Here is a 100,462-nt window from a genome sequence, read left to right as displayed (position 1 = left end):
GGGGGGGTGGCGGGCCGGTGCGCGGTGGTGCTGCCCCGGTGGTTCAGCTCCAGGGCTGGGCGACCAGCCAGCTGGTGTCGGCGGCCCAGCTGGTGCCGCTGTCCCAGCTGTTGGTGCCGCCGTTGCTCGCTGTGTAGGCCGTGTAGTTGTAGTGCCGGATGTACTTCGTCGGGAAGTTGACGGACTGGAAGGAGGTGCCGACCCCGCTGTTGCCCGTGGTGGGGCAGAAGGTGGCGTCCTGGGCGAAGGCGCCGGCGCCGTTGTCGGTGTCCAGGTAGAGCTCGTAGTTGTAGTGGCGCAGGAACTGCCCGGACTTGTCGGCGGACTCGAAGGAGAGGCAGGAGCTGTTGGCCAGGCCGGCGCGGACGATCCAGGTGGCGTCGGCCTTGTCGGTGGCCGAGCTGGAGGAGTTCGTGGTGGAGATGACGACCTTGTTGTCGGCGTCGTCGTGGCGCAGGTAGTGCGAGGTGCAGCAGGGCGCGGTGGTGGCCCGCAGGGAGATCCGGGAGCCGGGGGTCAGCGTGCCGGTGCCGGTCGAGCCGCTGTCGTAGCCGGCGGCGGTGATGTTGGCCTGGACGGCGTTCTCGGTGGCGTCCGACGGGTAGCCCTGGGTCATGACCCCTTCGTAGAAGGTTCCTTGGGCCCACTTGCTGTTGTCACCGCCGATGCCCAGGATGATCGCGCCTTCCTTGTGCATCGGGTTGTAGCCGGTGGCGTTGGGGCGTGCGCCGTTGTAGAAGGTGGCGAGACCGCCCGACCGGGCGTCGCCGCCGCGCAGGGCCCACTGGTTCGGGCCGCCCTTGAGCATGGCGGTCAGGAACCGGCTGTTGACGCTGGGGTCATTGGCGTTGAATCCGCGGTTGACCCCGGAGAACAGGCCGTTCTCCAGGTCGGCCATGACCCAGGGACCGTTGCCGCTGCCCGAGCCCCAGGCCTTGTTGTTGCCGAAGTACAGGGCTTCCATGTGGCCGTTGCCGGTGTCCAGGCTGTTGGTCTCGGCGTTGCCGTAGTCGAAGCAGCAGCCGTCGTTGAAGTGCGTGCCGTCGAAGATGGCGTACATGCCCTCGGGCTGGTCGCCGGTGGCGATGCCGTTGGTGTTGTTGTTGCGGTAGCCGGTCCCGGGGGCGACGTAGACGCCGTACGCCTTGTGGCCGGCGACGGTGACCGGCGCCTCGAAGGCGTTGGCGAGGTTGTCCGGCCCGCCGGCCGCCCCGCCGGCGGGCGCCTGGGTGAGGTGGTTGCCCTTCCCTGACTGGTCGTAGAGGACGGTGATGACGCAGCTGGTGCCGGCGCAGAAGGAGTCCTGCGCGGCGGCGTCGGCGTATCCGCCGGCGCTCAGCAGGCCGATGTCCCTGGTCGCGTTGTCCGAGGCGCGCCTGACCTGGTACAGCGGGCCGTTGTACGCCCCGTACAGGGCCCGGGTGGTGCTGTGCGCCGCCACGCACGGCGTGCCACCGGCGCGGTAGAGGTCGCACGGGCCCTGGGTGGCCGCCTGCGAGGTCCCGGCCGCGGCGGTGAGCAGGCCGGCGGAGAGCGCGGCGGTCGCACCGACCGCGAGGAGGGCGCGCCTGAACCTGCGGATCGACGATCCGATCATGAAGTACTCCGTTCACAGGGTGGGGTGTGAGGTGAGCGGTCCGGTGCGGCTCCGTCCGTCGTCGCCACCGGAAGGAATTGTTAGCGTTAACAATTCTGTCGAAGAGAGGATCACAGGAACGGAGCAGGGACTCCCTGGCCGCACCGGAACCGGCCATCACTATGTCCACTTGCAGATGCACCGTCAAGACATCGCGCAGGAAGGCGGCGGGGCCCCGCACGCCCGTGCGGTGGCGTGCGGGGCTCCGCGTACTGGGGCCGGCCGGTCAGGCCGGGTACGGCAGCTCGGCCTCGGTGGTGCCGGCCGGCTGGGTGTGCAGGGCGCCGTCCGGGCCGCCGATCCGCAGCTGCCAGGGGTGCGGGCTGTCGGTGGTCACCCGGATCCGGTCGCCGGTGCGGCGCAGGTGGAAGCGGGCGGCCTCGCCGGGGCCGTCGGAGCGCGGGATCACCACGGTGCGCTCGGCGCCGTCGGTGAGGGCGTGCACCCGCAGTTCGACGCCCTCGGCCCAGGCGGAGACCGGCCGCTGGTCGTCGGCGCCGAACGGGATGACGGAGTCGGGGCGGGCGAGCAGCGGCAGGGTGTGGAAGCCGTGCTGTTCGCGCACCCACCGCGGGCCGGTGACCCGGTCGCCGGTGAGGACGTTGGTCCAGGTCCCCTCCGGGACGTAGTACTCGACCGTGCCGTCCTCGGTGAAGACCGGGGCGACGAGCAGGTCGTCGCCGAGCAGGTACTGCCGGTCGAGCACGGCGGCGGCCGGGTCGTCCGGGAACTCCAGCACCATCGCGCGCATCACCGGCACGCCGGTGGCGTGCGCCTGCTGGGCCGCGCGCTGGAGGTAGGGCGCCAGGCGGTGCTTGAGCAGGGTGAACTCGCGGGTGACCTCCACCGCCTCCTCGCCGAAGTCCCACGGCACCCGGTACGACTTGCTGCCGTGCAGCCGGCTGTGCGAGGAGAGCAGGCCGAACTGGGTCCACCGCTTGAAGACCGCGGGGGTCGGGGTGCCCTCGAAGCCGCCGATGTCGTGGCTCCAGAACCCGAAGCCGGACAGGCCGAGGGAGAGTCCTCCGCGCAGCGACTCCGCCATGGCGTTGAAGTGGGACTCGCAGTCGCCGCCCCAGTGCACCGGGTACTGCTGGCCGCCGACGGTGGCGGAGCGGGCGAACAGCATCGCCTCCCCCTCGCCGCGCACCTCACGCAGCAGCTCGAACACCGCCTCGTTGTACAGCTGCGTGTAGTAGTTGTGCATCCGCTCCGGGTCGGAGCCGTCGTGCCAGACCACGTCGGTGGGGATGCGCTCGCCGAAGTCGGTCTTGAAGCAGTCCACGCCGACGTCCAGCAGGTCGCGCAGCTTGTCGAGGTACCAGGCGGTGGCGGCCGGGTTGGTGAAGTCCACCAGGGCCATGCCCGGCTGCCACAGGTCCCACTGCCAGACGCTGCCGTCCGCGCGCCGCACCAGGTGGCCCTCGCGCATGCCCTCGGCGAAGAGCTCCGACTTCTGCGCGATGTACGGGTTGATCCACAGGCAGATGCGCAGCCCCTGCTGCTTGAGCCGGGCGAGCATGCCGGCCGGGTCCGGGAAGGTCTCCGCGTCCCAGCGGAAGTCGCTCCACTGGTACCCGCGCATCCAGAAGCAGTCGAAGTGGAAGATGCTGAGCGGGATGCCGCGTTGGGCCATGCCGCCGACGAAGCGGTTGACGGTGGCCTCGTCGTAGTCGGTGGTGAACGACGTCGTCAGCCACAGGCCCAGCGACCACGCCGGCGGCAACGCCGGACGACCCGTCAACGCCGTGTAGCGCTCCAGGACCTGCTTGGGAGTGGGACCGTAGACGATGAAGTACTCCAGCGACTGGTCCTCGACGCTGAACTGCACCTTCCCGACCGACTCGGAGCCGACCTCGTAGCTGACCTTGCCGGGGTGGTTGACGAAGACGCCGTAGCCCCGGTTGGTCAGGTGGAACGGGATGTTCTTGTACGCCTGTTCGCTGCTGGTGCCGCCGTCGGCCTGCCAGATGTCCACCACCTGGCCGTTGCGCACGAACGGGGTGAACCGCTCCCCCAGGCCGTAGACCAGCTCGCCGACTCCCAGTGAGAGCTGTCCGAGCATGTGGTGGCGGCCCTCGGCGTCGGTGACGAATCCGGTGCCGCGCTCCCCCACCGTGGTGAGCACCCGGTCGCCCGCGGCGAACTCCAGGTGCCACGGCCGGGTGGTGTCCACCCGCAGGGTCAGCTCGCCGGCGGACAGCTCCACCACGTCGCCGTCGCGGTGCACCTTCCCGCCGCCCTGCTCGGCGCCGGGCAGCGCGAACTCGGGCCCGGGCCGCACCGAGCCCGCGTGGTGGGTGGCGCGCACGCCGATCACGCCCTCGGCCGGGGACCAGCACTCGACGGTCAGCAGTGGGCTGTTGAGTGTGTCACCACGACCGCGCACGTGCTTCACGGGCGCGTAGAGGGTCATCCGGTCCTCGCCGGTGCGGACATCGGCGACCTCGGTGGCGTAACGCGCGGTGACGCCCGGGCGCATCAGCCAGTAGCCGTCGGTGAACTTCATCGGGCAGGTTCCTCCGTCCGCGCGCGGTGCGCGGTGATCAGGCCCCGGTACCAGTGGTAGCTGTCCTTGGGCGTTCGGGTCAGGGTTTCGTAGTCGACGCGGACGAGGCCGAAGCGCTGCTCGTAGCCCCGGGCCCACTCGAAGTTGTCCAGCAGGGACCACACGTAGTAGCCGCGCACGTCGACCCCGGCCGCGATCGCGTCCGCGACGGCGGCGAGGTGGCCGGCCAGGTAGTCGATCCGTTCGGCGTCGTGCACCCGGCCGTCGGGGGTGAGGCTGTCGGCCTCGGCGGAGCCGTTCTCGGTGATCCAGACCGGCGGCAGCTCCGGGTAGCGGGCGTCCAGACCGACGAGCAGCTCGGTGAAGGCGGACGGAACCACGGGCCAGCCCATGGTGGTGAGCCGGGTGCCGTACGGGTTCGGCTCGGCGACGCCGATGTCCGTGGCGGTGCGCAGTTCGAGGTCGTCCTCACGGTGCGGGGCGGCCTCGACGGTGACCGGGCGGTAGAAGTTGATGCCGACGAAGTCCAGCGGCGCGCCGATCGTCTCCAGGTCCCCCGGGCGGCGCCAGGGACCGTCGGCCAGGCCCGCCCAGGTCTCGCCCTCGTGCGCGGGGTAGCGCCCGGCGAACAGCGGCTCGGTCCAGACCTCGTTGTGCAGGACTTCGGCCCGGCGCAGGGCGGCGAGGTCCTCGGGCCGGTCGGAGGCGGCGTGCAGGCGGTCGAGGTTGAGCGTGATGCCGACCTCGCGGGCGCCGGCGTCGCGCAGCTCCCGGACCGCCAGGCCGTGGCCGACCAGCAGGTGGTGGGCGGCGGCCAGCGCTCCTCGGCCCTCGCGGGCGCCGGGCGCGTGGCGGCCCTCGGAGTAGCCGACGAAGGCGGTGCAGAACGGCTCGTTCAGGGTGATCCAGCGCTCGACCCGGTCCCCGTACCGTTCGGCGGCGACGGCCGCGTACTCGGCGAAGGCCTCGGCGGTCTCCCGTACCCGCCAGCCGCCCCGGTCCTCCAGGGCCTGCGGCAGGTCCCAGTGGTACAGGGTGGCGGCGGGCGCGATCCCGGTGGCCAGCAGTTCGTCGAGCAGCCGGTCGTAGAAGTCGAGGCCCTTGTGGTTGACCGGGCCGGTGCCCTGCGGCAGCAGGCGCGACCAGGAGATCGAGAAGCGGTAGCCGTCGACGCCGAGCCCGCGGAGCAGGGCGACGTCCTCCGGGTAGCGGTGGTAGTGGTCGCAGGCGGTGTCGCCGGTGGCGCCGCCGAGGGTGCGGCCCGGGGTGTGGCTGTAGGTGTCCCAGATCGACGGGCCCCGGCCGTCCTCGTCGTGGGCGCCCTCGATCTGGTAGGCCGCGGTGGCCGCGCCGAAGCGGAACCCGGGCGGCAGCTCCGGGAAGGCCTGGGAGCTCACGGGTGTCCCGGCGCCGGAGGGCACGGCGCTCACAGCTGCGGTGCCAGCCCGCGCTCGCGCAGCCAGGCCAGCTGGACGGGCGGGTTGGAGCCGCAGCCGCCGGCGTGGTCGGCGAACGGCCACACCGTCATGGTGCGGTCCTCGCCCGCGTAGTGGTTGAAGGCGGCGTAGACCGTCCGGGGTGGGCAGACCGGGTCCATCAGGCCGACGCTGAACAGGGCCGGAGCGGTGGCCCGCTGGGCGAAGTGGACGCCGTCGAAGTAGGCGAGGGTGGCGAAGGCCGGCTGCACGCGCTCCCGACTGTGCCAGCGCAGGTAGCTGACGAGCTCCTGGTACGGACCGTCGAGGGAGGTCTGCGCACCCTCGCGGTAGTGGCACAGGAACGGGACGTCCGGCATCACGGCGGCCACCCGGTCCCCGCTGAGCCCGGCGACGGCGAGGGCCAGTCCCCCGCCCTGGCTGCCGCCGGCCACGACGATCCGGCCGGCGTCCAGGCCGGGCAGCTGCGCGACGGCGTCGACGGCGCGCACGCAGTCGGTCATCAGCCGCCGGTAGTAGTGGTTCTCGGGGGAGTCGATGCCCTTGGTCATGAAGCCCCCGACCCACTGGGTGCCGTCGCCCATGCCCCGGTCCGGGGTGTCGTGGCCCTGGCCCCGGCTGTCGACGACGAGCTGGGCATAGCCGGCGGCGGACCAGAACAGGTGCTCGGTGGGCACTCCGCGGCCGCCGCTGTAGCCCAGGTAGGTGACGACGACGGGCAACGGGCCTTCCGCGCCGCGCGGGCGCAGCAGCCAGGCGGCCACCGGCTCGCCGTTCCAGCCGGGGAACCGTACGTCGTCGACCTCCACGGTGCGCAGTCCGTACCGCTCGGTGACGCGTTCGGCCTTGACCGCGCCGCCGTGGGAGCGGGCTTCGGCGAGGGTCCGTTCCCAGAATGCGTCGAAGTCCTGCGGGGCGGTCGACTCGGGCCGGTGGCCGGCGACTTCGTCGGCACCGAAGTCGGTGACGGGCATGGGGGATTCCTCCGGGTGCTGCGAGTTCGAGGTCAGGTGGTGGGGTGTGAGCAGTGACATGCGGGCCGCCTCCGGGCGGCTGGTGACTGCGGGTCGGCGCCCAGGTGGCGGGCGGGATCGCCCGGGCGGTGAGCCGGGCTGGAACGGGTGGCGGCCCGTCTTCCCTCAGGACGGGCCGCCGGCCTGTGGGGCGGGAGGCCTCAGCCGGCCGCACCGAACCGGAAGGCGGAGAGCCGGTAGTCGCCGTGCAGGGTCAGGCTCAGGTCGTGCACGCCGTCGAGCGGGGCGGCGAGGTCGGCGGTGACCGTCGTCCAGGCGTAGACGTCACCGGTCACGGGCACCTCGACCTCGGCCACCACCCGCCCGTCGGCCCGGACGTCGAGCCGGGCCGGTCCCGTCTTCCCGCCCTCGCGGGCGGTCTCGACCTCGACCCGGACGGCGCCGGAGAGGTCGACCTCGCGGAACAGCAGCGTCGCGGGCTGCCCGGGGTCGGTGGGGGTGACGGCGTCACCGTCGGCGCGGGTGGCGTCGACGATGGTGATGTCGGTGTGGTCGTCGAAGTCGACGGCCCGGACGGTCCGTCCGACGACGGCACGGGGGGCCGGCGCCGCCCCCGTCACGGTGAGCGGCACGACGAGGACCTCGTCCTCGGCCGACCTCGCCACGACGACCTCGTGGCCGCCGGGGTCGACGGCGAAGGCGCCCGTGGCGACGTCCCAGTGGGCGAACCGCTCGGCCGGCAGCCGGAACGTCAGCTCGCGGCTCTCCCCCGGCTCCAGGCGGACCTTGCGGAAGTCGGCCAGGCGCAGCCGGGGCGCCTCGTAGCGGGCGTCCAGGGCGCGGACGTAGACCTGGACGACGTCGCTGCCGGCGCGCCGGCCGCGGTTCTCCACGGTGACGGTGAGGTCGACCGCGCCGTCCGGGCCGATCGACGGTTGCGACAGCCGCGGGTCCCGGTAGGCGACGTCGGTGTAGGACAGCCCGTGGCCGAAGGGGTAGAGGGTGGCGCCCCGGTGGTACTGGTAGGTCCACCCGGCCTTGATGATGTCGTAGTCGAGCGGGGCGGGCAGCGGGTCGTCGCCGCGGTACCAGGTCTGCGGCAGGCGGCCGGCGGGCTCGGCCTCGCCGAGCAGGACGGCGGCCAGCGCGTGGCCTGTTTCCTGCCCGCCGTGGGAGGTCCACACCACGGCGGGCAGGTGTTCTGCGGCCCAGTCGACGGCGAACGGGTAGCTGCTCATCAGCACCAGTGCCGTCTCCGGGCGGGCTTCGGCGACGGCGCGCAGCAGCGCCTCCTGGCCCTCGGGCAGGTCGATGTCGGCGCGGTCCTCGGTCTCGCGGCCGTTGATCAACGGATGGTTCCCGAGGACGACGACGGCGGTGTCCGCCGTCGCGGCGGCTTCGCGCGCCTCGGCGATGCCGTCGCGCACCAGCTCGCGCTGCCAGCGCTCGGCCTCGTCGGCGGTCTCGGCGGTGACGGTCACCCGGCCGTCGGTCGGGTCCACGGCGGCGTACCGTCCGGTGAACACGTTGCGGAGCAGGACGGTGTCCGCGCCGGCCGGTTCGAGCCGGAAGGTCTCCTTGACGAACCAGGCCTTGATGACGTCCTGGTCGGCGGCCAGGCCGTCGTCGTCCTGGAGGGTCAGGTAGTGGCCGGTGTCGGCGGCGCGCAGCGTGGAGGCGCCGGCGCCCCAGTCGGTCACGTCGAAGGAGGTCTTGCCGAGCAGGTCACCGGTGGTGCGCGAGCGCAGGGCGATCCGGTCGCAGCCCTCCACTCGGACGATCTCGCCGCCGTGCGGGGCGAGGGCCGCGCCGAGGCCGGTGGCGACGCCGACCTGGTACGGCATGGTGCCGCTGTACCAGTCCTCGAAGAGGGTGTCGGCGAGCGGGCCGATGACGGCGATCCGCGGCGTGCGGGCGGGGTCGAGCGGCAGCAGGCCCTCGTTCTTGAGCAGGACCGTCGACTCGGCCACGGCGTGCCGGGCCAGCACACGGTGCTCGGCGCAGTCGATCACCTCCGGGCCGATGGCGGCGTACGGGTCCAGCTCGGGGTCGAACTCGCCGAGGCGGAAGCGCAGTTCCAGCTGCCGCCGGATGGCGCGGTCCACGTCGACCTGGTCGATCAGGCCGCGGTCCAGCGCCTCGCGCAGTCGGCCGATCACCGTGGCGCTGTCCTCGCCGTGGTCGGTGAAGCTGTCGATGCCGGCCTTGAGCGCCGCGGCGTGGGACTCGGCGTGGTCGTCGTAGTAGTGCTCCGGGTCGACCAGGTTGGAGGGGGCCTCGGCGTCGCTGACCACGAACAGCTCGCGGCCCGTCGGCTGGGCCCAGCGGCGCAGCTCCGCCTCGATCAGCGGACTGACGTGGCAGGGGCGGCCGTTGACGAGGTTGTAGGCGGCCATCGCGCCGGTCGCGACGCCGGCGGCGACGACGGGGCGGAAGGCGGCGAGGTCGTACTCCTGGAGGACGCGCGGGCGCAGTCCGGAGGAGGTGGTGCAGCGGTCGTCCTCGTTGTTGTAGGCGAGGAAGTGCTTGAGCACCGGCGCGGTGCGCAGGTAGTCCGGGTGGTCGCCGGACAGGCCGCGGCAGAACGCCTCGCCGACCCGCGCGGTGTGCAGCGGGTCCTCGGAGTAGCCCTCCTCGTTGCGCCCCCAGCGCGGATCGCGCAGCAGGTTGAGCACGGGGGCCCAGGCCTGCAGGGAGTTGGCCCCGCGCTCGGGGCTGCCGACCGCCGGCGGGCGGTGGTAGTGGAAGGCCCTCAGCTCGGTCGAGACCGCCTCGGCCACGCCGCGCACCAGGTCCTCGTCCCAGCTGGCGCCGAGGCCGACGGCCTGCGGGAAGACCGTCGCCACGCCGAGCCAGGAGACGCCGTGCAGGCCCTCGCTGCCGGTGCGGAACGGGCCGACACCGAGGCGCGGCACGGCCGGCGCGTACTGGTGCAGCATCGCGAGCCGCTCGTCGGGCGTCAGCCGGTCGAGCAGGTCGTCGACACGCTCCCGCAGGGCGAGCGTGGGATTGCGGAAGCCGGGCAGGCCGGCAGCGGACACGGGCACGGAACTCACGTGGAACACCCTTCGGGCGGGCTCGGCTCGGCGACCGGATGATCGAAGCGTTTCGACGCTGGCACGCCCCGACTGGCCTGTCAACTCCCCATGACACAAACGATTTTGCATTTGTTCAGCCTCTTGCTCAACCGGAAACGCGTCGTTAGTCTCGCCGAAACATTCAAGCGCTTCGACGCCTTGACGCCTCGACGCCTCGACGCTTCGATGCCTCGACGCTTGGACCGCGCTTCGACGGAGAGGGGCTACGCCACCATGAGATCCGGGTTGAACCGAAGGAGCTTCCTGACCACCGCCGCGACGGTCGCGGGAGCCGCCGCGATGGCACCCCTGCTGTCCGCCTGCGGAGGCGGCTCGGGCAAGAAGGCCGCGGCGAACACCAAGGAAGGCCTCAAGGCCGCCCTCCCGACCTACGTACCCAGCACCAACGCGGTCAAGCCGGACATAGCCTCCGTACAGGGCACAGGCGACGCCGCGACCGACCCGGCCTACCTCTCCTACCCGGCCTCCCCGCCCACCAGCGTCTCCGGCGTTCCGGGAAAGGGCGGCAGCTATACGGCGGTCACCCCGCTGTGGGGCACGGCCCCACCGACCGGCAACTCCTTCTACGAGGCGATGAACAAGGCGCTCGGGGTCGAGCTGTCCGTCAAACCGACGGACGGCATCAACTACAGCACCATCATCCCGACGATGACCGCCGCCAAGAAGCTGCCGGACTGGATCAACCTGCCGGCCTGGTTGAACGCCAACTTCAACACCGGTGGGCTGGTCGGCACCCAGCTCGCGGACCTGACCCCCTACCTGTCCGGCGACAACATCAAGAAGTACCCCAACCTGGCCGCCCTGCCCACCGGTGCCTGGCAGCACGGTGTCTGGGGCGACAAGCTCTACGGGATCCCCTGCTTCTCCACCAGCTTCGGCATCCCCGGCGCCACCTTCTACCGCCGGGACATCCTCGAGGCCCGCGGCATCACCGCCGACCAGGTCAAGTCCGCCGACGACCTGATGAACATCGGCAAGGAGCTGACCGACGGCAAGCGGGGCGTGTGGGCCTTCGACGACGTGTGGACCTACCTCCAGTTCGCCTGGGGCGTTCCGATGAACTGGAAGGTCGACAACGGCAAGCTGGTCCACCCGTTCGAGACCCAGGAGTTCCTGGAGGCCCTCGACTGGCACAACCGCCTGGCCGCCTCGGGCTACATGCACCCGGACGCGCTCGCCGGTGACGTCTCCAACGGGTCCACCCGCTTCTACAGCGGCAAGACGCTCATCGGAGGCGGCGGACTGGGCGCCTGGAACCTGGCCGACCACCAGTCCGGCACCGCCGCGGACCCGAACTACCGGCGCGGCGCGTTCAACGCCATCACGGCCGACGGCAAGGGCACGCCGGTGATCTACATGGGCGCCGCCGCCAGCATGATCAGCTACCTCAACGCCAGTCTGAAGCCGGAGCAGATCCAGGAACTGCTCTCCGTCGCGAACTACCTCGCCGCCCCCTACGGCACGGCCGAGTACACCATGGTCAACTTCGGCGTCGAGGGCGTCCACCACACCCGGGTGAACGGCATGCCGACCTTCACGGAGGAGGGGAAGAAGGACGTCCAGGTGACGAGCTACCAGTTCCTGGCCGCCGCCCCCTCCGTGACCAGCAACCCGGGCGGCGAGCAGACCACCAGGGACTACGCGGGCTGGTCGGCCGCCAACGTCAAGTACCTCACCAAGCCGCCCTTCTGGGGCATGAACCTCAGCATGCCGCAGGCCATCGCCTCGGCAGCGGCCGCACAGAACGTCAACGACACCATCAAGGACTGCTACCACGGCAAGAAGAAGGTCTCCGACGTGCAGGACGCCATCTCCAGCTGGCGATCCGGCCCCGGTGAGCGGCTCAAGCAGTGGATGACCGACAACGTCCTCAACAAGTACGGCACCGGCCAGTGAGCACCGCGGCCCCGAAGCGCCCAGCCGGCCCCGCACGGCTCAACTGGCGGACCAGGCTGCGGCGCGACAAGTCCCTCCTGCTGATGACGGTCCCCGCGGTCGTCCTGCTCCTGGTGTTCAACTACGTGCCGCTGTTCGGCATCGTCACCGCCTTCCAGGAGTACGACCCGCTGGTCGGGGTCTGGCACAGCGAATGGGTCGGCTTCGACCAGTTCCAGCAGCTGCTGGGCGACCCGGCGTTCTGGGCCTCGCTGCAGAACACCCTCTACCTCAGCTTCGTCCAGCTGATCCTCTTCTTCCCGATCCCCATCGCCCTGGCCCTGCTGCTCAACTCGGTGATCAGCGAGCGGATCCGCAACTTCTTCCAGTCCGTGGTCTACCTGCCGCACTTCTTCTCGTGGGTGCTGGCGATCACGATCTTCCAGCAGATGCTCGGCGGCGCCGGCATACTCAACCAGTTCCTGCGCCAGCACGACATCAGCACGTGGGACATCATGACCAACCCGGACACCTTCGCGCTGCTGGTCACCTCCCAGGCGGTCTGGAAGGAGGCGGGCTGGGGGATCATCGTCTTCCTCGCCGCGCTGAGCGCGATCAACAGCGAGCTGTACGAGGCCGCGGCCGCCGACGGCGCCGGGCGGATGCGACGGATGTGGCACATCACGCTTCCCGGCCTGCGCGGGGTGATCGTGCTGATGCTGGTCCTGCGGCTCGGCAACGCCCTGTCCGTCGGGTTCGAGCAGTTCCTGGTCCAGCGCGACGCCGTCGGCCACGAGGCCGCGGACGTCCTGGACACCTTCTCCTTCTACTACGGCATCGCCACCGGCGGCTACAGCTACGGCGCGGCGGCCGGGCTCTTCAAGAGCGTGGTCTCGCTGCTGCTCATCTGGGGCGCCAACAAGCTGGCACACGCCTTCGGCGAGGACGGGCTGTACCGCAAATGACGAACGCACTCACCATGGGTTCACGGGGCGAGAAGCGCCGCACCGCGACAACAGCCGCCCGCCGCCGGGCCCGCTCGGCCCGCCCGCCCTGGGACGAGCCGCCGACCGCCGTCGGCCAGGCCGCCAAGGGCCTCACGCTCGGCGGGACGCTCGCCGTCATCCTGGTCCCGCTCTACATCATCGTCCTGACCAGCTTCTCCACCCCCGGCGCCATCAACCGGGCCGGCGGCCTGGTGATCTGGCCGGACGGCCTGACCACCGAGACGTACCGCCAGATGCTCAGCGACTCGACGATCGTCACCGCGCTGGGGGTGAGCCTCGGCATCACCGTGGTCGGCACCGCGCTGTCCATGGCCGTCTCCGTCCTGTGCGCCTACGGCCTCTCCCGGCCGCGCTCCCTCGGGCACCGCTTCGTCCTGCTGCTGCTGATCATCACGATGTTCATCGGCGGCGGCCTGATCCCGAGCTTCCTGGTCGTCACCGGACTCGGCGGCTACGGCCAGTGGTGGGCGCTGATCCTGCCGAGCGCGGTCTCCGTCTTCAACATCCTGGTGCTGCGCGCCTTCTACCAGGAGACGTCCTCCGAACTGATCGACGCGGCCCGGATGGACGGCGCCGGGGACTGGCGCATCCTGTGGTCGGTCGTCCTGCCCACCTCGCGCGCCGTCACCGCCGTCACCGCGCTGTTCTACGCGGTCGGGTACTGGAACTCCTTCTTCAACGTCATGCTCTACATGCCGACGGACAGTCAGAAGTGGCCCCTGCAGTACGTTCTGCTCACCTACGTCAACCGGGCCAACGGCCTACCCGGCTCCGTCAACTCGGGCTTCGGCAGCACCCACGCCCAGACCGCACCGCTCTCCCTGCAGATGGCGGTCGTGGTCCTCACCCTGGTACCACTGGTGATCGTGTACCCGTTCGTGCAGAAGCACCTGCGAACCGGTGTCCTCACCGGCGCGATCAAGGGCTGAGCCGTCCGCTCCGGTCCGGCGCGCCCCACCGGACCGGGACCGGGCCGGGAACACGCCCTCAACGGAACCGAAATGAAGGAAACAGAACGATGGTGAAACTCGCCGATGTGGCCAGGCACGCCGGCGTCTCGTCCAGCACGGTCAGCTACGCCCTCAGCGGCAAGCGGCCGATCTCCGACGAGACCAGGCTCCGCATCGAGCGGGCCATCACCGACCTCGGCTACCACCCCAACGCGGGCGCCCGGGCCCTGGCGGGCAAGCGCTCGCACATCATCGCCCTGGTCGTACCGCTCCACCCCGAAGTGCACGTGCCCACCATGATGGAGATCGCCATCGCCGTCACCGTGGCGGCCCGCGAACACGGCTACGACGTCCTGCTGCTCACCAACGACGAGGGCCCCGAGGGCGTGCGCAGGGTCGCCGCCACCGGACTCGCCGACGGCGTCATCCTGATGGACGTCCGCCTCGACGACGACCGGATCCCGGTCCTGCGCGCCCAGGACATCCCCGCCGCCCTCATCGGCCTGCCCGACGACCCCGCCGGACTCTCCTGCGTCGACCACGACTTCGCCACCGCGGGCGCCCTGTGCGCCGACCACCTGGCCGACCTCGGCCACCGCGACATCGCCTTCATCGGCTACAGCAGCGGCGTCTACCAACGGCACGCCGGCTACGCCGAGCGCACCCTGAACGGCTTCCGCACCCGCGCCGAGCAGCGGGCACTGCGCTTCCTCCACCGACCGTGCGAGGGCACCTACGAGAGCACGGCCGGCACCCTGGCCCGCATCCTCGCGGACCGCCCGGACACCACCGGGTTCGTGGTGCAGAACGAGGCCGCGATCGGCCCCCTGCTCAGCCTCCTGCGCGCCAGCGGACGGACCGTCCCCGAGGACACCTCCGTCATCGCCATCTGCCCCGACACGATGGCCGAGCAGCACTCCCCCCGGCTCACCTCCGTGAGCGGCCCGAGGAAGGACCTCGGACAGGTCGCCGTCGACCAGGTCATGGCGAGGATCGCCGCGACCGCCGCCGGCGACGAGCCCGAGGCCCGACTCCTCCTGATGCCACCGGAACTCGTCGTCCGCGAAAGCACCGCACCGGCCCCGCACCGCAGTTGACCCCCTACCGAAGGACATCTCCGTCATGGACATCCGACGGCTCACCGACCGCCTCAGCGGCCTCGCCTACGGCGGGGACTACAACCCCGAGCAGTGGGACGCCGAGGTCTGGAAGCAGGACGACGAGCTGATGCGCCGGGCACGCGTCAACCTCGCCACCGTCGGCGTCTTCTCCTGGGCCCTGATGGAGCCCGAGGAGGGCCGCTACGACTTCGACTGGCTCGACGCCCACCTCGACCGCCTCCACGCGGCCGGCGTCGCCGTCGACCTCGCCACCCCCACCGCTTCTCCGCCGCCCTGGTTCACCCTGGCCCACCCGGACGCCCTGACCGTCCGCTCCGACGGCACCCGGCTCACCCACGGCAGCCGGGACACCTACTGCCTCACCGCCCCCGCCTACCGACAGGCCGCCCGCCGCATCGCCGCCGCCCTCGCCGAACGCTACGGCGACCACCCCGCGCTCGCCCTGTGGCACGTCCACAACGAGTACGTCACCCCCTGCCACTGCGACCACACCGCCACCGCCTTCCGCGTCTGGCTGCGCGCCCGCCACGGCTCCCTGGACGCCCTCAACGAGGCCTGGGGGACGGCGTTCTGGAGCCAGCACTACACCTCGTGGGAGCAGGTCCTCCCGCCCCGCACCAGCCAGTGGCACCACAATCCCGGCCACGTCCTGGACTACAGCCGCTTCTGGTCCGACGAGACCCTCGCCGCCTACCGCGAGCAGCGCGACGCGATCCGCACCCACAGCGACCGTCCGGTGACGACCAACCTCATGGTGCCCGACTACCAGAACCTGGACCTGTGGGCCTTCGGCCGCGAGGTCGACCTGGTCTCGGTCAACCACTACCCCACCGCACCCGGGGTCGACGCCGCCGCCCACGCCGCCTTCGACGCCGACCGGGCCCGCTCCTTCGCCGGCGGCGCCCCCTGGCTGCTGATGGAATCGGGCACCAACACCGTCTACGCCGGCGGCCGCACCCTGGCCAAGGAGCCCGGGGACATCCTGCGCCACTCGCTCGCCCACATCGCCCGCGGCTCGGAGGGCGCGCTGTTCTTCCAGTGGCGCCAGTCCCGGGCCGGCGCCGAAACGTGGCACTCGTCGATGATCCCGCACGCCGGGCCGGACAGCCGCACCTTCCGCGAGGTCACGGCGACCGGCGAGGCCGTCGCCCGGCTCGGCGAGCTCGCCGGCTCCACCGTCCGGGCCGAGGTCGCCGTGCTGCACGACTCCGACGCCTGGTGGGCGATGAAGGTCGACGGGCTCCCCTCGTCCGAGCTCGACTACTTCCCCGCGCTGAAGCGCGCCCACCGGGCCCTGTGGGACGCCGGACTGACGGTCGACTTCGCCCACCCCGAGCACGACCTGAGCCGCTACCGGGTCGTCCTCGCCCCGGCCCTGTTCCTGCTCACCGACGCGGGCGCCGAGAACCTGCGCCGCTACGTCGCCGACGGCGGCACCCTGCTCGTCCAGCACTTCAGCGGCATCGTCGACGAGCGCATGCACGCCCGGCTCGGCGGCTACCCGGCCGCTCCGCTGCGCGAGGCGCTGGGCATCCGCGTCGAGGAGCACCGCCCGCTGCGGCGGGACGAGGAGGTCGCGCTCTCCGACGGCTCGACCGCCCGCTCCTGGAGCGAGTCCCTGCGCACCGAGGGCGCCGAGGCGCTCGCCGCCTACACCCACGGCATGCTCGCAGGCAGCCCGGCGCTCACCCGCCACGCCTTCGGCTCCGGCCACGGCTGGTACCTCTCCACCCGCCTCGACGACACCGGCTACACCGCCCTGGTCGGCCGGCTCCTGACGGAGGCCGGCGTCGCCCCGGAGCTGCCGGGCCTGCCGACCGGCGTCGAAGCCGTCACCCGCCACGCCGCGGACGGCCGCGGCTGGCACGTGCTGATCAACCACCGCACCGAGGCCGTACCCCTGCCGCAGCCCGGCCACGACCTTCTCGCGGACGCGACGCTCAGCGAACTGGCGCCCGGAAGCTGTGCGGTCCTGCGCAGGCAGTGAACGCTCCCCCGTCTCCCCCGCCCACCGAGGAAGGCCACCGATGAGCGACCCGCACAAGACGATCCGCTGGGGCCACGGCGCCCTGGAGCTGGAGATCGGCCTGGGCGAGCACGGCCCTCCGCGACTGACCCGCCTCTGCGCACCCGGTGAGAGGAGCGCGGCCCCCCGCCCCGGCGCACCGCTGCCGCTGGTGGAGGTGACGACTGCGGATCTCGGCCGCTACTGGTCGGGCCGGCATCTCGTCAACAGCGGCCTCGGCGGACGGTTGCGCCACCGCACGCACCGGGCGACCCGGGACGGCGACTGGCACGTACTCACCGTCGAACTCCACGACCCGGAGAGCGGCCTGACCGCCGAGGCGGTCTACCGCTCCCCGGACGGCGTACCGGTGCTGCGCAGCGAGGTGCTGCTGCGCAACGAGGGACCGCGGACGCTGCACCTGGAGTCGGTCGCCTCGCTCGTGGCCGGCTGCCTCACCGGGGGCGACCCGGTGGAGCTGGACGACGCCGACCTGCTGTGGGCGGAGAACGAGTGGTTCGCCGAATGCCGCTGGCACCGCCAGCCGCTGCGCGTGTCCTCGCCCGAGCGGAGCGGCCGCTTCCACACCACCTCCGGCCGCAGCACCCGCGTCGTCGCCGGACAGGGCGTGTGGTCCAGCTGCGGCCACCTGCCGATGGGCGGCCTGACGGACCGCGAGTCCGGCCGCACCTGGCTGTGGCAGATCGAGCACAACGGCGGCGGCTGGCGCTGGGAGTGCGGGGTGCGCGACGACACCGCCTACACGGCGCTGTACGGCCCGAACGACGCGGACCACGGCTGGCGCCACCCGCTGGAGCCCGGCGCCGAGTTCCGCACCGTACCGGTGGCCCTGGTGTACGTCGCGGACGGCGGCCCGGACGCCGCCTTCGCCGCCCTCACCCGCTACCGCCGCGCCACCCGCCGCCCGCACCCCGACCACCGGCGGCTGCCGGTGATCTTCAACGACTACATGAACTGCCTGATGGGCGACCCGACCACGGCCAAGCTGCTGCCGCTGGTCGACGCCGCCGCCGAGGCCGGCGCGGAGTACTTCGTCGTCGACGCCGGCTGGTACGACGACGGCGACAACTGGTGGAGCTCCGTCGGGGCCTGGGAGCCGTCGGCCTCCCGCTTCCCCGGGCCGAAGGGGATCCACGAGGTCCTGGACCGCATCCGGGAACGCGGCATGGTCCCCGGCCTGTGGCTGGAGCCGGAGGCGGTCGGGGCCTCCAGCGCCGTCGCGGCCTCCCTGCCGGAGGAGGCGTTCTTCCGCCGCGACGGCCGACGGGTCGAGGAGGGTGGCGGCCGGTACCACCTGGACCTGCGCCACCCGGCCGCCCGCGCCCACCTGGACGGCGTGGTGGACCGCCTGGTCGGCGAGTGGGGCGTCGGCTACCTCAAGCTCGACCACAACACCGACCCGGGCTCCGGCACCAGCGGCCACCCCGGCGAGGCCCCGGCGGCCGGCCTGCTCGGCCACAACCGGGCCCAACTCGACTGGCTCGACGGCGTCCTGGACCGCCACCCGGACCTGGTGATCGAGAACTGCGCCTCCGGCGGCATGCGGATGGACCACGCCCTGCTCTCCCGGCTCCAGCTGCAGTCCACCAGCGACCAGCAGGACCTGCTGCGCTACCCGCCCATCGCGGCCTCCGCCCCCACCGCCGTCACGCCCGAGCAGGGAGCGGTCTGGGCCTACCCGCTGCCCGAGGACTCCCCCGACGAAGTAGCCCTCACCATGGCCAACGCGGTCCTCGGCCGCATCCACCTCTCCGGCCGGATCGCCGAACTCTCGGCGGAAGCAAGGGACTTGGTCCACGAGGCGATAGCCGTCCACAAGTCGATCCGCGCCGACCTGCCGCAGGCGCTGCCCGCCTGGCCGCTCGGGCTCCCGGGCTGGGAGGACCCGTGGATCGCCCTGGCCCTGCACACCCCCGACACCACTTACCTCACCGTCTGGCGACGCTCTGGAGAGGAGGCCGTCAGGGACCTCGGCCTGCCCCACCTGGCCGGCGCCGAGGCCCGCGTCGAGGTGCTCTACCCGGCGTCCGGCCGGGCCCGCGCCACCTGGCACCCGGACACCGCCGACCTCACCGTGACCCTGCCGGCGGCCCCGTCCGCCGTCCTGCTGCGCCTCACCAGGTATCCGATCGACAGGAATTGACGATGCCTCAGGTCCTTGCGCGCGCCCCACCGCGCCGGCCTCGCCCCCCTACGGAACACGCTTCGCGTCCGGGCCCGACACCATGCAGCCGCACCGGGCCCCCTGCCGTCCAGAACGCGGGAGTTCGCTTCCCCCACTCGAACACCACGCACCCCCACCCCACTGGAGGGACGCAATGAAATGGCCAGTCCGCACATGTCATGATCGCGTCATAGCTGCCGCGGCGGCCCTGGCGCTCGCGGTCACCGGCGCGATCGCCGCCGTCGCACCGACCGCCGAGGCCGCACCGCCCGCCGTCACGGCGAGTCCCGTGTCGGTGTCGGTCGACGCCGCCCTGCAGCTCGCCACCGTCCCCGACGCCGGCGTCGGCGTGAACATCCCGGTCTACGACGCCGCCATGAACGCCGCCGCCACCCCCGGCCTGCTCAGCACGGCCGGCATCAACACCGTCCGCTACCCCGGCGGCAGCCACTCCGACGTCTACCACTGGCAGACCGGCACCGCCGACGACGGTGCGTACGTCGCCCCGAACACCGGCTTCGACGCCTTCATGGGCACCGTGCGCGCCGCCGGAGCGCAGCCGGTCATCACCGCCAACTACGGCTCCGGCACCCCCCAGGAGGCCGCCGCCTGGGTCCAGTACGCCAACGTCACCAAGGGCTACGGCATCAAGTACTGGGAGATCGGCAACGAGGTCTACGGCAACGGCGAGTACGGCGCCAGGTGGGAGTACGACACCCACAGCAGCAAGAGCGCCACGACCTACGCGAACAACGTGCTCCAGTACGTCTCGGCGATGAAGGCGGCCGACCCGAGCGTCAAGATCGGCGCCGTGCTGACCACCCCCGGCTACTGGCCGGACGGCATGGTCGGCCCGGGCGACACCATGGACTGGAACCACACCGTCCTGTCGATCGCCGGCTCGAAGATCGACTTCGCCATCGTGCACGCCTACCCCACCAGCACCAGCCCGGCCGACCTGCTCACCAAGCCGCAGGCCCAGAACGCCGCCATCACCGGCGCCGTGCGCTCGCTGATCAACCAGTACGCCGGGACGAACGCCCCCAACGTCGGCATCGCGGTCACCGAGGCGAACGCCCAGGCCTACCTCGACACCTCCCCCAACGGACTGTTCGCCCCGGACAACTACCTCACCTGGCTGGAGAACGGCGCGTTCAACGTGGACTGGTGGGACCTGCGCAACGGCACCGACTGCACGAAGGTGACCACCGTCGAGGGCGCCACCGACTACAACGACGGCGGCCTGGTCTCCAGCGGCTCCCCGTGCGAGCCGGCCGCCAACACGCCCTTCCCCGCCTACTACGGCATCCAGATGATCAGCAGGCTCGGCGCGCCCGGGGACACCCTGGTCAAGGCCGCCAGCTCGTCCTCGCTGCTCACCGCGCACGCCGTCCGCCGCACCAACGGGGACGTGGACGTCATGCTGATCAACAAGGACCCGAACAACGACGCCACGGTGAACCTCTCGTACACCGGGTTCGCCCCGTCCTCCGCCACCCCGACCGTCCACTCCTACCTCAAGAACGCCCACGGGATCGGCACGGCCCAGTCCGGCAGTCCGACCACCCAGACCGTGCCCGCCTACGGCATCACGGTCGTCCAGATGCACCCGACCAGCGCGCCCTGCCGGGTCGTCTACAACAAGAACGAGTGGCAGGGCGTCATGGTCGGCTCGGTCACCGTCGTCAACAACGGCCTCGGCCAGGTCAACGGCTGGTCCCTCGGCTTCGACTTCCCCGGTGACAACAGCATCACCAACAGCTGGAACGCCTCGGTGTCGCAGAGCGGCCGGAGCGTCAACGCCGGGAACGTGTCCTACAACGCCTCCGTCCCCCAGGGCGGCAGCGTCCAGTGGGGCTTCAAGGCCACCTGGTCCAGCAGTGACGCCAACCCCTCCGGCTTCCGGTTCAACGGCGCCTCCTGCGCGATCGGCTGAACCCGCTGAGCCGGTGGTGCCCCGGCCCCGACCTTCTCCAGGGCCCAGGGCCCGGGGCACCACCGCCCACCATCTCCTCACCAGACAGGAACCCCACGTGTCAGACCAGCCCCAGCCCGTCGGCACCCTCCCCAACCCGGTGATCCCCGGCTTCCACCCCGACCCCAGCATCTGCCGCGTGGGCGACGACTACTACCTCGCCTGCTCCAGCTTCGAGTACTTCCCCGGCATCCCCGTCTTCCACAGCCGCGACCTGTTCAACTGGACCCAGATCGGCAACGCCCTGGACCGGCCGAGCCAGCTGCGGCTGCCGCCCGAGTCCCCGTCCTCCGGTGGGATCTACGCCCCGACGCTGCGCCACCACGACGGCCGCTTCTGGCTGATCGTCACCAACGTCAGCGGCGACGGCAACCTGCTCTTCACCGCCACCGACCCGGCCGGCCCCTGGTCCGACCCGATCCGGCTGCCCGGCGTCCCCGGCATCGACCCGGACCTCGCCTGGGACGAGGACGGCACCTGCTGGTGCACCGTCGCCGGCGTCTCCCAGGTCCGCCTCGACCCGGCCACCGGCGAGACCATCGGCGAGCCGCGGCGGATCTGGTCCGGCGCGCCCGGCGCCATGGCCCCCGAGGCCCCGCACCTCTACCGGATCGGCGAGTACTGGTACCTGATGATCGCCGAGGGCGGCACCGAGCGCGGCCACGCCGTCTCCATCGCCCGCGGCACCTCGCCCTCCGGCCCGTTCGAGCCGTGCCCGGCCAACCCGGTGCTGACCCACCGCGGCATCAACAGCCCCATCCAGAACACCGGGCACGCCGACCTCGTCCAGGCCCCCGACGGCTCCTGGTGGATGGTGCTGCTCGCCGTCCGGCCGCGCGGCGGCACCCCCGCCTGGTACGTGCTCGGCCGGGAGACCTTCCTCGCCCCGGTCGAGTGGGTGGACGGCTGGCCCGTCGTCGGCGAGGTCACCACCGAACTGCCCACCCCCGCCTGGCCGCTGCACCCCGCCACCGCCGTGCCGGCCCGGGACGACTTCGACCAGGCCGAGCTGCACCCCCAGTGGATCTCGGTACGCCGGCGCCCCGAGCACCTGTGCACCACGAAGGAACGTTCCGGCTGGCTCACCCTCCACGCCGCCGGCGCCTCCCTCGACGAGAACGACGTGGTCTTCGTCGGCCGCCGCCAGCAGCACCTCGGCTGCCGGGCCCGCACCCTGATCGACCCCGCCGACGGCCGCGGCGGCCTCGCCGTCCGCATGGACGAGGACCACCACTACGAGATCGAGGCGGCCGACGGCGAGGTGAGGGTCTTCGCCCGGATCGGCTCGCTGCGCACCGAGGTCGCCGCCCGCCCGGTGCCCGCCGGAGCCGTGGTACTCGGTGTCGACGTCGTCCCGCGGCCGACGCGCGGCCCGCGCACCGGCCCCGACGACGTCGTCCTCGGCGTCGAGGAGCCCGACGGCACCTTCACCGTGCTCGCCGCGATCGACGGGCGCTACCTCTCCACCGAGGTGGCCGGCGGCTTCACCGGCCGGGTCATCGGCATGTACGCCGCCGCCGGCACCGTCCACTTCGACCGCTTCGACTACGAGCCGCTCCCCCTCCCCTGACCACCCGTCAGGGGATTCCCCACCCATCAGCACGAAAGGGACAATCGTGAACGCCGCACCGCAGACCGCACGCCCCCGCAACCGCCGCCTCCAGCGCACGGCCGGGCTCGTGGTGGCCCTGATCACCACCGGCGCCCTCTGCGCCGGCACCGCCGTCGCCGCCGCCCCCGCCGAGAAGGCGCCGTCGGCGGCCGAGGCCGCCGGGCTCAGGGTCCCCGGCAACCCGATGGCCGCCGTCGCACAGATGCAGCCCAGCTGGAACCTCGGCAACACCCTCGACGCCCTCCCCGACGAGACGTCCTGGGGCAACCCGCTCACCACCAAGGCGACCTTCGACGGCCTCAAGGCCCAGGGGTTCCGCAGCGTCCGCATCCCCGTCAGCTGGTACCCGCACCAGTCCGCCACCGCGCCGTACACCATCGACGCGAAGTACATGGCACGGGTCAAGCAGGTGGTCGACTACGCCCTCGCGGACGGCCTCTACGTCGAGATCAACGTCCACCACGACTCGTGGCAGTGGATCAAGTACATGTCCACCGACCACGACAACATCATGGCCCGGTTCAACTCCACCTGGCAGCAGATCGCCACCGCGTTCAAGGACGAGCCGCGCACCCTGCTCATGGAGAGCATCAACGAGCCGCAGTTCGACGCCGCGACCGACGCCCAGAAGACCCAGTATCTGCGCGAGCTCAACACCTCGTTCCACCACATCGTGCGCAACTCCGGTGGGAAGAACAAGGACCGGCTGCTGGTCCTGCCCTCGGAGGAGACCAACAACGCCCAGCACTGGCTGGACGACCTCTCCACGACGATGAGTTCGCTGAACGACCGCAACCTCGTGGCGACCATCCACTACTACAGCTGGTACCCGTTCAGCGTAAACATCGCCAACGGGACCACCTACGACACCACGTCCCAGAAGGACCTCTCCGAGGGCTTCGCCCGGGCGCACGACACCTTCGTCGCCAAGGGCATCCCCGTCTACGTCGGCGAGTACGGCCTTCTCACCTCGCCCTACTCCGGCGTGGTCGAGCGCGGCGAGATGCTCAAGTACTTCGAGCACGTCAACTACGAGGCCCGGCGCAACGGCTTCACCACCGCGCTCTGGGACGCCTACCACGACTTCCTGAACCGCTCCACCATGCAGTGGGAGGTCCCCGAGATGAAGGCCCTGATCCAGAGCTCCTGGCGGACCCGCTCGGGCACCGCCTCCACCGACAACCTCTTCCTGCCGAAGTCCGGCCCCATCGCCGCGCAGACCATCACCCTCAACCGCAACGGCCTCCGGTTCGCCGGCCTCTGGCAGGGCGACCGCCCGCTGATCCCCTACCTCGACTACACCCTCGACGGCGACAAGCTCACCCTCACCGCCGACGCCCTCACCCGGCTGGCCGGGGACCGCGCCGCCGGGATCAACGCCACCCTCGAAGTCCGCTACTCCGACGGCGTCCCGTGGAAGCTCTTCGTGCGCTCCTACGACAAGCCGACCATGGCCGACGCCACCGGGACACTCGACGGGCTCACCATCCCCACCCGGTTCAACGGCTCCCTGATGGCCAACGTCCAGTCCACCTACGCCGACGGCACCGCCGCCGGCCCGGCCTCCTGGACCACGTACCAGACGTTCGACAACTACCGGGCCGACTACGGCGCCGACACCACCACGGTCAAGGCCGACTTCCTCAAGTCCCTCAAGGACGGCGCCCCCGCGACGCTCACCTTCCGCTTCTGGACCGGCGACACCATCACCTACACCGTCACCAAGAACGGCAACACCGTCACCGGCACCGTCTCCTGACCGCTGTTCCGCCCCGCCCCGGCTGCCTCCCCCGGCAGCCGGGGCTCCCACACGTCCCGAGGTGCACCCGTGTTCCCGCTGCCCCCGCGCGTCCTGTTCGGCGCCGCCTACTACCACGAGTACCAGCCGTACCCGCGGCTCAAGGAAGACCTCGACCTGATGGCCGAGGCGAAGTTCACCGTCATCCGGGTCGGCGAGTCCGTCTGGTCCACCTGGGAGCCCGAGAACGGCCGCTTCGACCTGGACTGGCTCACCCCCGTCCTCGACGGCGCCCACGAGCGCGGCATCGCGGTCGTCCTGGGCACCCCCACCTACGCCGTGCCGCCGTGGCTCGCCCGGCAGTACCCCGAGATCGTCGGCGACCGGGAGACGGGCCGGCCCATGGGCTGGGGCGCCCGCCAGGAAGCCGACTTCACCCACCCCGCCTTCCGCCACCACGCCGAGCGCGTCACCCGCAAGATCCTGGCCCGCCACGCCACCCACCCGGCCGTCATCGGCTTCCAGGTCGACAACGAACCCGGCCTGCGCCTGCCGCACAACGAGGGCGTCTTCCAGCGCTTCGTCGACCACCTGCGCCACACCTACGGCGACGTGGAGGCCCTCAACCGGGAGTGGGGGCTGGTCTACTGGTCGCACCGCCTCTCCACCTGGGCCGACCTGTGGCGCCCCGACGGCAACCAGCAACCGCAGTACGACGTCGCCTGGCGCGCGTTCCAAGCCCGCCAGACCACCGAGTTCGTCGCCTGGCAGGCCGCCATCACCCGCGAGTACGCCCGCCCCGACCAGTTCGTCACCACCTGCCTCGCCTACAACCACCCCGCGATGGAGGACGACGAGGCCACCGACGCCTTGGACGTCACCGCGGGCAACCCGTACTACGACATGCAGGACGCCCTCACCCTGCCCGACCCCGCGCCCGACGACCACGAGCAGTGGTGGAAGACCACCGGCGTCTGGGCCCTCTACCAGAGCGCCGACCGGATCTTCTCCTCCCGCCAGGAGCCCTTCCTGGTCACCGAGACCAACGCCCAGGCCATCAGCGGCACTTCGGAGAACCGGCCCGCCTTCGACGGCCAGTGGCGGCAGGCCGCCTGGGCGCTCGTCTCGCGCGGTGCGCGGATGATCGAGTACTGGCACTGGCACACCCTGCACTTCGGCGCCGAGACGTACTGGGGCGGCATCCTGCCGCACAGCAGCAAGCCCGGCCGGGTGTACGCCGAACTCGCGCGGCTGGGCGCCGAGTTCGAGACGGCGGGCGCACTGGTCGCCGGGATCGAGCCGGACGCCGACCTCACCATGGTCTACTCGATGCCCAGCAAGTGGCTGATGCAGAAGTACCCACCGCTGGCGAAGCCCAACGGCGAACCGGACCCCACCTCCTACCACCGCCTCTTCGACCCGTTCTACCGCGGCGCCTTCGAAGCCGGCCGCCAGGTGCGCATCGTGCACGCCCGCCAGCTGCACGACGCCCGCGGCGAGCGCGCGGGCCTCGCACCCGACGAGGCCGCCCGACGCCACCCGGTGCTGGTCGTCCCCGGCCTCTACCTCGCCGAGGACTCCCTGCTCGACTGGCTCACGGCCTACGCCGAGGCCGGCGGCCACCTCGTCCTCGGCCCCCGCACCGGCTACGCCGACCACGAGGCCCGGGCCCGCCACGAGACCGCCCCGCCGCGCCTGACCGGCGCCGCGGGCGCCTGGTACGACGAGTTCAGCAACCTGCCCGCCGACCTGCCGGTGCGCTCCGCCCCCGGAAGCCCGCTGAACCTGCCGCCGGGCGCCACCGCGACCCGCTGGATCGAGGGCCTGACGGCCACCGACGCCACCGTGCTCGCCGGGTACGAGCACCCCCACTTCGGCCGCTGGCCCGCCGTCACCACCCGCGCCCACGGCGCGGGCCGGGTGACCTGCGTCGGCACCGTGCCCGGACGCGACCTCGCCCGGGAGCTGGCCGCCTGGCTGGCCCCCACCCCCGCCAGCGACTGGCGCGACCTGCCCGAGTCCGTCACCGCGACCACCGGAACGGCCGAGGACGGGCGCCGCGTCCACGTGGTCCACAACTGGAGCTGGCAGCCCGTCGAGGTGCCGGCACCCGTGGCGCTGACCGACGTCCTGAACGGCACCCCGGTGGCCGCCGGTGAGCCGCTCTCCCTCGGCGCCTGGGACGTACGGGTCCTCGTCGCGGACTGAACGCGAAGGCGGCGGTGGAACCCTGCCGGGGCCCACCGCCTTCCGCCTTCCGCTCTCCGCCCGGGCACCGCTCTGGTCCGGCGACACCCACGTGGTGGACGTCCGGGTGACGCGGCTGCGCGCCGAGATCGGCCGCGACCGCATCGAGACGGTCCGCGGGTTCGGCGACAAGCTACGCGCCTGAGCCGTGGAGGGCGGCCGTCCACCCGGTCGCGGCCAGGCGCTGCCCCAGGTCGGACAGCCGGTCGGGCTCGTCGTCGACGAGCCCGAGCAGGGCCGGCTCGCCGCCGGGGGAACCGGGGGAACCCGGGGAACCGACTGCGTCGGCGACCTCGGCGAGGACGCCCATGAGGACGGCCAGGGCCCGCTCCGGCGTGACGGCTCTTCCGCCCGCCACGCCGTCCGGTCGGTGTTCGCCGCGCTTGGTTACCAGCCCCTGGTGCCGGCCGAGGCAGTAGAACGACTTGTCGTGGTCGTATCCCGCACCGAAACGCCGGCCTGCGGGTTGTTGCAGGTCTGGGTGCAGGCGCCGGACGGCGCCTGGGCGAACGCGGTGGCGGACCCGGCGACCGTGCCTCCCAGGAGGGAGAGCAGGACGTCGTCACACGCGCTGGATCCCGCGGCCTGGTTCGGGCGGTGGCCCCACGGTCGAGGCTGATCAGCGGATCCGGGCCGCCGCGGCGTCGCGGAGGAGTCCGGCGAAGGTCAGGGCGGCGGGGGTGAGCGAGTGGTCGGCCATGCGGACCAGGAGGATGCGGCGGACGGGGCCCGGCGGCTGGAGCGGCAGGACGTTGACGCCGGGCCGGATGCCCTCCAGGGCCAGGGTGGGTGCGAGGGCGACGCCGATGCCGGCGGCGACCATGGCCTGGGCCTCCTGGTAGTCATGGGCCTCGTAGGCGATGTGGGGCTCGAACCCGACGGCGCGGCAGCCGCGGACGAGGGCTTCGGCCACCGGGTGGCGTTCGGCACGGGTGATCCAGGAGTCGTCCGCGAAGTCGGCGAGCGAGGCGGTGCGCCGGCCCGCGAGCGGATGGTGGTCGCTGACGAGAAGGGCCGGCGGGTCGTCGAGGAGCGGGGTGACGACGATGTCCTCCCGGTCGATCCGGCTCCAGTCGTAGTCCCACATCAGCGCCATCTCGATCTCGCGGTTCTCCAGCATGGTCCAGAGTCCGGCGATGCGGGCGCTGCGGACGGTCAGCCGCACGTCGGGGTGGGCGTCCCGGAAGGTGGTCACGGCCTGCGGGAGGAGTGAGGCCCCGACGGTGGGGAAGGTGCCGATGCGCAAGGTGCCCGCGCGCAGCCCCGCGTAGTCGGCGAGCTCGTTCTCCGCGGCCCGCAGTTCGCGTTCGATCCGCTGCCCCCGGTCGGCCAGCGCGCGTCCCGCGTCGGTGACGGTGACACCCCGGGCGTGGCGCTCCAGCAGCGGCTGTCCCGCCTCCGATTCCAGGCGGCTGATCTGCTGCGACACCGCTGACGGAGTGTAGTTGAGAGCGCGCGCGGTCGCCGTCACCGAGCCGCGCCGGGCGACCTCGGTGAACAGCAGAATGCGCCGGACGTCGAGCATGCCCCTGCCTCCAGCGTTCACTTCAACTTAATAGCCATGCAGATTTACGAGATTGTACTTCACGCTGCCGTAACCCACCGTAGAGGCACCCCCGCACGGCAGGACCGTCGGTGGACTTCCCCTTCCATCCCCATGTCCATGAGGAGCCGGCTGTGTTGCGTCTGCAGGGCGAGATGATCCGCGGAGGAACCAGCAAGTGCTGGATCTTCGACGAGCGCGACGTGGCCGCCACGGGCGTGGACCTCGACACCCTGCTGCTCGCCGCCTTCAACGCCGCCGACCCCCGCCAGATCGACGGCGTGGGCGGCGCCTCCTCCACCACCTCGAAGGCCGCCGTCGTACGGGCGTCGGACCGGGCCGACGTGGACGTCGAGTACGCCTTCGCACAGGTCGGCATCGGCGACGAGCGTGTGGAGTGGGGCAGCAACTGCGGAAACTGCGCCACCGCCGTGGCCCTGTACGCCGTCCACAACGATCTCGTGCCGATCACCTCGGACAGCACGACGGTCCGCATGCTCAACATCAACACCGGGGCCCGCCTCACCGGCACGATCCCCACGCCTGCGGGCGTGGTCCCGGAGGAGGGCACGGCCACGGTCCCGGGCACCTCGGCACCGGGCGTGCCGGTCCTGCTCGGGTTCCACGACCCGGCGGGCTCGTCGACCGGCCGCGCTCTGCCCACCGGCCGGGCGCTGGACGAGCTCACCGGCCCGGGCGGTCCCGTCGAGGCGTCCCTGGTGGACGCCGGCGCACCGGCCGCGCTGTTCGAGGCCAAGGCGTTCGGCCTCGACGGCACGGCATCGCTCACCGCGTTCGCCACCGTCGTGCCCGCGCTGACGCTGCTGCGCCGCCAGGCAGCGCTGGCCATGGGCCTGGCCCGTGAGCAGGATCCGGTCAGCCACGCGGTGCCGAAGGTGGGCATCGTCGCCCGGCCCGCCCCCTACCGCACCACGCAGGGAATCCTCGTCGACCAGGACGAGTACGACCTGGCCGTACGCATGGTCTCCATGCACGCCCCGCACCCGGCGATCGGCCTGACCTCCGCCGTGGCCCTGGCCACGGCCGCCTCCACCCCCGGCACACTCGCCCACCGCGTCGCCCGGCAGACCGCCGACGGCACGCTGCGTCTGGGCACCCCGGCCGGTGTGATCACCACCCGAGCCGTCCCCGCACCGGACAGCGCGTCCCCCACCGTACTGCTGCACCGCGCTGCCCGGCGTATCGCCCGAGCCGAACTCCTCGTTCCCGTCCTGGAAGGACGCCCCGCATGAGCCGCAATGACGCCGCCCCGGGTACCGTCACCGCCCCACCGGGCCGCATCCGGCGGATGCTGTCCCACCTCTACGTCCAATGCCTGGTCGCCGTCCTCCTCGGCGCCGCCGTGGGCGTGCTGTGGCCGTCCGTGGGCGCCGACCTCAAGCCGCTCGGAGACGGCTTCATCGCGCTGGTGAAGATGTTCATCGCGCCGATCATCTTCTGCACCGTCGTCCACGGCATCGCCTCCATGGGCAACGCCCGCGCGGTCGGTCGTGTCGGCCTGAAGGCGCTGGTCTACTTCGAGGTGCTGACCGGCGTGGCCATGGTGATCGGCCTGGTCGTCGTCAACGTCGTCAAGCCGGGCAGCGGTCTGCACGTCGACGTCTCGACCTTGTCCCCCAAGGGCCTGCCTCCGGCCGCGACCGCGGCTCACCAGGGCTTCGCCGACTTCGTCCTCGGCATCGTCCCGGCCACCCTGTTCAGCGCCCTCACCGGTCACGAGGTCCTGCCGGTGCTGCTGGTTTCCCTGCTGTTCGGTTTCGGCCTGCACGCCAGCGGGGAGGCCGGCCTGGGCATCGTCCAGGGCGTCGAGAAGCTCTCCACGGTCCTGTTCACGCTCATCCGCTGGGTCATGCGGCTCGCCCCCGTCGGCGCGTTCGGCTCGATGGCCTACACGATCGGCAACTTCGGCCTGGGCACGCTGCGGCAGCTGTCCCTGCTGGTCGGCTCGTTCTGGCTGGCCGCCCTCTTCTTCGTCCTGGTCGTCCTCGGGACCGTGATGCGCCTCAACGGGCTACGGCTGCTGCCGTTCCTGCGCTACACCAAGGAAGAACTGCTGATCGTCCTGGGCACGTCCTCCACCGAGCCCGTTCTGCCCCGCATGATGGCCAAGCTCCAGCACCTGGGCGCTTCGAAACCGGTCGTCGGCATCACGCTGCCCGCCGGGTACTCCTTCAACCTCGACGGCACCGCCATCTACCTGACCATGGGCTCGGTCTTCCTCGCCCAGGCCCTCGGCATCGACCTCAGCCTCCCCCAGCAGCTGGCCATGCTCGCCGTCATGCTGATCACCTCCAAGGGCGCCGCAGGCGTCACCGGCACCGGCTTCATCGCCCTGGCAGCCACCCTCAGCGCCCTTCCGCACGTTCCCGTCGCCGCTCTCTCGCTGATCTTCGGCATCGACCGCTTCATGTCCGAAGCCCGCGCCCTGACGAGCCTGATCGGCAACGGCGTCGCCACCCTCGCGATCGCCCGGTGGGAGGGTGAACTGGACGAGGACCGCGCCAAGGCCGTCCTGCGCGGAGAGATCCCCTACACCCCCGTCCCCGTGACGACCGAACCCGACACACAGCGGACACCCGAACCCGAGGGCCTTCCGGCCCCGGCACGCGACCTGCTCCCGACGGCGGGTTGACATCGCAGGGCGGGCCGACCCGGGGCAGCCGCCCGGGCCGGCCCGCCCTTCCGGCGCGGGCGGTCACGCCTTGCCCGCCAAGCCGGCAGCGTGCGGACCGCCGACTGGCGGGCCCGGATCTCGTGCGCCTTCCAGGACTTCGGCCGGTACCGCACCGTCCTGGGTGAGAGCGTCGACCTCGGCGAGCCGGACGCCCTCCAGGGTGCCGCACGGATCCGGAAAGCCCTGGCGACCACCGACACCACCGGTTTCGTCGACCGCCTGCCGCACCGCGAAGACACGATGCCGGGAAGGGAGTTCGGCGGAGCCGACCTGTCCGAGGGCCAGTGGCAGGAACTGGCGCTCGCCCGCGCCCGCATGCGCGACCTGCCCCTGCTGCTCGTACTGGACGAACCCGCCGCATCACCGGACACCCCCAGCCAACTCGCCGTCTTCGAGCACCACATGGAACGCGCCCGTACGACCGGCGAACGCGACGGCCCCATCACGGTCATCCTCTCGCACCGGAGAGCGCAGGGCCTGACGAGAAGCCTGCCGAGAAGACCGTCGCACTGCCGCCCCCCGCCGAGCGCCTGCTCGGTAGCGTCCAGAACGAGGAACCCCGGCCGCCGCGCGGCCGGGGTTCCTCAAGGCCTCAGGTCCCGGTTCTCCGGTGGAGCGGACGGGCGGGTCAGCGCTGCAGGGTGAGCACGCCCGGCCGGTACGGCAGTTGGATGTAGGAAGAGCCGTCCGAGTTGGGGTTCCTGCCCTGGTAGAGGAGCTGGAGGTTGCAGGGGTCGACGGTCATGGTCTGGTCGGGGTTGTTGCGGACCAGGTCGCCGTGGCTGATGTCGTTGGTCCAGGTGGCGCCGCTGTTGGCCTTGCCCGCGAAGGCGTTGCTCGCGGTGGCGGCCTGCGGGGTCCAGGAGCCGTTCAGGCTGGTGGCGGTGAACGAGCGGAAGTAGCGGTGCTCGTTCGCGTCCCGGGCCTCGACGATCATGAGGTACTGGTTCTGGCCCTGGACCTTGTAGACCTGGGGTGCCTCGAACAGGTTCTGCACCGTGTCGCTCATGACCGTGGTGTACGAGGAGCCGAAGCTGCTGGGGAAGTTCCCGATCGGCATGCTCGCCCGGTAGATGCTGCCGTTGTCACCGGCGAAGAACAGGTACATGTTCTGGTCGTCGGCGATCAGGGTCGGGTCGATCGGGCCGCCGGTGGGGAGGCTGCCGGTGAACAGCGCCTGCGGCGCGGACCAGCCGTTGGGGTTGGTGGGGTCGCTGGACGTGCGGTAGGTGAAGGGCCAGGCGGTCCCCCACCCCAGCGAGGCCAGCACCCAGGTGTTCTTGGGCGCGAAGTAGAACAGCTGGGGCGCCACCGCGGACGAGGACATGACGGTCTGGGGGGCCGAGGCCATGTCCGACCAGTTCGTGAAGGGAGCGAATCCCATCGACTTCCACGACGTTCCGTCGGAGTAGGTCGCGTAGACCAGGTGCTTGCCGTTGTAGACCACGTCGGTGAAGTCCTTCAGCGCGGCTCCCCCGTTCACCGGCTCCGCCAGCGGACCGGTCGAGGTCCACCGGTACGTCGACGGGAGAGCACACGTGCTGCCCGTCCCGGACAGGCCGGTCCACTTCTGGTTACTGGCGCCGCTGCAGTTCCACAGCTGCACCGCCGTCCCGTTGGCCGTCCCGCCGCCGCTGACGTCCAGGCACAGCCCGGACTCCACGCCGACGACCGTACCGTCGGTGTTCACCCGCCACTGCTGGTTCGCACCGCCGGTGCAGGACCAGATCTCCACCCGGGTACCGGCCGCGGTGGCGTGGCCCGGGACGTCCAGGCACTTGTTGCCGTACACGGTCAGCTGGTTGCTGTCCGTCAGCGTCCACTGCTGGTTGGTCCCGCCCGAGCAGTCCCAGATCTGCAGGAGCGCGCCGTCGGTCTGGCTGGCGTTCGGTACGTCGAGACACCGGCCGGAACCCGTCCCGCGCAAGGCACCGCTGGTGGCCGCCTGAGCCGGGTAGGCGACGAGCATCGCCGCCAACGCCACCACGGCCGCAACCATGGCGGTGAGCACCACAGACGGGGGCCTGCGGTCGGTAATTTGTCTGCGCATTGAGATCCTTTGTGAAGGGATGGAGCTGTCACACGGTTGTTTGTCAGGCCGCGTTTGGTAGTGGGCGTGTCACACCCCGGTGCCTCGCGATGGTTTCCGGTGGGGGAAGGGAGTCGGCGGAGGCATACCCCAAGCTCGGCTCAGCTGGAGTTCCAGTGCTGGTCGGCAGGGTAAGTGCCGACGAATGACCCACAGAGTTCAGCTCCCAGAAGTGTTAACGCTAACAATTGCGAGGTCGAGGTGGACCCCTCCTGGTGGGAGGCAGAGGAGTTTCCGGGTGTGAGCGGAGTCAATACGTGCCCACCCCGGCACGTCAAGATGGCTGCAACGACTTTCATGACCGAGGCGGCGCAGTCCTGCCCAACGCCTCCGGAGCGGTCGACCGGTCTCGCCCCGATGGTCGGCGGCCTGGCACGCAGTGGCGGCGCGAGCGCCGGCTTCCAGGCGTCGCACGCGGGTGCGCACGCGGCGCCGCTGCATGGACGTGGTTTTCGGCACGCGGCCCACCGGGGCGACATCACGGTCCGCTCATCGGGCCATGAGCCTGCCGAGGGGGTCGTCGACGCGCTTGTCCACTGGGAGCGCAAGATCGCGGTACGGCAGCGGGCAGGGACGGGGAAGCTCATGTCGATCCCTCGGTCAGGCTCCAGCACTCAAGCCCTTCGAATGCTTCGCATACGGCACTGGGTATGTCAACATCCCATTCACGATAGGGATTTGATTCATCGAGATGCTTGTCGAGCGGCAAGGTGTGCCGCTAGCCTCGCCATTGGTTGAAGCGCTTCGACACTTCCATGAAGAAGGGCCGCCACAGTGGGGCCGGCGCTCTCCACCGGACCGCCGCGGCAAGGTGCAGGTCAAGTGAGCAGCATGGCTCCAACCAATGCGCCACGGTCGGGACAACCCATGGGCAGCGCCACGTTCACGGTGGCCGACGTGGGCTGCAACTTGAGATCCGACGCTGATCCGGCCACGCGGAGCAGGTCGTCGGGCACGGTGTGGAAGGGCGTTCACCCGGCATCGGCAGCCGGGACGGTCGGCGGAATCCGGCAGGGACAGGAGGACCCCGGCGGAGCCGGGGTCCTCCTGGTGTCCGAGGGGTCAGGCGCGGGAGGTCATGCCTTGCCGGTCAGGCGCCAGATCTGGTTCTTCTTCCAGTTCAGGTTGCTCGCCGGGTCGCAGGTCCACTGGTGGACGAGGGCGCCGGGTGCGGTCGAGATCCCGCTCACGTCCACGCACTTGCCGCTGTGCACCGCGACCAGCTGGTAGTCCTTGCTGTTGCCGAGCGCGGTGACGGGGTTGAGGGTGAACATCTGGTTCGTGCCGCCGCTGCAGGTCCACTGGATGACGGCGGCATCGTCGGCCGTGGAAGCGCCCGAGACGTCCAGGCACTTACCGCTGTACTCGTTGACCACGGTGTAGGTGTTCGTCCGGCCGGCGACCGGCTTGAGGTCCAGCATCTGCTGGTAGCCGCCCTCGCAGGAGTACTGCTGGTACTGCGTGCCGTCGGCGGTGCTGAGGTTGGTGTCGTCCAGGCACTGACCGCTGTGCTGCACCTCCGCGACCGTGGAGACGGTGGTGTTGGACGGGGGCAGCAGGGTGACGGTGTAGCCGTCCGCGGCGTCCGTCCACGGAACGTTCACCGAAGCCGAGTTGCCGCTGACGGTCAGGGTCTGGTCGGAGACCGTCACCGGACCCGTCACGGCGCCGCCGCTGTTGTTCGGTATGCGCTGGACGATCGCGCGCACCCGGCCGTTCTCCGTCACCGAGGTGGTGTCGAGGCGGTTGAGGTTGACGGTGACGTTGCCGGTGTTGCCGTTGCTGCCCAGCAGGATCTTCGCGTTGCGCGCGGTGTTGTCCTTGGTCGCCAGCCCGTCGGTGTTCGTACCGGGTGTGAGGTTCACGAGGTTTCCGGTCTGGGAGCCGTAGTACCGGTAGAGGAACCACTCACCCTTCGGCAGGTACTGACCGGAGCTGTTCTTGGTGAGCAGGTTGGCCGCGTAGTCGTGCAGGTTGGGGCCCCCTCCCCAGTTGGAGCGCAGGCCGTCGGCACCGGCCCGCTCCAGGCGGCTGATGAACCAGCCGCCGCCACCGGGGTTCTGCTGCTCGATCCCGGCGTACTCGTTGATCTGGTACGGCCGGGTGTTGGTCAGGCCCGCGGCGGCGATGACCGCGTCGGCGTTGCCGACAGCCGGGACGGGGTCGTGCGGGATGGCGTGCCAGCTGTAGATGTCGGGGGCGACGTTGTTGGCCTTGACGTGGTTCAGATAGGTGGTCCACCAGGTGTTGGAGGAGCTCGGCGGGTTGGCCACGCTGGGGCCGACGATGAGCTGCCCGGGGAGGTTGGCCCGCACGGCGGCGTGGAACCGCGACCACATCTGCAGGTACTGGCTCTGGGACCGGCCCCAGAAGCCGCTGAGGTCCGGCTCGTTCCACAGGTCCCACTCCACCGTCATGTTGTTGGCCCTGACGTCGGAGATGAGCTGGTTGACGAAGCTGTCGAACTTGGTCCAGTCGCCGTTGTCACCGGGGAAGGGCTGGGTGGTGGTGCCGTCGGCGCCCCACAGGTCGTGCGGGAGGATGACGAAGGTGCCGCCGAGGGCGGCGGTGCGCTTGTACTGGGCCAGGGTGGAGGCCCAGCGGGTCTGGTAGTCGGCCAGGCTGGTGGCGTAGCCGCCGCCGTTGAGCTGGGCCCCGCCGGCGCGCTCGAGGTGCCACTTGATGTCGGTGTAGAAGTGGTCCGGCGGCAGTGACCCGTTGGGGGTCATCCCGTAGAGGGTGCCCGAGGCATGGTACGTGGGGGCGCCCTTGACCGCGGAGAAGTCGACGGCGACGGAGGTGTCGGCGGCGTGCGCTGTGGCGGCGGGCAGGATCCCGGCGGCAAGGGTGGTGAGCAGGGCGGTGAGGCTGACGGAAAGTCTGCGGCGGTGCGGGTGCATCACGGCTCTCCCGACTGGGGGGTGGGGTGGTTGGGGTGGTGCCGGCGGCCTACCGGTGCAGTGCGCTCCGGTGGTCGTCGTTCTGGGGGTGGATGCGCCTGATGTGGTCCTCGGCGAGCAGCAGGTAGCTGCTGGCGGTCCAGGTGTAGGCGCGGTCGCGGAGTCCCTCGCCGGTGAGGGCGTCGAAGTTCTCGGCGAAGCCGGAGTTCTCGCACAGCGCGCGGAAGCGGCTGCTGATCTCGTCGGCGAGGCGGTGGTGGCCGGCGCGGCGCAGGCCGTCCTCGATGAGGACGGTGGCGGGTGCCCAGATGGGTCCGCGCCAGTAGCCGTCGGCCTGGTAGTGGGGTGAGTCGGGCCGCTCGGTGGCCAGTCCGTGGGCGGTCAGGTGGGTCTCGATGTGTGCGGCCAGGCGGGTGCTGATGTCAGTGGGCAGGTGCTCGCCGAGCGCGATGGGCATCAGGTCGAGCAGGCTGAGGCTGGTCGCGCCTTCACCGGTACGGGGGGAGCGGGCCTGGAATCGATCGCCGGTCCACAGCTCCTGGATCACGGCGGCCTGGATGGTGTCCGCCGAGGCCGCCCAGGCGGCGGCTTCGTCGGCGCGGTCGAGCTCGGTGGCCAGATCGGCGAGTTCGCGCAGCTGCAGGATCAGGAAGGTGGAGAGATCGGCGGTGACCCGCACACGTCCGGGGTCGAAGGTGGTGGCGTTGTCCCAGCCGCTGTCGTTGCCGTGCTGGTAGTGCGGCAGCGTCTGGCCGGGGGCGCGCCTGGAGTCGAGCCAGAACCCGGTCCACCGCTCCAGGCGGTGGTAGGCCTCGGTGAGTTCGGTGCGGCTCAGCGGGCGCGGCAGGCGTCGTCGCAGGTGGCGCAGGGCCCAGCCGTGGATGGGGGGCTTGACGAAGTTGTAGAGGATTTCGGAGTGGGTCACGGAGTCGGGCAGTGCGCCGCTCTCGTCCTGGTGGTCGAACATGATCTGGAACTGGTCCCAGGCCAGTTCCGGGGCTCCGGGGGCCAGGGCCAGGGCGTTGAAGCAGTGGTCCCAGCTCCACACCTTGTCCATCCAGTGCTTGGACATCAGGACGGCAGGGCGCTCGACGAACCCGCTCGGTCCCACCGTCGCGGACCACACCACGTAGGCGGCCAGTTCAGCGGCCGGGGTGTCCGGGGTGCGCCAGGGGGTGACCGCGTCGGCGAAGCGGGCGAACGCCTGACCTGCCTGGCCCGCCGTCTGCTCGTGGGTGCCTGACGGGGCGTAGGGCGGCCGGGCGCTGTCGAGTTCCTCGACGGCCGTCTCCCACGGGCCGGTGCCGTCGCCGATCACCGTCAGCCCGCGGTCGGCCTCGCCGAGCGCCTCGACACCCTGGACGTCCGCTTCCTGCCCGGCGAGCACGGTGATGCGGTAGCGCCTGCCGGTCTCGTAGGAGGTGAACACGTAGGAGCCGTCGAGCGGGTCGTGGAGGAAGTACGTGCCGCCGAACGGCGTGAGCTGGTCGGCCGAGGCGCAGATCCGCAGGCCCAGGCCGGTACCGCGCAGTCGCAGGGTGTCGGCGGACTGGTAGGTCAGTTCGATCTGCCCGCTCTGCGCGGCCCAGGTCAGCCGACCCGGTGTCGCGTTCCAGCTCGTCTCGACCCGCTCGCCGCGCGGCCCCCCGACGGGGACCAGGCGCAGCACCGGGTGCATGCCGTTCTGGTGGGAGACCAGGTGGAGGTCCTCGGCGCGGACGTGCTCGGAGGTCACGGGTGAGATGTTGAACCAGGAGCCGTGGCGGCTGAAGGGAATGTCGCGGATGTTGAAGGCCGGGCCAGTGAGGGCGTCGGTCATCGCAGGGCGCTCGTTTCTGGTGCGGGGCGTGTTCTGCCGGCCTCGTGGCGGCCGCGGTGCGCGGGTGTGCCGAGAGGCGGAGGTTTTCAGCGGGCGGGGAGGTGGCGGCGGGTGTCAGTCCTTGACGGCTCCGGCGGTGACACCGGCGGCGACGTAGCGCTGGGCCAGGACGAGGATCAGGGCGGTGGGGATCGAGGCGACGACGGCGGTGGCCATGATGGCGTTCCACTGCTGGTTGTTGTTGCCGATGTAGTGGTAGATCCCCAGCGTGATCGGCTCGTGGGCGCCGCCGCCGTCCAGGGTGCTGGCGAACACGAAGTCGGACCAGGACCAGAGGAACGCGAACAGCGAGACGGTGACGATCGCGTTGCGGCTCATCGGCAGGACGATCGACCAGAAGGTCCGCAGATGGCCCGCGCCGTCGGTCCTGGCGGCCTGCAGTAGTTCGCCGGGAATGCCGTCCATGAACGCGGTGAAGATCAGCACGGCGAACGGGACGGCGATCGTGGAGTCGGCGATGATCAGGCCCGGCACCGACTGCAGCATCCCGAGCTTGAGGTAGATGGTGTAGAAGCCCATCGCCATGATGATGCCGGGGATCATCTGCGCGACCAGGAGCACGAAACTGAGCGCTCCGCCGCCTCGCGGGCGCAGCTTCGCCAGCGCGTAGCCGGCGGGTGCGGCGATGGCCGCGGTCAGCACGACAGTGCCCAGGGCGATGACCAGGCTGGTGCCCAGGTAAGGGAGTTGCTGGTCGATGACGGCGCGGTAGCCCTCCAGCGTTCCGTGCAACGGGAACCAGTCCGGTGGGGACTTGCGCATGTCCTGGTCGCGGGTGAAGGACACGTTCAGCATCCAGTAGACCGGGAACAGCATCAGCGCGGTGAGGAGGACGCCGATCGCGGTCTTCCACCAGGAGGTGTGTCGTGTGCTCATGACGCCTGCTGCTTTCGCTGGACGCGGATGTACACCATGCCGAAGACCAGGGCGATCAGGACCAGCAGGTTCCCGACGGCAGCGCCGTGTCCGAAGGCCGGCAGCGCGTTGCCGAAACCGAGCCGGTAGGACCAAGTGGCGAGCGTGGTGGAGGAATTGACCGGACCGCCCCTGGTCATGATCCAGATGATGTCGAAGACCTTGAGGGTGTAGACCAGGCCCAGCAGCAGGGTGATCGCCGATACCGGGCGCAGCAGCGGGAAGGTGACGTGGCGAAAGCGCTGCCACGCGTTCGCCCCGTCCAGGGCGGCGGCCTCGTAGAGCGAGGCCGGGATGCTCTGCAGACCGCTGTACAGGACCACCAGGTTGAACGGGATCCCGATCCAGATGTTCGCGATCACCACCGACGCCAGGGACCAGCTCGGGGAGGTGAGCCAGTTGACCGGGCCGATGCCGACCGCGCGCAGGACGGCGTTGACGACGCCGGAATCGCTGTTGAGCATCCACGACCAGGTGGAGGCGGACACGATCAGCGGCAGCAACCAGGGCACCAGGAACAGGGCGCGAAGCGTGGCCGCGAGGCGGAAGTGCTGGGTGAAGAAGACCGCGAGGGCCAGGCCGATCCCGTACTGCAGGAGCAGGCTGGCGGCGGTGAACACCACGGTGTGCGTCAGCGCGGGCATGAACGTGGGGTCGTCCAGGACCGCGCGGTAGTTCGCCGGTCCGGTGAAGGTGGCGTTGCCGTCCACGAACGAGCGCACCGTGTAGTTGCGCAGGCTCAGGTCGATGTTGCGGTAGAGGGGATAGGCGTAGAACACGCCGAGGTAGATCACCACTGGTGTGAGGAATCCCCAGGCGGCCCACTGCTGGGAGCGGGGGCGGGACCTGGTGGGTTCGGCACCGGCGCGTCCGCGGGACGGGACGACGGTGGCCGCCCCGTCCCCGTCGCGCACAGAGCGGTCTTCCGGTATCTGTGCTGTGTCGTTCATCGGCGGGTCCTGTTGTCCTCGCGGCTGGTGGTGCTAGGGCGTGTCTGACGATTCGCGTCGGATCAGCGGGCGGCGTTGGAGTGTGTGCCCTCGGCGGTGCGGCGGACGGGGGTACCTCCCGGCCGGAGACTGGGGAGAGTCCATGCGGTGGGGGTACCTCCCGGCCGGAGACTGGGGGCCATCGGCGACCGACGACAAGCCGGCGAGGTACGTGCTCCGGCGGCGACCGCCCGGCGGGAATTGTCAGACACGCCCTAATGGGCAGCGGCCGACTGCGCTGCGGACAGTGCGGCCTGCGGCGACTTGGAGCCGGTCAGCGCGGCCTGGACCGAGGTCCACAACTGCTCGGAGATCTTGGGGTACTTGGTGCCCAGGTCGTCGCTGGTGCGGCCCTTGGCGGCCTTGACCGCGTCGACCCACGCCTTCAGGTCGGGGTCAGCGGCGGCCTGCTTGTCCTGCACCGTGGGGGTGGGGGCGATGTAGGACAGCGTGGCGTCGGTGGCGTAGGAGTTGTCCGCGCTGGTCAGACAGGACACCAGCTTGTCCGAGACGCTGTAGCGGGCCGTCTTCTTCTGGACCGGGACGGTGACGAACTCGCCACCGGTCGGGGCCGGGGCGGTGCCACCGGTCATGCCGGGGACCGGGATGACCCCGTACTCGAAGCCGGCCTTCTTCGCGTTCGCCAGCTGCCAGGTGCCGTTCTCCGCGAAGGCGAACTCACCGGTGGCGAACTCCTGCCAGCTGGTGGTCTGCGTGTTGTTGATGACCGAGTTGGGGGCCAGGCCCTGCTTGACCCAGTCGGTCCACAGGGACAGCGCGGAAGCGGCCTGGGCGGAGTCCAGGTGCGTGAGCTGCGCACCGGATCCCCAGAACCACGGGAGGAACTGGAAGCTCCCCTCCTCGGTGCCGATCCCGGAGAAGGTGATGCCCTTCTTGCCCGCGGCCTTCACCTTCGTCAGGGCGGCGGTCAGCGATGCCCAGTCCTTGATCGAGGCGACGTCCACGCCGGCGGCGTTCAGGACCGCCTTGTTGTAGTACAGCGCCAGGGTGTTCGCGCCGATCGGAGTGCCGAACGTCTCGCCGCCGCCCTGACCGGCCGCGAGCAGATTGGGCGACACCGCCGAGGTGTCGACCTTGCTCTCCCTGGCCGAGGTCAGCACACCGGCCTCGGCGAGCGTCGAGACCACCGGATTGTCGACGATCAGCACGTCCGGCGAGTTGCCCTGCTGCGCCGCGAGCAGCGCCTTGGTGGTCAGGTCGCTGGTGTCGAAGGCGGTCCGCTTGATCTGCACGCCGGCCTGGCTGCCGCAGGTGTCCAGCAGCTTGGCCCAGGCCGAGCCGACGTCGAACTGCGGGTACGGGTCCCAGACGGTGTAGGTCCCGCCGGCGGAGGCGCTTCCCCCGTCGGCGGCGGACGTCCCGGTCGAGGAGGAGCACGCGGTGCCGGCGGAGGCGAGGACGACGGCAGCGAGCGAGGCGGCGGCGAGCCGCCAACCGGTGGATCTGTTCATGGCACTGAACCCTTCGGTCTTACGGACTTCCGTGTTACGGCCCTATGTCGAATCGATTGCGCGAATCGGTTCGACAGGAACATAGGACTGGCATCTGAGGCCGTCAATAGCCCGGTCGAACTTCATCGCGGAGCGACTGGGGGCTGGGGTGCGTGCCACCCGTGGGCAGCCATGCCGTGCGGCTTGCGGCTCGCGGAGAAGCGCACTACCGTCTACCGAATCGGTTCGACTATCAGCCGCGACATGAGGACAGCGATGAACATCGGGGAGATCGCCAGCCGCGCAGGCGTCTCGCGGAGCACCGTCTCCTACGCGCTCAGCGGCAAGCGCTCGGTCTCGGACGCCACCCGCAAGCGCATCCAGGACGTCATCGACGAGCTCGGCTATCGGCCCAACGCCGCGGCCCGCGCGCTCAAGGAAGGCCGGACCCGGACCATCGGCCTGGTGATCCCTCCCGCCAGCAGGCGGCTGACCCACATGCAGCTCGGCTTCGTGGCCAGCGTGGTCGAAGCCGCAGCCCGTGCCGACCTGGACGTCCTGCTGTCCCCCTCCGGGGGAGACCACGACCGGTCGTTCGAGCGCCTCCTCTCCGGAGGGCGCGTCGACGGGGTGATCCTGATGGAGATCCGCCTGGAGGATTCCCGGGTCCGCAGGCTGCAGAACGCCAAGCTGCCGTTCGTCGGCATCGGGCACACCGCCCGCGCCCACGAGATGTGCTGGATCGATGTCGACTACGCCACCGTGATCAACCAGTGCGTGCACCACCTCGCGGACCTGGGCCACACCCGCATCGCGCTGGTCAACCGCTCGGTCGAACTGATGGCAGCCGGCTACGGGCCGGGGCACCGGGCCCGTGACGGGTTCACCGCGGCCCTCGCCCAGCGCGGCATCCAGGGCATCGACCTGGAGTGCGGGGACGACGCGGCCGCCGGTCTGGTATGCGCCACCCGACTCCTGCGCGAGCACCCCGACGTCACCGCGATCGCGACCATCAACGAGGCCGCGCTACCCGGAATCCAGCGCGGCCTGGAGGAGGCCGGCCTCAACGTGCCCGGGGATTTCTCCATCACCGGCGTCGTCGGCCGCACCTGGGCCGAGGAGTTCCGCCCCCCACTGACCGCCGCGGACGTACCGGCCCAGGACATCGGCACCCAGGCCATGGACCTGCTGCTCGAACGCATCGCCGACCCCACGACCCCCTTCCGCAACATCCTGCTGGCCCCGCCGGTCTCCCTGCGCGGCAGCACCGGCCCCGTGCGCGCCACCTAGGGCGTGTCTGACAATTCCCGCCGGGCGCGCGACGCCGGGGCACGCACCTCGCCGCGTTGTCGTCGGTCGCCGATGCTCCGCATGGACTCCCTCCTCCGCCTTGCGATGCACGCACCCCAACGCCGCGCGCTGATCCGACGCGAATTGTCAGACACGCCCTAGCCCGGACGAGGCACCGCGGCGTACGCCCTCCGAGCGGTTCCGCTTCTCCTTGCCGGATCCGAACGCAGTGGGTCATGGCCCTCCGGTAACAGCGCCCTTTCCCGCACAGCCACCGAGGTCGTGGTCGTCCAGGTGGGTCGGCACCCCGGGGGCGCACCCGCGCCCGGTGGCGGGAGCTGCCCGCCGCGCAGCTCCCGGCTCGGTGGGCGGGGAGTGTCCGGTGAGCTCAGCTGCTGTCGGTGGTGAGGGGGATACGCAGGCTGACCCGGTAGCCGCCTTCAGTCGTCGGGCCGGACTCGAGGGTGCCGTGCAGGATCTCGGCGCGTTCACGCAGGCCGATCAGGCCCTGCTGGGAACTGGGCAGGGCGAGGGAGGGGCGGGCGGGCGCGCTGTTGGTGACGGTGACCCCGACGCCGGTCCCGTCCTGCCGGAGTTCGACGGTCGCGGTGGCACCGGGGGCGTGCTTGCGGGCGTTGGTCAGCGCTTCCTGGACCGTCCGGTACACGGCCCGCTGGGCGGAGGCGCCGAGGTCGGGCGGCAGATCTCCGGTCAGGCGGGTCTCGATGCCGCTGGAGTCCACGAGCCGGTGCAGGTCGGCCAGGGTGGGCTGGGGGGTCAGTTCGGTGTCGCGGCCTCCGGAGGCGCGCAGCAGCCTGACCATGGTGCGCAGCTCGTCCAGCGTGGTGACGCTCAGGGAGCGGATGGTGCGGGCGGCGTCCTTGGCGTCCTCGTCCCGGGTGGACATCTGGAGTGCCCCGGCGCGCACGGCGATCAGGCTGACCTGGTGGGAGACCACGTCGTGCATCTCGCGGGCCAGTTGGGCGCGTTCGCGGGCGAGTACGGTCTGGGCGTGCAGGATCCGCTCGTGCTCCCTGACCGCCTCGGTCTCGGCCATCTGCCGCTCCAGGTCCCTGCGGGTCTGGAGGAGTTGTCCGAACAGCACGGCGGCGGCCGCGGTGGCGAGACTGTACACGAACGTGACCAGGGTGAAGGTCCGGCTGACCTCGAACGGGCCGCCAAGGGACCACGGGACGATGCTGGCCAGCGCGGTACCGAGGGCGCAGAACGCGAGCAGCCGGCGGTTACGGGAGCGTTCGGCGAGGGTGAACAGCGCCACGATCGGTGCGAGGGCGATGTCGTCCTGGGTGAAGGCGATCGGCAGGGTGAGCAGCAGCACGCCGAGGGGGAACCTGCGCCGCAGTGCCAGCGCGGCGCAGGCGAGCGCGGCCACCGCCCAGTCGAGGGGCGCCGGATCCTCGGTGAGGTTCAGCCAGCTGTCGATGCCCGCCGCCGCGACCAGGGCGCCGTCCACGACGGGAGCGGGCACCCGTGCCCACAGCGCGCGGGCCCGGCCCGTCGCGTCCACCTGCGGCCGCTCCTCGGTCGGCCCCGTCCGACTGACCAGCGCCTCCTGGTCCGTCACCGCCTCCTTGCCCATGTGTGCCGCCTCGCCTTCGCTCTGATCCGTTCCTGCCGCCACGGCCCCGGCTCGTGGTCGACGGACCCGAGGTGACCGACGTGGGTCGTCGACCGGGTGTGGCCGGGCTGAGTCGGTCCGCAACCCGCTCCGGCAGGTGTTCCGTCGGAGCCGACCCTAAGGCTTCGGCGTCGTCGCAGCGGAGGCCGGACGGCAGCTCCGGCCACCCGGCGGGGTGATCTCATCCGGTCGGCAGGGGAATCCGCCCCCGTCGAAGGTGTTCCGCCGGTCGGCGGGGGTGTGCCCGGCTGTCGGCGGAGTGACCGGGAGCGGATCGCCCGCTGGAATGGGCGTGGTCACCCCCGACACGAACCGGCGTCCCGCCGCACCTTCGCCCGTCCTGGACCGTGTCCGGCATGTACTGAAGGCCGACGGACACTCCCCTTCGCCCAGCGGGGCAGTGGGGGTGTCACCCCTGTTCCCGTTCGAAAGCGGAAGTTCCCTTGTTGATCCCTGTCCTGATCGTGATCACCGCGGTGGTGGCCGGCTGGTCGCTCGTCGCCGGGCGGCTGGAGCGCCGGCACGTACGGGCACCGCTGGTGCTGGTGCTCGCGGGTGTGGTCACCGGCCTGTTCACGCACAGCGAGATCGCCGCCGCGATGAACTCCGAGGTCGCCCAGCGTGTGGCGGAGATCATCCTGGCCGTGCTCCTCTTCGTCGACGCCACCGAGCTGCGGGGCGGACGGCTGTTCGGCCGGGACCCGGGCTCGGCGGCCCGGGTCCTGCTGGTGGCGCTGCCGCTGAGTCTCGGCGCGACGGTCCTGCTCGGCGGGCTGCTGCTGTCGGATCTGCCGGTCGCGGTGCTGCTGCTGATCGCCTGCGTCGTCATCCCGACCGACTTCGCCCCGGCCGAGATCCTGGTCCGCGACCGGCGGATCCCCGCGCGAGTGCGCAGCGTGCTCAACGTGGAGAGCGGTTACAACGACGGCATCGTGTCGCCGCTCTTCCTGTTCGCGCTGGTGCTGGCCGGGTCGACGGCCGAGAAGCGCACGCCGCTGGGGGCGCTGGGCACGACCGTGCCGTTCGCGGTCAAGGCGCTGGTGCTCGGCGCGCTGGTGGGCGCGGTGCTCGCCTGGCTGATGAACCTCGCCCAGCGCGCGCACTGGATGACCGACCAGTCCCGCCGGATCCTGGTGCTGATCGTCCCGCTGCTGGCCTACACCTCGACCACCGCGGCGCACGGCAACGGCTTCGTCGCCTCGTTCGTGGCCGGTGTCGCCTTCCGGTACGTGAGGCGGGCCCCGGAGCGCCACGGCGCCGCAGTGCCGGTCGGCTCGGACTTCCAGCTGCTCGAGGACACCAGCGCCATGATGACCATGGTCATGTGGTTCTTCTTCGGCAACGCGGTGGTGCTCACGTTCGTCGTCGGCGTCGACTGGCCGGTGCTGGTGCTGTGCGCGGCCGCGCTCACCGTACTGCGGATCGTGCCGGTCCTGCTGTCCTTGCTCGGCTCCCGGTTCAGCCGGGCCGAGCGGCTGATGGTCGGCGCACTCGGTCCGCGCGGCACCACCTCGATCGTGTTCGGGCTGCTCGCCTTCAATGCCCTCCCGGACGGGCCGGCGGCCAACAGCGCACTCGACGCCATGGTCGTCGTCGTCCTCGGCAGCATCCTGCTGCACGGCGGTGGTTCGCTGGCCATCGCCCGCGCGCTGCGCGGCAAGGCCCGGCCCCGTCCGGAGAAGGCGGTGGATGCCAGGAGCGCAGAAGAGGTCGGTGATGTCCGGGACGTCCGGGGAGACGAGGCTCCTCGCTCCTCGGCCGCCCCACGGCGCGAGTGAGCCTCGATACCCCACGTCACAGGCGCCGCGGCGTATCACCCATCCCGTTCGGGACGTCGGCCAGCAGGCCCGCGCGCTGGGCGAGCAGCGCGGCCTGCACCCGCCCACCGACCCTGAGCTTGGTGAGGATCGCGCTGACGTGGTCCTTCACCGTGCCGGTCCCCAGGTGGAGGCGTACGCCGATGTCGGCGTTCGACAGCCCCTCGGCGAGCAGCACCAGCACCTCCCGCTCCCGGTCGGTGAGCCGGTCGGCCCGTGCGGCTTCCTCGTCCACCACGGCAGGGCCGCTGCCGGGGTGGCCGCGCAGCAGGCTCTCGGACGCCTTCGGCGACAGGACGACCCCGCCCGCCGCGAGGGTGCGTACCTGCGGGGCGAGGTGCTCGGGCTCGGTGTCCTTGAGCAGGAAGCCGGCCGCCCCCGAGTTCAGCGCGGCCAGGATGTACTCGTCCGTGTCGAAGGTGGTGAGCATCGCCACCACCGGAGGCGAGGGCAGCGCGACCAGTTCCCGCAGCACGCTGAGCCCGTCCACATCCGGCATGCGGATGTCGAGCAGGACGACGTCCGGCCGGTGTTCCCGGACGGTGGCGACGGCTCGTCCGCCGACGGCGGTGGCCACCACCTCGATGTCGTCCGCCGCGTTGAGGATCATGCCGAACCCCGACCTGATCAGCGCTTCGTCGTCCACCACCACTACCCGGATCACACGTCCTCCGTCGTTCACGAGCCGTCCCGTACCGACCCATGATCCCGTGCCCGCCCACACCGGCGCACAGGGGCCACGGGCACGGCCGGGTGTGCCACCCGGCGGGGGCGGTTCAGCCAGGGGGCGGGGGTGGTCCGGACGGTCACCGGATGGGCCGGGGCCCCGGCGGGCCTCCACGCTGGACCGGTACGCCGTCGATCGAGAGGAATCCTGTGAACACCGCATCCGACCCGTCGAACGCGGACATCGCGCCGCTGTCCGCACGGGCGACGTTCAAGGCGCTGTACGGGTACGTCCGGCCGCACCGGTGGACCGTCGCACTCGGCCTGCTGTGCGCACTGGTCGGCTCGGCCGGCGGGCTGCTGCAGCCGCTGGCCACCAAGGCGCTGGTGGACCGGCTCTCCTCCGGCCAGGCCATCACCGCGATCGTGCTGTCCCTCACCGCGCTCGTACTGCTCGGCACGGTGTTCGAGGCACTCAGCGGATACGTGCTGGAGCGCACCGCCGAGTCCGTCGTGCTGGCCGCCCGCCGAAGCCTGATCGGACGGCTGCTGCGCCTGCGGATCTCGGAGGTGGACCGGATCCCGCCGGGCGACCTGATGTCCCGCGTCACCTCGGACACCACGCTGCTGCGCGCCGTCACCACCCGGGAGCTGGTCTCCGGCGCCACCGGCGTGGTCACCCTGGTGGCGGCCGTCGCGCTGATGGCCGTCCTGGACCCGGTCCTGCTGGGCGTGACGCTCGGCGTCGTGGCCGTGGTCGGCGGGGCCGTCGCCCTGGTGATGCCGAAGATCTCCGAGGCCACCGAACGCTCACAGGAGGCGGTCGGCGAGATCTCCACCGAACTGGAACGCGCCTTCGGTGCCTACCGCACCGTGAAGGCGTCCGGCGCCGAGGAACGGGAGACCGCCCGGGTGACGGCCGCCGCCCAACGGGCCTGGCATCACGGCGTGCGCGGCGCCAAGTGGGAAGCACTCGCGAAGTCCGCGGACGTCCTCGCCGTCGAGCTGGCGTTCCTGGCGGTGCTCGCGGTCGGCGGGGCCCGGGTCGCGTCCGGGGCGATCCCGGTGTCCACGCTGATCGCCTTCCTGCTGTACGTCTTCTACCTGATCGAACCGGTGTCCCGGCTGGTCGACGCCGCCTCCCAGTACCAGGAGGGTGCGGCCGCGATCTCCCGGATCACCCGGGCACAGCGGCTCGCCACCGAAGACCGGGAACTGCGCCGGCTCACCCTGCCCGCCCCTTCCCGCCCGGACGCAGGCCCGGCGTCGGTCCGCTTCGACCGCGTGTCCTTCCGCTACCGTCCAGACCTGCCCGAAATCCATCACGAGATGACCTTCGACGTGCCGGCCGGCGGGATGACCGCCTTCGTCGGCCCGTCCGGCGCGGGCAAGTCCACGGTCTTCGCCCTGCTCGAACGCTTCCACGACGCGACCGGCGGACGCGTGCTGGTCGACGGCGAAGACGTCCGCGACTGGTCCCTGCCCCGGCTGCGCTCCACCATCGGCTACGTCGAGCAGGACGCCCCGGTCCTGGCCGGCACACTCCGCGAGAACCTGCTCTTCGCCGCACCCGACGCCTCCGACCAGGAGCTGGCCGACGTCCTGACCCGTACCAGGCTCGACGCTCTCGTTGCCCGTCTGCCCGACGGCCTGGACACCCTGGTCGGGCACCGCGGCTCCAGGCTCTCCGGCGGCGAGCGCCAGCGCGTCGCCATCGCCCGCGCCCTGCTGCGCAAGCCCCGCCTGCTGCTCCTCGATGAGGCGACCTCACAACTCGACGCCGTCAACGAGCTCGCGGTGCGGGACATCGTGGCGCAGGCGGCCCGGGAGACCACCGTCCTGGTCGTGGCCCACCGCCTGTCCACGGTCACCGGCGCCGACCGGATCGTGGTGATGGACGCGGGCCGGGTCCGGGCCGTCGGCACCCACGCGGAACTCGTCGAACAGGACGAGCTCTACGCCGAACTGGCCAGCACCCAACTGCTGACCCCGGCTCGCTGACCTCACGCGCCGTACACGCGGCCGCGCGATGCCGAAGCAGGCACCGCGCGGTCCGGCGCCGGGCACGGGGCGGACGTCCGTAGAGGTCCAGGGGATGCCGCTCCGGCAGTGTGGGGATTGTGCGTAGCCGGGCTGTCGGATTCCCATCAGAAATGGGCGAATATTCCATGAGAGGCCAGCGCCGAGCGTCACAACGCCCACACCCCCGAGGCGGTGCTGCCGATCCCCGCGCCGGCCGGTCCGGCCTGCCCGGGTACGCGGGATGGACGCGACGCGACGCCGCACTGCGCTGAGCCGCTCGGCCGGGAGCAGGCCCTTCTCCAGTCACGCGGGGGCGAGCAGGGCTGACGGGTCCAGTGCCGTCACGGACGGACGCCGCCGACGGGCCGACTGCCACCGGTCACCGTCTCCGCCGCGAACAGGGTGAGCAGTCGCGGCTCACCGCTGCCGCCTACGGCGTGCCGATGGCAGTGTCAGACCGGGGTCGGCTCGGGGCGCTTGGGGGCGAGGTGGTCACCGGAGGTCTCGCCGCGCAGGCGGCGGCCGACCCAGGGCGCCAGGTACGTGCGAGCCCAGTGGAAGTCCTCCCGGTAGTGCGCCGCGGTGGAGCGGGGCGGCTCGGCGGGCCAGGGGGCTTGCGGGTCCTGCGCCGTGTGGAGTCCCAGGGTGCGGGCGGCGAGCAGGGCCACTCGCTGGTGGCCCTCGGCTCCCGCCGACGATCACCACGGTGGTGGCGATCAGCAGCCACCAGTGGAAGGCCGGCGCGGCGTGGTGGCCGCCCTGCGGTCCGGAGGCCACGGCGAGCAGGACCAGGGCCGCACCGCCACCAGGTTGAGCAGTGCGACCAGCCGCAGGTACCAGACCGTCGAGGCGGCGGCGCGCTGCCGCAGCCTGCCGGTGGGGCGGGCGGTTCGGGAGAGTGGGTTCGGATACACGATCCCACTCTGTCGGCGGGCGGTTGCGGATCCCATCCGGCGGGGAGCCGGGGGTACCCCGCCGGATGGCCGCCGCTTCTCCGCTGGTCGGCGGGAGCAGCGGCAGCTGTTCCCGGCGGCCGCCCGGGTGGCTGGTTCCTGAGACCGGCCTCCCGTGGGCCTGGCGCCGCCGGGCGATGCTGCGGCAGGCGTTCGGCGGGGACGGCCCGGCCGATCGGCGGGGGTGGCACGGAAACCCGCCGGATGGTCCACACCGGCCGCGGACGGCGAGATTGGCGCCATGACACCCCTGGATCCCACGCGGACGTCGCCACCGTCGAACGCCTCTGCCGGGCCCGACCCCGCTCCGTCGGCGAAGCCCGCGTCCACCGGTCGGCTGGTGGGCGTGGACCTCGCCCGCGCGCTGGCCGTGTTCGGCATGTACGCCGTGCACATCGGTCCGCAGGCGGCCTCCGTGGGCGGTGTCGGCGGCTGGCTGCTGCAGCTGTCGGAAGGGCGCGCGTCAGTGCTCTTCGCGACGCTCGCCGGGTTCTCGCTGATGCTGATCGCCGGGCGCCGCGAACCGAAGACGGGACTGGCGGGCCGTCAGGCGAAGGTCCGCATCGCGATCCGTGCCGGAGTCCTGATCGCGATGGGTACGGCGCTCGCGGCGGCCGGCGCCGGATCCGTGGTGATCCTCGCCTTCTACGGCGTGTACTTCCTGCTCGCCCTGCCCCTGCTCCGGCTGCCGGCCAGGACGCTCGCGATCATCGCGGCCGTCCTCGCCGTGGTCACCCCGCTCCTGCAGTACGGGCTGAAGGCGCTGGTCACCGGCTCCTTCGAGGCGGCCGTCAACGCCTACGACCCGCTCAAGCAGCTCAGCGACGTCGGCGTCCTGGACCTCCTGCTCACCGGCTTCTACCCGACCGTCACCTGGATGACGTACGTGGTCACCGGCATGGCATTGGGCCGCCTCGACCTGTCCGCCGTCACCGTGCAGCGACGGCTCACCGCACTCGGCGCCGCGCTCATCGCCTTCGGATACGGCGTGCCCCTCCTGCTGGCCCGCTTCTCCGACCGACTCCACGACCTCGCACAGCAGCCGTCGGGCCGGGCCGCCGGTGGCTCCGGCAGCTCGTCGGCCCTCGACTCCGCATCCGAGATGGGCAAGGCGGCCCTGAAGTCCGGTGGCGACGCCGGAGCGGCCGACAGTGCCGATGCCTGGATGCTGTTGCTCGCCCAGCCGCACAGCGGGTCGACGTTCGACATGGCCGGCAGCCTGGGAGTCGCGATCACCGTGCTGGTCGGCGCGACGGTCGCGATGACCGGCCTGCCGTGGCTCCGGCGGCTGCTGACCCCGGTCATCGCCGTCGGCACGATGTCACTGACGGCGTACGTCGGGCACTTCGTGGCCTCCATGGCACTGAGCGTGCCGCTCGGCGACACCGCCGCCTCCACCACGCCACTGCTGTGCTTCATCGCCGGCGCCGTCCTGTTCGCCGCGGTCTGGTCCCGCTTCTTCCGCCGCGGACCCCTGGAGTACCTCGTCAACCTCGCCACCAAGCCCGCCAAGCTCGTCAGGTGACCGCCGACCGAACGGTTCCGAGGAGTGGCTGCGCAGCCCGTGCGCGGTGTGTCCGCCCGCAGCCACTCCAGCGGGCGGCGCGCTCGCCCGCCCGTCGGGCACCGCAGGACAGGCCGAGGCGTCACGCAAGGAGCACCGCCGGGAAGCAACGGCGCAGCTGCGGCCGGCATGACGACGGCCGCAGCACGGTGACGGCAGGCCGCCGCCGTCCACGGGCAGGCCCGGGAACCGGAAGATCCTCCGGCGTCCGGGCCCGCACCCCGATTCGCCGGCCTCGGGGAGGACGCCGGCCGTCCGTTCGTCCGGCTCCGCCACCCGCGGGGCCGGACGTCAGCGCGCCTGCCGTGTCATCACTTCACCAACGTGTTCGCCAGGACGACGACCAGGCCAAGCAGTGCATCACCGACACCGATGAACAGCGCCGACAGCCAGGTACGCCCACCGGTCCAGGCCGCGCAACAGGCCCCCTCCAGGAGCATGCCGGGAGGCGTCTCAGCGATATGTGCCTTGTTGATTAATCGCGTCGGTCGCCGGTGCACGGTGGCGCTCGCTAGGCTGGCGGCATGGCCCTGCGCAACGCGATCATGTCGACCCTCCTGGAGGGCGAGGCGTCCGGTTACGACCTGACGAAGGCGTTCGACGCGTCGGCGGCGAACTTCTGGATGGCCACACCGCAGCAGCTCTACCGGGAGCTGGACCGGATGAAGGCCGAGGGTCTGGTCAGCGCCCGGGTCGTCGAGCAGGAGCGGCGGCCGAACAAGCGGCTGTTCTCGCTCACCGAGGCGGGCCGCGCCGCGCTGCGGTCGTTCACGGCCTCGCCGCCACGGCCGTCCGCGATCCGGGACGAGCTGCTCGTCCAGGTGCAGGCCGTGGACGCGGGCGACCCGGACGCCGTGCGCGCGGCGCTGCTCGAACGGCTGGTGTGGGCGCAGGCCAAGGTGGCCCGCTACGAGCGCCTGCGGGCCCGGCTGCTGGACGGGCGTTTCGAGGACGAGTACCTCGCCACGGCCGAACGTATCGGGCCGTATCTGACGCTGATGCGCGGACTGTCGTTCGAGCGCGAGAACCAGCGCTGGTGCGAGCGGGCACTCGCCGTTCTGGACCGGCGGGCCGCCGCGCCGGCCCCCGTGCGGGGGCCGGCGCAGGGGCCGGTCTGACGGTCTTTGCGGGCGGCCGCTCAGTACGCCGGGCGGGGAGCCCCGACGGGCCGCAGATCCGGGCGCTTCGCGACCCTTCCGTCGCCGGAGGAGCGCCCGCGCAGGCGGCGCGTCAGCCACGGTCCGAGGAAGGTGCCGATCCAGGCGGCCTCCTGGGCGGCTCGCCGACGGAGCCCCGCTGCCGGGAGCGGTGGCAGCGGCTCGGCCCACCCGCTGTCGCTGCCGGGCAGCGCGAGCGCTTCGGCCGCCGCGGCGGCGATCCCGGCGTGGCCGAGCGGGCTCGCGTGCAGCCGGTCCGCGCTCCACATGCGCGGATCGGTCGTCACCTCGTGCGGGAAGAAGTCGACGACCGCGACGCCGCGGTGGTCGGCCGTGGCCCGGATGCGCGCGTTGAGGTCCAGGAGCCGGGGTCGCAGCCCGCGGGCCAGCGGCGCGATCCGGCCGATGTCGGGGAAGGTGAAGGTGAGCACCCGCGCCCCGGTGGCCGTGAAGGCGGCGAACATCGCGTCCAGCTCCGCCACCACCTCGCCCGCGTCGAAGCCCGGCCGCATCAGGTCGTTCATCCCGGCGACCACGGTGACCAGGTCCGGTCGCAGCGCGAGGGCGGGGGCGAGCTGTTCGGCCCGCACCTGGCCGGCGAGTCGGCCGCGCACGGCGAGGTTGGCGTAGAGCAGGCCGGGTTCGTCCCCGGCGATCGTCTCGGCCAACCGGTCCGCCCAGCCGCGCCATCCGGCCGCCTCGTCACCGTCACCCAGGCCCTCGGTCTGGCTGTCGCCGACCGCGACGTAGCGGCGGAAACCCGTGGTCACGGTCATGCCTCGGACGCGCCCAGCGCCTCGGCGGTGATCCGCTCGAACTGCGCGCCCATCGCGGCGGCGAGCGCCTGCGCGCCGGAGAGGGGCCGGACCATCACCGTCAACTCGTCGATCAGGCCGTCCTCGTCGACGTGGAGGAAGTCGCAGCCGTGCACCTCGCGGCCGTCGACGGTGGCCTTGAAGACGAAAGCGTGGTCGCGGCCGCCGCCGTCGTTGATCTCGCGGACGTACTGGAAGTCCTCGAGGACCCGTGCGGCACCGCGCAGGATCGCGGCGGTCATGGCCTTGCCCGGGTAGGGCTTGAAGACGACGGGGCTGGTGAAGACGACGTCCTCTGCCAGAAGGGCCTCGATGGCGTCGTGGTCGCCGGCCTCGACGGCTGCGCGGAAGGGGTGCACGGCAGGCTCCATAGTCAACAAATTGAATAGCTGCTGTGCGCGAGCCTAGTCGCGCGATCCGGGCGATGTCGAGCGTCGGAACGGGTGTCGAGGCTGACCTTCCATCACAGACAGCGGAGCCAGGGCCTGCAGACCGGTCCAAGCGGGCAGACCCACCCAGTGCCGAAGGTCAAACCTGGCTCCAGGTCGGATCGGGGTGAGCACCGTGTCGTGCGCTGCGGGTGTGTTTCGCCCCCCCTTTGCCCAGTGCGACCTCGCAGCTGCCGAGTGGGCGGTCATGAGACGGAAGTTGCTTGCGTGAAGGGAGAGTCCAACGGCGTCCAGTGAGGCTGAGTTCGAGCGTGGGCGGGTCCACCGGCGCTGTGGATGCCGGCGCGCGGATCGACGTCCGATCGGGGCACGCCGCCCGCGGCCGGCGGCGGATGCACTGCACGGGAGCTGGGCGTACGCGGTGGACATGCCGACGAACGGCGAGGGACGCAGCACCCGGCGGCGCAGCGGTTACGGGTCACGGGAGGATGCCGTGAACGCACTGCAGTGCGTGCCGAACGCGGAGGCGACGGGCGTGCTCGAGGACCGCAAGCTCACGATCGGTGCGTTCCTGCTGGAGTGGGTGGCGTTGCAGGAGTGGACGCTCGAGCCGTCCACTGCGGCCTCCTACGCCAAATGCGTCCGCCAGGAGCTTCTTCCGGTGTTCGGCCGGTGCTCCATTGCGGTCGTCACGGCTGTTTCCCTTTCGCGGCAGCCGGACGGTCGTCGTGTTGCGGCGGTGCCGGGGCGGGCAGGGGGACGGGCCCGACCGCCGGGTGCCAGGTGTAGGAATCGGGGTCGAAGCGGCTCAGCCGGCGAATCAGCCGCCCGGTGGACCACGGCCAGGCGAAGGTGTTCCGCCCGCCGGGGCTGAAGTAGTAGCTGGTGCAGCCGCCGGAGTTGTACACGGTGGTCCGCAACGCCTCCTGCACCGCGGTGTTGTGCGCGGCCTGTGCGGCCGCCCGGACCTCCAGGGCGCGGTGGCCGCCGTGGTCGAGGTGGGCCAGGGCGGCGGTGAGGTACGTCAGTTGGGCTTCCAGAACGGTGATCGCGGAGGTGGAGCCACCGAGCAGATTGGGCCCCAGCAGGAGGAAGAGGTTGGGGAAGCCGCTGACGGTGGTGCCCAGGTACGCCTGCGGTCCGCCGTCCCAGGCTTCGTGCAGTGTCAGGCCGTTCGTGCCGTGCAGGCTCCGGGCCAGCGGCAGCTCACCCATGCGAAAGCCCGTGGCCGTGACGAGGACGTCGGCCTGGACCACGGTGCCGTCGGCGCCGACGACCTCGTTCCCGTGTACCGCTGTCACGGCGGTGGGATGCAGGCGGACATGTGGCTGGGCCAGGGCACGGTAGAAGGTGCTGGAGGTCAGGAGGCGCTTGCAGCCCAACCGGTAGTCCGGCGTGAGCACCTGGCGCAGCCGCCGGTCGCGGACCGCGATCCGCAGGTGCGCGCGGGCTCCCGCCTCGATCAGGCGGGCGAGTGGCGGGTGGCGGAAGGCGAGGCCGAAGCCCTCCTGCAGCGCGTACTGCCCGGCGCGCAAGGCGCCGCGGGCACCGGGCACGTGGTCCAGGAACCGGTTGAACGGCGCGGGTACCGGCAGGTCGGGTTTGGGGAGCACCCAGTGGGCCGTCCGTTGGAAGACGTGGACGGTCGCCGCGCGGGCCGCGACGGCGGGGACGAGCTGGACGGCGGAGGCGCCGCTGCCCACCACGGCGACCCGACGCCCGGTCAGGTCGACGGTCCGGTCCCAGCGTGCGGTGTGGAGCACGGGCCCGGTGAACTCCTCGGTCCCGGGGACGTCGAGGTGGCGCGGGAGGTGCCACGGGCCGGTGGCCAGGACCAGTACCGCGGCACTGTAGGGCCCGTCGCCGGTCTCCAGCAGCCAGCGCCCGGCCGCCGGATCCCACCGGGCTCCCCGCACGTCCACTCCGCACCGCAGTACGTCGCCGAGCCCGTACCGTTCGGCCGTCGTCCGCAGATAGCCGTGGATCTCCTGCTGCCCGGCGAAGAGCCTGCTCCAGGCGGTGTCCGGGGTGAACGAGTAGCTATAGAGCGTCGAGGGCACGTCACAGGCGCAGCCCGGGTAGGTGTTCTCCCGCCACGTGCCGCCGAGTTGCGGCGCCTTCTCCAGAAGGAGCACGTCTCGCACCCCGGCCTGCCGCAGCCGGATGGCGGCGCCGATACCGGAGAGCCCTGCTCCGACGACCACGACGTGCGCGTCCTTGCCACCGGGTCGGGTGGCCTGTGCGGGAATCACGGCGCTGCTCCGGTCAGGCCGACGGCGGGCCTCGTGCATGGTGTCTTCTCTCCCGTTGCTTCCGGTGCGCGGCACCGTCAGCGTCCCGGACCGAGCAGCCGAATGCTCTCGAAACCCCGCGGCATCACTCTTCCGTGGCACAGGGTGCTCCCGGTGCTGACCTGCACCACCCAGGCAACGGGGCCGGTTCCCGCGCTTCAGGCCGGTCAGCGGGTCAGCGGGTCAGCGGGTCAGTATGTGGCCGTCGTGGGGGCGGTGGTCGCGGGAGCGGCGCAGGTCGGTGGTGACGTAGGTGCGTTGCAGCCAGCGGTCCGCTCCGTCGTAGCGGGGCTGGAAGGCGGTGCGGCCGTGGACGGTGACCCGGTTGTCGATGACGACCAGGTCGCCGGGTGCCAGGCGTAGGGTGCGGGCGGTCTCCTCGCAGGCGCGGCCGAATTCGGTCAGCGCCGCGGCGGCCCGCGGGGTCAGCGGGGTCGTGACGAGTTGGGCCATGCGGATGTCGGGGTCCTCGGCTGCTCCCGACAGCACCGGTCGGGGCTCGGCAGCGGGCTCGCCCGTGGCGGTGCCGGGGCCGAAGGAGGGTGGTGGTGTGGTGATGAACTCGGGTGCGAACAGGGCCTGTCGGCCGGCCGGGGTGAGGAGCGGCAGTGCTCGGCGGAGGCCGGCGACGCGCATGCCGGCGACCCGGTCGTGGTCGGCGCGCAGGCACAGGAAGACCACGTAGTCGGGTGGATGGGGGTGGAAGCCGTTCTCGGTGTGGAAGGAGAGCGGCACCGATCCGGCGTTGCCGTGGAAGGTCTCCTGCCCGGGCACGGGCACGACGTCCTGCACGAGGGCGCCGGATTTCTCGGCCAGGTAGGCGAGCGGTTCGCCGAGCCCGCAGGCCACCATGGTGAGAACCGCGGCCGGGACGGTGGCCTGGCGCTGGACCGAGCCGGGCACGGCCGGTGTCGCGGGCAGGCCTGCCTGATCGACGGGCAGGCCGCCGATCACGATGGTGCCGTGCGGGCCGGAGTGCCTTCGGAACCGGCGCACCGCACGGCGCAGTCGTGGCGGGAGGTCCTCCCAGGCGTCCCTGGCCCGTGCCACCCACTCGGGACTGTCGACCTGGTCGTGCCCTCCGGTGCACAGGGTGCGGGCCAGCCGCTCGCACGCGTCGGCATCGGCCTGGCCCAGGTCCCAGTCGGCGGCGGCGACAGTGCTTCGGTGGGTGTCGGGCGTCGTCTCGGGCATCAGGTCTCCTGCCGGGGGTGTGGGCGGCGGGCGCGCGGACTCAGGAGTGGCGCAGGCCTGCCACGGCGTCGGCGACGTAGTGGTCCCCGAACCGGGTCAGGGGGGCGTACTGGGCCGCGCGGCGGTGGCGCATGAGCCGCAGTTCGGCGACGGCGTTGTCGGGGCCCTCGGTCCGCTGAGCGATGGAACGCCGCAGATGGACCATCGAGTACGCGAGGGTGACGTGCCGTTCGGCGTCCACGATGTCCGCCTCCAGGAGAGCACCCCTCGCCTCGGCCAACTCCGGGGCACGGGCCGCCAGTTGCTCGTAGGAGTCGGGCACCACCGACAGCAGGTCCTTCATCTCCGCCCGGAACAGCCGGTATCCGCGGTGCTGGCGCCCGCTCAACGGGACGTCCGTCGACGGAGGCGTCATGGTGTGACGGATCGCCGCCATGTAGTAGTCGGCCGGGATCGTACTGGCGTGGGTCATGGCCGCCGGGAAGCCGCGCACGTACACCGTCGCGTCCGCCAGCCGCAGCAGCGCGGCATCGTCGTCGCCGTGCCGCAGATGGCGGGCGGCGTCGGCCACGGCGACCGCGGCGCAGACGTTGAACAGGACGTGGACCTGGTGCCCGACGAGCCACCGGGCACTCCACACGCTCTCCGACGACGACCCCGCGCCGGCCTCGGGGACGGTCACCGGCGGGACGGCGTCGGCGCTTGGTGCCGCGCCGGTGAGGTCGAGCACCGACTGCCGCAGCCCGGCCACCTCCAGGGCCAGGTCGGCACCCGACAGCGGAGCATCGCACAGGTCTTCCAGACCGCGGTGGATGACCAGGGCGCCGTGCAGGGCGGCCTGTTGATCCGAGAGCTCCACCTCACGGACCCGGAAGTACGACTGACTGGTCGACTCCGCCGGCACGTCCTCACCGGCCACCGCCGGGGCCAGCGCCGACAGCGCGGCCACCAGCTCGCCGGCAGCCGCTGCGGCCTGCCGCAGCCCGCCGGTCCGCTCGACAGGTCCGGCGTGGCTCGCCACCCCGGCCAGCACACCCGCGGTCCGCTTCGCCTCACCGTCGACCCGCGGACCCAGCACCGGGACGGGCCGCCCGCCTCGGGGCTCACGGAAGACAGCGACAGCAGGATGACCGGCAACCGGCGATAAGCCCATGGTTGAAGTATTTCGCCAGGAACACGCCGTACCAAACCCCGGCCTGCCGGACGATTCCCCGTGCGGTGCACCGGAGTTGGCCGACGAGGTCAGCGGTGACCGGCCCGGCACGCCCAGCACGCCCTGCGGGCTCCGGCCGACAGGGCCGTCAGCGCCGCAAGACCCCCTGTACATATGACTATTCACCCTTGCGGGTACCGTTTCTATACACACTATGTCAGATGCCGCTCATTCGTGCTGCCATAGCTCTGCCAGATCCCGGGCACGCATCGCACCTTCGCGGGAAGGCAGGAAGATGGGCAGATCCACGTTCGCGGGCACGGCGATGGCCGTCGCACTGACGGCTTCGGCGTTGCTCGCCGCCGCAGGGAGCCCGGCCCACGCCGAGGCGGGGCAGGACACCATCAACATGTACAAGCAGGAGAAGACCCAGTGGTGCTGGGTCGCCTCCGGACTGACGATCGCCAAGTTCCAGGGCTACGGCAGTACGCAGACGGACTTCTGCAACCGCGCCCAGCCCTACTACGGCTGCAACAACCAGCCCGCCACGCTGGACGACATGGCCAGGGGCTGGAACAGCCTCGGCATGACCCACCCCGGCTCGGGCCTGACCAGCGCGGCCACGTTCAACCAGGTCTACACCGACGTCAAAGCCGCCCGGCCCGTCGCCGCCCGCATCGGGTGGACCTCCGGCGGTGGCCACATGAACGTCGTCTACGGCTTCGACACGTCGAACAACACCATCGCCGTCGCCGACCCGTGGCCGGACACCGCCACCTACACGTGGTGGAACTACAACGACTACGTCAGCAACAGCTCGTTCAGGTGGACCCACTCCCGGATCGGCATCTCCCGTTAAGGCAGGCGGCATGCGCGAAACAAGCACGTCCCGCACGAGGGCGGCCTCCCGCCTCTCCCGACTCACCACCGGCCTGGTGCTGAGCGCCTCCGCACTCCTGGCCGTCGCGGGCCCCGCCCGTGCGGCCGCGCCCATGGACCCGCTCCCGGCGGACATCCCGGACTACCAGGCCGCCCTCGACCTGGTGAGGTCGGCCGATGTCCGCGCCACCGTCTGCCGCTTCCTCAGCGTTCCGCTGCCGGCGGGCGACGGGGCCGGGACGCCGCAGCCCATCCCCGACAAGGCCGACCCGTGCGAGGGCATCCCGGCGTTCACCGTGAACGACCCGCTGGCCCTGAACGAGATCACCCCCGGCTTCGTCGCGGGAACGTCCCTGCCGATCGCCGCCGAGGCGGTCAAGCTGAGCCGTCTGGTCTCCACGCTGAACGCCCCGGTCAACGGACGGAACGCCACCGTCATGCTCGCCCCCACTGACGGCGGCGGCTGGCACCTGGCGGCCGTGCGCGACGGCGACAGCGACGCCACGTACGCGGGCAAGGCCACGGTGGGCACCCTGGTGTTCACCGAGCCGCAGATCCGCGGCTGGTACCGGCTGAGACTCACCACGGTCGAACCGCTCAACGACCAGGCACGGCAAGGCCTGAACGGCCAGTCGTCGGTCTCGCTGAGTGGCTACCAGAAGCTGGTCAAGGCCCGCTACGCCGACAAGCTGCCCGGGTCGGGATACGACACCACGGGCATGTCCAGCGGCTACGGCACCGCGAGCAGGACGGGGGACGCCCCCTCGTCGGCACCCGTGCTCATCGGCGGTGCGGGCGCGGCCCTGGCGCTCGCGGGCGGCGCCTTCGCCCTCCGCCGCCGGCGCGACACCAACGCCTGAGCCCGGCCCCCTTCGCCCTGTCCCCCGCCTGCGGCCGGGGTCAGGGCGAAACCGTGTCCCACGGCCCGCGGGCCCGCGACTCGTCCGCCTCCCCGGTCGGTCCCGAGCTCACCGTCGGGGCGACGCCGCCCGGAGGGCCGCGGACGTCGGCCGTGCGCTGCACGGGATCGCCCGCGGACCGGGAGACAGTCGGCCCGCGCCGAGCCCGAGGCCGTCCTGCGGTTCTGGTTCGACCGCGGCGCCGCCGCCCTGCTCACCCTCGCCCTGCCCGGATCCGTCCACCTCTACCAGGGCGAGGAGCTCGGACTCCCGGAGGTCGAGGACCTGCCGCTCGGCCGGCCCCGCGACCCCTGTTCCGTCCGCACGTGCAACGTGTCCGGCCGCTGATTTCGCCTTACGCCATGGCTGCCGTAGAGTCGCCGTACCGACGCGGGGTGGAGCAGCTCGGTAGCTCGCTGGGCTCATAACCCAGAGGTCGCAGGTTCAAATCCTGTCCCCGCTACCACGAAGGCCCGGGGCCGGAACGCAGTGCGTTCCGGCCCCGGGCCTTGTTCGTGGGGCTAGGCCCTCTCTTTCGGATCTTGCCGGGCGCACGACGCCGGGCATCCCGCCTGGACGCACCGGCGAATCATCCAAGTACGACCCAGTACGAGGACGATCCGCCGGCACGCCCAGCCGGGCGCCCAACGCCGTGCGCTGATCCGACAAGATCCGAAAGAGAGGGCCTAGTCGACGGTGATGTCGAGGTGGCGGGCGGAGTCGGCCGACGCATCCTCGACGGCCGCCAGGTCGCCGCCCTCGCCTCCGCCACCACCGTGTGACGTCCCCGCTGCCCTCGACGCGGCCGACCCCGACAGTCCCGCCGCCCGAAACATCGCCGCCCGGCTGACCAGCCGAACGAGTGAATCGCGAGACGGCTACGCGCTGCGCGACCTCCTCGCCCACGAGGGCGCCCGACGCCGCCTCGACCAGGTCCGGGGCGCAGCACTCGAACGGGCTCTCGCCGCCTGCGCACTGGGCTCCGCCACCCTGCCGGACGCCCTGCGCAGCCACCTGGAGGAGCCGTCGGGGTGCGCGCGAGGATGCTCGAAAAGTCCCCGTTCGCCCCGGGCTCGCCCGGAGGAAATCCGCTTGAACGGCGCATTCGAACAGCACCATCATCGGTCGCCTCCACTGCCAAGCAGCCAATCAACTCGACGCCCTGAAAACGTACTTGCTGCGATGGATGCCGATGCCGGGCTCCGCGCGCTCGAACACCACCCCGTGTCCGGAGGTCTTCATGGCAAGCCCCACCGGCCCGCCGCCTCACAATTTCCCGCCGAGCGGCAGGCCCCCCTCGACGAGCTACTCGACCTGAAGGTCCCGCCCCACCTGCGCCACTACCTGCCGATGCTCGCCGAGGCAGTCCGCCTGCCGTCCGGGCAGCGAACCGCGAGCTGACCAGGACCATCGATCAGGATCCCTCCTCGGCTACGCCCGCACCGCGCTCGACCTGCTGCGCCACCCGAGCGCCATTGCGTGAACACCCCCTCCCCCACTAACTGTTGGAGTTCCCATGCAGTCCCTGCGTCAGGCCGTGTGCGCCATCGTCCACGACGAGAAGGCGGGCAAGGTCGCCTGCATCCACTACGCCAACGACTCCTGGTCCGAGATCCCCGCCTGGACCATCCCCGGCGGCAAGGTCGAGGAGGGCGAGCGGCTCGACGAGGCCGCCGCCCGCGAACTGCGCGAGGAGACGGGCCTGGTCGTCGCCCCCGAGGAACTGCGGCTGGTCCACACCGTCCAAGTCAAGGCCGGCTGGGACGACAAGGGCCCGTTCCTGCTCTCGGTGTTCGCCGCGACGTCCTGGCACGGCGAGCTGACGAACACCGAGCCGGACAAGCACCTCGCCGTCGTCTGGGTGGCGACCGGGGCGCTGCCCACCCCGATGTTCCCCACCTCGCACACCGCCCTCACCGCCTACCTCACCGGCGACGCGCGGGGCTTCTCCACCCACGGCTGGGAGAGCGCCGCGGATCCGCGTGCCCTGGTCGGGGCCTGAGGTGCCCGGCCGCCACCGCCGCCCGCCCGCCGGCGAGCAGGCGGTCCTGCCCGCGGACGTCGACCTGCGGCTGCGCGCCATCACCCAGGGCCGCACCGTCATCGAGGAAGGCGTCGCCACGCTGCCCGGCGGACGACACCTGTACGCGTACCGCACGCTCTACCGGCCCGACGGGAGCGTGGACCGGCTGCTGGAGCGCCTGGCTCCCGGCCCGTCGCAGCCGCCCGGCCTCCCTCCCGCCGACTGACCCGCCCTCCCGCCGGGACCCACTTCTGGCACCACATGCCGTGCGGCTACGGTGTCCAGGACACCGACACCCCGATACCCCTGAACTCGCTGCTCGCTCGGACCGCCTCGCCTCCGACCTCGGCCGCCGGATCCGGCCGGGGGTCCGCGCCACCGCCACCATCGCCGGCGTCCGGCACCGGTCCCCGGATACACCTTCGAGCCCGTCCATCAGCTGTTCCTCGGCCAGTCCTGACCACAGCGGCGAGCCGCACCGCCCCGCGCGGCACGGCCCGCCGCACCGACGTGACGGAGAAGCGATCGTGGAGAAGTTCGTTCCGAAGTTCCAGGGCGCGCCGTGGCCCGACGGTGCCCGCGTCCTGCACGTCTACGCCGTTCCGGACCTGCGGGCCGATCTGCCCCTGGCCCGGCTGGTCGACGAGTGCCGCGGCGCCATGAGCCCGTACCCGATCACCCCGCTCGGCGACGGCACGCTGCACTGCACCATCGAGATGGTCGCCGACACCACCGCCGACAAGATCACCCCGGAGGAGCGCGACGACCTCGTCGCCGCCCTGCGCACGCACCTGGCCTTCACCGGCCCGCTGGAGGTCACGGCCGGGTCCCCGATCGCCAACCGGGCCGGGGCGTTCCTGGACCTTTCGCCCGACGGGCGGCTGGTCGACCTGCGCGAGCGGGTACGCGACGCGATCCGCGAGGTCCGCGGGCCCGGCGCGCTGCTCCACGACGGCGGCCGGCACCACATCTCGCTCGGCTATGCCTGGGCCGAGGCGTCCTCCGACGCGCTGCAGACGGCCCTGCGGGGGATCTCGCCCAGCCACGTCCCCGTCCGCTTCAGCGCGCTCCAGCTGCTCGACGTGACGTTCCGGCAGTTCCCGCGTCCGGGTGGCGATCTGGCCTGGGAGCTGTCCTGGGAGCCGGTCGCGGCCATCCCCCTCGCTGGTGGCTCCGACGACGCTCAGCCGTCGCGGCAAGCTCGCTGACATCCGCGCTCGCCGTTTCGCCCGGGGCACGCACGCGCCGGGCGGGACGACCCGTCCACCGGGCTTCACGTGTCCCCAGGAGGAAACGCATGTCCGACCCCATCATCCCCACCCCGGACCTCACCCCCGCCGGCCCGGCCGCCGTCGACTGGCCGGGTCTTCTCCGGCAGGGAACCGGGCCGATCCAGGCCGAGTTCCGCCGGCTCGTCGAGCGGACCACGCACTACCACGGCTACAGCCCCGATCTCGTCTGGGGAAACCTGCAGACCCGCGCCTACGCCGAGGAGGTCCTGCGGCTGGTCGTCGACCTGCACGGCATCCCGCGGGACATCGAGGCCGGCGCCGCCGAGCGCGTCGCCCGTGCCCAGTACTTCGGCGCCGCCGGGCGCAGCTTCCACGTCCTGCTCGGTGAGCAGGCGCTGCTCACCGGCATCGGTGGCCCCGAGGTCATGCGCGCCCAGCTCGAACACCTTCTGGAGACCCTGACGTTGCCCGGCCTCACCCTCGGCATCATCCCCGCCCGCGCCCGGCTGACCGTCTATCCCGGCGACGGATTCGGGATCTTCGACGGCGCCCGCGTCGAGGTCGAGGGCTACCGAGGAGGCGAGACGATCACCGGCGACCGTGTCCAGGTCTTCCACCGCGCCTTCGACCGGCTCCACGAGTCCGCCGTGTACGGCGACGACGCCCGGGACCTCATCACCAGGGCCCTGCGCACCTCCTGACCTCCGACCCCCGCCTCCACAGTCGCCGGACACATGTTGGCCCCCTGGATGCCGGACAGGCCCCGCACACCCCTCGCCACGGCGTGTCGTCCGGTGGATGTGCCAGTGGCACAGGCCTGTGGAAAAGGCCGCCCCAGGAGGCTCGCAGAACCTACAGAACACCTTCAAATCAAAGAAGTTGACGTTCAGTCAATTCTCATGTGGAGTGAGCATGACGCTCTGGCCGGCGTCGGGGCCCCGGGGGATGGGGCCGGTCGGCCGTGGCTGCCATCGGCGCAAAGGGGGAGCATCCTGATGGCATACGCGAAGGGTTATGACGTCTCCGACTTCCAGTCGGGTATTCCGGGAGACGCGGAGTTCGTCTTCATCAAGGCCACCGAAGGCGGCCACACCGGCCAGTCGGGGTACGCCGACAAGCTCTCGGACGCCCGGGGGCGCGGGCTGGTGGTCGGGCACTACCACTTCCTGCACGCGGAGAACCCGGTCGAGGGTGAGGTGGAGCACTTCTGCCGGGTCGTGGGGCAGGTGCCCGCGGGCGAGCTGCTGGTGCTGGACTTCGAGCCGTACGGGCAGTCGGTCGGCGACGGCGACGCGACCGAGGCGAAGAACCGGTGGCTGGCGGCGGTGAAGCAGCGTTACCCGGACCGCCTGGTCGGGCTCTACACCAACCGGGACTACTGGTTCCGGACGGACGACAACGCCGGTGACTTCCTGTGGATAGCGGACTACGTGTCCGCGGGTTCGCCGCGCATCCAGGCGTCCTGGCGCTTCCACCAGTACAGCGACGACCCGCTCGACGCGGACGTCTTCAACGGCTCGCTGGACGAGTTGCGGGCATGGGCCGGCGCCGGCGGGGCACCGGCCCCCGAGCCACCCGCGCCGACCCCGGACCCGCAGCCGCAGCCGCAGCCGCAGCCGCCGTCGACCGGCTGGCCGGGGCTGCAGCTGGTGGACCGGGACCAGTGGGGCGCGCGGCCCTGGCGCGAGCCCAACGGTTCGATCCCGTACGCCGGTCCGCGCGCCGGGGTGAAGGTGCACTACCTCGGCACGGAGTACACCTTCGACGCCCACGACACCTGCCCGGCCTACGTCCGGCGCCTCCAGGCCTCGCACATGGACGACGACGGCTGGTCGGACATCGGCTACAGCTTCGTGGTCTGCGAGCACGGCCACGTGTTCGAGGGCCGCGGGCTGAACCGGCGCAACAGCGCCAACGGCGACGTCCCGCTCAACGAGGCGCACTACGCGGTGTGCGGGCTGGTCGGCTCGTCCGGTTCGACCGTGCCCACCCCGGAACAGCTCAACGGGCTGCGGGACGCGATCGAGTACTGCGAGCAGCAGGGCCCGGCGGGCCCGGAGATCAAGGGGCACCAGGACGGCTACTCGACCGACTGCCCCGGCCCAGCGCTGTACGCCTGGGTGACGTCGGGTGCGCCGCGCCCCGACGGCACGGTGGTCACCCCGCCCCAACAGCCCGCGCCCCAGCCGGACCCGGCCCCGGACCAGACCCCGGCCCGGTACCGGAAGGACGTCGGCGGACTGCCGTACGGCTACGGCGCGCACGGTCCGCAGGTCACCGTCGTCGGCGAGGCGCTGGTGGCGGCGGGCTTCGGCTCGCACTACGACCAGGGCCCGGGACCGGACTGGACCGACGCCGACACCCTCAACTACGCCGACTACCAGCGCAGTCTGGGCTACTCCGGCGGGGACGCGGACGGCGTGCCCGGCGAGTCCTCGCTGCGCCGGCTGCTCGGCGGGGCGATCCCGCTGGCCGAGGTGTCGAAGTCGCGGGTGGTCGCGGCGGCCCGGCAGGACCCGGACGCGCCCCAGGGCGCCACCACCCACGCCGACGACGTGTACACGGTGGAGCGGGCCCTCGTCGCCGAGGGGCTGCTCGACCGGAAGTGGGCCGACGGCTCCTTCGGCACCCAGACCATCGACGCCTACTCCGCGCTGCAGCGCCGGTACGGGTACAGCGGGCAGCAGGCGGACGGCATACCCGGCATCAACTCGCTGACCCGACTCGGCCAGGCGCACGGCTTCACCGTCGCCGGCTGACGTCGGCCGAGGAGGACAGATGTACCAACTCGCCCTGTCCCTGTGGCGCACGTGCGTGCCCTACATCGTCGCGTTCCTCGTGCTGCAGGCCGCGCGGCTCGGCATCAACGTGGACAACGCCTCCGTCACCTCCGCCCTGGTCACCGGCTTCGGCACGGTCTACTACGCCGTGTTCCGGTTCCTGGAGCACCGGTTCGGCGCGAGCTGGGGCTGGTTCCTGGGGGCCGCCCGGCCGCCGTCCTACCAGCCGCCGGTCCCCGCCCCCACGCCCGCGCCCGCCGCACCCACGCCCGCGCCGTCCGCACCCACGCCCGCGCCGTCCGCACCCGCACCCACGCCCACGCCCGCACCGGCTCCAGCGCCGACGCCTGAGCCCGCACCCGCACCCGCACCCGCGGCGACGCCGCCGGCCCCCGCGCCGGACCCCACGCCGGCCCGGCCCGACTACCGGAACCTGCCCGAAGGCGGCTGACGGGGCATCGCACAGGGGTTGCGGACTACCCAATTCCGCAACCCCGAAAAAGCCCAGTAATACAATTAGCCTTTCCCGTTCAGGCCTTGACGAATTGTCACCTGAATCCGAGACTGAGCCTGCCATCAACGCATCCGGATCCCATTTACCGGTCTCTTGATGCACGAAGTGAACGGAGGGGGAATTGCCGACGACACCGACCTACCCGGGCGTCTACATCGAAGAGCTTCCCAGCGGCGTCCGTACCATCACCGCGGTGAGCACCTCGGTGACCGCCTTCGTCGGGGCCACCCGGCGCGGTCCGCTCAACCAACCGGTCACCATCACCAGTTTCGCGGACTTCGAACGCCGTTTCGGCGGACTCGCGAGCGAGAGCCCGGTCAGCTACGCCGTTCAGCAGTTCTTCCTCAACGGGGGCTCGATCGGGATCGTGGTCCGGGTCGCGGCGGCCGGCACCGGCGCCGCCGCGGGCGTCACGCTCAACTCGACGCAGACCTCCACCGCCACCCCGGCCCTGCAGGTCACCGCCGTCGAGCCGGGGCTCTGGGGCGGGGGGCTGCGGGTCGCCGTGGACTACCGGACGCCGACCCCGGCCGAGACCTTCAACCTCCAGGTCTTCGACACCTCCGGCGCCGTCCGGGAGTCCTTCGCGGACCTGTCGGTCCAGGCCGCCAGCCCCCGGTTCGCGGAGACGGTGGTGAACAGCGGCTCGGGCGTCGTCCGGGTCAAGGTGCTGGCGGAGAGCCGGCCGGACCCGGTGGGCACCGTCTCCAAGCCCTTCGCGGCCACCCTGCCGGACCTCACCCACGAGATCCAGGTGAAGATCGCCGACGTCTCGCGGACCGTCAAGATCTACGACTCCGCCGCGGACGGCACCGCGCCGACCACCGTCCCCGAGCTCGCCCTGCTGCTGGAGCGCAAGCTGCGGGCCCTGCCCGACGCCCCGGGCAAGCGGGCCTTCGCGGGCACCCGGGTGAGCGTGTTCGGGCGGCAGCTCCAGGTCGTCGCCGGCTCCACCGACCCGGCCGACGTGGTGCGCTTCCTCGGTGAGGCCGCCAACAACCTCGGGCTGGAGGGCTCGGTCAACCCGCCGGTCCTCGCCCTCGCCGGCGGCCAGGACGGCGGAGCCCCCGGCATGACGGACCTGATCGGCAGCGAGGCCGGCAAGACCGGCATCCAGGCCCTGCGCGACGTGCCGGACGTCAACCTGCTGGTGCTGCCGGAACTGGCCGGCTACGCCAGCGTGGACGACGCCGTCACGGTCGTCTCGGCCGCCCAGGCGCTCTGCGTGGAGCAGCGGATGTTCCTGATCGTCGACTCGCCGCAGGCGTGGACGACGCTGGACGCCGCCCGGGCGGGCCTGTCGGCCTTCGACTCGGTGCGCAACGACCACGCCGCGCTGTACTTCCCGCACCTGGAGCTGGTCGACCCGCTCACCGGCCGGCTGCGCAGCTTCCCGCCGTCGGGCACCATCGCCGGCGTGATGGCGCGCACCGACGGCCAGCGGGGCGTGTGGAAGGCACCCGCGGGCACCGAGGCCGGGCTGCCCGGGGTGCGCGCGCTGACCGTCCCGCTGACGGACCGGGAGAACGGCCTGCTGAACCCGCTCGCGGTGAACTGCCTGCGGACCTTCCCGGTGGTGGGCCCGGTGGCGTGGGGCGCGCGGACCATGGCGGGCGCCGACGCGCTCAGCTCGCAGTGGAAGTACGTCCCGGTGCGGCGCCTGGCGCTGATGCTGGAGGAGAGCCTCTACCGCGGCACCAAGTGGGTCGTGTTCGAGCCCAACGACGAGCGGCTGTGGGCGCAGATCCGGCTGAACGTGGGCGCGTTCCTGCACTCACTGTTCCAGCAGGGCGCGTTCCAGGGCACGTCGGCGCGCTCGGCCTATTTCGTCAAGTGCGACCGGGACACCACCACGCAGGACGACATCAATCGCGGTGTGGTGAACGTCGTGGTCGGATTCGCGCCGCTCAAGCCCGCGGAATTCGTGATCGTCAAGATCGAACAGCTCGCCGGACAGTTCGAGGTTTAGGATCTCCATGGTCGAGTTCACCGTCAATCCATACCGGTTCGATCCGTACAAGAATTTCAAGTTCCTGGTCGTCTGGGACGGTCGGGTCGTCGCCGGAATCAGCAAGATCAGCCCGCTCAAGCGCACCACCGAGGTGGTGAAGCACCGCAGCGGGGGCGATCCGAGCGCGCCGCGCAAGTCGCCGGGGCGCACCGACTTCGAGGCGGTCACCCTGGAGCGCGGGGTCACCCACGACCCGGAGTTCGACCGCTGGGCCAACAAGGTCTGGATGGTCGGCGCGGGCCGCGGGGCGGAGGTCTCGTTGCGGGACTTCCGCAAGGACCTGGTGATCCAGGTACTCAACGAGGCCGGGCAGGTGGCGGTCGCCCACAAGCTGTACCGCGCCTGGCCGAGTGAGTACCAGGTGCTCGGCGAACTGGACGCCAACGCCAACGCGGTGGCGATCCAGAGCCTCAAGCTCGAGGTGGAGGGCTGGGAGCGGGACGAGGAGACGCCCGAGCCGGAAGAGCCCTCGTTCCAGCAGCCGGCCTGAGCGGCCGGTCGATGGAACTCGCGGGGGAGGCAGCCCTGTTGGCCGCCTGGGAGGCCGGGCTGGCGGCCGGCCGCACCGGGCGGGCCCTGCTCCTGCACACCGTCGCCCGTCCGGGCGCCGGGACGGAGGAGCTGCTGGCCGTACCGCTCGGCCAGCGGGACGCCGAACTCTTCGTCCTGCGCGCTGAGTTGTTCGGCGAGCGGCTCAACGTGCGGCTCGGCTGCCCGAGTTGCGCGGAGGAGATGGAGTTCGCCTTCGACGCCGGGCAGGTGGTCGGTGCCGCGCGGCCGGCGGACGGCCCGCTGCGGGTGGAGCTGGACGGCTGGCGGGTCGGCTTCCGGCTGCCCACCCCCGGCGACCTGGCCGCCGCCGAACAGGCCCCCGCGGGCCAGGCCAGGGCCGTCGTGCTGGAGCGGTGCGTGCTGACCGCCGAGCACGGCGGGGAGCCGGTCGCCGCCCGGCAGCTCCCCGAACCGGTCCAGCGGCGCGTGGCCGAGGCCGCCGCCGCGGCCGACCCCTGCGCGGACGTCCGGCTGAACCTCAGCTGCCCCGAGTGCGGCGAGCAGGCCCTCGCCGAGCTGGACATCGCCTCCTACCTCTGGGAGGAGCTGGACGACTGGGCCCGGTCGACCCTGCTCGACGTCCACCTCCTCGCGACCGCCTACGGCTGGAGCGAGCCGGAAATCCTGGCGCTCAGCCCGCTGCGGCGCCGCTACTACCTGGAGCTGTGTGCAGATGCCTGACCACTTCGACCGCCTGGTGGCGAAGGGCGGCCCGGGCGGGGACCGGGCCGGGGTACGGGTGCGCCCGCGCCTGCCGGGGCCGTTCGAACGGCCCGACGCGCTCGCTCCGGCGCCGCCGGTCGTGGACGAGGAGTCCTTCGGGCCGGGCCGCTCGGGCGGACGCCCGGCTCCCGCACCACTCCCCCGGCCGTCGGCGGCGCCGCCCGCGGCGCCGGTCGAGAGGGCGCTGCGGGCGGTGGCCGGCGAGGACCGGCCGTCCCTCGCACCCGTCCTTCCGCTGCCGCGCAGGCCGCTGCTGATCGCGCCGCCGGTCACCCCCGTCGCCGCACCGGTCGTCGAGCCGACGGTGCGGAGGGAGGCCGCCCGCCCGGCAGTCGTACCGACGCCCGTTACCGCACCGCACCGGGCGACCGCCCCCGGTCCACCGACCGTGGCACCGCCCGCAGCGGTCCGGCCGGCCGCCGCGTCGGCGTCCGTACGGCGGGCCGCCGGGGCGGCCGCCCCGGGCCAGGCGCACGGGACCGGGAGCCGCCGCCGGCAGCAGCCGGTCGAGCGGGTGGTACGGGTCCAGATCGGGCGGGTCGAGGTCAGGGCCTCCCAGCCCACCCCGGCCGGACCGCGCAAGCCGGCGGCCGCCCGCCCGGGCCCGGCCCTCGACCTGGACAAGTACCTCGACCGGGAGACCTCATGAGCGAGCGGCTGGGGCAGATGACCGGGCGGCTAGGCCACATGACCGGGCGGCTGGGGCAGACGACCGGGCGGGTGGGCCCATGAGCAACCACCTCGCGATCGCCACCGTGAGCGAGGCGCTGCGGCTGCTCGTCAGCCGGGCGCTCTCGCCCGACATCCCGTTCGCGGTCGAGGTCAGCACCCGCAAGCCGCCGACCGAGCCGCCCACCGACCCGACCATCACCGTCTTCCTCTACCAGGTCACGCCCAACGCCTCGCTGCGCAACCGCGACGCGCCCACCCGCGCGACCGACGGCACCCTGCTGACCCGGCCGGCCGCCGCCCTGGACCTGCACTACCTCATCAGCTGCTACGGCGAGGAGACCCAGCTGGTCGGCCAGCGGCTGCTCGGCTGCGTCGTCCGGGCGCTGACCGAACAGCCGCTGCTGTCCCGGCAGTTGATCGAGGAGGCGGCCACCCAGCCGTACCTGGTGGGGACGGACCTGGCCGCCTCGCCGCAGCGGGTGCGCTTCACGCCCACGCCGATGGACGTGGACGAGATGTCCAAGCTGTGGATGACGCTGTTCCAGACGCCGTACGCGCTGTCCGTGGCCTACCAGGCCACCGCCGTCTTCGTGGAGGGCAAGGCCGATCCGGTGGCCGGCAAGCCGGTGCTGCGCCGTTCCGTGCGGGCCGTGCCGTCCCGCGGACCGGTCGTCGAGCGGGTGCTCTCCCGGCCCGCCGGGTCCCAGGGCGCCCCCGCGGAAGGGCCGGTGACCAAGGACCGGGAGCTGGTGGTGGACGGCTCCGGCCTGCGCGCGGACCTGGTGGTGGCCCAGTTGGGCGAGCGCCGGGTGACGGTCGACCCGGGCGGGGTCCGGGACGACCGCCTGGTGGTCGCCGTACCGGAGGACCTGCCGCCCGGCGTGTTCCGGGTGCAGGTGCTGCACGGGCTGGCACTGGACGGCCGGCCGGCCGCCGAGCACCTCGCCGTGGAGTCCAACGTGCAGACCTTCGCCCGGCAGCCGCGGATCGTCGCGCCGATCGGCACCGCGGACCGCGGCGACGGACCGGCCGGGGTCTCGGCCCGGCTCGACGTACGGCTGGACCTGCCGCTCCGGGACGACCAGCAAGTCCTGCTGCTGCTGGACGAGTTGCACCCGCCCGCCGGGCGGCCCGCGGCGAGCCACCAGTTCCGCGCGCCCGCGCCGCCGCTGCCGCGCACCGACCCGTTCGAGGTCCGGGTGCCGGTCGTCGGCGTCCGCCCGACGGCGTACCTGGCCCGGATCCAGGTGGACGGCGTGCCGAGCGAGTTGACGGTGTCCGGCGACGGGGCCTTCACCGGCCCGGTCGTGGACCTGACGCACTGACCGCAGGACGGGGGGTTTGGAGATGAGCACGCGCCGGAGGCAGGGCCGCGACGGCTCGGCGGACGACTCGCACCGGGAGTCGCTGTCCGCCGCGGTCGCCGCCGTGCTCGAACGGGTCGACGCGCACGCGGCCGGCCGTACCACCGAGCCCGCCGTACCGCCGGCCCCCGGCACCCGCCGGGGCGGGCGCCGGCAGCCCGCCACCGCCCTGGACGCACTCACCGCCTCCTTCGGGCTCACCCCGTTCGAGCGCGACGTCCTGGTGCTGGCCGCCGCCCCCGCGATCGACCCCACGGCCGCCGCCCGGTGCGCCTCGGCGGGCGGCGACCCTGGGCGCGCGTACCCGACCTTCTCCCTCGCCCTCGCCGCCCTGGACCAGCCGCACTGGAGCGCGCTCACCCCGGTGGGCCCGCTGCGCCGCTTCCGGCTGGTCGAACTGGACGACGAGACGGCGCTCACCGCCTCCCGGCTGCGGATCGACGAGCGGGTGCTGCACTTCCTGGTCGGCGTGCCGTACCTGGACGTGCGGCTGCACGGCCTGCTCACCCGGGTGGGACCGCCCGGCGAGCTGCCCGGCCCGCACGAGCGGTGCGCCGCCGAGCTGGCGCGGGGATGGACCTCGGCCGAGCTGTCCGGCCCGCCGCACACCGAGCTGACCGGCGCCGACCGCCGCACCCGCTGGGACATCGCGGCGGAAGCGGCCCACCGCGCCGGACTCGGCCTCTACGCGGCGCACCGCGAGGACCTGCCCACCGAGCCCGCCGAGCGCGAGCAACTCGCCCGGCTGTGGCAGCGCGAGGCGATCCTGATCCCGGCCGCGCTGCTGGTGGAGAGCGGGGAGCCGGGCCGGGAGCGCCCCCAGGCCCCGAACGGCACGGAGGCCTTCCTCGCCGGCCTCGCGGTGCCGCTGGTCGTGTCCGGCGACGATCCCCCGCCCGCCGGGGCCTCGGACCGGCCCAGGCTGACCGTGCCCCCGCTCGGCCCCGAGGAGCAGCTGGGGATCTGGGCCGAGGCGCTGGACGGTGCGCCGGGGGTCACCGAGGGCGGACTCCGCGCGCTGGCCGCGCAGTTCTCGCTGCCCGGCCATGTGATCCGCTCGGCCGCCGCGACCGCCCGGCGGGCCGCCGAGTCCAAGGGCAACGGCGGCTGCGGAGAGGGCTGGGAGGGTGCGGACGTCAGCCGACTGGCCTGGAACGCCGGACTGGTGGAAGCCCGGATGTCCCTGGAAGAGCTGGGCCGGCGGGTCGAGCCGCGCGCCGCCTGGGACGACCTGGTCCTGGAGGAGCGCCAGCTCGCGACGCTGCGCGAGATCGTCGCCCACGTCCGCCGGCGCGGCACGGTCTACCAGGAGTGGGGCTTCGAGTCGGTGCTGCGCCGCGGCCTCGGCGTGACCGCGCTGTTCGCCGGCGGGTCGGGCACCGGGAAGACACTGGCGGCCGAAGTCGTCGCCGGGCAGCTCGGCGTGGACCTGTTCGTCATCGACCTCTCCCAGGTCGTCAGCAAGTACATCGGCGAGACCGAGAAGAACCTCCGGCGGGTCTTCGACGCGGCCGAACGCGGTGGCGCGCTGCTGCTGTTCGACGAGGCCGACGCGCTGTTCGGCAAGCGCAGCGAGATCAAGGACAGCCACGACCGCTACGCCAACCTGGAGGTCAGCTACCTGCTGATGCGGATGGAGGCCTACCGGGGCCTGGCCGTGCTCACCACCAACATGAAGAAGGCGCTGGACCCCGCGTTCATGCGGCGGATCAGGTTCGTGGCCGACTTCCCGTTCCCCGGAGTGCCGGAGCGCGCCGAGATCTGGCGGCGGGTCATCCCCGCGCGGACCCCCAGCCAGGGTGTCGACCCGGAGCGGCTCGCCCAGCTCACCGTGGCGGGCGGCTCCATCCGCAACATCGCGCTGTCGGCCGCCTTCCTGGCCGCCGACGAGGACTGCCCGATGCAGATGCGCCACCTGCTGGCCGCCGCGCGCACCGAGTACCTCAAGCTGGAGCGCTCGCTGACGCCTTCGGAGGTCTCCGGATGGATCTGACCGAGGGACCAGGGCGCGGGCGCGGTAGCGGCATTGAGGGAACGGGCATTGAGGGAACGGGCATCGCGGGCACGGGCAGCGCGGGCACGGGCGGGGCCGGGCGGATCGAGGTCGAGATCGGCGAGCTGGTCCTCGACGGCTTCGCCCGGATCGACCACGACCGGCTGACGGCGGCGTTCCGGAGCGAGCTGACCCGTCTGGTCGAGGCGCGCGGAGTACCGCTCGCGGTCGACGGCGACGGCAACGGCCACGGCGACCGCGTGCTGGACGTGCTCTCCGGACTGCCGCCGCTGCCCGCGGGCGCCTCGGCGCAGCGGCTCGGCGAGGCACTCGCCCGCGCCGTGCACACCGGGCTGTCCGGCGGCAGCCGGGCGCCGGAGCGGGGGCGGGGGCGGACATGAGCCGAACCAACGCTCCCGCCCGGGATTCCGGGCCGAACGCCGCACAGGAGGCGGCCCGGCGCAAGACACGGGCGCCGAAGGCCCGTACGCCCGAGCCGAAGGAGATCGTCTCCGGCGCGGGCCAGCCGCTGGACCCGGGCCTGCGGCGGGAGCTGGAGGCGCGGCTCGGGCACGACCTCAGCCGGGTCCGGGTGCACACCGACCGGGACTCCGCCGCGCTGACCGAGCTGATCGGCGCGGACGCCGTCGCCGTCGGTCCGGACCTCTTCTTCGGGGAGGGCAAGTACCGCCCGGCCGGCGAGGACGGCAGGCGGCTGCTCACCCATGAGCTGCTGCACACCGTCCAGGCCCCGAACCCGCTCGGCGCGCTGCGGGCCGGGCGCGACCTGGGCGCGGTCAGCCTGCCGCAGGACGCGATCGAACGGGAGGCGGAGCACGGCGCGCGCGAGGACCGGCCGGCGGCGGCGACGCCGAGTGCCACGCCGGGCTGGCTCCGCTACGCGACCGTCGACGCCGACCGGTTCCGCACCGAGCGGCTCGATCCGGCCACCCTGGTCGACCGGCTGGCAGCCGGCATCCTGCGCTCGCTGCGCGGGGACCCGACCGACTCCTCCGGCCGGGTCCGCCTGCAACTCGCCCGCTTCGCACCGGAGTTGCAGGCCTCCGTGCTCGCCCGGCTGGAGGACCGGCTGCCGTCGTCGGACTACACCCGGGTGCTGGAGCTGGTGGAGGCCGCCGAGCACCGCCCGGCCGACGTGGACGGCGCGCAGACGCCCGAGCCGGTGACCGATGCCGCCGACCGGGCCACCGACGAGCGCGCGCAGACGGACGAGCGGGACCGAGACGAGCAGGACCGGAAACGTCAACTCGACGAAGAGGCACGGCAGTCGGACGACCCGAAGCGTCGGCGCAAGCGCCGCAAGGGGCACGGCGACAAGCAAGGCAAGGAAGGCAAGGACGACCAGGAGCGCCCGGAGCAGCAGGAGGACCAGCCGAAGCCCGCGGAGGGCGAGGCCGCGCAGACTCCGCCGGACGCGCAGCCGACCCCGCAGCCGGAGGCCGGTCAGGCCCAAACCCAGCCCGTCGCCGCCCAGCCTCCCACCGTCGGGGAGGCCCCCGCGACGACCCCCGACACGGGGCCGGAGCAGGCCGCCACGACGGAGGAGGGCGCCCAGCCGGCAGCCGTCTCCGTACCCGGCTCGGCCGAAGCCGGTCCGGCGGAGGCCGCCGCCCAGCCTTCGGCCGGCACGAAGCCGCAGGAGCCCGCCGCCGCGCCGCTGCCGCAGCCGGCACCCGTCAAACCCGAGCGACTGGACGCGATCGCGCGGGCCGAGGACAGCCCGCTCGCCCGGCACGGAATGCTGGAGGGCGACCAGCAGCAGCGCGAAACCCCGGACGAGGAACGGCCGTTGGGCCTGGAGCCCGGCGCGGACGCGGAGGTCCACGACGGCCCCGCCACGGACCGGGAGCGGCAGTCGCAGTCGGCCGAGCCCGGGCCGGAGCTCAACCCCGGGGACTTCCTGCCCTCGGCCGACCTCGACGTGTCCGCCGTGCCGACCGCCGATCAGATCCCGGTCGCCGCGGACGGCGCGCCCTCCGCGAATGCCGAGGCACCGGAGTTCCCCGCGCCGCCCGCGACCAAGGCCGACCAGGTGCAGGCCGAGCGGGAGAGCCGGCCCGAGGACGAGGCGGAGCCGGCGGCTCCCGAGCAGGCCCAGCCCGACCCGGCCCAGCCTGCGGCCGCCCCCGAGCCGAGCTCCGCCGCCGAGGCCGAGGACCGGAGCGCCCGCGACCTCCAGCCGGGGCAGCCGGTCGAGCAGGAGATCGGCCCCGACCCGACCACGAACCCGACCGCGACCCCGGCACCAGCCGCCGCCGAGCCCGCCCCGACGGAGCCGCAGCAGCCGGAAGCCCCCGCCGAGGAGGCACGCGAGGCCGAGCCCGGGGCCACACCCGAGCCGCAGGGCCCGGGCCCGGAGCTCACCGCCGCGGCCCCCGGCACGACAGGTCCGGTCGGCGGCGACGGCCCCGGCGGGCCCGCCGCCACTCCCGGCGCCACTCCCGACACCGGCCGCGACGCCGACGCCGACGCCGCCACCGGCCCGGCGGCCGAGCAGGCCGACGCGCCCGCCGGACTCGCCACCCAGCCCGCCCCGGACGCCTCGCTGGAGTCCGGCGGCGGCGCCTGCGCGGGCCCGCAGCAGCCCACCACCGAGGCGGAGCCGGACGGCGGTGCCGGTGGCAACGGCGGAGGCTCCGGTGGCGGCTGCGCGGCCGGTGGCGCGGCCGGGGGCGCCCCGCCCAAGCAGGAGAAGCAGCAGGCCCCGCCCGACGTCTCCGCCCAGGACCCGCAGAGCGCGCTCGCCACCGCCGCGAGCCTGCCGCCCGATCAGCTGGCCACCACCCTCGACGGCGTGGACGGCTCGGTGGACCGTACGGTCGGCGAGCAGCACGCCCGGTTGCAGGCCGCCCCGCCGACCGTCCAGCGCCCGTCCGGCGCACCGCAGACCCAGTCCGGCACACCCGAGGCCGCGCCGCCCGCCGTGGCGGTGACGGAGCGGCTGGAGCGGGTCGGTCCGCAGGGCGCGGACGGCGAGCAGCAGAAGGCCCAGCAGAAGCAGGTCGAGGGCCGGAACCCCGGCGACCGGGTCGCCGCGCCGCACGTCGCCGACGACGCGGGCACCCAGGTCTCGCCGCAGGAAGTGCAGCAAGTGCAGGGCGCGGTCGACGGCGTCCCCACGACGGATCCGGCGTTGAACACCACGGTCGGCCGGGCACCCGAGGTCGAACTGACCGGGGAGAGCGACCCGGCGCGCACCGACCAGCAGACCGCGAAGCTCAAGGACAGTTCCACGAAGATCCTCGGCGTCGGCCGGGAGGACGCCGCCAAGCCGATGGGCGAGGACCGGATCTACCCGGACGTGCCGAAGGAGACCCTCACCGCCTCCGTACCGGGCGGCGGGGGCAAGGGCGGGGGCGCCAGGGCCGGCGGCGCGGTCGACACCAAGCCGGGCATCGGCATCGTGACCCAGCAGGAGCGCGGCCCGCAGATCCAGGCCGCAGTCGGCCAGGGCCAGGGCCGACTGGGCTCCGAACAGGCCGAGCAGAAGCAGGGCGAGGCCGAGGCACGCCGGCAGAACCAGGCCGAGGTCGACCAGGCAGTGGCGGACAACGCCCAGGCCCAGGCCGGCGAACGGGGCGAGGCCGCCGAGAAGGTCAAGGGCGAGCGCGAGCAGTGGCGCACCGAGCAGGACCAGAAGGCCACCACCGCGGACCAGGACGCCGACGCCGAGCACCAGGACAAGACCGGGCAGATCGGCAAGAAGCGCACCGAGGCCGACAAGGACGTCCGGGACCGTCAGCAGCAGGACAACCAGAAGATCCAGGACAAGCGGAAGGAGGCCGAGGAGAAGGCGCAGAAGGAGAAGGACCGCAAGAAGGAGGAGTCCGAGGGCTGGTGGGGCTGGGTCAAGTCCAAGGTCAAGGCGGCCTTCGACGCGCTGGTCGAGGCGGTCACCAAGGTCTTCGACTACTTCCGCGGCCTGATCAACGACATCATCGACGGCTTCCGGAAGTTCGCGAACTGGGCGATCGACCAGGCGCGCAAGTTCGCCGTCGAGCTGATCGACAAGCTCGCGGACGCGCTGATCAAGATCTGCGACGTGCTGCTGGCGGCCTTCCCCGAGCTGCGGGACAAGTTCCGCAAGAAGATCGAGGAGTGGCGCGACAAGGCCGTCGCCAAGGTCAACGAGTGGGCGGACAAGCTCAAGAACGCCGTCAACAAGCTGCTCGACCTGCTGGCCGCCGGGCTGAACGCGCTGCTGAACGCGCTGGAGGCCGGGCTCAAGGCCGCGATCGAGGCGGTCCGCAAGTCCGTCATGGACGCGATCGACTTCGTCGAGAAGGCGATCGCGGTCTTCGGCGAGTTCGCGGTCCTGATCGGCGACATCGCCTCCGACCCGGGCGGGTGGCTGAAGAAGCTCGGCACCGCCGCGATCGACGGCATCCAGCACTACCTGTGGGGTGCGATCAAGAGCGCGGTGCGGACCTGGTTCAACGAGAAGGTCGAGTCGGTGGTCGGCCTGACCTCCACCATCGTCAACGTGCTGGTCAAGGGCTGCATCTCGATGGCCCAGATCGGACGGATGGCCTGGCAGGCGATCGTCGCCGCACTGCCCGGGATGATCATCTCGATCGTCGTCGAGAAGCTGGTGTCGCTGATCGTGCCGGCCGCGGGCGCGATCATGGCGATCATCCAGGGCCTGGTGGCGGCGTGGAACACCATCAGCAAGATCGTCGCCGCGATCGGGAAGTTCGTCACCTTCCTCAAGGCGGTCAAATCCGGCTCGGCCGCCTGCCTGTTCGCCGACGCGGTCGCGGCGGGCGTGGTCGCGCTGCTCGACTTCATCTCCAACTTCCTGCTCAGCAAGCTCAAGGGGGCAGGCAAAGCCGTCGGCACCAAGCTCAAGGGGATCGCCCAGAAGATCCTCAAGGGCCTGGCCAAGGCCGGCAAGGGCGCCCGCAAAGCCGCCGGGAACGCCGTCAACAAGGCCCGCGCGGGCCTGCGCCGCGCCACCCAGTCGCTGCGCAAGCCACCCTCCCCCGGCCGCGCCCGCCCCGCCCGTACCGGCCCCGCCCGGCACACCGTCCAGCACGCGGAACGCCACCCCTCGGCCACCCCCGGACGCCCGCGACGCGAGGTCACCCGCCCCAAGTCCACCGCACCCCGCCGCCCCACCTCGGCGGTCGGCCGCGCGCTCAACTCCTCCCGCCAGACCGTCAAGGCCGCCCTCAACCGCGTCCGCGTCGCCGCCCGCACCCTCGGCCGCAAACTCCTCAACAGCAAGCTCGGCCGCGCCCTCACCAACGGCGCCCACAAACTCCGCGACGGATACCGCAAGCAACGCGACCGCCTGCGCGCCTGGCACCAGAAGCGCCAACAGCAACGCGCCCAACGCCGCGCCCACGAGAACTCCCCGGACGCGAAGAAGCAGCGCCTGGAGCTGATCGCCGCCCGTGTCCGCCCGCGGATCCAACGTCTGCTCCACCGGGGCGTGCGGGGCGCGGTGCTCCGGGCGATGCTCGGTGCGATGCGCGCGTGGTACCGGCTGTCGAGCCTGGGCATCGAGGGCGACAAGCACTTCACCGTCACGGCCACCCTCAATCCGCAGGTACAGCTCACCAGCGCGCTCACCGTGGACGAGCGGGTGCTGCTGGACATGCTCGACGAGGTCGCCGCCGAGGTCCTGAACCACCCGCAGACCGTGCGCGGTGCGACGCAGATCTACGAGAAGACCCGTGAGTCGACTGCGGACGAGCGACGCTTCGGAGTCCCGCAGGGAGTCGGCTTCGCCTCGATGGCCCGGTTCATGAACCATCACGGCGATCGCATGCTGGGCTTCGGACAGGAGGGCGCACGCGACGTGTTCGAGTTCGAAGGCGCGACCGGCGGAGGCCCGGCCGCCGTCACGCACACGATGCTGCGCGAGACGAACACGGTGCGCAACGCCCGACTGAGGCGGATCGAGGCCGGCGCCGATGAGGCGGAGAAGCAGCGCCGCCGAACGGTCGAGAACTCCCTGCGTCTGCAGCGGGCTGTGGTCCAACGGCAACGCGAGAACGGCCGGAACGAAGAGGCCCTGCCCTACCAGGGTCGCAACAACCGGAACGGCGATTTCAAGGAAGGCGTCGCCGAGCGCATCCTCGACGACTCCAACCACAGCCACCGCGTGGTCGCCGGGGTCCAGAGGATGGCCGCCGGTGACCGGGTCGGCGGCGACGTGGGGCGGGACGCCGCATTCCTTGGCAGCCTGATCATGGCCAAGGAAGTTCACCGGAACCAGCGGTCGGTCATCCACGCCGGGATGCTGCTGCAGATGGCCGCAGAAGGCAGCCGGGTCTCCGGGGTCGCCCCGAACGCCGACCCGAAGAGCAGTTTCCCCCAGCTCACGGCCCACCAGGGCGAGGCGATGCCCATGGCCGATGCGCTGAAGTACCTGCCGATGGAAGGGGGAGGCGCCATGGACCATGCCAGAAAGCTCGACAAGCAGCGTGAGGCCGAGCGCGCTTCGGGTGCGGACACGAGCGAAAAGGCTTTCCGGGGAAACCGCGTACAGGGGTTGGCCAACCGTGAAATCCTGGTGATTCAGATGTGGATCAAGTCACTTGACATCAAGACCGACGAGAATGGAGAGATCACCACTCTCGAACAACTCAAGGGCCGGATCCGCGAAAAGATGTTCCACTTGTACGGGCTGAAGTAGTTCCCCGAGGTGACCGACCGATGAATGAAATTTCCGAGCGAAGCCGGCGACTGGTTCTGCGCGACGGTGTCGACGAATCCGCCGTGGAGGAACTGGCCACGCTGATCGGCTGGCCGCGACGCACCGACATCCCCGCGGACCACGAGGAATGGACGCCCCGCCAGGTCGCCTGGTACGCCGGCCCCGCCATCGCCCTCACCTACAGCGAGGACCTTCTCTCCGGATTCTCCTATGTGATGATCACCGGATCCGATGAGCGGGTCATCCGGAGCACCGTGGAACTCGCGGAAACCGAGCTGAACACCTGGCGGCTCTCCGAACTCGTCCAGGGCGTCGATCCCGACGCGGACCCGGGTGACTACGCCACCGCCGTGCTGCGACTCGGGCTGGGATCGCCATCGGAATTCGACGAGGAATTCTTCCGGATCATCAGCCAGGCCCTGCGGAGCCACTGGCCCGAAGTCCGGAAGAACGCGGTGTGGGCGATCACGTACGAGCCTTGGCCCGCCTATGCGACTCCGCTGGGGGAGCTTCTGCAGGAGGAGAAGGACGAAGAGCTGGCCGACACCGCTCGGATCGTGCTTGAGGAGATGACAGCGACGTGAGTCAGGTGGACATTCCCAAGCCCGTACGGTCCGGGCTGGTGATCGTGGATCCGCAGCGGGGGACGCCGCAGCGGGTCATCGTGCTGCAGTTCAATCCGGACAGCCTGGAGCGGTCGTTGGCGCCCCAGGTGGCGGGGGCCGACGGGAGTGGGGACCGGACGGAGGCGTTGCGGCTGAAGGGGCCGGCCGTGGAGACGTGGAAGTTCACCGCGGAGCTGGACGCCACCGAGCAGCTGGACGTGCCGTCGCCGAACGGGATCCATCCGCAGCTGGCGACGCTGGAGTTGCTGGTGCAGCCGGCCAGTGCGCAGCTGAGGACCAATCAGGCGCTGGCCGCGCTGGGCACTCTCGAAATCACTCCGGTCGAGGCCCCGCTGACGCTCTTCACCTGGGGCGGCAAGCGGATCCTGCCGGTGCGGCTGACCGAACTCACCATCACCGAGGAGGCGTTCGACATCGACCTGAATCCGATCAGGGCCGCCGTCGCGATCGGCCTGCGGGTCCTGACCGTCAGTGATCTGCCGACCGGGCACCGCGGGGCGGAGCTGTACCTGGCGCATCTGGCGCAGAAGGAGCGGCTGGTCGGCACGGCGGCCGGTGGCCGGCTGAGTGCGCTCGGCCTCGGAGGGGGGTTCTGATGACCGTCGACTCCACGTCCGGCGGGCTGCCCGCGCCCTCGCCGTACCCGCTGACCAGCCGGTACCACGGTGTCCCGGTGGCCTTGCACACGACGCCGGACGGGCGGCAGGTGCCGTACCTGCGGCGGAGGCTGCTGCCGAGCGCGGACGGTCTGACCCCGCTGGCCGAGCACACCGTGAGCGCCGGCGACCGCCTCGACCTGCTCGCGGACCGCTACCTCGGCAGCGCCGACCAGTGGTGGCGGATCGCCGACGCCAACCCGGTGGTCGATCCGCGGGAGTTGACCGCGACGCCGGGCCGGCGGATCACGATCGCGCTGCCCGGTGCGGTGCCGGGGGTGGGCAATGCCTGACCTCTCGGCCGTCACGGGGGGCGGGCCGGTCGGGTCGATCCACCTCAGCCTGCTGATGGGTCCGCAGATCCCGGTGCCGGTGCCGCAGCCGGTGACGGACGCCCTGCTGTCGGCGCAGGTGACGGTGGCGTCCGGGCAGCGCAGTGGGTTCCAGCTCGCCTTCGACCTGTCGAAGCAGGGGCTGATCAACACCGCGCTGCTCCCGGGCGGCTTCTTCGACCCGAAGATCAGGGTCGTGCTGATGGTGACCGTCACGGGCACGCCGAGCGTGCTGATGGACGGTGTGATCATCCGCCAGGAGGTGGGCATCAGCAACCAGCCCGGCCAGTCCACGCTCACCGTCACCGGCGAGGACCTGACGGTGCTGATGGACCTGGAGGAGCAGGCCGGGGTGCCCTTCCCGGCGATGTCCCCGGCGGCCCGGGTCGCCGCGATCATCGGCAAGTACGGGCAGTACGGCATCCTGCCGCTGGTCGTCCCCGAGCTGGTGCCGCAGACGCCGATGCCCACCCGGCGGATCGACTTCCAGAAGGGCACCGACCTCGGGTACGTCAGCGAGCTGGCGAAGGCCAACGGTTACGTGTTCTACCTCGACCCGGGCCCGGTGCCCGGGATGAGCCGCGCCTACTGGGGGCCGGAGAACCGGCTCGGCGTCCCGCAGCACGCGCTGAACGTGAACATGGACGCGCTGTCCAACGTCGACCAGCTGACCTTCGCCTTCGACGGCACGGCCCGCGAGGAGCCGGAGGCCCGCATCCAGCTCCCGGCGACCAAGGTGTCCTCCGTCCTGCCGGTGCCGGAGGTCAGCATCCTGCGCCCGCCGCTGGCGCTCAAGCCCGCGCCGGCGCTGAAGAAGAAGGTCATCGCCGACACCGCCAAGAAGGACACCACCCAGGCCGTCGCCGAGACCATCGCCAAGGCGATGCAGTCGGCGGACGCCGTCTCCGGCTCCGGCCAGTTGGACGTCGTCCGGTACGGGCACGTGCTGCGGCCGCGCGAGCTGGTCGGCGTCCGCGGCGCCGGGCTCACCTACGACGGCCTGTACTTCGTCAAGAGCGTCACCCACAACCTCAAGCGCGGCTCGTACACCCAGAACTTCACGCTGACCCGCGAGGGCCTGATCGCCCTCCAGCCGACCGTCATCCCCTAACCGACATTGCAGCAGGAGTTGCCCGCATGGCCGAACCGACCCGCTACCTCGGCAAGTTCCGGGGGACGGTGGTGAACAACGCCGACCCGCTCGGGATCGGCCGCATCCAGGCGCAGGTGCCCGACGTGCTGGGCGACGCCGTGTCGACCTGGGCGATGCCCTGCTTCCCGGTGGCCGGCCCGGGCATGGGCCACTACGCGGTCCCGCCGGTCGGGGCGGGCGTGTGGGTGGAGTTCGAGCAGGGCGACCAGAGCTACCCGATCTGGACGGGCTGCTGGTACGGCTCCGCCTCGGAGGTCCCGGTGGAGGCGACGACCGGCCCGCCGGGGGCGCCGAACCAGGTGCTGGAGACCACCGGGCGGCGGGTGATCGTCCTGTCCGACGACCCGACCACGGGGATCACGCTCCGCACCCCGAGCGGGGCATCGATCGTGATCAACGACTCGGGCATCCAGATCAGCAACGGCCAGGGCGCCTCGATCTCGCTCGTCGGCGCCACCGTTTCCATCAACCAGGACGCTCTGAGCGTGACCTGACGGGGGAGAACGTCATGACCGGAAGTCTGTTGCACGTCAATGCGACGGTGACCTGCCCGCACGGCGGCCAGGTGACGGCCCGGCCCGCCCAGGCGCGGGCGCTGGTCGCCGGCCAGGCCGTCACCAGCACGGCCGACCAGTACACCGTCACCGGCTGCCCGTTCAACGTGGCCGGCAAGCCGCAGCCCTGCGTGACGGTCCGCTGGGTGGTGCCGTCCACCCGGATCCGGGTGAACGGCTCCCCCGCGCTGCCGCAGTCCGCCGTCGGGCTGTGCCAGAGCGCCGAGCAGGTCCCGCAGGGGCCGCCGATCGTGACCGTCGTCCAGCAGCGGGCGGTGGGGGTGTGAACACCGGCACGAACACCGGCATGAGCACCGGCGTCAACACCGGGCCCATGAACACCGGGCCCATGAACGTCCCACAACCGCCCGGCCCGGCCCGGACGGACCTCGCGTTCCCGTTCCGGATCGACAGCCGCGGGCGCACCGCCGAGGCGGCGTACGACGACCATGTGCGCGACCTGATCGAGCAGTTGCTGTTCACCAGCCCCGGCGAGCGGGTCATGCACCCGGACTTCGGCTGCGGGCTGCTCGACCTGGTCTTCGCGCCGAACAGCCCGGAGCTGGCGGCCACCCTGCAGCTGTCCGTCCAGGCGGCGCTGCAGCGGTGGCTCGGCGACGTGATCGAGATCGCCGCGCTCGACGTGGAGAGCGAGGACAACGTGGTACGGGTCGAGCTGGCGTACGTGGTCCGCCGGACCGGTACGCAGCGGCAGGACGTGTTCGAGGGCGGGGTGGCGGCATGACCGGGCCAAGCGATTCCGCAACAGCCCAGTGCGGGACGGAGCTGCGGCGCGCCGACCTGCGCGCGGCGCACCTGCTGGGCCTGGACGGCGCCGAGCCGGAGGACGACGGGCGCACGCTGACCGTGACCTTCCTCGGCCGGGCACCGGACGAGCTCGGCCCGGAGAACGTCCGGGTCGACGGCGGCCGCCGGATCACCGGACTGCGTGCCCTCGCGGTCGAGATCGAGCGCGCGGACGACCCGGAGCTGGACGACCGGATGCACGTCACCCTCGACCGGGTCGGCGACACCTCCCGCTACCGGCTGACGGTGGTCGAGGCGGACGCCTACGGCCGCCCGGGCACCCGGCCGTACCCGGGCTTCGACCCGAGGTACGCGAGCACCGGGTTCTCCTTCGGCGCCGACTGCCCCTCCCCCTACGACTGCCGTACCGAGGAGAGCTGCCCGCCCTCCGCCCCGGCGTCCGCCGTCATCGACTACACCGCCCGCGACTACGAGAGTCTGCGCCGGCTCGTGCTGGACCGGATGAGCCTGACCACCCCCGGCTGGACCGAGCGGCACCTGCCCGACCTCGGCATCACCCTGGTCGAGTTGCTCGCCTACACCGCCGACCAGCTCTCCTACCAGCAGGACGCGGTGGCCACCGAGGCGTACCTCGACACCGCCCGCCGCCGGGTGTCGGTGCGCCGGCACGTCCGGCTGATCGACTACGCCGTGCACGAGGGCTGCAACGCCCGGGCGTTCGTCACCCTGGCGACGGACCGCCCGCTCACCCTGCACCCCGGCGGCTTCCGCTTCGCCGCCGTCGACGTCAGCCGGCTCGGCCCGCAGGAACGCCCGGAGCTGTCCACGGTGATCCCCGACGAGCAGCTGGACGGGCTCGCCCGGGCGGCGTCGGTCGAGGTGTTCGAGCCGCTCGGCGGAACGGACCTGGTGCTGCACCCTGAGCACAACACCATCCGGTTCTGGACCTGGGGCGACCAGGACTGCGTCCTGCCGAAGGGCGCGACCTCCGCCACCCTGCGCGACGACTGGCACGAGGCCGACCGGCCCGAGGACCGCACCCGGCACCTGGCGCTGCGCCCCGGCGACCTGCTGGTCGTCGAGGAGGTGCTCGGCCCGCGCACCGGCGCCGCCGCCGACGCCGACCCCGCGCACCGCCAGGCCGTCCGGCTCACCTCGGTCACCCACCTGGTCGACGAGCTGTACGAGCAGCCCGTGGTCGAGGTCGAGTGGGCGCCGGAGGACGCCCTCTCCTTCCCGGTCTGCCTGTCCGCACGCGGCGGGAGCGACTGCGGCCCGATCGCCGACGTGAGCGTCGCCCGCGGCAACGTCGTCCTGGTGGACCACGGCCGCTCGCTCACCTTCTGCGGCGGAGCCCCGGAGACCTTCGCGGTGCCGCCGGAGCCGGTCCGGGTGGCGCCCTGCGGGCCGGGCGGCTGCGGCTGCGCGGACCGCACCGGGGGCAGCCCGGCGGCGGAGGCGATCCACGAACTGCTCGACCGGACGAGGAGCGGCCGCCAGCTCGGCCCGGTCCAGGTCCGCGAGCTGTACGGGCTGCTCGGCGAGGCGGCGGTCCGGCGGGCCGGGCTGAGCATCCAGCTCGCCCCGGGCGCGAACGCGGAGGGCGAGGACGGCCAGGGGGCCGTGGTCGAGCCGCCCACGGCCGACGCCCAGGCGGCGACGCTGGAGACGCTGCTCGACCAGACCCGCTACCCCGTCCTGCCGCAGCCCTTCCGCCCGGTGCTGCGCTACGCGCCGGTCACCCAGGCGGCGGCCTACCCGGACCGGGCCCACGTCTGCGCCCGGCAGGCCGTCCTGCTCGCCGGCATCCCCGAACGGGTCCGGCAGCGGCTGGAGGAGCTGTGGCACCGAGCGGACTGCGGCCACCCCCTCTCCCGCGCCGAACTCGCCGAACTGACCCTGCTGTTCGGGGCCCGGGTGGTGCAGGAGCTGCACCTCGCCGAGCGGCCCGCCGCCGGGCTGCGCGAACTGCTGGCCCGCCGCACCCGCCTGCTCGCCGCCAAACTGCGCCGCCTCGAGGTGCTCACCGCCCGGGCCCGCTCCGGTGGGGTGCTCCGGCGGCCCGGCGTCTGGGAGGTGGCGCAGAGCTGGGGCGGGCGGTACGCCGCCGGGCTCGACCCCGACTCCCCCGCGCTGGCCGGCCCGGCGTCCGGGATCGCCGTCCAGGACCCTCGTGCCGCGCTGCCGGCCGTCCGGGCCACCGCCGGGGGCCAGGAGTGGACGCCCCGCCGGGACCTGCTCGCCGACGGCCCGCGCGACCGGCACTTCGTCGGCGAGCCGGAGGACGACGGCCGCCTCGCGCTGCGCTTCGGCGACGGGCGGCACGGCCAGCCGCCCCGGCCCGGCGCGGAGTTGCGGGTCGCCTACCGGATCGGCAACGGCACGGCCGGCAACGTCGGCGCGGAGGCCATCAACCACCTGGTGGTCTGCCAGGACCGGCCGCCCCACCCGAGGGGGCGAAGCACCGTCACACCGCCGCAGGACGCACTGCTCCGGGTCCGTAACCCGATGCCCGCGAGCGGCGGCACCGATCCCGAACCGCTCGACCAGGTACGGCAGTCGGCCCCGCTCGCGCTGAGCCGCACCCGGCTGCGCGCCGTCACCGCCGCCGACTACGCGGAGCTGGCCGCGGCCCTGCCGGGCGTCCGGCGGGCCGCCGCCGAGCTCCGCTGGACCGGCAGCGTCCAGGAGGTCCACGTCGCCGTCGAGCCGTACGGGCACGCCACCGCGGACACCGCCCTGCTCGAAGCGGTCGGACACGGCCTGGAGGCGTACCGCCGGATCGGCCACGACCTGGTGGTCCGCCCCGCCCTGGTGGTGCCGCTCGACCTCGAACTGGAGGTGTGCGCCGCCCCCGGCTACCAACGCGGCCACGTGCTGGCCGAGTTGCGGCGGGTGCTGGGCAATCGCGCCCTGCCGGACGGCCGGCTCGGCTTCTTCCACCCGGACGCGCTGGGCTTCGGCGAGCCGGTGCGGGTCTCCCGGCTGGTGGCCGCGGCCGCCGCCGTACCGGGCGTGGTCAGTGCCCGGGTCACCCGGCTGCGGCGGCAGTTCGGGCGGGACGACGGCGAACTGGCCGACGGACTGCTGCGGCTCGGCGCGCTGGAGATCGCCGGCTGTGACAACGACCCCGACTGGCCGGAGAACGGCCGGCTCTCGATCGTGATCGGAGGTGGCCGATGAGCGGCCAGTGCACCTGCGGCTGCGCGGGCACCGCCACCGCGACGCCCGTCCCGCTGTTCAACCCGCCCGGGCTGGACACCATCGGCTACCGGGTCGGCGGTTACGGGGAGTTCCTCGACAGCCTGCTCGCCCGGCTGTCCGGCCCCGCCTACCCGGCGCTGCGCGACCTGACCGTCCGCACCCCGGACGACCCGGCGATCGCGCTGCTGGACTCCTGGGCCGTGCTCGCCGACGTGCTCACCTTCTACTCGGAGCGGATCGCCAACGAGGGCTACCTGCGCACCGCCACCGAGGAGGGCTCGCTCACCCTGCTCGGCCGGCTGGTCGGGCACCGGCCCCGGCCCGGCGTCGCCGCCGACACCTACCTCGCCTACACGCTCGACCACGACCCGCGGGCCGCCGAGGACCCGACCGTGACCATCCCGCGCGGCGCCCGCAGCCAGAGCGTCCCCGGCCCCGGCGAGGACCCGCAGTCCTTCGAGACCGCCGAGGACCTCGCCGCCCGCTCCGCCTGGAACGACCTGGCGGTGCTGCGCCGCCGCCCGTACCAGCTGACGCCCGGGCAGCTGAACCCCGGCGGCCGGGCCGAGCTGTTCGCCGCCGGCACCGCCAACAACATCAAGCCGGGCGACCGGCTGCTGTTCGTGTTCAGCGCCGACAAGGCCGCCGACCCGGTCCACCGGGCGCTGCGGCTGGTGCCCGAGGTGCGGCTCGACCGCGAGAACGACGTCACGGTGATCGGGCTGCCCCGGGACCTGCGCACCCTCAAGGACCTGCGCGCCGAGCTGGCGGACTGGATCACCGTCACCGAGAACGCCCCGAACCCCAGGCCCGGGCACAGCCGGATCCTCCGGGACTTCGACGACCAGGTGCTGGCCCCGCTGCGCGCCGACCTCGACCGGCCGGCCGGCCCGCTGAGCACCCCCGCGGACTTCGCCGACCGGCTCGCCCCGGTGGTCGCCCGCGCCGCCGAGGCCGCCGAACTGGCGCACTCCCAGCAGCCGGTGGCCCGCTGGTTCGCGGCCCTCGGCGAGGAACTGTCCCGCCTGCGCGACCGCGCCCACCAGCTGGAGCCGCCGCAGGCCCCCGACAAGCCCGGGCCGAACCCACCCGGCAGCGGCACCGCCGACCCGGCCGTCCGCGGACTCGGCTCCGTGCTGGCGGCGCTGCGCACCGCCCCCACCCGGCCCCCGCTGAGCGCCCGGGACCTCACCCGCGACCCGCAGCGCCTGTTCGCGCCCGGCTCGGACCTCGGCGTACAGCTGCTCTCCGCACTCGACCCCCGGCTGCGCGACGGCCTCTACCCCGCCTGGCGGCAGGTCGACCTGACGGCGCCGCTCGCCGTGCACGAGATCCAGGCGATGCGGGTGGTCGCCACCCCGTTCGGCGCCACCGCGCCGCTCAAGCCCGTCTACGGCACCGACGGCCGGATCGACGACTACGTGGACTGGCCGCTCTCCGGCACCACGCTGATCAGCGTCCGGGTCAACTTCGACACCGCCGGCACCGTCCCGAAGACCGCCGTCTTCACGTACATCGAGGCCGGCGCCCCGAACCACAACGCCTTCTCGCTGCCGTGGGACCAGACCTTCACCCTCGGGCCCGGACAGGTCAAGGTGGTCACCACCGAGCCGGCCACACCGCCGTCGAACCCGCACGCCGCCGCCGTACGCGCCGCGGTGCCCGCTCCCGACCAGGAGGCCGGGGTCAGCGCCAAGTTCCTGGCCAAGCTGCCCGAACGCACCGTCTTCATGTCCCGCCCGCAGGCCGACGGCCGCATCCACGTGAAGATCGACGGCGGGCCCGGCGGCGCCGCGCTCGACTACCACCTCGACCCGGGCCAGGAGAAGACCGCCGAGTCCGGCGAGCTGAACGTCCGGGTCCACCGCTACACCGCCACCGACCAGTCGCCGCCCGCGATCGAGGTGGTGTTCACCACCAAGCGGCAGCCGGTCTCCGGCACCATCCTCACCCTCGACGCGGTCTACGACCAGATCGCGCCCGGCAGCTGGGTGGTCGTCCAGCGCCCGCGCAAGGGGATCGACGGCGGCATCCCGGGCAGCCGCGACCTCGCCGAGGTCATCACCCGGGTGACCGACGTCCGGGTGATCTCCCGCGCCGACTTCGGCATCACCGGCAAGGTGACCGAACTGTCCCTCCAGCAGCCGTGGTTGGACAAGGAGGACATCCAGCTCTCGGACATCCGGGACGCCACCGTCTACGCCCGCGGCGAGTCGCTGCGGCTCGCCGACGAGCCCGTCACCGAGGAGGTCCGCGGCGACCGGATCGACCTCGCCCGGCTCTACGACGGGCTGACGCCCGGCCGGTTGATCGCGGTCAGCGGCGAGCGGACCGACATCCCGAACACCACCGGGGTCCGGGGCACCGAACTCGCCATGATCGCCGGCGTCGAGCAGAGCGTCGACCCGCTCCTGCCCGGGGACACCGTCCGCACCAGCATCACGCTCAGCGCCCGCCTCGCCTTCCGCTACCGGCGCGACACCGTCCAGGTCCTCGGCAACGTGGTCCGCGCCACCCAGGGCGCCACCCGCGACGAGGCCATCGGCAGCGGCGACGCCGGCGTCCCCGGCCAGCGCTTCACCCTGTGGCAGTCGCCGCTCACCTGGCTCGCCGCCGACACCCCCAGGGGCGCGCGCAGCACCCTGGAGGTCCGGGTCGACGGGGTCCGCTGGCACGAGGTCGACAGCCTCGCCGGGCGCGGCCCGGACGAACGGGTCTACGTCACCGCGACCACGACCGACGGGCGCACCACCGTCACCTTCGGCGACGGCGTGCACGGTGCGCGCCTGCCCACCGGCCGGGAGAACGTCCGCGCCCGCTACCGGATCGGCATCGGCGAGAGCGGCAACGTCGGCGCCGGACGGATCAGCCAGCTCACCACCCGCCCGCTCGGCGTCTCCGCCGTCGTCAACCCGCTGCCCGCCACCGGCGGCGCCGGACCGGACGGCCCGGGCCTGGCCAGGCGCACCATCCCGCTCGCCGTCACCGCCCTGGACCGGCTGGTCTCGGTGCCCGACTACGAGGACTTCACCCGCTCCCGGGCCGGCATCGGGCGGGCGAGCGCCACCCGGCTCTCGGACGGCAGGCGGGAGCTCGTCCACGTCACGGTGGCCGGGGTGGACGACATCCCGCTCACCGCCGACTCCGACCTGATCCGCACCCTGCGGTCCTCGCTCACCGCCTACGGCGACCCGAAGCTGCCGGTCGAGGTCGCGCTGCGCGAACTCGTCCTGCTGGTCGTCGCCCTGAGCGTCAAGGTCGACCCGGACCACTCCTGGGAGCTGGTCGAACCGGCGGTGCGCCGCGCCCTGCTCGACCGGCTCGGCTACGCCGGACGCCAACTCGGCCAGAGCGCCCACCTGTCCGAGGTGCTCGCCGCCGCCCAGGCCGTCCCCGGCGTGGACTGGGTCGAGGTCGACGCCTTCACGGGCGTGCCCGGCAGCCTCACCCCGGAGGGCCTGGAGCACCTGTCCGAGCAGCTCGCCCAGCCCCAGCCGGCCGTCCCGGCCCGGCTCGCCCGCTTCGACGAACAGCGGTACCGGGTACGGGGCCCCGACCCGGAGACCCTCACCGAGATCGCCGCCCGCAACGGCGTCTCGGTCGCCGAGCTGCTGCGCCTCAACCCGTCCGTCACCGACACCCGGCCGCTGCCGCCCGGCCGCGTGGTGACGGTGTTCCGCGGCATCCGCCCGGCCCAACTCGCCCTGCTGTCACCGAACCTGCCCGACACGCTGATCCTCAAGGAGGTCGTCCGATGACTCGTGACCCGGACGGGCTGGCGGAGCTGCTGCCGCAGTGGCACCGGCTGCGGGACGCCGAGGCCGGCGAGCCGCTGCGCGCCCTGCTGGCCGTCATCGCCGAGCAGGTCGACGTCGTCCGCGGCGGCGTCGAACAGGGCTACCAGGACTGGTTCGTGGAGACCGCCGCCGACTGGGCCGTCGCCTACCTCGGCGACCTGGTCGGCTACCGGATCCTTCCCGGCTACGAGGAGGTGCTCGCCACCGGCCTGCACGGCGGGGCCTCCCCGGAGCGGGCCGCGGCCCGCGACCGGCTCGCCGCCCGGCTGGCGCCGCGGCACGACGTCGCGAACACCGTCGCCAACCGCCGGCGCAAGGGCACGCTCGCCCTGCTGGAGGAGCTGTCCGCCTCCGTCGCCGATTGGCCGGCCCGGGCGGTGGAGCTCTCCCGGCTGCTCGGCGGCACCCAGCCGGTGCGGCTGCTGCGCCCCGACGAGGAGCCGGCCGACCGTCAGCGGCTGAGCCGGGGCCGGCTGGTCGACGTGCGGCGCGGCGCCGAACTGGACCTGCTCGGCGGGCCCTTCGACGGGCAGGCGCACACCGCCGACGTCCGCCGGGCCGCCTCCGCCCGCCGCCAGGGCGGCTACACGCCGGCCGGTGTCGCCCTGTACGTCTGGCGGCTGAAGCCGTACCCGGTCACCCGGGCGCCCGCGTACTGCATCGACCGGGCCAGGAACCTCTTCACCTTCTCGGTCCTCGGCAACGACGCCCAGCTGGTCACCAAGCCGGAGCCGGAGCCGTCGACCACCCACCTCGCGACGATCGACAACGTGCCGGCCCCGATCCGGCGCCGGCAGCTCGCCGAGCGGCTGGCCGACTACTACGGGCCGGGCAAGAGCTTCGCCATCTGGCGCGACGGCGCCCAGGAGCCGGTCCCGCCCGCCGAGATCACGGTGGCCGACCTGAGCGACTGGACGTACCGGCCCAAGCGCGGGCAGGTCGCCGTCGACCCGCTGCTCGGCCGGATCGCCTTCGGCGCCCGCTCCGCCCCGCGCCGCGGCGTCTGGGTCGACTACCACTACGCGTTCAGTGACGACATCGGCGGCGGGGAGTACCCGCGCGACCGCCCGGAGCCCCGGCACCGGGCGGTCTACCGGGTCGGCCCCGGCGGGCCGTACGAGCGGATCAACGACGCCTACCAGCAGTGGCGCGCCGACCAGGAGTCCGGCGGCGCGGGCGGCGCCGCCGTCATCGAGATCACCCACAGCGGCGCCTACCAGGAACAGCTGGACTTCGACCTGGCCGCCGACGACCGCCTCGAACTGCGCGCCACCGAGGGCACCCGGCCGGTGATCCGGCTGCTCGACTGGTACAGCAACCGGCCGGACGCGCTCAACGTCCGGGGCGTCTGCCCGGGCGGGCGGCTGGTCCTGGACGGGCTGCTGATCACCGGCCGCGGGGTCAACGTCACCGGACCCCTGGCCTCCGTCACCCTGCGGCACTGCACCCTGGTGCCGGGCTGGTCGCTGGAGCCGCACTGCGAACCGCACTCGCCGCAGGAGCCCAGCCTCGTCCTGGACCACACCACCGCCTGCGTGACGATCGAGCGCAGCATCCTGGGCACGATCCAGGTCGTCGGCGACGAGGTCGACACCGACCCGCTGGAGATCCACCTCTCCGACAGCGTCCTGGACGCCACCGGGTCCGAACGCCCGGCGCTCTCCGGGCCCGACTGCGAGCACGCCTACGCGCTGCTGCACGCCCACCGGTCCACGGTGGTCGGCGAGGTGCACACCCACGCGGTGCCGATCGCCGAGGACTGCCTGTTCACCGGGCGGCTTCGGGTGGCCCGCCGCTCGCTCGGCTGCCTGCGGTTCTGCTACGTCCCGCCGTGCTCGCGCACCCCGCGCCGGTACGAGTGCCAGCCGGACCTGGTGCGCTCGGCGGTGACCGAGCTGGTCGAGCGCGGCGAGCTGGACCCGGCGCGGGCCGCCCGGCTGCGCGAGCTGGAGGCCGAGCGGGTCCGCCCGCTGTTCACCAGCCTGCGGTACGGCACGCCCGGCTACGGCCAATTGGCCGCCGGGTGCGCGCCGGAGATCACCCGCGGCGCCGAGGACCGCTCCGAACTCGGCGCCTTCCACGACCTGTTCCAGCCCCAGCGCGAGGACAACCTGCGGGCGAGGCTCGCCGAGTACACCCCGGCCGGCACCGACGCCGGGATCTTCCACGCCTCCTGACCCGCCAGCCACTGATGATTGTGAGAGGGAAACCGTGCACGCAGACTTCTCGCGCCTGACCTTCCGGCCCGGCAAGCACTACTCCGCGGTGCTGACCCAGCAGGGCCGGGTCCAGCTGGACGCCGACGCCAACGAGCAGGCCGCGATCGAGCGGTACCAGCTGCGCACACTCGCCGCCGACCTGATCGGCCGCCGCGGCGGACCGGCCGCTGCGGCCGGATTCGCGATCGGCTACGTACCGGGCAACCACGACGTGGACGACCTCACCATCGGCGGCGGCCGCTACTACGTGGACGGCATCCTGTGCGAGGCCGACCGGCCCGAGCCCGGCATCGCCGTGCCCGACGAGCCCGGCCCGAGCCATGGCAGCGACGCCCGGGAGGCGCCGCTCGGCTGGACGTACTGGGACCAGCCGGACGCCTACCGCGACCAGGACCGCGACGGCGACCGGCTGCCCGGCGAATTCCCGTTCCTGGTCTACCTGAAGGTCTGGGAGCGCAGCGTCACCGCCGTCGAGGACCCGGAGATCCGCGAGGTCGCGCTCGGTGCGGCGATGCCCGACACGGCGGCCCGGGCCAAGCTCGTCTGGCAGGTACTCGCCCTGCCCGCCTCGGAGTTGAGCGTTCCGGACGGCGGGGTGTCCCGGGTGCGGGAGGCCTTCGACGCGTGGGCCGAGACGCAGGAGCGGCCGGGCGGGCTGCTGGCCGCGCGCGCCCGGCGGCCGGAGCGGGCGAGCGAGGACCCGTGCCTGGCCCACCCCGAGGCCGGCTACCGGGGTCCGGAGAACCAGCTGTACCGGGTGGAGGTCCACCACGGCGGCTCGGCGGACGGCTGCGCCACGTTCAAGTGGTCCCGGGAGAACGGCTCGGTCGTCCTGCCGGTCGCCTCGATCGAGGGCGTCTGGGTCGACCTCACCTCGCTGGGCGACGACGACAAGCTCAGCCTCTCGGTCGGCGACTGGGTCGAGGTCGCGGACAGCGCGTACATCAGCCGGGGCGAGCCGGCGAACCTGCTCCAGGTGGAGGAGACCGACCTGCCGGGGCGCCGGGTGCGGCTGTCCGCCGAACCGCTGCCGGAGGTCGGGCGGCTGGCCGAGCGCCACCCCTTCCTGCGCCGCTGGGACCACCGGGCGCCCCGCGGCCGCGACGCCCTGCCGCTGGCCGGCGGCGCCCTGCAGCTCCAGGAGGGCGCCTGGCTCGACCTCGAGGACGGCGTCCAGGTGTACTTCCGCCCCTGCGGCGACTACACCCGGGGCGACTACTGGCTCATCCCCGCGCGGACCGCCACCGGCTCGGTGGAGTGGCCGCAGAACGCGGCCGGCGAGGCGCTGCTCCGCGAACCGGCCGGGGTCCAGGTCCACCACGCCCCGCTCGCCTGGGTGAAGGGCCCCACCACGGTCGTCGACCTCCGGCAGACCTTCACCCCGCTGACCGCCCCCACCCCCCAGTAGCCCGTGTCCGACGATTCGCGCCGCCAGCCCCGCGCGAATCGTCGGACCCACCGCAGCAGGTGCAGGGCCCCGCGCACGGTTTCCCCGCTCGTCGGCGGATCGAGATCTGACGACCACCGGGCGTCACCCCCGCCGTCGGCCCGGGCCCGCGGACCGGCCCCCGCGGACCGGCTGTCAGCGCAGCCCGGCCGTCCGGCGCTCGAACACCTCGGGGCGTGCGGTCTCCAGGGCCGTGGCGACCGCGCCGAGGAGCACCGCCTCCTCGCCCAGGAGGCTCGGGGCGAGCGTCGGACGCATCGGGGCGAGCCGGTGCAGGGCCTGCTCCAGCGGCTCCAGGAGCAGGTCGGCGCTGCTGCCGATGCCGCCGCCGAGCACCACCAGGTCCGGATCCAGCACGGCGGACAACACGGCTACGGCATAGGCCAGTTGCTCGGCCTCCTGGTGCACCGCCCGGACCGCCGCGGCCTCGCCGGCCCGGGCCCGTTCGAAGACCTGCTTCGCCGTCACCTGCCGCGCCTGGCCGTCCCCCTCCACCCCGTGGTCCCGGGCGGCGCGCACCACCGCGTCCGCGGCGGCCTCCTGCTCGATGGTCGCCACCGGCTCGCCGGGGCGGGCGGGCAGCGGCACCTGGCCGATCTCGCCCAGCGCGCCGTGCGCCCCGAGCAGCAGCTCACCGTCCTTCACCACGCCCAGGCCGAGACCGGTGCCGACCAGCAGGTAGGCGAACATCCGGCTGCCCCGCCCGGCGCCCAGGGTGTACTCGCCGAGCGCGGCCAGGTTGGCGTCGTTGGCCACCGAGACGGCCGTCCCCAGCCCCTCCCCGATCCGGTCGAACAGCCCGGGCCTCCCCCAGCCGGGCAGGCTGGAGGCGTAGCGCACACCGCGCCGCTCCTCGTCCCACACGCCCGGGGTGCCGATCACGGCGTGCACGATGTCGCCGGCGGCCAGGCCCGCCTCCGCGATCGCCTCGTGCGCGGCGGCGACCACCGCGTCCGCGACGGCGTTCGCCGTACGGCCGCGGTTGGCCACGTCCCGGCGGGCGACGACCGTCCCGGCGAGGTCCGCGACGGCCACCCGCAGCCGGGCGCGGCCGATGTCCACGCCGAGCACGTGCCCGGCCGTCGGGTCGACCTCGTACAGCACCGCGGTGCGGCCGCGCTCGGGGGCCAGCCGTCCGGCCTCGCGGACCAGCCCGGCCTGCTCCAGCGCGGCCAGCGCGGCCGAGACGGTGGGCTTGGACAGGCCGGTGTCCCGGGCCAGCTGGGCGCGCGAGGAGCCACCACCGGTGCGCAGCAGCTCCAGCAGCAGCCACTCGTTGTTGCTGCGCAGCCGCTGCCGGTTCCAGGGCACCGCGGGGGCCCCGGCCGCCGGGCGACTGGTCCGCTGGTGGGCGCTCATCGGTTCCTCCGGTCTGGTGCTCACGCGACTGGTACTCACGCGTTTCGGGCACGGGGTTCGGGCGGGGTCTGGCACGGGGTCGGGCGGGGTCTGGCACGGGGTCCGGCACGGGCGGCGGTGCCCGGTGTCGGGCGCCGCCGCCCAAGTATGACCGGTGATCATCCGCCGTTCGCCCGCCGGACCCCTGCCGCTCCCCCGCGCCCCGGCCGCCCGAACGCCCGGCCGCGTGCCCGGACCCGTACCCCGCCGCCTACCCGGCCGCGGCCCGGCGGCCGACCCCCTCCCGTGCCGGTCCCGCTACAACACCGTCTCCGGCGAGTCAAGGTTTGCTCCAGTTGTGGGCGTGCCGCGCCCCGGCGCGTGATCATGGGCGTATGCACTTCCGGCACGGCAACCGAGCAGAGGGCTCCCCGCCCGCGACACCGGGCTCCCGGTCGCTGGCGGCGACGGCGGCGGCCCTCGCCGCGCGACTCGGTGCGATCACCGGCGGTGACCACGGCGGTGACCACGGCGGCGAGCGCCGCGGTGAACGCAGCAGTGAACGCAACGGCGGCCGCACCGGTGACCGCGGGGACAGCGCCGGTGGCCACGACAGCGGTCTCGGCGACGACCTGGGCGGTGACGACCCCGCCCTGCTGCGCGCGGTCCTGGCCGCCGCCCCGGTCGGGGTCGCCGTGCTCGACGAGGGGCTGCGCTGGCAGTACCTCAACCCCGCCTTCACCACCGCGACCGGCCTGCGCCGGGCCGACCTGCTCGGCCGCGCCGCCGAGGCCACCGCCTTCGCCGGTGCCGTCGCCACGCTGCGCCGCGTCCTCGCCGACGGGCGCGACCGCGAGCACGCCACCGGTGGCCAGGACGGCGCGGGGCATCCTGTCCCGCCCGGTCTGCGGGTGCGCTACCGGCGCCTGCGGCACGCCGGCCGGACCACCGGAGTGATCGTCGTGGTCCTGGACGACCCCGACCCGGTCCGTGAGCGGCTCCGCGAGCTGGAGCAGGCCCGCGCCCGTCTGGCGCTGCTCGACGCCGCCGCCGAGCGGATCGGCACCACCCTCGACATCGGCACCACCTGCACCGAGCTGGCCGCCTTCGCGGTGCCGGGTCTGGCCGACCTCGCCGTCGTCGACGTCCTGCCGCCCGAGGCCGAGCCGGCCCGGTCAGGGGGCGGGGCGTCCCAGCGGCTGCACCGGGCCGCCGTCCGGTCCGTCCCGTCCTTGACGGCGGCGCTCGACGACCTGGCCCGCCCGGGCGAATCGATCCGCCACCGGGAGGGGTCGGCCGCCGCCCGTAGTCTCGCCGGCGGCATCGCCGTGCTCGCCGAGCCCGGCCCGGAGGACTCCTGCCCGGCCGGGACCACTTCCCTGCTCGTCCTGCCGCTCGCCGCCCGCGGCCGCCCGGTCGGTCTGCTCACCCTCGGCCGTTCCGCCGCGACCCCGCCGTTCACCGCCGACGAGGCCGCCCTGCTCGGCGACCTCGCCTCGCGGGCCGCCACCGGCATCGACAACGCCCGCCGCTACAGCCGTTCCCAGGGCATCGCCCTCGAACTGCAGCGGGCCCTGCTCAGCGAACCGAGCAACCCGCACCAGAACCTCGCCCTCGCCTCCCGCTACCTGCCCTCCGGCACCAGTTCGGTGGTCGGCGGCGACTGGTACGAGACGGTCCGGCTGCCGTTCGGCCGTACCCTGCTCGCTATGGGCGACGTCATGGGGCACGGCGTCGAGGCCGCCGTCGACATGAGCCACTACCGCTCCGCGCTGCGCGACATCGCCGGGATGGACCTGCCCCCGCACCGGATCCTGCGCCAGCTCGACACCGTCATCTCCGCCGACGACTCCGCCCGCCCGGCGACCTGCCTGCTCGCCCTCGCCGACCCGGGCCGCGGCCGCTGGACCCTCTCCAGCGCGGGCCACCTGCCGCCCGCCCTGATCACCCCTGACCGGCCCACCGAGCTACTGCGGATCCCCACCGGCCCGCCCCTCGGCACCGGCCTCGGCGGCTACGAGCAGACCGCCCACCCCCTCGACCCCGGCCAGACCCTGCTGCTCTACACGGACGGCCTGGTCGAGCGGCGCGGCGAGGACATCGACGCCTCCCTGGACCGCCTGGCCGCCCTCTGCCTGCCCACCACCGGCGACCTCGACGACCTCCTCGACGCCGTCCTCCACGCCCTCGTCCCGCCCCCGTCCTCCGCCGCCGAGGACGACATCGCCCTCCTCGCGGCCCGAGCCAGGCCGCGCTGACGGGCCTGTCGGCGCTGGCGGGCCCGACGGCACGGACGGCGCTGCCGTCGCGGAGGCTCTGCGCCCCCCGGTGGCGCTCGCCCGTCGGGCCCGCGCGGGCCTCAGGCCTTCGCCAGCGCCTGGTCCACGTCCGCCCAGATGTCCTCCGGGTGCTCGATGCCCACCGACATCCGCACCATGCCGACGCCGATCCCGACGGCCGCCAACTCCTCGTCCGACAGCTGTCGGTGGGAGGTGCTCGCCGGGTGCAGGACCAGGCTGTGCACCCCGCCCAGCGACGGTGCCAGCGATGCGAGGCGCACCGATTCGGTGAAGGCGCGGGCCGCCTCGCGACCGCCGGCGAGGTCGAAGGCGAGGACGCCGCCGTGGCCTTCGGGGAGCAGCCGGCGGGCGAGTTCGTGGTCCGGGTGACCGGGCAGGCCCGGGTAGTGGACGGCGGTGACGGCGGGGTGGGCGGCGAGCCGGCCGGCCAGGTCGAGGGCGGTGTCGCAGTGGCGGCGGACCCGCAGGGCGAGGGTCTGCAGGCCGCGCAGGGTCAGCCAGGCGGCGAACGGGTCGACGGTGGCGCCGAGTTCGAGCGAGTACCGCCAGACCTCGCGGTGCAGTTCCGGGTCGGCGAAGACGGCGATCCCGGCGAGGACGTCCGAGTGTCCGCCCAGGTACTTGGTGGCGGAGTGGATCACGATGTCCGCGCCGTGCTCGATCGGCCGGCACAGCAGCGGGGTCGCGAAGGTGTTGTCGACCACGCTCACCACCCCGGCGCGCTTCGCGACGGCGATCAGGCCGGGCAGGTCGGTGACCCGGGTGGTGGGGTTGGAGACGGTCTCCAGGTGCAGCAGCCGGGTGTGGGGGCGCAGGGCGGCTTCGAGTTCCGCCGGGTCGTCGCCGCTCACGTGGGTGACCTCGATGCCCCGGCGCTCGGCGAGGTCGGCGAGCAGGGCGAAGGTGCCGCCGTACAGGCTCCGTTGGGCGATCACGTGGTCACCGGAGCGCAGCAGGGCGAGGAGTACGGAGTTGATCGCGCCCATGCCGGACGCGGCCGCGAGCGCGCCGACGCCGCCTTCGAGGTCGGCGACGGCGTCCTCCAGTGAGCGGACGGTCGGGTTGCCGAAGCGGTTGTAGAAGAACGCCCCGTCGGGTCCCTCGTGGGCCTGGACGAGCGCCTCACCGGTCTCGAACGCGAACAGGTGGCTCTGGTGCAGGGGGACGCCGAGCGGGCGGCTGCCGGCGGCCTCGGCGAGCGGCGGGTGGACGATCCGGCTCTCGGGGCGCAGCGCCCCGGGGTTCTGGTGGAAGTCGCTCATGCCGCCCATCCTCGGCGGGCTCCCCCGCCCCGGCCAGGGCCAATCGCACCCGGGTGGACCGCTCTCCGGGGCGGCCCGCTCCGCGTGGCCCGCGGGTCCGGACGTGCGGGTCCGGACGGCTGTTCCGGCGCCGCCGCCCGGACCCGCGGGTCCGTCGGCCTACCGACGGCGGCCGCTGAAGATCCGCTTCGCCGCGTAGACGATCCCGACGATCAGCAGCACGAAGAGCAGGATGACGAGGATGACCACGACCAGCAGGAACTTGCCGAGCTTGGCGAAGAAACCCTTCTTCTTCTTCTCGTCCTTGGCCGCGAGGTGCGCGGCCTCACCACGGGACGGGGTGAGGGACGAGGCCTCGGAGGCGGCGGCGGGCCGCGCGGCCAGTGCGGCGGGTGCGGCAGGACCGGAGGCGGCGGGGCCGGACGCGGCGGCCGCGAGGGTTCGGGGTGCGGCCACCGCCGTCGCGCTCGACGCCGCGGCGGTGAGGCCGACGGCGGCCAGCAGTGCCACCAGGGCGCCGGCTATCGAACGTGCGATCCGGTGAGTCATCGTGCTCCTCGTGCGGTTTCGGAGTGGTGCGGGTGAGTCTGTCCCCAGCAATTTCTCATGGTCTGACCAGCTGGTTTTCTCATCCGCGCCTAGGCCGTGTTTTAGAAGGCGTCGAAGGTGCGTCTGGTTGGCCGTCCGGGGAAGCTGCGGG

The 100,462-nt window shown here is 72.6% G+C and carries 72 protein-coding genes, 1 tRNA gene and 1 pseudogene; 49 read left to right on the top strand and 25 right to left on the bottom strand.

Annotated features, from left to right (window positions below):
- Positions 1-43 precede the first annotated feature (43 nt).
- The 5 genes from IE332_RS25470 to IE332_RS25450 all read right to left on the bottom strand — a co-directional run bounded on the left by IE332_RS25470 (position 44) and on the right by IE332_RS25450 (position 9,611).
- Positions 44-1,597, bottom strand: coding sequence for an alpha-L-arabinofuranosidase B (locus IE332_RS25470; RefSeq protein ID WP_189920602.1), 1,554 nt, complete (start codon positions 1,595-1,597; stop codon positions 44-46).
- Positions 1,598-1,862: 265 nt separating this feature from the next.
- Complete coding sequence (yicI, locus tag IE332_RS25465; RefSeq protein ID WP_189920599.1) at positions 1,863-4,145, bottom strand: alpha-xylosidase; 2,283 nt, start codon at positions 4,143-4,145, stop codon at positions 1,863-1,865.
- Positions 4,142-5,542: a GH1 family beta-glucosidase gene (locus IE332_RS25460; protein WP_189920592.1), complete on the bottom strand. Its 1,401-nt coding sequence runs from the start codon at positions 5,540-5,542 to the stop codon at positions 4,142-4,144. Before IE332_RS25460 ends, yicI begins: the two co-directional genes overlap by 4 nt.
- Before the next feature lie 29 nt (positions 5,543-5,571).
- The gene (locus IE332_RS25455; RefSeq protein ID WP_189920591.1) at positions 5,572-6,555 is read right to left on the bottom strand and encodes an acetylxylan esterase; all 984 of its coding nucleotides are present in this window, start codon (positions 6,553-6,555) and stop codon (positions 5,572-5,574) included.
- 200 nt (positions 6,556-6,755) lie between these two features.
- Positions 6,756-9,611: a glycoside hydrolase family 3 protein gene (locus IE332_RS25450; RefSeq protein WP_229928900.1), complete on the bottom strand. Its 2,856-nt coding sequence runs from the start codon at positions 9,609-9,611 to the stop codon at positions 6,756-6,758.
- 267 nt (positions 9,612-9,878) lie between these two features.
- Between IE332_RS25450 and IE332_RS25445 the strand changes: the two genes are divergently transcribed.
- The 11 genes and pseudogenes from IE332_RS25445 to IE332_RS42445 form a co-directional block, all read left to right on the top strand.
- Positions 9,879-11,549 (top strand): ABC transporter substrate-binding protein, encoded by a 1,671-nt coding sequence (locus IE332_RS25445; RefSeq protein ID WP_189920587.1) that lies wholly within the window; start codon positions 9,879-9,881, stop codon positions 11,547-11,549.
- Positions 11,546-12,493, top strand: coding sequence for an ABC transporter permease (locus tag IE332_RS25440; RefSeq protein WP_229928899.1), 948 nt, complete (start codon positions 11,546-11,548; stop codon positions 12,491-12,493). The genes IE332_RS25445 and IE332_RS25440 overlap by 4 nt, the downstream gene beginning before the upstream one ends.
- Positions 12,490-13,464, top strand: a complete 975-nt coding sequence (locus IE332_RS25435; RefSeq protein ID WP_229928898.1) for a carbohydrate ABC transporter permease — start codon at positions 12,490-12,492, stop codon at positions 13,462-13,464. Before IE332_RS25440 ends, IE332_RS25435 begins: the two co-directional genes overlap by 4 nt.
- Positions 13,465-13,553: 89 nt before the next feature.
- Positions 13,554-14,582 carry a LacI family DNA-binding transcriptional regulator gene (locus IE332_RS25430; protein WP_189920585.1) on the top strand — a complete coding sequence of 343 codons (1,029 nt, stop codon included), beginning with the start codon at positions 13,554-13,556 and terminating at the stop codon, positions 14,580-14,582.
- Positions 14,583-14,607: 25 nt separating this feature from the next.
- A complete protein-coding gene (locus tag IE332_RS25425) occupies positions 14,608-16,593 on the top strand; it encodes a beta-galactosidase (protein ID WP_189920584.1) in 1,986 nt (661 codons plus the stop codon).
- A 40-nt stretch (positions 16,594-16,633) separates the two neighbouring features.
- On the top strand, positions 16,634-18,775 hold the full coding sequence (locus tag IE332_RS25420; protein ID WP_189920582.1) for an alpha-galactosidase: 2,142 nt from the start codon (positions 16,634-16,636) through the stop codon (positions 18,773-18,775).
- 175 nt (positions 18,776-18,950) lie between these two features.
- The gene (locus tag IE332_RS25415; RefSeq protein WP_189920579.1) at positions 18,951-20,732 is read left to right on the top strand and encodes a cellulose binding domain-containing protein; all 1,782 of its coding nucleotides are present in this window, start codon (positions 18,951-18,953) and stop codon (positions 20,730-20,732) included.
- 97 nt (positions 20,733-20,829) lie between these two features.
- Positions 20,830-22,341, top strand: coding sequence for a glycoside hydrolase family 43 protein (locus tag IE332_RS25410; protein WP_189920577.1), 1,512 nt, complete (start codon positions 20,830-20,832; stop codon positions 22,339-22,341).
- 46 nt (positions 22,342-22,387) lie between these two features.
- Positions 22,388-24,142: a cellulase family glycosylhydrolase gene (locus IE332_RS25405; RefSeq protein WP_189920575.1), complete on the top strand. Its 1,755-nt coding sequence runs from the start codon at positions 22,388-22,390 to the stop codon at positions 24,140-24,142.
- 69 nt (positions 24,143-24,211) lie between these two features.
- Positions 24,212-26,329 carry a beta-galactosidase gene (locus tag IE332_RS25400; protein ID WP_189920573.1) on the top strand — a complete coding sequence of 706 codons (2,118 nt, stop codon included), beginning with the start codon at positions 24,212-24,214 and terminating at the stop codon, positions 26,327-26,329.
- 73 nt (positions 26,330-26,402) lie between these two features.
- A pseudogene (locus IE332_RS42445) lies at positions 26,403-26,513 on the top strand (DNA-binding response regulator); the annotation flags it as partial.
- Here IE332_RS42445 and IE332_RS25395 read toward each other — a convergent pair.
- A complete protein-coding gene (locus tag IE332_RS25395) occupies positions 26,502-26,726 on the bottom strand; it encodes a hypothetical protein (RefSeq protein ID WP_189920571.1) in 225 nt (74 codons plus the stop codon). The pseudogene IE332_RS42445 and the gene IE332_RS25395 overlap by 12 nt on opposite strands.
- 261 nt (positions 26,727-26,987) lie before the next feature.
- Positions 26,988-27,893, bottom strand: a complete 906-nt coding sequence (locus tag IE332_RS25390; RefSeq protein WP_189920570.1) for a LysR family transcriptional regulator — start codon at positions 27,891-27,893, stop codon at positions 26,988-26,990.
- 152 nt (positions 27,894-28,045) lie between these two features.
- Between IE332_RS25390 and IE332_RS25385 the strand changes: the two genes are divergently transcribed.
- The 3 genes from IE332_RS25385 (at position 28,046) to IE332_RS25375 (ending at position 31,251) form a co-directional block, all read left to right on the top strand.
- Entirely contained in the window at positions 28,046-29,164 is a 1,119-nt protein-coding gene (locus IE332_RS25385) for a PrpF domain-containing protein (protein WP_189920568.1), read from the top strand.
- Complete coding sequence (dctA, locus tag IE332_RS25380; RefSeq protein ID WP_189920566.1) at positions 29,161-30,564, top strand: C4-dicarboxylate transporter DctA; 1,404 nt, start codon at positions 29,161-29,163, stop codon at positions 30,562-30,564. Before IE332_RS25385 ends, dctA begins: the two co-directional genes overlap by 4 nt.
- A 90-nt stretch (positions 30,565-30,654) precedes the next feature.
- Entirely contained in the window at positions 30,655-31,251 is a 597-nt protein-coding gene (locus IE332_RS25375) for an ATP-binding cassette domain-containing protein (protein WP_189920563.1), read from the top strand.
- Here the strand turns inward: IE332_RS25375 and IE332_RS25370 are convergent.
- The 6 genes from IE332_RS25370 to IE332_RS25345 form a co-directional block, all read right to left on the bottom strand.
- Positions 31,235-32,656 (bottom strand): non-reducing end alpha-L-arabinofuranosidase family hydrolase, encoded by a 1,422-nt coding sequence (locus IE332_RS25370; RefSeq protein WP_189920561.1) that lies wholly within the window; start codon positions 32,654-32,656, stop codon positions 31,235-31,237. The genes IE332_RS25375 and IE332_RS25370 overlap by 17 nt on opposite strands.
- A 1,115-nt stretch (positions 32,657-33,771) precedes the next feature.
- Complete coding sequence (locus IE332_RS25365; RefSeq protein WP_189920559.1) at positions 33,772-35,595, bottom strand: RICIN domain-containing protein; 1,824 nt, start codon at positions 35,593-35,595, stop codon at positions 33,772-33,774.
- A 49-nt stretch (positions 35,596-35,644) separates the two neighbouring features.
- The gene (locus tag IE332_RS25360; protein WP_189920557.1) at positions 35,645-37,414 is read right to left on the bottom strand and encodes an amylo-alpha-1,6-glucosidase; all 1,770 of its coding nucleotides are present in this window, start codon (positions 37,412-37,414) and stop codon (positions 35,645-35,647) included.
- 114 nt (positions 37,415-37,528) lie between these two features.
- Positions 37,529-38,350: a carbohydrate ABC transporter permease gene (locus tag IE332_RS25355; RefSeq protein ID WP_189920555.1), complete on the bottom strand. Its 822-nt coding sequence runs from the start codon at positions 38,348-38,350 to the stop codon at positions 37,529-37,531.
- Positions 38,347-39,339, bottom strand: coding sequence for a carbohydrate ABC transporter permease (locus IE332_RS25350; RefSeq protein WP_189920553.1), 993 nt, complete (start codon positions 39,337-39,339; stop codon positions 38,347-38,349). Before IE332_RS25350 ends, IE332_RS25355 begins: the two co-directional genes overlap by 4 nt.
- Before the next feature lie 254 nt (positions 39,340-39,593).
- Positions 39,594-40,850: a sugar ABC transporter substrate-binding protein gene (locus tag IE332_RS25345; RefSeq protein WP_189920551.1), complete on the bottom strand. Its 1,257-nt coding sequence runs from the start codon at positions 40,848-40,850 to the stop codon at positions 39,594-39,596.
- 255 nt (positions 40,851-41,105) lie between these two features.
- Between IE332_RS25345 and IE332_RS25340 the strand changes: the two genes are divergently transcribed.
- Positions 41,106-42,119: a LacI family DNA-binding transcriptional regulator gene (locus tag IE332_RS25340; RefSeq protein ID WP_189920748.1), complete on the top strand. Its 1,014-nt coding sequence runs from the start codon at positions 41,106-41,108 to the stop codon at positions 42,117-42,119.
- A gap of 388 nt (positions 42,120-42,507) precedes the next feature.
- On the opposite strand, the gene IE332_RS25335 is transcribed toward IE332_RS25340, so the two are convergent.
- Complete coding sequence (locus IE332_RS25335) at positions 42,508-43,608, bottom strand: sensor histidine kinase (protein ID WP_229928907.1); 1,101 nt, start codon at positions 43,606-43,608, stop codon at positions 42,508-42,510.
- Between the two features lie 593 nt (positions 43,609-44,201).
- Here IE332_RS25335 and IE332_RS25330 point away from each other — a divergent pair.
- Positions 44,202-45,536 (top strand): cation:proton antiporter, encoded by a 1,335-nt coding sequence (locus tag IE332_RS25330; RefSeq protein WP_229928897.1) that lies wholly within the window; start codon positions 44,202-44,204, stop codon positions 45,534-45,536.
- Positions 45,537-45,552: 16 nt separating this feature from the next.
- Here the strand turns inward: IE332_RS25330 and IE332_RS25325 are convergent, their stop codons facing one another.
- Positions 45,553-46,239 (bottom strand): response regulator, encoded by a 687-nt coding sequence (locus IE332_RS25325; protein WP_189920548.1) that lies wholly within the window; start codon positions 46,237-46,239, stop codon positions 45,553-45,555.
- A gap of 212 nt (positions 46,240-46,451) precedes the next feature.
- On the opposite strand from IE332_RS25325, the gene IE332_RS25320 reads away from it, so the two are divergent.
- Positions 46,452-48,242: an ABC transporter ATP-binding protein gene (locus tag IE332_RS25320; protein ID WP_229928896.1), complete on the top strand. Its 1,791-nt coding sequence runs from the start codon at positions 46,452-46,454 to the stop codon at positions 48,240-48,242.
- A 473-nt stretch (positions 48,243-48,715) separates the two neighbouring features.
- On the opposite strand, the gene IE332_RS25315 is transcribed toward IE332_RS25320, so the two are convergent.
- Together IE332_RS25315 and IE332_RS25310 are read right to left on the bottom strand one after the other, a co-directional pair.
- The gene (locus IE332_RS25315; protein WP_189920544.1) at positions 48,716-48,931 is read right to left on the bottom strand and encodes a hypothetical protein; all 216 of its coding nucleotides are present in this window, start codon (positions 48,929-48,931) and stop codon (positions 48,716-48,718) included.
- A 48-nt stretch (positions 48,932-48,979) separates the two neighbouring features.
- Positions 48,980-49,177 carry a hypothetical protein gene (locus tag IE332_RS25310; protein WP_189920542.1) on the bottom strand — a complete coding sequence of 66 codons (198 nt, stop codon included), beginning with the start codon at positions 49,175-49,177 and terminating at the stop codon, positions 48,980-48,982.
- A gap of 280 nt (positions 49,178-49,457) precedes the next feature.
- On the opposite strand from IE332_RS25310, the gene IE332_RS25305 reads away from it, so the two are divergent.
- Both IE332_RS25305 and IE332_RS25300 read left to right on the top strand, forming a co-directional pair.
- The gene (locus IE332_RS25305) at positions 49,458-50,741 is read left to right on the top strand and encodes a heparan-alpha-glucosaminide N-acetyltransferase domain-containing protein (RefSeq protein ID WP_189920540.1); all 1,284 of its coding nucleotides are present in this window, start codon (positions 49,458-49,460) and stop codon (positions 50,739-50,741) included.
- Between the two features lie 563 nt (positions 50,742-51,304).
- Positions 51,305-51,898 (top strand): PadR family transcriptional regulator, encoded by a 594-nt coding sequence (locus IE332_RS25300; protein ID WP_189920537.1) that lies wholly within the window; start codon positions 51,305-51,307, stop codon positions 51,896-51,898.
- 20 nt (positions 51,899-51,918) lie between these two features.
- Here the strand turns inward: IE332_RS25300 and IE332_RS25295 are convergent, their stop codons facing one another.
- From IE332_RS25295 to IE332_RS25275, 5 genes are all read right to left on the bottom strand, one after another.
- Positions 51,919-52,713, bottom strand: coding sequence for an SGNH/GDSL hydrolase family protein (locus tag IE332_RS25295; protein WP_189920535.1), 795 nt, complete (start codon positions 52,711-52,713; stop codon positions 51,919-51,921).
- Positions 52,710-53,111 carry a nuclear transport factor 2 family protein gene (locus tag IE332_RS25290; RefSeq protein WP_189920533.1) on the bottom strand — a complete coding sequence of 134 codons (402 nt, stop codon included), beginning with the start codon at positions 53,109-53,111 and terminating at the stop codon, positions 52,710-52,712. Before IE332_RS25290 ends, IE332_RS25295 begins: the two co-directional genes overlap by 4 nt.
- 719 nt (positions 53,112-53,830) lie before the next feature.
- Complete coding sequence (locus IE332_RS25285; RefSeq protein ID WP_229928895.1) at positions 53,831-55,393, bottom strand: flavin-containing monooxygenase; 1,563 nt, start codon at positions 55,391-55,393, stop codon at positions 53,831-53,833.
- A gap of 222 nt (positions 55,394-55,615) precedes the next feature.
- The gene (locus IE332_RS25280) at positions 55,616-56,626 is read right to left on the bottom strand and encodes a clavaminate synthase family protein (protein WP_189920529.1); all 1,011 of its coding nucleotides are present in this window, start codon (positions 56,624-56,626) and stop codon (positions 55,616-55,618) included.
- Positions 56,627-56,666: 40 nt separating this feature from the next.
- Positions 56,667-57,779: a 3-methyl-L-tyrosine peroxygenase-related protein gene (locus IE332_RS25275; protein WP_189920522.1), complete on the bottom strand. Its 1,113-nt coding sequence runs from the start codon at positions 57,777-57,779 to the stop codon at positions 56,667-56,669.
- 295 nt (positions 57,780-58,074) lie between these two features.
- Here IE332_RS25275 and IE332_RS25270 point away from each other — a divergent pair, with 295 nt between their 5' ends.
- From IE332_RS25270 to IE332_RS25130, 29 genes are all read left to right on the top strand, one after another.
- A complete protein-coding gene (locus tag IE332_RS25270) occupies positions 58,075-58,638 on the top strand; it encodes a C39 family peptidase (RefSeq protein ID WP_189920520.1) in 564 nt (187 codons plus the stop codon).
- Positions 58,639-58,648: 10 nt separating this feature from the next.
- Positions 58,649-59,518, top strand: a complete 870-nt coding sequence (locus IE332_RS25265) for an LPXTG cell wall anchor domain-containing protein (RefSeq protein WP_189920518.1) — start codon at positions 58,649-58,651, stop codon at positions 59,516-59,518.
- Positions 59,519-59,946: 428 nt separating this feature from the next.
- Positions 59,947-60,023: transfer RNA gene (locus tag IE332_RS25260), tRNA-Met, on the top strand.
- A gap of 626 nt (positions 60,024-60,649) precedes the next feature.
- Positions 60,650-60,958, top strand: a complete 309-nt coding sequence (locus tag IE332_RS25255) for a hypothetical protein (RefSeq protein WP_189920516.1) — start codon at positions 60,650-60,652, stop codon at positions 60,956-60,958.
- Between the two features lie 115 nt (positions 60,959-61,073).
- Positions 61,074-61,559: an NUDIX domain-containing protein gene (locus tag IE332_RS25250; protein WP_189920514.1), complete on the top strand. Its 486-nt coding sequence runs from the start codon at positions 61,074-61,076 to the stop codon at positions 61,557-61,559.
- A 1-nt stretch (position 61,560) separates the two neighbouring features.
- The gene (locus IE332_RS25245) at positions 61,561-61,806 is read left to right on the top strand and encodes a hypothetical protein (protein WP_189920512.1); all 246 of its coding nucleotides are present in this window, start codon (positions 61,561-61,563) and stop codon (positions 61,804-61,806) included.
- Positions 61,807-62,107: 301 nt separating this feature from the next.
- Entirely contained in the window at positions 62,108-62,788 is a 681-nt protein-coding gene (locus IE332_RS25240; protein ID WP_189920510.1) for a hypothetical protein, read from the top strand.
- A gap of 89 nt (positions 62,789-62,877) precedes the next feature.
- A complete protein-coding gene (locus IE332_RS25235; protein WP_189920508.1) occupies positions 62,878-63,513 on the top strand; it encodes a DUF5753 domain-containing protein in 636 nt (211 codons plus the stop codon).
- A 294-nt stretch (positions 63,514-63,807) separates the two neighbouring features.
- Positions 63,808-65,571, top strand: coding sequence for a peptidoglycan-binding protein (locus IE332_RS25230; RefSeq protein WP_189920507.1), 1,764 nt, complete (start codon positions 63,808-63,810; stop codon positions 65,569-65,571).
- Between the two features lie 19 nt (positions 65,572-65,590).
- Positions 65,591-66,043: a hypothetical protein gene (locus IE332_RS41970; RefSeq protein WP_268256610.1), complete on the top strand. Its 453-nt coding sequence runs from the start codon at positions 65,591-65,593 to the stop codon at positions 66,041-66,043.
- Between the two features lie 184 nt (positions 66,044-66,227).
- Positions 66,228-68,075 carry a phage tail sheath C-terminal domain-containing protein gene (locus IE332_RS25220; RefSeq protein WP_189920505.1) on the top strand — a complete coding sequence of 616 codons (1,848 nt, stop codon included), beginning with the start codon at positions 66,228-66,230 and terminating at the stop codon, positions 68,073-68,075.
- 7 nt (positions 68,076-68,082) lie between these two features.
- Positions 68,083-68,607 carry a phage tail protein gene (locus IE332_RS25215; protein WP_189920503.1) on the top strand — a complete coding sequence of 175 codons (525 nt, stop codon included), beginning with the start codon at positions 68,083-68,085 and terminating at the stop codon, positions 68,605-68,607.
- 11 nt (positions 68,608-68,618) lie between these two features.
- Positions 68,619-69,350 (top strand): T4 family baseplate hub assembly chaperone, encoded by a 732-nt coding sequence (locus tag IE332_RS25210; protein ID WP_189920501.1) that lies wholly within the window; start codon positions 68,619-68,621, stop codon positions 69,348-69,350.
- Positions 69,343-70,041: a hypothetical protein gene (locus IE332_RS25205; protein WP_189920499.1), complete on the top strand. Its 699-nt coding sequence runs from the start codon at positions 69,343-69,345 to the stop codon at positions 70,039-70,041. Before IE332_RS25210 ends, IE332_RS25205 begins: the two co-directional genes overlap by 8 nt.
- A 79-nt stretch (positions 70,042-70,120) precedes the next feature.
- Complete coding sequence (locus tag IE332_RS41965; protein ID WP_268256609.1) at positions 70,121-71,389, top strand: Pvc16 family protein; 1,269 nt, start codon at positions 70,121-70,123, stop codon at positions 71,387-71,389.
- Between the two features lie 22 nt (positions 71,390-71,411).
- The gene (locus IE332_RS25195; RefSeq protein ID WP_189920497.1) at positions 71,412-73,421 is read left to right on the top strand and encodes an ATP-binding protein; all 2,010 of its coding nucleotides are present in this window, start codon (positions 71,412-71,414) and stop codon (positions 73,419-73,421) included.
- On the top strand, positions 73,412-73,822 hold the full coding sequence (locus IE332_RS25190) for a hypothetical protein (RefSeq protein WP_229928893.1): 411 nt from the start codon (positions 73,412-73,414) through the stop codon (positions 73,820-73,822). The genes IE332_RS25195 and IE332_RS25190 overlap by 10 nt, the downstream gene beginning before the upstream one ends.
- Positions 73,819-80,085, top strand: a complete 6,267-nt coding sequence (locus IE332_RS25185) for an eCIS core domain-containing protein (protein ID WP_189920495.1) — start codon at positions 73,819-73,821, stop codon at positions 80,083-80,085. The genes IE332_RS25190 and IE332_RS25185 overlap by 4 nt, the downstream gene beginning before the upstream one ends.
- A gap of 20 nt (positions 80,086-80,105) precedes the next feature.
- Positions 80,106-80,690, top strand: a complete 585-nt coding sequence (locus IE332_RS25180; protein ID WP_189920493.1) for a hypothetical protein — start codon at positions 80,106-80,108, stop codon at positions 80,688-80,690.
- Positions 80,687-81,328 (top strand): CIS tube protein, encoded by a 642-nt coding sequence (locus IE332_RS25175; protein WP_189920491.1) that lies wholly within the window; start codon positions 80,687-80,689, stop codon positions 81,326-81,328. The genes IE332_RS25180 and IE332_RS25175 overlap by 4 nt, the downstream gene beginning before the upstream one ends.
- The gene (locus tag IE332_RS25170; protein WP_189920490.1) at positions 81,328-81,681 is read left to right on the top strand and encodes a LysM peptidoglycan-binding domain-containing protein; all 354 of its coding nucleotides are present in this window, start codon (positions 81,328-81,330) and stop codon (positions 81,679-81,681) included. The genes IE332_RS25175 and IE332_RS25170 overlap by 1 nt, the downstream gene beginning before the upstream one ends.
- A complete protein-coding gene (locus IE332_RS25165) occupies positions 81,674-82,831 on the top strand; it encodes a hypothetical protein (protein WP_189920488.1) in 1,158 nt (385 codons plus the stop codon). The genes IE332_RS25170 and IE332_RS25165 overlap by 8 nt, the downstream gene beginning before the upstream one ends.
- Positions 82,832-82,857: 26 nt before the next feature.
- Complete coding sequence (locus IE332_RS25160; RefSeq protein ID WP_189920486.1) at positions 82,858-83,367, top strand: phage baseplate assembly protein V; 510 nt, start codon at positions 82,858-82,860, stop codon at positions 83,365-83,367.
- Between the two features lie 14 nt (positions 83,368-83,381).
- A complete protein-coding gene (locus IE332_RS25155) occupies positions 83,382-83,714 on the top strand; it encodes a hypothetical protein (RefSeq protein WP_189920483.1) in 333 nt (110 codons plus the stop codon).
- Positions 83,715-83,776: 62 nt separating this feature from the next.
- Positions 83,777-84,172, top strand: a complete 396-nt coding sequence (locus IE332_RS25150; RefSeq protein WP_189920742.1) for a GPW/gp25 family protein — start codon at positions 83,777-83,779, stop codon at positions 84,170-84,172.
- Positions 84,169-87,378 (top strand): putative baseplate assembly protein, encoded by a 3,210-nt coding sequence (locus IE332_RS25145; protein WP_189920481.1) that lies wholly within the window; start codon positions 84,169-84,171, stop codon positions 87,376-87,378. The genes IE332_RS25150 and IE332_RS25145 overlap by 4 nt, the downstream gene beginning before the upstream one ends.
- Positions 87,375-91,157, top strand: coding sequence for a putative baseplate assembly protein (locus tag IE332_RS25140; RefSeq protein WP_189920479.1), 3,783 nt, complete (start codon positions 87,375-87,377; stop codon positions 91,155-91,157). The genes IE332_RS25145 and IE332_RS25140 overlap by 4 nt, the downstream gene beginning before the upstream one ends.
- Entirely contained in the window at positions 91,154-93,373 is a 2,220-nt protein-coding gene (locus IE332_RS25135) for a hypothetical protein (RefSeq protein ID WP_189920477.1), read from the top strand. The genes IE332_RS25140 and IE332_RS25135 overlap by 4 nt, the downstream gene beginning before the upstream one ends.
- Positions 93,374-93,407: 34 nt before the next feature.
- Positions 93,408-94,823, top strand: a complete 1,416-nt coding sequence (locus tag IE332_RS25130) for a DUF6519 domain-containing protein (protein ID WP_189920475.1) — start codon at positions 93,408-93,410, stop codon at positions 94,821-94,823.
- Positions 94,824-94,997: 174 nt separating this feature from the next.
- Here the strand turns inward: IE332_RS25130 and IE332_RS25125 are convergent, their stop codons facing one another.
- Entirely contained in the window at positions 94,998-96,221 is a 1,224-nt protein-coding gene (locus tag IE332_RS25125; RefSeq protein ID WP_189920473.1) for an ROK family transcriptional regulator, read from the bottom strand.
- Positions 96,222-96,595: 374 nt separating this feature from the next.
- Here IE332_RS25125 and IE332_RS25120 point away from each other — a divergent pair, with 374 nt between their 5' ends.
- Positions 96,596-98,458, top strand: coding sequence for a SpoIIE family protein phosphatase (locus IE332_RS25120; RefSeq protein ID WP_189920471.1), 1,863 nt, complete (start codon positions 96,596-96,598; stop codon positions 98,456-98,458).
- A 101-nt stretch (positions 98,459-98,559) separates the two neighbouring features.
- Here IE332_RS25120 and IE332_RS25115 read toward each other — a convergent pair whose 3' ends face one another.
- Both IE332_RS25115 and IE332_RS25110 read right to left on the bottom strand, forming a co-directional pair.
- On the bottom strand, positions 98,560-99,762 hold the full coding sequence (locus IE332_RS25115; RefSeq protein WP_189920469.1) for a trans-sulfuration enzyme family protein: 1,203 nt from the start codon (positions 99,760-99,762) through the stop codon (positions 98,560-98,562).
- 159 nt (positions 99,763-99,921) lie between these two features.
- Positions 99,922-100,311: a hypothetical protein gene (locus IE332_RS25110; protein WP_189920467.1), complete on the bottom strand. Its 390-nt coding sequence runs from the start codon at positions 100,309-100,311 to the stop codon at positions 99,922-99,924.
- Between the last annotated feature and the right edge of the window lie 151 nt (positions 100,312-100,462).

The sequence above is a fragment of the Kitasatospora xanthocidica genome (genome assembly GCF_014656195.1).
Taxonomy (GTDB): Bacteria; Actinomycetota; Actinomycetes; order Streptomycetales; family Streptomycetaceae; genus Kitasatospora; species Kitasatospora xanthocidica.
The sequence above is the reverse complement of the archived record's forward strand: the minus strand, read 5'-3'. Positions and strand labels throughout refer to the sequence as shown.

Excerpts from the sequence above, each read along its gene's own strand:
- IE332_RS25470 (WP_189920602.1), bottom strand. The coding sequence starts at position 1,597 with ATGATCGGATCGTCGATCCGCAGGTTCAGGCGCGCCCTCCTCGCGGTC.
- yicI (WP_189920599.1), bottom strand. The coding sequence starts at position 4,145 with ATGAAGTTCACCGACGGCTACTGGCTGATGCGCCCGGGCGTCACCGCG.
- IE332_RS25455 (WP_189920591.1), bottom strand. The coding sequence starts at position 6,555 with ATGCCCGTCACCGACTTCGGTGCCGACGAAGTCGCCGGCCACCGGCCC.
- IE332_RS25435 (WP_229928898.1), top strand. The coding sequence starts at position 12,490 with ATGACGAACGCACTCACCATGGGTTCACGGGGCGAGAAGCGCCGCACC.
- IE332_RS25430 (WP_189920585.1), top strand. The coding sequence starts at position 13,554 with ATGGTGAAACTCGCCGATGTGGCCAGGCACGCCGGCGTCTCGTCCAGC.
- IE332_RS25425 (WP_189920584.1), top strand. The coding sequence starts at position 14,608 with ATGGACATCCGACGGCTCACCGACCGCCTCAGCGGCCTCGCCTACGGC.
- IE332_RS25420 (WP_189920582.1), top strand. The coding sequence starts at position 16,634 with ATGAGCGACCCGCACAAGACGATCCGCTGGGGCCACGGCGCCCTGGAG.
- IE332_RS25415 (WP_189920579.1), top strand. The coding sequence starts at position 18,951 with ATGAAATGGCCAGTCCGCACATGTCATGATCGCGTCATAGCTGCCGCG.
- IE332_RS25390 (WP_189920570.1), bottom strand. The coding sequence starts at position 27,893 with ATGCTCGACGTCCGGCGCATTCTGCTGTTCACCGAGGTCGCCCGGCGC.
- dctA (WP_189920566.1), top strand. The coding sequence starts at position 29,161 with ATGAGCCGCAATGACGCCGCCCCGGGTACCGTCACCGCCCCACCGGGC.
- IE332_RS25370 (WP_189920561.1), bottom strand. The coding sequence starts at position 32,656 with ATGCGCAGACAAATTACCGACCGCAGGCCCCCGTCTGTGGTGCTCACC.
- IE332_RS25365 (WP_189920559.1), bottom strand. The coding sequence starts at position 35,595 with ATGCACCCGCACCGCCGCAGACTTTCCGTCAGCCTCACCGCCCTGCTC.
- IE332_RS25360 (WP_189920557.1), bottom strand. The coding sequence starts at position 37,414 with ATGACCGACGCCCTCACTGGCCCGGCCTTCAACATCCGCGACATTCCC.
- IE332_RS25355 (WP_189920555.1), bottom strand. The coding sequence starts at position 38,350 with ATGAGCACACGACACACCTCCTGGTGGAAGACCGCGATCGGCGTCCTC.
- IE332_RS25350 (WP_189920553.1), bottom strand. The coding sequence starts at position 39,339 with ATGAACGACACAGCACAGATACCGGAAGACCGCTCTGTGCGCGACGGG.
- IE332_RS25345 (WP_189920551.1), bottom strand. The coding sequence starts at position 40,850 with ATGAACAGATCCACCGGTTGGCGGCTCGCCGCCGCCTCGCTCGCTGCC.
- IE332_RS25340 (WP_189920748.1), top strand. The coding sequence starts at position 41,106 with ATGAACATCGGGGAGATCGCCAGCCGCGCAGGCGTCTCGCGGAGCACC.
- IE332_RS25305 (WP_189920540.1), top strand. The coding sequence starts at position 49,458 with ATGACACCCCTGGATCCCACGCGGACGTCGCCACCGTCGAACGCCTCT.
- IE332_RS25300 (WP_189920537.1), top strand. The coding sequence starts at position 51,305 with ATGGCCCTGCGCAACGCGATCATGTCGACCCTCCTGGAGGGCGAGGCG.
- IE332_RS25295 (WP_189920535.1), bottom strand. The coding sequence starts at position 52,713 with ATGACCGTGACCACGGGTTTCCGCCGCTACGTCGCGGTCGGCGACAGC.
- IE332_RS25280 (WP_189920529.1), bottom strand. The coding sequence starts at position 56,626 with ATGCCCGAGACGACGCCCGACACCCACCGAAGCACTGTCGCCGCCGCC.
- IE332_RS25275 (WP_189920522.1), bottom strand. The coding sequence starts at position 57,779 with ATGGGCTTATCGCCGGTTGCCGGTCATCCTGCTGTCGCTGTCTTCCGT.
- IE332_RS25270 (WP_189920520.1), top strand. The coding sequence starts at position 58,075 with ATGGGCAGATCCACGTTCGCGGGCACGGCGATGGCCGTCGCACTGACG.
- IE332_RS25265 (WP_189920518.1), top strand. The coding sequence starts at position 58,649 with ATGCGCGAAACAAGCACGTCCCGCACGAGGGCGGCCTCCCGCCTCTCC.
- IE332_RS25250 (WP_189920514.1), top strand. The coding sequence starts at position 61,074 with ATGCAGTCCCTGCGTCAGGCCGTGTGCGCCATCGTCCACGACGAGAAG.
- IE332_RS25235 (WP_189920508.1), top strand. The coding sequence starts at position 62,878 with ATGTCCGACCCCATCATCCCCACCCCGGACCTCACCCCCGCCGGCCCG.
- IE332_RS25230 (WP_189920507.1), top strand. The coding sequence starts at position 63,808 with ATGGCATACGCGAAGGGTTATGACGTCTCCGACTTCCAGTCGGGTATT.
- IE332_RS41970 (WP_268256610.1), top strand. The coding sequence starts at position 65,591 with ATGTACCAACTCGCCCTGTCCCTGTGGCGCACGTGCGTGCCCTACATC.
- IE332_RS25215 (WP_189920503.1), top strand. The coding sequence starts at position 68,083 with ATGGTCGAGTTCACCGTCAATCCATACCGGTTCGATCCGTACAAGAAT.
- IE332_RS25210 (WP_189920501.1), top strand. The coding sequence starts at position 68,619 with ATGGAACTCGCGGGGGAGGCAGCCCTGTTGGCCGCCTGGGAGGCCGGG.
- IE332_RS25205 (WP_189920499.1), top strand. The coding sequence starts at position 69,343 with ATGCCTGACCACTTCGACCGCCTGGTGGCGAAGGGCGGCCCGGGCGGG.
- IE332_RS41965 (WP_268256609.1), top strand. The coding sequence starts at position 70,121 with ATGAGCAACCACCTCGCGATCGCCACCGTGAGCGAGGCGCTGCGGCTG.
- IE332_RS25195 (WP_189920497.1), top strand. The coding sequence starts at position 71,412 with ATGAGCACGCGCCGGAGGCAGGGCCGCGACGGCTCGGCGGACGACTCG.
- IE332_RS25190 (WP_229928893.1), top strand. The coding sequence starts at position 73,412 with ATGGATCTGACCGAGGGACCAGGGCGCGGGCGCGGTAGCGGCATTGAG.
- IE332_RS25185 (WP_189920495.1), top strand. The coding sequence starts at position 73,819 with ATGAGCCGAACCAACGCTCCCGCCCGGGATTCCGGGCCGAACGCCGCA.
- IE332_RS25180 (WP_189920493.1), top strand. The coding sequence starts at position 80,106 with ATGAATGAAATTTCCGAGCGAAGCCGGCGACTGGTTCTGCGCGACGGT.
- IE332_RS25170 (WP_189920490.1), top strand. The coding sequence starts at position 81,328 with ATGACCGTCGACTCCACGTCCGGCGGGCTGCCCGCGCCCTCGCCGTAC.
- IE332_RS25165 (WP_189920488.1), top strand. The coding sequence starts at position 81,674 with ATGCCTGACCTCTCGGCCGTCACGGGGGGCGGGCCGGTCGGGTCGATC.
- IE332_RS25160 (WP_189920486.1), top strand. The coding sequence starts at position 82,858 with ATGGCCGAACCGACCCGCTACCTCGGCAAGTTCCGGGGGACGGTGGTG.
- IE332_RS25155 (WP_189920483.1), top strand. The coding sequence starts at position 83,382 with ATGACCGGAAGTCTGTTGCACGTCAATGCGACGGTGACCTGCCCGCAC.
- IE332_RS25150 (WP_189920742.1), top strand. The coding sequence starts at position 83,777 with ATGAACGTCCCACAACCGCCCGGCCCGGCCCGGACGGACCTCGCGTTC.
- IE332_RS25145 (WP_189920481.1), top strand. The coding sequence starts at position 84,169 with ATGACCGGGCCAAGCGATTCCGCAACAGCCCAGTGCGGGACGGAGCTG.
- IE332_RS25140 (WP_189920479.1), top strand. The coding sequence starts at position 87,375 with ATGAGCGGCCAGTGCACCTGCGGCTGCGCGGGCACCGCCACCGCGACG.
- IE332_RS25135 (WP_189920477.1), top strand. The coding sequence starts at position 91,154 with ATGACTCGTGACCCGGACGGGCTGGCGGAGCTGCTGCCGCAGTGGCAC.
- IE332_RS25125 (WP_189920473.1), bottom strand. The coding sequence starts at position 96,221 with ATGAGCGCCCACCAGCGGACCAGTCGCCCGGCGGCCGGGGCCCCCGCG.
- IE332_RS25120 (WP_189920471.1), top strand. The coding sequence starts at position 96,596 with ATGCACTTCCGGCACGGCAACCGAGCAGAGGGCTCCCCGCCCGCGACA.
- IE332_RS25115 (WP_189920469.1), bottom strand. The coding sequence starts at position 99,762 with ATGAGCGACTTCCACCAGAACCCCGGGGCGCTGCGCCCCGAGAGCCGG.
- IE332_RS25110 (WP_189920467.1), bottom strand. The coding sequence starts at position 100,311 with ATGACTCACCGGATCGCACGTTCGATAGCCGGCGCCCTGGTGGCACTG.